The sequence below is a fragment of the Streptomyces sp. NPDC034099 genome (assembly GCF_055575415.1).
Map to the genome: position 1 here is coordinate 72,830 of NZ_JBVISR010000003.1, position 111,389 is coordinate 184,218.

The 111,389-nt window shown below is 72.4% G+C and carries 108 protein-coding genes (1 of these 108 cut by a window edge); 54 read left to right on the forward strand and 54 right to left on the reverse strand.

Features of this window, described 5'->3' with window-relative positions; translation table 11 throughout:
• Nucleotides 1–114: 114 nt before the first annotated feature.
• From ACZ56V_RS09205 to ACZ56V_RS09225, 5 genes are all read right to left on the reverse strand, one after another.
• Nucleotides 115–2,154 (reverse strand): RICIN domain-containing protein, encoded by a 2,040-nt coding sequence (locus ACZ56V_RS09205; RefSeq protein ID WP_468940597.1) that lies wholly within the window; start codon nt 2,152–2,154, stop codon nt 115–117.
• Between the two features lie 127 nt (nt 2,155–2,281).
• Nucleotides 2,282–4,327: a beta-galactosidase gene (locus tag ACZ56V_RS09210; protein WP_468940599.1), complete on the reverse strand. Its 2,046-nt coding sequence runs from the start codon at nt 4,325–4,327 to the stop codon at nt 2,282–2,284.
• 26 nt (nt 4,328–4,353) lie between these two features.
• Nucleotides 4,354–5,709, reverse strand: coding sequence for an ABC transporter substrate-binding protein (locus ACZ56V_RS09215; RefSeq protein WP_468940602.1), 1,356 nt, complete (start codon nt 5,707–5,709; stop codon nt 4,354–4,356).
• Between the two features lie 85 nt (nt 5,710–5,794).
• Nucleotides 5,795–6,745 carry a carbohydrate ABC transporter permease gene (locus ACZ56V_RS09220; RefSeq protein WP_398910019.1) on the reverse strand — a complete coding sequence of 317 codons (951 nt, stop codon included), beginning with the start codon at nt 6,743–6,745 and terminating at the stop codon, nt 5,795–5,797.
• A gap of 7 nt (nt 6,746–6,752) precedes the next feature.
• Nucleotides 6,753–7,679 carry a carbohydrate ABC transporter permease gene (locus tag ACZ56V_RS09225; protein WP_356366467.1) on the reverse strand — a complete coding sequence of 309 codons (927 nt, stop codon included), beginning with the start codon at nt 7,677–7,679 and terminating at the stop codon, nt 6,753–6,755.
• A 190-nt stretch (nt 7,680–7,869) separates the two neighbouring features.
• On the opposite strand from ACZ56V_RS09225, the gene ACZ56V_RS09230 reads away from it, so the two are divergent.
• The 3 genes from ACZ56V_RS09230 to ACZ56V_RS09240 all read left to right on the forward strand — a co-directional run bounded on the left by ACZ56V_RS09230 (nt 7,870) and on the right by ACZ56V_RS09240 (nt 11,878).
• Nucleotides 7,870–8,928, forward strand: coding sequence for a LacI family DNA-binding transcriptional regulator (locus ACZ56V_RS09230; protein ID WP_467379077.1), 1,059 nt, complete (start codon nt 7,870–7,872; stop codon nt 8,926–8,928).
• Between the two features lie 107 nt (nt 8,929–9,035).
• Entirely contained in the window at nt 9,036–10,838 is a 1,803-nt protein-coding gene (locus ACZ56V_RS09235) for a thiamine pyrophosphate-requiring protein (protein ID WP_398910015.1), read from the forward strand.
• Nucleotides 10,835–11,878, forward strand: a complete 1,044-nt coding sequence (locus tag ACZ56V_RS09240) for an SDR family oxidoreductase (RefSeq protein ID WP_467379078.1) — start codon at nt 10,835–10,837, stop codon at nt 11,876–11,878. Before ACZ56V_RS09235 ends, ACZ56V_RS09240 begins: the two co-directional genes overlap by 4 nt.
• 15 nt (nt 11,879–11,893) lie before the next feature.
• Here ACZ56V_RS09240 and ACZ56V_RS09245 read toward each other — a convergent pair whose 3' ends face one another.
• Nucleotides 11,894–12,697, reverse strand: coding sequence for a ribonuclease BN (locus tag ACZ56V_RS09245; protein ID WP_104632779.1), 804 nt, complete (start codon nt 12,695–12,697; stop codon nt 11,894–11,896).
• Nucleotides 12,698–12,852: 155 nt separating this feature from the next.
• Between ACZ56V_RS09245 and ACZ56V_RS09250 the strand changes: the two genes are divergently transcribed.
• Nucleotides 12,853–14,025, forward strand: coding sequence for an enolase C-terminal domain-like protein (locus ACZ56V_RS09250; protein WP_468940608.1), 1,173 nt, complete (start codon nt 12,853–12,855; stop codon nt 14,023–14,025).
• A gap of 39 nt (nt 14,026–14,064) precedes the next feature.
• Here the strand turns inward: ACZ56V_RS09250 and ACZ56V_RS09255 are convergent, their stop codons facing one another.
• Both ACZ56V_RS09255 and ACZ56V_RS09260 read right to left on the reverse strand, forming a co-directional pair.
• On the reverse strand, nt 14,065–14,469 hold the full coding sequence (locus ACZ56V_RS09255; protein ID WP_356366478.1) for a hypothetical protein: 405 nt from the start codon (nt 14,467–14,469) through the stop codon (nt 14,065–14,067).
• Between the two features lie 72 nt (nt 14,470–14,541).
• Nucleotides 14,542–15,234 (reverse strand): GAF and ANTAR domain-containing protein, encoded by a 693-nt coding sequence (locus tag ACZ56V_RS09260; protein WP_398910010.1) that lies wholly within the window; start codon nt 15,232–15,234, stop codon nt 14,542–14,544.
• Between the two features lie 112 nt (nt 15,235–15,346).
• Between ACZ56V_RS09260 and ACZ56V_RS09265 the strand changes: the two genes are divergently transcribed.
• The gene (locus ACZ56V_RS09265; protein ID WP_398910008.1) at nt 15,347–15,835 is read left to right on the forward strand and encodes a MarR family winged helix-turn-helix transcriptional regulator; all 489 of its coding nucleotides are present in this window, start codon (nt 15,347–15,349) and stop codon (nt 15,833–15,835) included.
• Entirely contained in the window at nt 15,832–17,553 is a 1,722-nt protein-coding gene (locus ACZ56V_RS09270; RefSeq protein ID WP_468940613.1) for an MFS transporter, read from the forward strand. The genes ACZ56V_RS09265 and ACZ56V_RS09270 overlap by 4 nt, the downstream gene beginning before the upstream one ends.
• A 31-nt stretch (nt 17,554–17,584) precedes the next feature.
• Here ACZ56V_RS09270 and ACZ56V_RS09275 read toward each other — a convergent pair whose 3' ends face one another.
• On the reverse strand, nt 17,585–18,484 hold the full coding sequence (locus ACZ56V_RS09275) for an oxidoreductase (RefSeq protein ID WP_398910005.1): 900 nt from the start codon (nt 18,482–18,484) through the stop codon (nt 17,585–17,587).
• A 116-nt stretch (nt 18,485–18,600) separates the two neighbouring features.
• On the opposite strand from ACZ56V_RS09275, the gene ACZ56V_RS09280 reads away from it, so the two are divergent.
• Nucleotides 18,601–19,461, forward strand: a complete 861-nt coding sequence (locus ACZ56V_RS09280) for a helix-turn-helix domain-containing protein (protein ID WP_467379082.1) — start codon at nt 18,601–18,603, stop codon at nt 19,459–19,461.
• Here ACZ56V_RS09280 and ACZ56V_RS09285 read toward each other — a convergent pair whose 3' ends face one another.
• Complete coding sequence (locus ACZ56V_RS09285) at nt 19,462–19,905, reverse strand: hypothetical protein (RefSeq protein WP_468940618.1); 444 nt, start codon at nt 19,903–19,905, stop codon at nt 19,462–19,464.
• 148 nt (nt 19,906–20,053) lie between these two features.
• Between ACZ56V_RS09285 and nsrR the strand changes: the two genes are divergently transcribed.
• Nucleotides 20,054–20,500 (forward strand): nitric oxide-sensing transcriptional repressor NsrR, encoded by a 447-nt coding sequence (nsrR, locus tag ACZ56V_RS09290; protein WP_104632785.1) that lies wholly within the window; start codon nt 20,054–20,056, stop codon nt 20,498–20,500.
• 72 nt (nt 20,501–20,572) lie between these two features.
• Nucleotides 20,573–21,769, forward strand: coding sequence for a globin domain-containing protein (locus ACZ56V_RS09295; protein ID WP_467379084.1), 1,197 nt, complete (start codon nt 20,573–20,575; stop codon nt 21,767–21,769).
• Between the two features lie 47 nt (nt 21,770–21,816).
• Here the strand turns inward: ACZ56V_RS09295 and ACZ56V_RS09300 are convergent, their stop codons facing one another.
• Entirely contained in the window at nt 21,817–22,167 is a 351-nt protein-coding gene (locus tag ACZ56V_RS09300; protein WP_104632787.1) for a hypothetical protein, read from the reverse strand.
• A gap of 176 nt (nt 22,168–22,343) precedes the next feature.
• Here ACZ56V_RS09300 and ACZ56V_RS09305 point away from each other — a divergent pair, with 176 nt between their 5' ends.
• Nucleotides 22,344–23,030: an adenosylcobinamide amidohydrolase gene (locus tag ACZ56V_RS09305; RefSeq protein ID WP_398909995.1), complete on the forward strand. Its 687-nt coding sequence runs from the start codon at nt 22,344–22,346 to the stop codon at nt 23,028–23,030.
• An 18-nt stretch (nt 23,031–23,048) separates the two neighbouring features.
• Here the strand turns inward: ACZ56V_RS09305 and ACZ56V_RS09310 are convergent, their stop codons facing one another.
• Both ACZ56V_RS09310 and snpA read right to left on the reverse strand, forming a co-directional pair.
• The gene (locus ACZ56V_RS09310; protein ID WP_358743097.1) at nt 23,049–23,309 is read right to left on the reverse strand and encodes a hypothetical protein; all 261 of its coding nucleotides are present in this window, start codon (nt 23,307–23,309) and stop codon (nt 23,049–23,051) included.
• A gap of 138 nt (nt 23,310–23,447) precedes the next feature.
• A complete protein-coding gene (gene snpA / locus ACZ56V_RS09315; protein WP_398909993.1) occupies nt 23,448–24,131 on the reverse strand; it encodes a snapalysin in 684 nt (227 codons plus the stop codon).
• Nucleotides 24,132–24,346: 215 nt separating this feature from the next.
• Here snpA and ACZ56V_RS09320 point away from each other — a divergent pair, with 215 nt between their 5' ends.
• Both ACZ56V_RS09320 and ACZ56V_RS09325 read left to right on the forward strand, forming a co-directional pair.
• Nucleotides 24,347–25,336 (forward strand): LysR family transcriptional regulator, encoded by a 990-nt coding sequence (locus ACZ56V_RS09320; RefSeq protein WP_468940625.1) that lies wholly within the window; start codon nt 24,347–24,349, stop codon nt 25,334–25,336.
• Nucleotides 25,337–25,442: 106 nt separating this feature from the next.
• The gene (locus ACZ56V_RS09325; RefSeq protein ID WP_356366503.1) at nt 25,443–26,204 is read left to right on the forward strand and encodes a PepSY domain-containing protein; all 762 of its coding nucleotides are present in this window, start codon (nt 25,443–25,445) and stop codon (nt 26,202–26,204) included.
• Between the two features lie 74 nt (nt 26,205–26,278).
• Here ACZ56V_RS09325 and ACZ56V_RS09330 read toward each other — a convergent pair whose 3' ends face one another.
• The 3 genes from ACZ56V_RS09330 to mdlC form a co-directional block, all read right to left on the reverse strand.
• The gene (locus ACZ56V_RS09330; protein WP_467379086.1) at nt 26,279–27,550 is read right to left on the reverse strand and encodes an MFS transporter; all 1,272 of its coding nucleotides are present in this window, start codon (nt 27,548–27,550) and stop codon (nt 26,279–26,281) included.
• Between the two features lie 89 nt (nt 27,551–27,639).
• Nucleotides 27,640–29,094, reverse strand: a complete 1,455-nt coding sequence (locus ACZ56V_RS09335) for a benzaldehyde dehydrogenase (RefSeq protein ID WP_468941604.1) — start codon at nt 29,092–29,094, stop codon at nt 27,640–27,642.
• Between the two features lie 62 nt (nt 29,095–29,156).
• Entirely contained in the window at nt 29,157–30,743 is a 1,587-nt protein-coding gene (gene mdlC, locus ACZ56V_RS09340; protein ID WP_398909988.1) for a benzoylformate decarboxylase, read from the reverse strand.
• A 94-nt stretch (nt 30,744–30,837) separates the two neighbouring features.
• Here mdlC and ACZ56V_RS09345 point away from each other — a divergent pair, with 94 nt between their 5' ends.
• The 4 genes from ACZ56V_RS09345 to pgm all read left to right on the forward strand — a co-directional run bounded on the left by ACZ56V_RS09345 (nt 30,838) and on the right by pgm (nt 34,808).
• Entirely contained in the window at nt 30,838–31,773 is a 936-nt protein-coding gene (locus ACZ56V_RS09345; RefSeq protein ID WP_356366509.1) for a LysR family transcriptional regulator, read from the forward strand.
• Nucleotides 31,774–31,783: 10 nt separating this feature from the next.
• On the forward strand, nt 31,784–32,524 hold the full coding sequence (locus ACZ56V_RS09350; protein ID WP_398909986.1) for a Type 1 glutamine amidotransferase-like domain-containing protein: 741 nt from the start codon (nt 31,784–31,786) through the stop codon (nt 32,522–32,524).
• A 126-nt stretch (nt 32,525–32,650) separates the two neighbouring features.
• Nucleotides 32,651–33,079, forward strand: a complete 429-nt coding sequence (locus ACZ56V_RS09355; RefSeq protein WP_467379089.1) for a hypothetical protein — start codon at nt 32,651–32,653, stop codon at nt 33,077–33,079.
• Nucleotides 33,080–33,167: 88 nt separating this feature from the next.
• The gene (pgm, locus tag ACZ56V_RS09360; RefSeq protein WP_467379090.1) at nt 33,168–34,808 is read left to right on the forward strand and encodes a phosphoglucomutase (alpha-D-glucose-1,6-bisphosphate-dependent); all 1,641 of its coding nucleotides are present in this window, start codon (nt 33,168–33,170) and stop codon (nt 34,806–34,808) included.
• 25 nt (nt 34,809–34,833) lie between these two features.
• Here the strand turns inward: pgm and ACZ56V_RS09365 are convergent, their stop codons facing one another.
• Complete coding sequence (locus tag ACZ56V_RS09365; protein ID WP_468940632.1) at nt 34,834–36,030, reverse strand: cytochrome P450; 1,197 nt, start codon at nt 36,028–36,030, stop codon at nt 34,834–34,836.
• Between the two features lie 280 nt (nt 36,031–36,310).
• On the opposite strand from ACZ56V_RS09365, the gene ACZ56V_RS09370 reads away from it, so the two are divergent.
• Complete coding sequence (locus ACZ56V_RS09370) at nt 36,311–36,787, forward strand: ATP-binding protein (RefSeq protein ID WP_467379092.1); 477 nt, start codon at nt 36,311–36,313, stop codon at nt 36,785–36,787.
• Between the two features lie 121 nt (nt 36,788–36,908).
• Here the strand turns inward: ACZ56V_RS09370 and ACZ56V_RS09375 are convergent, their stop codons facing one another.
• Nucleotides 36,909–37,463, reverse strand: coding sequence for a GNAT family N-acetyltransferase (locus ACZ56V_RS09375; protein WP_467379093.1), 555 nt, complete (start codon nt 37,461–37,463; stop codon nt 36,909–36,911).
• Nucleotides 37,464–37,604: 141 nt separating this feature from the next.
• Between ACZ56V_RS09375 and ACZ56V_RS09380 the strand changes: the two genes are divergently transcribed.
• From ACZ56V_RS09380 to ACZ56V_RS09395, 4 genes are all read left to right on the forward strand, one after another.
• Complete coding sequence (locus tag ACZ56V_RS09380; RefSeq protein WP_468940635.1) at nt 37,605–39,509, forward strand: SpoIIE family protein phosphatase; 1,905 nt, start codon at nt 37,605–37,607, stop codon at nt 39,507–39,509.
• 258 nt (nt 39,510–39,767) lie between these two features.
• Nucleotides 39,768–40,346, forward strand: coding sequence for a hypothetical protein (locus ACZ56V_RS09385; RefSeq protein ID WP_104632803.1), 579 nt, complete (start codon nt 39,768–39,770; stop codon nt 40,344–40,346).
• A gap of 115 nt (nt 40,347–40,461) precedes the next feature.
• Nucleotides 40,462–41,142, forward strand: a complete 681-nt coding sequence (locus tag ACZ56V_RS09390) for a class F sortase (protein ID WP_467379095.1) — start codon at nt 40,462–40,464, stop codon at nt 41,140–41,142.
• Nucleotides 41,143–41,293: 151 nt separating this feature from the next.
• Nucleotides 41,294–42,445 carry a SchA/CurD-like domain-containing protein gene (locus ACZ56V_RS09395; protein ID WP_468940639.1) on the forward strand — a complete coding sequence of 384 codons (1,152 nt, stop codon included), beginning with the start codon at nt 41,294–41,296 and terminating at the stop codon, nt 42,443–42,445.
• Between the two features lie 78 nt (nt 42,446–42,523).
• Here ACZ56V_RS09395 and ACZ56V_RS09400 read toward each other — a convergent pair whose 3' ends face one another.
• Both ACZ56V_RS09400 and ACZ56V_RS09405 read right to left on the reverse strand, forming a co-directional pair.
• Nucleotides 42,524–43,552, reverse strand: coding sequence for a methyltransferase (locus ACZ56V_RS09400; RefSeq protein WP_468940642.1), 1,029 nt, complete (start codon nt 43,550–43,552; stop codon nt 42,524–42,526).
• Between the two features lie 64 nt (nt 43,553–43,616).
• Nucleotides 43,617–44,687 carry a nitrous oxide reductase family maturation protein NosD gene (locus ACZ56V_RS09405; RefSeq protein ID WP_398909968.1) on the reverse strand — a complete coding sequence of 357 codons (1,071 nt, stop codon included), beginning with the start codon at nt 44,685–44,687 and terminating at the stop codon, nt 43,617–43,619.
• A gap of 144 nt (nt 44,688–44,831) precedes the next feature.
• Between ACZ56V_RS09405 and ACZ56V_RS09410 the strand changes: the two genes are divergently transcribed.
• Both ACZ56V_RS09410 and ACZ56V_RS09415 read left to right on the forward strand, forming a co-directional pair.
• A complete protein-coding gene (locus ACZ56V_RS09410) occupies nt 44,832–45,626 on the forward strand; it encodes a restriction endonuclease (protein WP_467379098.1) in 795 nt (264 codons plus the stop codon).
• A 74-nt stretch (nt 45,627–45,700) separates the two neighbouring features.
• On the forward strand, nt 45,701–46,237 hold the full coding sequence (locus ACZ56V_RS09415; protein WP_052840335.1) for a cysteine hydrolase family protein: 537 nt from the start codon (nt 45,701–45,703) through the stop codon (nt 46,235–46,237).
• Between the two features lie 42 nt (nt 46,238–46,279).
• Here the strand turns inward: ACZ56V_RS09415 and ACZ56V_RS09420 are convergent, their stop codons facing one another.
• Both ACZ56V_RS09420 and ACZ56V_RS09425 read right to left on the reverse strand, forming a co-directional pair.
• Nucleotides 46,280–46,771, reverse strand: coding sequence for a DUF5949 family protein (locus tag ACZ56V_RS09420; RefSeq protein WP_398909964.1), 492 nt, complete (start codon nt 46,769–46,771; stop codon nt 46,280–46,282).
• A 104-nt stretch (nt 46,772–46,875) separates the two neighbouring features.
• Nucleotides 46,876–47,565, reverse strand: a complete 690-nt coding sequence (locus tag ACZ56V_RS09425) for a FadR/GntR family transcriptional regulator (RefSeq protein WP_398909962.1) — start codon at nt 47,563–47,565, stop codon at nt 46,876–46,878.
• 153 nt (nt 47,566–47,718) lie between these two features.
• On the opposite strand from ACZ56V_RS09425, the gene ACZ56V_RS09430 reads away from it, so the two are divergent.
• The 3 genes from ACZ56V_RS09430 to rpfE all read left to right on the forward strand — a co-directional run bounded on the left by ACZ56V_RS09430 (nt 47,719) and on the right by rpfE (nt 50,637).
• Entirely contained in the window at nt 47,719–48,648 is a 930-nt protein-coding gene (locus tag ACZ56V_RS09430; RefSeq protein WP_468941607.1) for a dihydrodipicolinate synthase family protein, read from the forward strand.
• A 54-nt stretch (nt 48,649–48,702) separates the two neighbouring features.
• Nucleotides 48,703–50,175, forward strand: a complete 1,473-nt coding sequence (locus ACZ56V_RS09435) for a sialate:H+ symport family MFS transporter (RefSeq protein WP_467379100.1) — start codon at nt 48,703–48,705, stop codon at nt 50,173–50,175.
• A 96-nt stretch (nt 50,176–50,271) separates the two neighbouring features.
• Nucleotides 50,272–50,637, forward strand: a complete 366-nt coding sequence (gene rpfE / locus ACZ56V_RS09440; protein ID WP_468940647.1) for a resuscitation-promoting factor protein RpfE — start codon at nt 50,272–50,274, stop codon at nt 50,635–50,637.
• Between the two features lie 67 nt (nt 50,638–50,704).
• On the opposite strand, the gene ACZ56V_RS09445 is transcribed toward rpfE, so the two are convergent.
• The 8 genes from ACZ56V_RS09445 to ACZ56V_RS09480 form a co-directional block, all read right to left on the reverse strand.
• On the reverse strand, nt 50,705–52,024 hold the full coding sequence (locus ACZ56V_RS09445; protein ID WP_468940650.1) for an LLM class flavin-dependent oxidoreductase: 1,320 nt from the start codon (nt 52,022–52,024) through the stop codon (nt 50,705–50,707).
• Nucleotides 52,021–52,797 (reverse strand): ABC transporter ATP-binding protein, encoded by a 777-nt coding sequence (locus tag ACZ56V_RS09450; RefSeq protein WP_468940653.1) that lies wholly within the window; start codon nt 52,795–52,797, stop codon nt 52,021–52,023. The genes ACZ56V_RS09445 and ACZ56V_RS09450 overlap by 4 nt, the downstream gene beginning before the upstream one ends.
• Nucleotides 52,773–53,633 (reverse strand): ABC transporter permease, encoded by an 861-nt coding sequence (locus ACZ56V_RS09455; RefSeq protein WP_468940655.1) that lies wholly within the window; start codon nt 53,631–53,633, stop codon nt 52,773–52,775. Before ACZ56V_RS09455 ends, ACZ56V_RS09450 begins: the two co-directional genes overlap by 25 nt.
• A complete protein-coding gene (locus ACZ56V_RS09460; protein ID WP_468940658.1) occupies nt 53,630–54,706 on the reverse strand; it encodes an ABC transporter substrate-binding protein in 1,077 nt (358 codons plus the stop codon). The genes ACZ56V_RS09455 and ACZ56V_RS09460 overlap by 4 nt, the downstream gene beginning before the upstream one ends.
• A gap of 48 nt (nt 54,707–54,754) precedes the next feature.
• Nucleotides 54,755–54,829, reverse strand: a complete 75-nt coding sequence (locus ACZ56V_RS09465) for a putative leader peptide (protein WP_352146619.1) — start codon at nt 54,827–54,829, stop codon at nt 54,755–54,757.
• Between the two features lie 86 nt (nt 54,830–54,915).
• Entirely contained in the window at nt 54,916–55,755 is an 840-nt protein-coding gene (locus tag ACZ56V_RS09470) for an ABC transporter ATP-binding protein (RefSeq protein WP_398909952.1), read from the reverse strand.
• A 133-nt stretch (nt 55,756–55,888) separates the two neighbouring features.
• Complete coding sequence (locus ACZ56V_RS09475) at nt 55,889–56,617, reverse strand: S1 family peptidase (RefSeq protein ID WP_468940662.1); 729 nt, start codon at nt 56,615–56,617, stop codon at nt 55,889–55,891.
• 163 nt (nt 56,618–56,780) lie between these two features.
• A complete protein-coding gene (locus ACZ56V_RS09480; protein WP_467379106.1) occupies nt 56,781–57,533 on the reverse strand; it encodes a sulfite exporter TauE/SafE family protein in 753 nt (250 codons plus the stop codon).
• A 332-nt stretch (nt 57,534–57,865) separates the two neighbouring features.
• Between ACZ56V_RS09480 and ACZ56V_RS09485 the strand changes: the two genes are divergently transcribed.
• The 6 genes from ACZ56V_RS09485 (at nt 57,866) to ACZ56V_RS09510 (ending at nt 63,096) form a co-directional block, all read left to right on the forward strand.
• Entirely contained in the window at nt 57,866–59,056 is a 1,191-nt protein-coding gene (locus tag ACZ56V_RS09485) for an ATP-binding protein (protein ID WP_467379107.1), read from the forward strand.
• Entirely contained in the window at nt 59,053–59,454 is a 402-nt protein-coding gene (locus ACZ56V_RS09490; RefSeq protein ID WP_030183598.1) for a roadblock/LC7 domain-containing protein, read from the forward strand. The genes ACZ56V_RS09485 and ACZ56V_RS09490 overlap by 4 nt, the downstream gene beginning before the upstream one ends.
• On the forward strand, nt 59,451–59,828 hold the full coding sequence (locus ACZ56V_RS09495; RefSeq protein WP_398909946.1) for a DUF742 domain-containing protein: 378 nt from the start codon (nt 59,451–59,453) through the stop codon (nt 59,826–59,828). Before ACZ56V_RS09490 ends, ACZ56V_RS09495 begins: the two co-directional genes overlap by 4 nt.
• Nucleotides 59,803–60,396 (forward strand): GTP-binding protein, encoded by a 594-nt coding sequence (locus tag ACZ56V_RS09500; RefSeq protein WP_059298863.1) that lies wholly within the window; start codon nt 59,803–59,805, stop codon nt 60,394–60,396. The genes ACZ56V_RS09495 and ACZ56V_RS09500 overlap by 26 nt, the downstream gene beginning before the upstream one ends.
• 15 nt (nt 60,397–60,411) lie before the next feature.
• Entirely contained in the window at nt 60,412–61,761 is a 1,350-nt protein-coding gene (locus ACZ56V_RS09505) for a cytochrome P450 (protein WP_398909944.1), read from the forward strand.
• A 207-nt stretch (nt 61,762–61,968) separates the two neighbouring features.
• Nucleotides 61,969–63,096, forward strand: a complete 1,128-nt coding sequence (locus ACZ56V_RS09510) for a tryptophan dimethylallyltransferase family protein (protein WP_468940668.1) — start codon at nt 61,969–61,971, stop codon at nt 63,094–63,096.
• Nucleotides 63,097–63,194: 98 nt separating this feature from the next.
• Here the strand turns inward: ACZ56V_RS09510 and ACZ56V_RS09515 are convergent, their stop codons facing one another.
• The 3 genes from ACZ56V_RS09515 to paaI all read right to left on the reverse strand — a co-directional run bounded on the left by ACZ56V_RS09515 (nt 63,195) and on the right by paaI (nt 66,406).
• Complete coding sequence (locus tag ACZ56V_RS09515; RefSeq protein WP_467379109.1) at nt 63,195–64,493, reverse strand: flavin-containing monooxygenase; 1,299 nt, start codon at nt 64,491–64,493, stop codon at nt 63,195–63,197.
• 111 nt (nt 64,494–64,604) lie between these two features.
• A complete protein-coding gene (gene paaK, locus ACZ56V_RS09520; protein ID WP_468940671.1) occupies nt 64,605–65,951 on the reverse strand; it encodes a phenylacetate--CoA ligase PaaK in 1,347 nt (448 codons plus the stop codon).
• Nucleotides 65,948–66,406, reverse strand: a complete 459-nt coding sequence (gene paaI / locus ACZ56V_RS09525) for a hydroxyphenylacetyl-CoA thioesterase PaaI (RefSeq protein ID WP_468941610.1) — start codon at nt 66,404–66,406, stop codon at nt 65,948–65,950. The genes paaK and paaI overlap by 4 nt, the downstream gene beginning before the upstream one ends.
• 213 nt (nt 66,407–66,619) lie before the next feature.
• On the opposite strand from paaI, the gene paaA reads away from it, so the two are divergent.
• The 5 genes from paaA to paaE are packed head-to-tail and all read left to right on the forward strand — an operon-like array spanning nt 66,620 to nt 70,357.
• The gene (gene paaA / locus ACZ56V_RS09530) at nt 66,620–67,606 is read left to right on the forward strand and encodes a 1,2-phenylacetyl-CoA epoxidase subunit PaaA (protein ID WP_398909936.1); all 987 of its coding nucleotides are present in this window, start codon (nt 66,620–66,622) and stop codon (nt 67,604–67,606) included.
• Nucleotides 67,603–67,905, forward strand: a complete 303-nt coding sequence (gene paaB / locus ACZ56V_RS09535) for a 1,2-phenylacetyl-CoA epoxidase subunit PaaB (RefSeq protein ID WP_398909934.1) — start codon at nt 67,603–67,605, stop codon at nt 67,903–67,905. Before paaA ends, paaB begins: the two co-directional genes overlap by 4 nt.
• A gap of 9 nt (nt 67,906–67,914) precedes the next feature.
• Nucleotides 67,915–68,742 (forward strand): 1,2-phenylacetyl-CoA epoxidase subunit PaaC, encoded by an 828-nt coding sequence (paaC, locus tag ACZ56V_RS09540; protein ID WP_467379110.1) that lies wholly within the window; start codon nt 67,915–67,917, stop codon nt 68,740–68,742.
• Nucleotides 68,736–69,251 carry a 1,2-phenylacetyl-CoA epoxidase subunit PaaD gene (gene paaD / locus ACZ56V_RS09545; protein ID WP_467379111.1) on the forward strand — a complete coding sequence of 172 codons (516 nt, stop codon included), beginning with the start codon at nt 68,736–68,738 and terminating at the stop codon, nt 69,249–69,251. Before paaC ends, paaD begins: the two co-directional genes overlap by 7 nt.
• Nucleotides 69,251–70,357: a 1,2-phenylacetyl-CoA epoxidase subunit PaaE gene (paaE, locus tag ACZ56V_RS09550; protein ID WP_468940677.1), complete on the forward strand. Its 1,107-nt coding sequence runs from the start codon at nt 69,251–69,253 to the stop codon at nt 70,355–70,357. Before paaD ends, paaE begins: the two co-directional genes overlap by 1 nt.
• Before the next feature lie 22 nt (nt 70,358–70,379).
• On the opposite strand, the gene ACZ56V_RS09555 is transcribed toward paaE, so the two are convergent.
• Complete coding sequence (locus ACZ56V_RS09555) at nt 70,380–71,597, reverse strand: alginate lyase family protein (protein WP_468940680.1); 1,218 nt, start codon at nt 71,595–71,597, stop codon at nt 70,380–70,382.
• Nucleotides 71,598–71,880: 283 nt separating this feature from the next.
• Between ACZ56V_RS09555 and ACZ56V_RS09560 the strand changes: the two genes are divergently transcribed.
• Nucleotides 71,881–73,344: an alpha/beta hydrolase family protein gene (locus ACZ56V_RS09560; RefSeq protein ID WP_467379114.1), complete on the forward strand. Its 1,464-nt coding sequence runs from the start codon at nt 71,881–71,883 to the stop codon at nt 73,342–73,344.
• Here ACZ56V_RS09560 and ACZ56V_RS09565 read toward each other — a convergent pair.
• Both ACZ56V_RS09565 and ACZ56V_RS09570 read right to left on the reverse strand, forming a co-directional pair.
• Nucleotides 73,341–74,243, reverse strand: a complete 903-nt coding sequence (locus ACZ56V_RS09565) for an aminoglycoside phosphotransferase family protein (protein WP_398909925.1) — start codon at nt 74,241–74,243, stop codon at nt 73,341–73,343. The two genes, ACZ56V_RS09560 and ACZ56V_RS09565, sit on opposite strands and share 4 nt — an antisense overlap.
• A 74-nt stretch (nt 74,244–74,317) precedes the next feature.
• The gene (locus ACZ56V_RS09570) at nt 74,318–74,896 is read right to left on the reverse strand and encodes a tellurite resistance TerB family protein (protein ID WP_104632831.1); all 579 of its coding nucleotides are present in this window, start codon (nt 74,894–74,896) and stop codon (nt 74,318–74,320) included.
• A 194-nt stretch (nt 74,897–75,090) separates the two neighbouring features.
• Between ACZ56V_RS09570 and ACZ56V_RS09575 the strand changes: the two genes are divergently transcribed.
• Together ACZ56V_RS09575 and ACZ56V_RS09580 are read left to right on the forward strand one after the other, a co-directional pair.
• Nucleotides 75,091–75,513, forward strand: a complete 423-nt coding sequence (locus ACZ56V_RS09575) for a GtrA family protein (protein ID WP_398909923.1) — start codon at nt 75,091–75,093, stop codon at nt 75,511–75,513.
• Between the two features lie 137 nt (nt 75,514–75,650).
• Nucleotides 75,651–76,058, forward strand: a complete 408-nt coding sequence (locus tag ACZ56V_RS09580) for a RidA family protein (RefSeq protein ID WP_398909921.1) — start codon at nt 75,651–75,653, stop codon at nt 76,056–76,058.
• A gap of 6 nt (nt 76,059–76,064) precedes the next feature.
• Here ACZ56V_RS09580 and ACZ56V_RS09585 read toward each other — a convergent pair whose 3' ends face one another.
• Genes ACZ56V_RS09585 through ACZ56V_RS09605 form a run of 5 tightly spaced genes read right to left on the reverse strand, consistent with a single transcriptional unit; the run spans nt 76,065 to nt 81,584 of the window.
• Complete coding sequence (locus ACZ56V_RS09585) at nt 76,065–76,958, reverse strand: Gfo/Idh/MocA family protein (RefSeq protein ID WP_467379116.1); 894 nt, start codon at nt 76,956–76,958, stop codon at nt 76,065–76,067.
• 55 nt (nt 76,959–77,013) lie between these two features.
• The gene (locus ACZ56V_RS09590) at nt 77,014–78,216 is read right to left on the reverse strand and encodes an ROK family protein (protein WP_467379415.1); all 1,203 of its coding nucleotides are present in this window, start codon (nt 78,214–78,216) and stop codon (nt 77,014–77,016) included.
• Nucleotides 78,217–78,234: 18 nt separating this feature from the next.
• The gene (locus ACZ56V_RS09595) at nt 78,235–79,119 is read right to left on the reverse strand and encodes a carbohydrate ABC transporter permease (protein ID WP_467379117.1); all 885 of its coding nucleotides are present in this window, start codon (nt 79,117–79,119) and stop codon (nt 78,235–78,237) included.
• On the reverse strand, nt 79,116–80,147 hold the full coding sequence (locus tag ACZ56V_RS09600) for a carbohydrate ABC transporter permease (RefSeq protein ID WP_398909918.1): 1,032 nt from the start codon (nt 80,145–80,147) through the stop codon (nt 79,116–79,118). The genes ACZ56V_RS09595 and ACZ56V_RS09600 overlap by 4 nt, the downstream gene beginning before the upstream one ends.
• Before the next feature lie 33 nt (nt 80,148–80,180).
• Nucleotides 80,181–81,584 (reverse strand): ABC transporter substrate-binding protein, encoded by a 1,404-nt coding sequence (locus ACZ56V_RS09605; protein WP_467379118.1) that lies wholly within the window; start codon nt 81,582–81,584, stop codon nt 80,181–80,183.
• 152 nt (nt 81,585–81,736) lie between these two features.
• Here ACZ56V_RS09605 and ACZ56V_RS09610 point away from each other — a divergent pair, with 152 nt between their 5' ends.
• From ACZ56V_RS09610 to ACZ56V_RS09625, 4 genes are read left to right on the forward strand one after another with little or no spacing between them, the layout of a single operon-like run.
• Nucleotides 81,737–82,783, forward strand: coding sequence for a zinc-dependent alcohol dehydrogenase (locus ACZ56V_RS09610; RefSeq protein WP_468941614.1), 1,047 nt, complete (start codon nt 81,737–81,739; stop codon nt 82,781–82,783).
• Between the two features lie 20 nt (nt 82,784–82,803).
• Nucleotides 82,804–83,604: a sugar phosphate isomerase/epimerase family protein gene (locus tag ACZ56V_RS09615; protein WP_468940689.1), complete on the forward strand. Its 801-nt coding sequence runs from the start codon at nt 82,804–82,806 to the stop codon at nt 83,602–83,604.
• The gene (locus ACZ56V_RS09620; protein WP_468940692.1) at nt 83,601–84,965 is read left to right on the forward strand and encodes an MGH1-like glycoside hydrolase domain-containing protein; all 1,365 of its coding nucleotides are present in this window, start codon (nt 83,601–83,603) and stop codon (nt 84,963–84,965) included. Before ACZ56V_RS09615 ends, ACZ56V_RS09620 begins: the two co-directional genes overlap by 4 nt.
• Nucleotides 84,962–86,893 carry an amylo-alpha-1,6-glucosidase gene (locus ACZ56V_RS09625; RefSeq protein ID WP_468940696.1) on the forward strand — a complete coding sequence of 644 codons (1,932 nt, stop codon included), beginning with the start codon at nt 84,962–84,964 and terminating at the stop codon, nt 86,891–86,893. The genes ACZ56V_RS09620 and ACZ56V_RS09625 overlap by 4 nt, the downstream gene beginning before the upstream one ends.
• 5 nt (nt 86,894–86,898) lie before the next feature.
• Here ACZ56V_RS09625 and ACZ56V_RS09630 read toward each other — a convergent pair whose 3' ends face one another.
• Nucleotides 86,899–87,339 (reverse strand): hypothetical protein, encoded by a 441-nt coding sequence (locus tag ACZ56V_RS09630; protein ID WP_398909908.1) that lies wholly within the window; start codon nt 87,337–87,339, stop codon nt 86,899–86,901.
• A 136-nt stretch (nt 87,340–87,475) separates the two neighbouring features.
• Here ACZ56V_RS09630 and ACZ56V_RS09635 point away from each other — a divergent pair, with 136 nt between their 5' ends.
• Nucleotides 87,476–88,405 (forward strand): GNAT family N-acetyltransferase, encoded by a 930-nt coding sequence (locus tag ACZ56V_RS09635; RefSeq protein ID WP_467379122.1) that lies wholly within the window; start codon nt 87,476–87,478, stop codon nt 88,403–88,405.
• Between the two features lie 7 nt (nt 88,406–88,412).
• Here the strand turns inward: ACZ56V_RS09635 and ACZ56V_RS09640 are convergent, their stop codons facing one another.
• Nucleotides 88,413–89,210, reverse strand: coding sequence for a sulfite exporter TauE/SafE family protein (locus ACZ56V_RS09640; protein ID WP_468940700.1), 798 nt, complete (start codon nt 89,208–89,210; stop codon nt 88,413–88,415).
• Between the two features lie 93 nt (nt 89,211–89,303).
• Here ACZ56V_RS09640 and ACZ56V_RS09645 point away from each other — a divergent pair, with 93 nt between their 5' ends.
• On the forward strand, nt 89,304–90,083 hold the full coding sequence (locus ACZ56V_RS09645) for an AraC family transcriptional regulator (protein WP_468940703.1): 780 nt from the start codon (nt 89,304–89,306) through the stop codon (nt 90,081–90,083).
• Between the two features lie 4 nt (nt 90,084–90,087).
• Here ACZ56V_RS09645 and ACZ56V_RS09650 read toward each other — a convergent pair whose 3' ends face one another.
• The 3 genes from ACZ56V_RS09650 to ACZ56V_RS09660 form a co-directional block, all read right to left on the reverse strand.
• A complete protein-coding gene (locus tag ACZ56V_RS09650; protein WP_468940706.1) occupies nt 90,088–90,738 on the reverse strand; it encodes a GntR family transcriptional regulator in 651 nt (216 codons plus the stop codon).
• Between the two features lie 124 nt (nt 90,739–90,862).
• Complete coding sequence (locus ACZ56V_RS09655; RefSeq protein WP_356369561.1) at nt 90,863–91,588, reverse strand: aspartate/glutamate racemase family protein; 726 nt, start codon at nt 91,586–91,588, stop codon at nt 90,863–90,865.
• An 82-nt stretch (nt 91,589–91,670) separates the two neighbouring features.
• A complete protein-coding gene (locus tag ACZ56V_RS09660) occupies nt 91,671–93,158 on the reverse strand; it encodes an NCS1 family nucleobase:cation symporter-1 (RefSeq protein WP_468940709.1) in 1,488 nt (495 codons plus the stop codon).
• 216 nt (nt 93,159–93,374) lie between these two features.
• Here ACZ56V_RS09660 and ACZ56V_RS09665 point away from each other — a divergent pair, with 216 nt between their 5' ends.
• Nucleotides 93,375–94,856, forward strand: a complete 1,482-nt coding sequence (locus ACZ56V_RS09665; protein ID WP_468940712.1) for a family 43 glycosylhydrolase — start codon at nt 93,375–93,377, stop codon at nt 94,854–94,856.
• A 30-nt stretch (nt 94,857–94,886) separates the two neighbouring features.
• Here ACZ56V_RS09665 and ACZ56V_RS09670 read toward each other — a convergent pair whose 3' ends face one another.
• Nucleotides 94,887–95,930, reverse strand: a complete 1,044-nt coding sequence (locus ACZ56V_RS09670) for a LacI family DNA-binding transcriptional regulator (protein ID WP_398909895.1) — start codon at nt 95,928–95,930, stop codon at nt 94,887–94,889.
• Between the two features lie 154 nt (nt 95,931–96,084).
• On the opposite strand from ACZ56V_RS09670, the gene ACZ56V_RS09675 reads away from it, so the two are divergent.
• The 4 genes from ACZ56V_RS09675 to ACZ56V_RS09690 all read left to right on the forward strand — a co-directional run bounded on the left by ACZ56V_RS09675 (nt 96,085) and on the right by ACZ56V_RS09690 (nt 101,207).
• Entirely contained in the window at nt 96,085–97,458 is a 1,374-nt protein-coding gene (locus tag ACZ56V_RS09675; protein ID WP_467379127.1) for an extracellular solute-binding protein, read from the forward strand.
• A 21-nt stretch (nt 97,459–97,479) separates the two neighbouring features.
• Nucleotides 97,480–98,421, forward strand: a complete 942-nt coding sequence (locus tag ACZ56V_RS09680; protein WP_398909891.1) for a carbohydrate ABC transporter permease — start codon at nt 97,480–97,482, stop codon at nt 98,419–98,421.
• A 2-nt stretch (nt 98,422–98,423) separates the two neighbouring features.
• Entirely contained in the window at nt 98,424–99,320 is an 897-nt protein-coding gene (locus tag ACZ56V_RS09685) for a carbohydrate ABC transporter permease (protein ID WP_467379129.1), read from the forward strand.
• Between the two features lie 66 nt (nt 99,321–99,386).
• A complete protein-coding gene (locus tag ACZ56V_RS09690; RefSeq protein WP_467379130.1) occupies nt 99,387–101,207 on the forward strand; it encodes a glycoside hydrolase family 2 protein in 1,821 nt (606 codons plus the stop codon).
• 46 nt (nt 101,208–101,253) lie between these two features.
• Here the strand turns inward: ACZ56V_RS09690 and ACZ56V_RS09695 are convergent, their stop codons facing one another.
• From ACZ56V_RS09695 to ACZ56V_RS09725, 7 genes are all read right to left on the reverse strand, one after another.
• Nucleotides 101,254–102,192: a TauD/TfdA dioxygenase family protein gene (locus ACZ56V_RS09695; protein WP_468940720.1), complete on the reverse strand. Its 939-nt coding sequence runs from the start codon at nt 102,190–102,192 to the stop codon at nt 101,254–101,256.
• A 299-nt stretch (nt 102,193–102,491) separates the two neighbouring features.
• Entirely contained in the window at nt 102,492–103,325 is an 834-nt protein-coding gene (locus tag ACZ56V_RS09700) for a class II glutamine amidotransferase (protein ID WP_398909884.1), read from the reverse strand.
• 40 nt (nt 103,326–103,365) lie between these two features.
• Nucleotides 103,366–104,844 (reverse strand): glutamate-cysteine ligase family protein, encoded by a 1,479-nt coding sequence (locus ACZ56V_RS09705; RefSeq protein WP_356369586.1) that lies wholly within the window; start codon nt 104,842–104,844, stop codon nt 103,366–103,368.
• Between the two features lie 150 nt (nt 104,845–104,994).
• Entirely contained in the window at nt 104,995–105,492 is a 498-nt protein-coding gene (locus ACZ56V_RS09710; protein WP_356369588.1) for a peptidylprolyl isomerase, read from the reverse strand.
• A 49-nt stretch (nt 105,493–105,541) separates the two neighbouring features.
• Nucleotides 105,542–106,540, reverse strand: coding sequence for a type I glyceraldehyde-3-phosphate dehydrogenase (gene gap, locus ACZ56V_RS09715; protein WP_398909881.1), 999 nt, complete (start codon nt 106,538–106,540; stop codon nt 105,542–105,544).
• A gap of 130 nt (nt 106,541–106,670) precedes the next feature.
• Nucleotides 106,671–107,627, reverse strand: a complete 957-nt coding sequence (locus ACZ56V_RS09720) for a GlxA family transcriptional regulator (RefSeq protein ID WP_398909879.1) — start codon at nt 107,625–107,627, stop codon at nt 106,671–106,673.
• A gap of 31 nt (nt 107,628–107,658) precedes the next feature.
• Nucleotides 107,659–108,534 carry an SGNH/GDSL hydrolase family protein gene (locus ACZ56V_RS09725; protein WP_468940726.1) on the reverse strand — a complete coding sequence of 292 codons (876 nt, stop codon included), beginning with the start codon at nt 108,532–108,534 and terminating at the stop codon, nt 107,659–107,661.
• Between the two features lie 180 nt (nt 108,535–108,714).
• On the opposite strand from ACZ56V_RS09725, the gene ACZ56V_RS09730 reads away from it, so the two are divergent.
• From ACZ56V_RS09730 to htpG, 3 genes are all read left to right on the forward strand, one after another.
• A complete protein-coding gene (locus ACZ56V_RS09730; protein WP_398909877.1) occupies nt 108,715–109,212 on the forward strand; it encodes a DUF2975 domain-containing protein in 498 nt (165 codons plus the stop codon).
• Between the two features lie 81 nt (nt 109,213–109,293).
• Nucleotides 109,294–109,830, forward strand: a complete 537-nt coding sequence (locus ACZ56V_RS09735; protein WP_468940729.1) for a DUF4303 domain-containing protein — start codon at nt 109,294–109,296, stop codon at nt 109,828–109,830.
• 85 nt (nt 109,831–109,915) lie between these two features.
• A protein-coding gene (htpG, locus tag ACZ56V_RS09740) for a molecular chaperone HtpG (protein ID WP_467379136.1) crosses the window boundary here: on the forward strand, nt 109,916–111,389 show its 5' portion. Its footprint extends 434 nt past the window's final position; only the first 1,474 of its 1,908 coding nucleotides appear in the window; its start codon is at nt 109,916–109,918; its stop codon lies beyond the right edge, outside the window.

The following is a 111,389-nucleotide window of genomic DNA, read 5'->3' on the forward strand; positions in this document are numbered from 1 at the left end:
CCTTCCGCGGCTCGTTCGTGGTCCGCCCTCCTGCTCTTCCTCCGCTGCTAATCCGCGTCGCTGTCCGCCCGTCCCCCCCCTTCCCGCCCGGCACCGGCGGCAAGGGGGAGGGGATCAGCCGGCGGACACGTCCCTCAGCGTCCAGCGCTGGTTGGCACCGGAGTTGGGCGGCCAGGTCGTGACGGCCGCGCCCTCGTGGGTCGCCTGGCCGCCCACTTCGAGCAGACGCCCGGTGGCCGCGTTGACCAGGGTCCAGGTGCCGTCGCCGGTGCTCGACATCAGCCACTGGGCGGCCTTGTCCCGCCTGCCCGTGTCGGGCTCGGCCACCGGGACGTCGTCGCGTACGGCGAGGCGCGTGCCGTCCTCGGGCCGGGTGAAGACGTAGCGGTCGCGGGCCCCGCTGTCGTGGCGCACCTCGCTCAGCCGCCACCGCTGGGCGCTCGTGCCCTCCCCGGTGCCGAGGACCAGGGCCGTGCCGTCCGCGGCCACGGTGACGGCCTTGCCGCTCTGTACGCCGGTCAGCGTGTAGGTGTGCCCCTCGCGCGGCTCGGCGGCGTCCTTCGCGACGCCCGAGACGCCCTTGATCTCGAACGAGGTGACGGACTGGGCGGGCACGGTGAAGCCGGCCGTGCGGTCGCTCACCCTGATCGGGGCCCGCCGCTCCAGCTTGCCGTCGGCGCTGGTCACGACGGGGGTGACGGTCGCGCGGCGGCTCACGTCACGGAACTTGGACAGGTCGAGGGTGACCGTGCGGGCCTCGGTGGTGCGGTTGACGTGGACGAGTGTGGCGCCCTTGCCGTCGCGGGTGACGGCGGCGGCGCTGGAGGTGTCGTCCGTCTTGATCAGCCGGTCGCCGGGCTTGATGAAGTGGGTGAAGTTGCGGGCGGTGTCGAACTTGGTGTTGGTCCGGATCGGGCAGGTCTCCAGGGTGTCCCGGGCGGTGCAGTCGAACGGGAGCTGGATGCTGCCCCAGTTGCCGCCCTTCGCGGACTCGCCGCCGGGCTTCATGTTGTCGTAGTCCTCGACGGGCTGCCAGAACACCCAGGCGCGGGGCTCCAGTTCCCGCAGGTCGTCGACGATCTGCTGGGCGAGGCCGAGGCCGGGCCGCATGTCCTCGAAGTCCTGGCCGTCGCCCCAGTCGCCGCCCACCTCGCTCATCCACAGGGGTTTGTCCGCGGCCTTGGCGAGGTCGCGCACGGTGGTGCGCTGCCCGGTGCCGTAGGTGTGGACGTTCATCTGGCCCACGAGAGCCCGGTCGGCCCCGGAGTAGGCGCTCCAGTTCTTCGCGAAGGTGCCGGGGTTGGTCTCGTCCATCGCCGAGATGTCCGCCTTGACCTTCGCCTTCCGCAGTGCGGGGGCCAGCGCCCGGAGGACCTCGCGCTGCAGCTCGGGACCCATGTGGGCCCCTTCCTGCCGGCCGCCGACGGGCTCGCCGTCGGCGCCCAGCCGAGTACCCCAGTACGGGGTGTTGGGCTCGTTGAACGGGTCGACGGTGTCGACCTTGATGCCCTCGGTCTTCTCCAGCCGTCTGGTAGCCCCGGCCACGTAGGCGGCGAAGTCGTCGACCGACTCGGGCTTGAGCTGGTCCGCGGACGGGTCGAAGCCGCCGGACACGTAACCGCTGACGGTCATGAACCAGGGCGGGGAGTTGCTGAACGTCTCCCAGTGGTCGATGTCGTCCTTGATGCGCTCGACCCACCAGCGCTGGGTGGCGTCGGCGTCCTCGTTCCAGTCGGCCGGGTCGTCGGCGCTCCACCAGCCGGTGTCCTCGCGCGTGGTGCCGGCGGGCGCCTTCCACCAGCCCTCGACCGCCCCGCCGGCCCGCAGGTAGTCCGCGACGTCCGGCGCGTTGCCGCCGCCGATGTTGTAGCGGGCGATGTTCAGGCCCAGTCCGTCGTCGCCGAACAGCAGGCGGGCCAGCTTCTCGCGGATCTCGGGCGGGTAGTCGCCGGTGGCGTTGGCGAACCAGACCAGGCTGGTGCCCCAGCCCTCGAACGCCTCCTGCTGGTACGAGGGGTCCGGACGCACCGTGACGGAGGCGGCGGCCGCGGCCGGTTCGGCCCGGGCGGGGGCGCCGAGCAGGGCCGCCCCGGTGGTCAGGGCGGTCAGGACCGCGGTGCCGAGGAGGTTTCTGCTGCGGGTACGGCGTGCCATCGTGTGCTCCCAACGGAAAGGTGTGGTCGCTGCGGTGGCCCCTGCCGCCCGGTCGAGGGCAGGAGGGGATGGCCCCGGAGCGGGTGCGTGCCGCTCCGGGGGACAGGGGTGGTGGTGCGGGTGTGCGTCAGTCGGTGGGCGTGCGCAGGACGGCGACTGCCCGGGCGGCCAGGACGACGGCGCCGTCGTCGCCGGTGTCACCCACCAGGACCTCCCCGGTGAGCCCGGGGACGGTCACGGTCTCGTCGGTCCGGTTGACCAGGAACAGGAAGCGTCCGCCGGGGCCGCGGCGCACGGTGGTCTCGACCCGCCCGCGCACCGGGGCGGGCAGTTCGCTCGTCACCCCGGCCGGTTCCAGCAGCCTCGGCAGCAGCGCGGCCAGCCCCCCGGCGCCGAGCCGGGTGGAGACGTAGGCGGCCGAACCGCCGCCCGCCTGGCGCCGGGTGACCGCGGGGCGGCCCGCGTGCGCACCGGTGCGGTAGCGGACCAGTACCTCGGTCTCGGGGGCGGTGACGGTGACGTGGTCGGTCCACAGGCCGCCGGTGCTGTCGTCGTCCAGCTCCACGCTCTGCCCGGCGGGCAGCGGACCGAACTCCTCGACGCGGATGCCGAGCAGGTCCCGCAGCGCGCCCGGGTAACCGCCCAGCCAGACGTGGTCGTTCTCGTCCACGATGCCGGAGAAGTACGTGGTGACCAGGTGCCCGCCCTGCTCGGCGTAGCGGGTGAGGTCCTTGGCCAGCTCGGCCGGGACCAGGTGCAGCACCGGCGCGATCAGCACCCGGTGGCGGCTCAGGTCGGCGCCGGTGGTGACGACGTCGGCGCGGACGCCCAGGGAGAGCAGCGCCGAGTACCAGTCGAGCGCCTCCTGGTGGTAGTCGAGCAGCGAGGTCGGGTGCGAGTCCTGCTCGCTCGCCCAGCGCGACTCCCAGTCGAAGAGGATGCCCACCTCGGCGGGCTCCCGCTCGCTCCCGGCGACCGGCGCGAGCGTCTTCAGGGTGTCGCCGAGCGCGGTGACCGCACGGAACAGGTCGCTGTCCGCACCGGCGTGCGGGACCATCGCCGAGTGGTACTTCTCGGCGCCGGCCGCCGACTGGCGCCACTGGAAGAAGCACACCGCGTCGGCGCCGTGCGCCACGTGCGTCAGCGAGTCCCGGGCCATGTCGCCCGGCTGCTTGGCCAGGTTGACGGGCTGCCAGTTGACGGCGCTGGTGGAGTGCTCCATCAGGAACCAGGGGCGGCCGCCCGCGATGCCGCTGGTGAGGTTCGCCGAGAACGACAGCTCGTCGCGGGCCTGCGGGTGCGGGACGACGTAGTGGTCGTTGGCGACGAAGTCCACCTCGCCGGCCCAGTCCGCGTAGTTCATGCCCTTGGTGCCGGGCATCACCATGAAGTTGGTGGTGACGGGGACGTCGGGCGTCAGCTCCCGCAGCAGGTCCCGTTCCGCGCGCAGGTGGTCCTTGAGCGCGTCCGAGGAGAACCGCTTGAAGTCCAGCTGCTGGGTCGGGTTCGGGTGCGAGGCCGCCAGCCGGGGCGGCAGGATCTCCTCCCAGTCGCCGTAGCGCTGCGACCAGAACGCCGTGCCCCAGGCGTGGTTGAGGGCGTCCGTCGTGCCGTACCGCGTGCGCAGCCAGTCCCGGAAGGCACGGGCCGCGTCGTCGGAGTAGTCGTAGACGTTGTGGCAGCCCAGCTCGTTGTTGACGTGCCAGGCGACCAGCGCCGGGTGGTCGGCGTAGCGGGTGGCCAGCTTCCGGACCAGGCGCAGGGCGTGCTCGCGGAAGACGGGCGAGGTCGGGCGCCAGTGCTGGCGCGCTCCCGGCCACAGCGTCTCGCCCCGGTCGGTGACCGGGAGGATCTCGGGGTGCGCGGTGGTCAGCCAGGGCGGCGGGGAGGCGGTGGCGGTCGCCAGGTCGACGCCGACGCCGTGCTCGTGCAGCAGATCCATCACCTCGTCGAGCCAGGCGAAGTCCCAGGCGTCGGGGCCGGGCTGGAGGCGGGCCCAGGAGAAGATGCCGAGCGAGACGATGTTGACGCCGGCCTCGCGCATCAGCCGTACGTCCTCCTCCCACACCTCCCGCGGCCACTGCTCGGGGTTGTAGTCGGCGCCGTAGGCGAGACGGGGGGCGGGCGCACCGTCCGTCCCCCGGTGCGGGCGGGAGTGGAGGGTGGAGATCATGGCGGTCCTTCCGGTGGGGGCGTGCGCTACTTCTCGACGGTGAAGCCCTGCTCCTCGCCGTACTTGACCGAGGCCTCCTGCCAGGACTCGAGGCCCTCGGCCAGCGTGGTGCCGGAGACGTAGGCCTTGCCGACGGTGTCGTTGAAGACCGAGTTCGCGTAGACCTGGTAGGGCAGGTACGACCAGTCGTCGGGGACGTCCGCGGCCGACTCGGCGAAGATCTTGTTGGCCTTCTGGCCGCCGAAGTACGGGAAGGCGGTGTCCTGGAACTTCGTGGACTGCAGATCCGCGGTGGTCGCCGGGAAGGCGCCGTTCTTCAGCCGGGTCTGCACGCCGTCCCCGGCGTTCGCGTACTCCACGAAGGCGTACGCCAAAGCCTCGTTCTTGCCGAGTTCCGGGAGCGCCAGCGCGCTGCCGCCGTTCTCGGCGCTGACCTTGCCGCCCGCGGTCCACTGCGGCATCGGGGCGACGCGCCAGTCACCGGACGCCGCCTTCGCACCGGACTCCAGGTTGGCCGGCATCCAGGCGCCGGTGGCCAGCGTCGCGATGCTGCCGTCGCCGAGGCCCTTGTACCACTCGTCGGTCCAGGCGGGGACGGAGGCGAGCAGCTTCTCGTCGATGAGCTTCTGCCAGGTGCCGGTGAACGTCTTGGCGCCCTGGTCGGAGAAGTCGATCTTCACCTTGGTTCCGTCGACGGTGTAGGGGCGCGAACCGGCCTGCCAGAGCATGCTGGTGGCGAACCCGGCGTCGCCGTTGTCGGCGGTGATGTACGCCTTCGGGTCGGCCTTGTGCAGGTCGCGGGCGGCGTCCAGGTACTCGGCCCAGGTGGTGGGCACCTCGATGCCGTACTTGTCGAAGACCTTCTTGTTGTAGAACAGCGCCATCGGGCCCGAGTCCATCGGCAGCGCGTAGATGCCGTCCGAACCGGCCTTCACCCCGTTCCACGGGCCGGGGGAGTACTTGGCGGAGAGCTTGTCGGCGCCGAAGGACTTGAGGTCGGTGAGCTGCTTGGTCAGGGCGTACTGGCCCATCGCGTAGTACTCGATCTGGGCGACGTCCGGGACGCCCTTCTTCGCCGAGATGGCGTTCTGCAGCGCCGTGTACTGGTCCTTGTTGGTCCCGGCGTTGACGAGGTCGACCTTGACGCCGGGGTGCGCCTTCTCGAAGTCGGTGGCGACCTGCTTGAGGGTGGGCTCCCAGGCCCAGACCGTGATGGTGCCGCCCTCCTTGAGGGCCGCCTGTATGTCCGCCTCGGAGACGGCCTTGCTGCCCGGCCCCCCGTCGTCGGAGTCGCCGCAGGCACTCGCGCCCAGGGCGAGGGCGCAGACGAGGACCGTGGCGCGCAGGAGGCGGCGCGAGTGCTTGGTCAGGTGTGTGGGCATGGGCGTGCTTCCACTTCTTCGTGGCCGGAACCGGCACCGTTGAGGGTTGGCGGAGTTGTCGGTGATGGGCGGGAGCGGGGGAGGGCTACTCCTTGACGCTTCCGGCGGCGAGGCCGGACTGCCAGTACTTCTGGAGCAGCAGGAAGGCGGCGATCAGCGGCAGGATGGTGATGAGGGACCCGGTGACGACGAGGTTGAAGACGGCCTCGCCGCCCGCGGTCGCGGCCTGCTGGTTCCAGCTGTTGAGCCCGAGGGTCAGCGGGTACCAGTCGGGGTCCTTGAGCATGACCAGCGGCAGGAAGTAGTTGTTCCAGGTCGCGACCATGGTGAAGAGCAGGACGGTGACGATGCCGGGAGCCAGCAGCGGCAGGGCGACCCGGAAGAAGGTGCGCACCTCGCCCGCCCCGTCGATGCGGGCCGCCTCCATCAGCTCGGTCGGGATGGCCTCGGTGGCGAACACCCACATCAGATAGAGGCCGAACGGCGAGATCAGGGACGGGATGATCACCGCCCAGGGCGTGTTGGTGAGCCCCATCTTGCTGAACATCAGGAAGGTCGGCACCGCCAGCGCCGTCCCCGGCACCGCCACCGCGCCGATGACGACGGCGAACACGGCACGCCGGCCGGGGAAGTGGAACTTGGCGAGCGCGTAGCCGCCGAGCACGGCGAGGAAGGTGGCGCCGCCCGCGCCGAGGCCCACGTACAGCAGGGTGTTGAGCAGCCAGCGGGTGAAGACGCCGTCGTCGTAGGTGAACGTCTCGGTGATGTTGTCCCACAGCGCGAAGTCGCCGTCGAACCAGAGACCGGAGGAACGGGACAGCCCCTCCTGCGTCTTGGTGGCGCTGATGGCCAGCCAGACCAGCGGCACCAGGCTGTACAGCAGCACGAGCGCGGTGAGCGCGGTCAGCAGCACGCTGCGCCGGGGCTTGTCGGCGGAGTGCCGGCGCCGGGGTGGACGCAGCCGCGGGACGGAGCCCGAGGTGCCGGACGGCGCGGGCGTGGAACGGTCGGAAACGGTGGCGACGGGACTGGTCATCGCTGCCTCACACTCCCTTGCGCATGCCGCGCAGCTGCACGGCGTAGGCGATGACCATGGTGATCAGCCCCATGACGATGGCGACCGTCGCGGAGTAGTTGTGCTGCTGTCCGTTGAAGGACAGCGCGTACGTGTAGTAGTTCGGCGTGTAGTCCGTGGTGATGGCGTTGCGCGCCAGGGGCTGCAGGATGCTGGGCTCGTTGAAGAGCTGGAAGCTGCCGATGATCGAGAAGATGGTGGCGATCACCAGGGCCCCGCGGATGGCCGGGAGCTTGATGGCGGTGATCACGCGGATCTGGCCGGCGCCGTCGATCTGGGCCGCCTCGTACAGCGAGTGCGGGACCACCCGCAGGGCCGAGTAGAAGATCAGCATGTTGTAGCCGACGAACTCCCAGGTCACGATGTTGCCGATGGAGGCCAGCACCAGGTCGGGGGAGAGCGGGTCGGGCAGCGAGACACCCAGCGCGCCGTTGATGTCGCCGACCAGGCCGAAGCGGGTGCCGTACATGAAGCCCCACATCAGGGTGGCCACCACGGCGGGCACGGCGTACGGCAGGAAGATCGAGATGCGGAAGAAGTCCCGGCCGTAGAGGCGGCCGCTGTCCAGCGCCAGGGCCACGAGCAGCGCGATGCCGAGCATGATCGGCACCTGTACGGCGAGGAAGAGCGAGACCCGGCCGAGCGAGGCCCAGAACTGCTCGTCCCCCAGCGCCTCGCCGTAGTTGTCCAGGCCGACGAAGGTGGTCCCGCCGATCAGCTGGTCGCGGAAGAGGCTGAGGTAGACCGAGTAGGCGATGGGCGCCAGGAACACCAGGGCGAACACGGCCACGAAGGGACCGAGGAAGCCCCACCCCGTCCAGGAACGGCGGTCCCGCCGCACCGGGGGTGGAGCCGGCCGCGGCTCGGCGGCGGCCGGCGGTTGCAGCGTCGTCATGTCGTCCTCGCTCGTCCACGTGCTGGCACTTCGCCGATGTTTGCGTAAACATCTGGCTCCGCGAAAGGGTGCCGAGCTGTTATGTTTACGTAAACATCTGATGGCGGCATGTCTACACTGCCCCGATGACGACGGTCAAGGGTCCTTGCACACCCGGACCCGACAGCGACAGAGAGGCGGCTGACGGCGAGTGAGCACGGCTGAGGAAGTCCCGACGAGCGCACCCGCGCGTGCCCGGCGCGGCAGGGACCGCACGGCCTCCATGGCGGACGTGGCCCGGCTGGCCGGAGTCTCCTCGCAGACCGTCTCCCGCGTCTCCAACGGCTACGCGGGCGTGACCGAGGAGACCCGGCGGCAGGTGCTGGCGGCCATGAAGGAGCTGGGCTACCGGCCCAACAGCGCGGCCCGGGCCCTCAAACGGGGCGAGTTCCGCACCATCGGCGTCATCACCTTCACGCTGGCCACCACGGGCAACGTGCGCACCCTGGAGGCCATCGCGACCTCCGCGGCGAGCGAGGGGTACGCGGTGACGCTGCTGCCGGTCGCCGTCCCCACCCAGGACGAGGTGCGCGGCGCCTTCTCGCGCCTGGAGGAACTGGCCGTCGACGCGGTCATCGTCATCATGGAGGTCCACCTCCTGGACGCGGCGTCCCTCACACTGCCGCCGCACGTCCAGGTCGTCGTGGTCGACTCCGACGCGGGCGACACCTACACGGTGGTCGACACCGACCAGGCGGGCGGCAGCCGCGCCGCCGTGCGCCACCTGCTCGACCTCGGGCACGACACGGTGTGGCACCTGGGCGGCCCCGAGGGCTCCTTCGCCGCCCAGCGCCGCACCGACGCCTGGCGGCGGACGCTCACCGAGGCGGGCCGCACCCCGCCGCCCCTCGTGCGCGGCGACTGGTCGGCGGAGTCCGGCTACCGGGCGGGCCTGGAGCTCGCCGCGCGCGAGGAGTGCACCGCCGTCTTCGCGGCCAACGACCAGATGGCCCTCGGTCTGCTGCGCGCCCTGCACGAACGCGGCCGTCGGGTGCCCGAGGACGTCAGCGTCATCGGCTTCGACGACATCGCCGAGGCCGGGTCCTTCCTGCCCCCGCTGACCACCGTCCACCAGGACTTCGCCGAGGTCGGGCGGCTGTGCGTGCGGGCCGTGCTGCGCAAGATGCGCGCGGTCGGTCCGGAACGGGGCACCACGCTGGTGCCGACCCGGCTGGTGACCCGGGCGAGCACGGCACCGCCGCCGGCCTAGGCGACCGGGCGCGAGAGGGGCGGAAGGGGACGGACCGCCGGTTTAGGAGCGGCCGCGACGGTAACCCCACAAGCCGACCGTCGTCCCCCCACGTCTGGGAGAGCTCCATGACCCAAGTCGCCGACTACGTGCTCCAGCGTCTGTCCGAGTGGGGCGTCCAGCGGGTGTACGGCTATCCGGGTGACGGCATCAACGGTCTGCTCGGCGCTTTCGACCGGGCCGACGGCGACCCGGAGTTCATCCAGGCACGGCACGAGGAGATGGCCGCGTTCATGGCCTGCGGCCACGCCAAGTTCACCGGCGAGGTGGGCTGTTGCGTCGCCACGTCGGGACCGGGCGCCGTGCACCTGCTCAACGGCCTCTACGACGCGAAGCTCGACCACCAGCCCGTGGTGGCGGTGGTGGGCCAGCAGAAGCGGCTGTCGCTGGGCACCCACTACCAGCAGGAGATCGCCCTCGACCAGCTCTTCGCGGACGTGTCCGAGTACTGCCAGATGATCGTGCACCCGGGCCAGGCCCGGCACGTCATCGACCGGGCCTTCAAGACCGCGCTGACCACCCGGGGCGTCGCCACCGTCATCATCCCCAACGACATCCAGGAGGAGGAGGCCCAGCCCTCCCCGCCCCGGGAGCACGGGTCCGTCTTCTCCAGCGTGGGCTGGAGCCGGCCGCGGGTGCTGCCCGACCTCGACGAGCTGCGCAAGGCCGCCGACGTCCTCAACGCGGGCAACAAGGTCGCCATGCTCGTCGGCCAGGGCGCGGCGAAGGCCGAGGCCGAGGTGAAGGAGGTCGCCGAACTGCTCGGCGCCGGCGTCGCCAAGGCCCTGCTCGGCCGCGAGGTGCTGCCCGACGACCTGCCCTACGTCACCGGGCCCATCGGCCTGCTGGGCAGCAAGGCCAGCGACAACATGATCAAGGGCTGCGACACCCTGCTCATGGTCGGCAGCAGCTTCCCGTACTCGGAGTGGCTGCCCGAGGAGGGACAGGCCCGGGGCGTCGAGATCGACATCGACGGCCGCATGATCGGCATCCGCTATCCCATGGACGCCCATCTCGTCGGCGACTCCAGGGAGACCCTGCGCGCCCTCATCCCGATGCTCCAGCGCAAGGAGGACCGGGGCTGGCGGGAGAAGATCGAGAAGGACGTCCGGGAGTGGCACGACCTGTGCGACCGCTGGGCGGGCGAGCACTTCGGGAAGACCATCAACCCCCAGGCCGTCGCCGCCGAACTCTCGCCGCGGCTGCCGGACGACGTCATCCTGACCGCCGACTCCGGTTCGGGCACCAACTGGTGGGCGCGCCACCTGATGCTGCGCGACGGCATGCAGGCCTCGCTCTCCGGCACCCTGGCCACGATGGGCCCGGGCACGCCCTACGCCATCGCGGCGCGGTTCGCCTATCCCGAGCGCCCGGTGATCGCCTTCATCGGGGACGGCGCGTTCCAGATGAACGGCATGAACGAGATGATCACCGTCAAGCGCTACCTGGACCGCCTGTCCGGATCGGCGCCGCTGATCTTCTGCGTCTTCAACAACCAGGACCTCAACCAGGTCACCTGGGAGCAGCGCGCCATGGCCGGAGACCCCAAGTACCCGGGCTCCCAGGCCATCCCCGACGTCCCCTACGCCGCCTACGCCGAACTCCTCGGCCTCAAGGGCATCGTCTGCACCGACCCCAAGAAGGTCGGCTCCGCCTGGGACGAGGCACTCGCCGCCGACCGGCCCGTGGTCCTGGAGTTCAAGGTCGACGCGGAGATCGCGCCGATCCCGCCGCACATCATGAAGGACCAGGGCAAGAAGGCCATCAAGGCGGCGCTGCACGACCCGGAGCTGACCGGGATCGCCACCAAGGGCGTACGCCAGAAGCTCACCGAGTACGCCGAGCACCTCCCCGGCCGGGGCAAGAAGTGAGCGGCGTCCGTCACCGGGGGACGAACGGCACCGAGGTCGTCGTCGTCACCGGTGCGACCGGCGGCGTCGGCCGGGCCACCGTCCGGGCGTTCGGCGCGCGCGGGGCCGCGGTGGCCCTGCTCGCGCGGGGCGAGCACGCCCTCGAACGGGCGGCCGAGGAGGTGCGCGCGGCCGGCGGGCGCGCGCTGCCGCTGGTCGTGGACGTCGCCGACGCGGAGGCCGTGGACGCGGCGGCCACCCGCGTCGAGGAGGAGTTCGGCCCGATCGACGTATGGGTGAACGCCGCGTTCTCGACCGTCTTCGCGCCCGTGCCGGAGATCCGGCCCGAGGAGCTGAGGCGGGCCACCGAGGTGACCTACTTCGGCTTCGTCCACGGCACCCAGGCCGCCCTGCGGCGCATGACACCGCGTGATCGCGGCACCATCGTCCAGGTGGGATCGGCCCTGGCCGAGCGCAGCGTCCCGCTCCAGGCCGTCTACTGCGGGGCCAAGCACGCCATCCAGGGGTTCACCGAGTCGCTGCGCTGCGAACTGCTGCACGACCGCAGCGGGGTGCGGGTGACCATGGTGCAGATGCCCGGGCTCAACACGCCCCAGTTCAGCTGGGTCCTCACCCGGCTGCCCCGCCATCCGCGCCCGGTGGCCCCCGTCTACCAGCCCGAGGTGGCCGCCCGGGCGGTGCTGCACGCCGCGGACCATCCCGAGCGGCGCGTGTACTGGGTGGGCGGCTCCACCGTCGCCACGCTGCTGGGCCAGAAGCTCGCCCCGGGTCTCCTCGACCGCTACCTCGCGCGCACCGGTTACGACGGGCAGCAGACGGACCGGCCCGTCGACCCGTCCCGGCCGGTCAACCTCTGGAAGCCGCCGGACGACACCGCCCCGGACGACTACGGCGCGCACGGGATCTTCGACGACGAGGCCCATCCGCGCAGCCTCCAGTTCTGGATCTCCCGCAACCGCCGGCCGCTGGCCCTGGCCACGGCCGTGACCGGGGCGGCGGCCGCGGCCCTCGCGGGCGGACTGCGCCGGCGCGCCGGCTGACGGACCGTCCCCGGGTCAGTCCGGTCTGCGGTCGATGTTCCGCGCCCACCAGTGGTGCTCGCAGAACCAGTGCCCGACCATCGCGCCGCCGAAGACGACGAAGCCGACCCCGATCAGCCAGGACTCCACCACCAGCACGATGCCGACCGCGCCGTAGCTGAAGGCGTTGTCGAGGATGAGCGGCGTGAAGAAGAGGTACGAGAAGCCGCGCAGGCCGATCAGGCCCACCATCGTGGCCAGCGCTCCCGGCAGCAGGTCGCGCCAGCGGACCTGGCCGCCCAGCAGGAAGTGCTGGCCCCACCAGAAGAACAGCATGCCGCTGGCGGTCGACAGGGCGATCCGCGCCGAACCGTGCAGCGCGGTCCGCGTCTGCACCTCCTGGTAGAGGTAGGCGGTCAGCAGGACCACCCAGGTCATCTGGCGCCAGATGCGGTGCCACGGGCCGGCGGGCAGTTCCCAGATGCGCTCGTAGCCGTTCTGGACGCTCGCCGCGAAGGACACGCCGAACACGCCGAGCAGGATTCCGCCCCACACGCTCGTCGTGCCGACGACCTTGGTCGGCGGGCTGATGATGTCGGTCAGCACCTTGGCCGACCGTCCGGACAGCCCCATGCCGTCGGCCAGCCACGAGGCGAAGCCCCCGCGGCCCAGCGGGTCGGCCGCGGCCACCACGATCAGCAGCGGCGCGAGCGTGACCAGGGCGAGGGTGGCGAAGCCCATGGCCCTGTGCATCAGCTCCAGGTCCCGGCCGCGCCGGACCAGGGCGGACGCGGCCAGCCAGTCCCACGCACGGTGGAACGGCCGCCACAACCGGTTCACGGGGGCTCCTCGGGCGTCCTTTCGATGGCTCGCGACGGGGAACTGAGTGACCCGGCCCGCGCCCGGACAAACGTCGGTTGACCCGGACGGCCCGCGCATGGACCGGACGGCGTGGGGAACCGGCCCCGGGGGGCGCGAAGGCGAGGGAGTGCGCGATGACGTCGGTGACCGGCCCGGAGACGAGGACACCGGAGACGAGGACACTGGACGAGTGCGTGGTCGACGCGGTCGACGTGCACGCCTTCGAGATCCCCACCGACGGGCCCGGGGGCCGCGAGCAGGACGGCACCCTGGAGTGGGACGCCACGACCCTGGTCCTGGTGCGCGTGCACGCCGGCGGCCGCACCGGACTCGGCTACACCTACGGGGACGTCTCGGTGGCGTCCTTCGTGCACTCCGTGCTCACGCCGGTCGTCGAGGGCGGCCCCGTCTCCTCGCCGCCCGCCCTGTGGGAGCGCATGGGCGCGCGGATGCGCAACGCCGGCCGCCCCGGCGCGGGGGCCATGGCACTGTCCGCCGTCGACGTGGCGCTGTGGGACCTCAAGGCACGGCTGCTGGGGCTTCCGCTGGTCCAGCTCCTGCCGGCCCACCACGACCGGGTGCCCGTCTACGGCAGCGGCGGCTTCACCAACTACCCCCTGGACCGCCTCACCGGCCAGCTCGCCGGATGGGCCGAGGAGGGCATCGGGCGCGTGAAGCTGAAGACCTCACGGGACCCGGACGCCGACCCGCCGCGCCTGACCGCCGTACGCCGGGCGGTGGGGGACGGGACGGAGCTGTTCACCGACGCCAACGGGGCGCTCGGCCGCAAGGAGGCCCTGTACTGGGCGCACCGCTTCCACGACGAGTGGGACGTGCGCTGGTTCGAGGAACCGGTCGGCTCCGCGGACCTGGAGGGGCTGCGGATGCTGCGCGAGCGGGGCCCGGCACGTCTGGAGGTCGCCGCGGGGGAGTACGCCTTCACCGCTCAGGACTTCGCCAACCTGACCGACGGGCCCGCGGTCGACTGCCTCCAGGCCGACGTCACCCGGTGCGGGGGCATCACCGGCGTGCTGGAGGTCGCCGGTCTGGCCGCCGTCCGGCACCTGGACCTGTCCGCGCACTGCGCGCCCGCCGTGTCCGCCCACGCCTTCTGCGCCGTGCGGCGGCTGCGGCACCTGGAGTACTTCCACGACCACGTGCGCGTCGAGCGGCTGCTGTTCGACGGCGTCCTGTCGCCCGGGGGCGGCGCGCTGTGCCCCGACACCTCGCGGCCCGGCCTCGGCCTGGACGTCAGGTGGGCCGACGCGGAGCCCTACCGGGTGTACGGGGTCCGTCCGCCGCGCTGACGCCGAGACCAGGGCCCGGTGACCCGGGGCGCGGTGGTCTCAGGGGTCGCTGCGCTCCTGCGCTTCCCGCACGCGCTCGTTGTGCCAGGCGACGGCGGCGCGTATCTGGGGCTCCTGGAGCCCCGTCCGGCATCCGAGCTGGTCCATGGACAGGGCCGGCGGGCCGGTGGTCAGGGCCCGGGTCAGCTTCGCCGCCCACAGCTCCTCGTCCACGAAGGGCCGGTGCGCGTACCCCTCCTTGATCACGTCGAAGTGGTCGTCCGAGCACGCGGTGATGAGCCGCAGCCCGTCGAACCACTCGTTGGTGGCGTGCACCGCGGACGAGTCCGGCACGTAGCCCGTCACGGACTCGTCCTCGGGGAAGACCCTGGCGCACAGGTCGCACAGCTCCATGGGGACCGGCTCGGCGGCCCGACGGTCCTTCCTGCCCTTGCGCTTCCACATGGCGACTCCCGGGTTCGGTGTCCGGAATGCCGGAGTTACCCGTGGGGCGGGAAGCAAACGCCCCGCGCTCCCTCAGGGCAGGCCGCCCCGTTCGCAGACCCGTGCCGCCACGTCCCGGAGTTTGACGTTGTGGTCCTGCGAGTACCGGCGGAGCGCGGCGAAGGCCTGGTCCTCGGTGAGGCGGTGCCTGCCCATGAGGATGCCCATGGCCTCCCCGATGGTGTGCCGGGTGCCGATGGCCTCCTGCAACTGCGCGTGGGTGCGGGCGCTGGAGAAGGCGACCGACGCGTGGGACGCCAGCAGCCAGCCGGCCGTCTCGTCGGCCTCGGTGAAGGCGCCGGGCCGGTAGGAGTACAGGTTCAGGGCGCCGAGGTCCTCGTCCTCGGTGAACAGCAGGAAGCCCATCATGCTGCCGAGGTTCAGCTTGCGCGCTTCCGGTACGTACTTGGGCCAGCGCACCGCCTCGTCGGCGAAGTCGACGATCCGGAACTGGCGCTCGCCCGTGGAGGTGCGGGCGGCGTCGAAACACGGCCCCTCTCCGACCCGCCCCTGCAGGTCGTCGCTGTCGATCACCACCTGTTCCGTGGGAGCCAGTGACTGCACCTTGCCGCCGCGCAGGATGAGGATGCCGGCGGCGTCGCAGTCCGCCACCAGTTCGGTGGCCGAGGCGGTGATCCGCCGCAGGGTGTCGTTCACCGAATCCTGGGCCAGCAGATCGCGTGCGAGCGACGCCATCTGCTCCGCGAACCCGCGCCAGTCGTCCATGCCGTTTCCTCCCTCGTTCCCCTGACGATTGCCCCGGGGACGGGTGAACGCAACGGGGGAGGCCGCCGCGACCCATCTTGTTTCACGCTACATCTAAATGCATAATGCGCTTATGGATATGCCGGAGGAGGGCCCGGGCCCGAGCGGGCCGCCCCGGGACGCACCGGACCCGGACGACCTGATCATCGCCGTGGAGCAGATGATCCGGTACGTGCGGCACAGCGCCCGGACCGGCGGCCTGAGCACCGCCGCCTCCTCGACGCTGGCCCGGCTGAGCCGCGAGGGCCCCCAGCGGCTGACCGGGCTGGCCACGGCCGAGGGCGTCTCCCAGCCGAACATGACCCAGCTCGTCACGCGTCTGGAGCGTGCGGGCCTGGTCCGGCGCACCGCCGACGCGAGCGACGGTCGCGTCGTGCTCGTGGCGGTGACGCCCACCGGACTCGAGGTCGTGGCCGCGCGGCGCGCCGAGCGTGCCCACGCCCTGCGGCAGCTCATGGAGGACATGACCGGGCCGGAGCGGGAGGCCACCACCACCGCGCTCCTGGCCCTGGCCCGGGTCATCCGCAACCGTCCGTCCACCCCGGAGGAAGACCGCGCATGAGTGCACCCCGTGGAAAGGCCGCCAGTCCCTTCCGGCAGCCCAAGGCCGTCTGGGCCGTCGCCTTCGCCTGCGTCATCTCGTTCATGGGCATCGGCCTGGTCGACCCGATCCTGCCGGCCCTCGCCGAGAGCCTCGACGCCACGCCCAGCCAGGTCTCCCTGCTGTTCAGCAGCTACCTGATCGTCACCGCCGTCGCCATGCTCTTCGTCGGCTGGGTCTCCAGCCGCATCGGTGCCAAGCGCACCCTGGTCACCGGCCTCGCCGTCATCGTCGTCTTCGCCGCCCTGGCCGGCGCCACCGGCTCCATCAACGGCATCGTCGGCTTCCGGGCCGGCTGGGGACTGGGCAACGCCCTGTTCATCGCCACCTCCTTCGCGGTCATCGTGGCCTCCGCCAGCGGCGGCTTCAGCGGCGCGATCATCCTCTACGAGACCGCCCTGGGACTCGGCATCGCCGTCGGCCCGCTGCTCGGCGGCGAGCTGGGCGGCATCAGCTGGCGCGGCCCGTTCTTCGGCGTCGCCGCCCTGATGGCCGTCGCCCTGATCGCCACCCTCGCCTTCGTCCCCGACCTGCCGAGGCCCGAGCGGGTCACCTCACCGCTCGCCCCGCTGAAGGCCCTGCGCCATCGCGGCCTGCTGACCATGGGCATCATGGCCCTGCTGTACAACTGGGGCTTCTTCACCATGCTCGGCTACGCCCCGTACCCGATGGAGCTGGACGCCCACGAGCTCGGCCTGGTCTTCACCGCCTGGGGTCTGCTGGTCGCCGCCTTCAGCGTCTTCTTCGCGCCCCGCCTCCAGGCCCGCTACGGCACCGCGCCCGTCCTCTACGCCAACCTGCTCGGCCTCGGCATCGTCATGGCCGTCATAGCCGCGGGCGTCACCGACCCCACCACCGTGATCGTCGCGGTCATCGTCAGCGGCGCCTTCATCGGCATCAACAACACCCTCACCACCCAGGCCGTCATGCTCGTCTCGCCGGTCGAGCGCCCCGTGGCCTCCTCCGCGTACGGCTTCCTTCGCTTCATCGGCGGCGGACTGGCCCCCTACGTCGCCGGAAAGCTCGCCGACGCCACCGACCTGAGCGTCCCCTTCTATCTCGGAGCCGCCACCTTCCTCCTCGCCGTCCCCGTCCTGGCCAGCGGACACCGGCTGCTCCGCCATGCGGAGGCGGACACCGGCGAAGGAGAACCCGTCCCCGCGACGCTGACGCCCGTCGGCACCCCGGCGTCGACCGACGCGCCGCCCGTGGTCGTGGCCGTCGGCGCCCACCACGAGGCGGCCGCCGTCGTGGACGCCGCGGCCCGCCTCGCCCGCGACACCCGGAGCCCGCTGGAGGTCGTGCACGTACGGCAGACCGCCGTCGTCGAGGAACAGGCCGCCGACACCGAGACCGAGGCGCAGGCGAAGGCCGCCGTCACCGCGCACCTCGACCGGCTGGGCGGCCTCGGTGTGGCCGCCACCGGCCAGATCCTCACCGGCGTCGGCGACCACGCCGCCGCGGGCCGCGCCCTGGCCCGGCACGCCGCCGAGGTCGGGGCCCGCACGGTCGCCGTCGGGCGCTCACCGCGCGGCCCGCTGGCCCAGTTCGCCGAGGGCAGCTTCACCAGCGCCCTCACCCACGCCGCCACCTGCACCGTCGTCCTCGTCGACCCCGACGCGGAGCCCCGGCCCCTGACCGCGCGGTCCCTCACCCGGCTGCGCTCCGAGGCACGGTGAGCGGCCCCGGGACACGGTGGGCCGCCGCGGCTCAGGACGCCTGTTCCAGGTCGGTGCTCCTGGTGAGGGCCTCGTTGGCGTCGATCTCGTGCCGCAGCCGTTCCAGGCGGGCGCGGGCCCCGGCGAGCGCGTCCGAGCCGAGCAGGAGCCGCAGCGGCGGCGTCGCGGAGTCCACGACGGCGGCGATCGCGGCGGCGGCGCGGACGGGATCGCCGGGCTGGCGGCCGGAGACCGCCAGGGTGGCGGCCCGGCGGCGGCCCGCGGTCTGCTCGTAGTCCTCGAACCGCGTCGGTGACTGCCGCATCGACGTTCCGGCCCACTGGGTACGCAGACCGCCGGGCTCGACGAGGGTCACCGCGATGCCGAGGGGCGCGACTTCCGCGGCCAGCGACTCGGACAGTCCCTCGAGCGCGAACTTGGTCGCGTGGTAGTGGCCGGTCCCCGCGAAGGCCGCGAGACCGCCGAAGGACGAGATGTTCACGATCCGCCCCGAGCGGCGGGCCCGCATGCCGGGCAGGACGGCCTTCAGGACGGTGACCACGCCGTGCACGTTGGTGTCGTAGAGGGCGCGCACCGCGGCGTCCTCACCTTCCTCGACGGCGGCGAGGTAGCCGTATCCGGCGTTGTTGACCAGGACGTCGATGCGCCCGAACTCCTTCTCGGCCGCCTCGACGGCGTCGGCCACCGACTCGGGGTCGGTGACGTCCAGACGGAGGGCGAGGGCGCGGTCCCCGTGGGCGGCCACGAGGCCGGCGACGCTCGCCGTGTCGCGGGCGGTGACGGCGACCCGGTCGCCGCGCTCCAGGGCGTGCCGGGCGAGGGCGCGGCCCAGGCCGCCCGAAGTCCCGGTGATGAGCCACACCGGTGTCCCCTCGGGCGCGTCGGAGGTGCGGGTCGGGTCGTCGTTCGGTGCGGTGGTTCGCTTCGTCATGCCTCCCATTGCAGCCGGACGCGCGGCATCCGTGCCACACCCCCTCGAGGGTGGCCCCCGGAGGGTCTGCCGACGGCGTCCTCGCAGGTGGTCCGGCGCGGGGTAGAGTCGACCCGATGGCCCGTGACGACCACACCGACGCCAATCCGGTCGGTTCCTTCCTCCGCAGCCGCCGGGAGCGGATCGACCCCGCCTCCGCGGGCGTCGTCGACAACACGCGGCGCCGGGTCAAGGGCCTGCGCCGCGAGGAGTTGGCCCTGCTCGCCGGGGTGAGCCCCTCCTACTACGCCCGTATCGAGCAGGGCCGTGACCGGCACCCCTCCCGCGAGATCCTCCAGGCCCTGGCCGACGTGCTGCGCCTGGACGACACCGAGCGGGCCTACCTGTGGTCCCTGGTCGCGCCGTCCCTCGCCCCGGCGGACGCCCGGGCGAGTGCCCCGGCCGACACGGTCCGGGCGGGGGTACGGGTTCTGCTGGGGCGCTGGAGCGACCTGCCCGCCTTCGTCGTCGGGCCACGCCGTGACGTCCTGGCCGCCACCGCCCTGGCCCCCCGCGTCAACCCGGCCTGGAGCCCGGGAAACAACCTCGTCGAGTTCACCTTCCTGGACCCGCGGGCCCGGCAGGTGTACCCGGACTGGGAGGAGATCGGCCTCCAGGCGGTCGCGGGCCTGCGCACCACCGCGGCGGCCCGGCCCGCGGAACTCGCCGGGTTCGTGGCGAGTCTGCGTGAGCGCAGCGAGAGGTTCCGGGCCCTGTGGGACTCCCACGACGTCTACGACCGCGTGACGGGCGGCAAGCGCCTCTCGGTCGACGGCGTCGGGGTCCTCTCCCTCGACTTCGAGACCTTCGCCCTCGCCGGTCCCGAAGGGCACGTGCTGTACGTGTACTTCCCGCGGCCCGGCAGCGAGGACGACACGGCGCTGCGGGCCCTCGCGCGCGAGGAGGACGCCGTCCCGCCGGCGCCGCCCGCGCCCTGATCAGGCGCCGTCGCCGCCGAGGGAGGGCCGCAGTCGGTCGGCGGCCTGTGGGGGCTGGATCCGCATGCCGGGTCGCCGGCGGTGCACGGTCAGGTACGTCACCCCGTCCGGACCGGCGAGCACGGCCCGGGCCGAGCCGTGCGGCAGCCAGGTCAGGACGCCGGTGCGCAGGGGGTGCTCGCCGTCGGCGGAGGCGAGGCGGGCGGCACCGTCGAGGACGAGGAGCAGGACGTCGAGGTCGGGCTCGGTGTGGGTGTCGACCCGTCCCCCGGCGGGGAGGCGGACGACGTTGGCGTCGAGCTGCCGTCCGGGTTCCGCCAGCTTCCACAGCGCGCCGGCCGGAGCGTCGCGGCCCAGGGACACGAGCTCCGCCGTGTCGCACAGCACCCGGGGGAGGGGCGAGTCCGCCGCCTCACCGGAGGAGCCGCTGTCTTCCACTGCCATCGAATGCCGCCGATCCGTGTGCCCAACCGTGCCCGCACGCCGCCCTCTTGGGCGGTGCCCCGGGTGCGGCCGGTCCAGTGACGCACTGCACAGGGTCCGTACCCCGGGTAAAGGCGAATCTAGCATGCGTATTTGATAGCTTCCCGGTGTGCGGCTGACGAAGTTCACCGACCTGGCGCTGCGTTCCGTCATGCGCCTGGCGGTCGTGAGAGACGGTGACGAACCGATGGCCACCCGAGAGGTGGCCGAGGTCGTCGGTGTGCCGTACACCCACGCGGCGAAGGCCATCACCCGCCTGCGGCACCTGGGGGTGGTGGAGGCGCGGCGCGGTCGCGGCGGCGGGCTGACCCTGACCGACCTGGGGCGGCGAGCCTCGGTGGGCTGGCTGGTGCGCGAACTGGAGGGTGACGCCGAGGTGGTCGACTGCGAGGGCGACAACCCGTGCCCGCTGCGCGGCGCCTGCCGGCTGCGCGGTGCGCTCCGCGACGCCCAGGAGGCGTTCTACGCCGCGCTCGACCCGCTGACCGTGACCGACCTGGTGGCCTCACCGACCGGCCCGGTCCTGATCGGCCTGACGGACCGCCCCCCGGGATGACGGGCGGCGGACCCGAAGGGTGCCGAGCCATGGCCTGAAACACGAATATCATCTACCAATTAAGGAGTCGCTGTGCTCTCCGAACAGTCCGTTCCCGTGGTCCGAGCCACTCTTCCCGCGGTCGGAGCGGCCATCGGTGACATCGCCGACCTGTTCTACCGCAAGCTCTTCGACGCCCACCCCGAACTGCTGCGGGACCTGTTCAACCGCGGGAACCAGGCCAACGGCGAGCAGCAGCGGGCCCTGGCGGGCTCCGTCGCCGCGTTCGCCGGTCTGCTGCTGGAGAACCCGGACGAGCGCGCCGACGTGATGCTCTCGCGCATATCGCACAAGCACGCCTCGCTCGGCATCACCTCCGACCAGTACACGATCGTCCACCGGCACCTCATGGCCGCCGTCGCCGACGTGCTCGGTGACGCCGTCACCCCCGAGGTCGCCCGGGCCTGGGACGAGGTCTACTGGCTGATGGCCAACGCGCTCATCGCCCTGGAGGCGCGGCTCTACGCGCACAAGGGCGTCGCGGACGGAGACGTCTGGCGCCCCATGGAGATCGTCGACCGGGTCGAGGAGAGCGCCGACGCGCTCTCCCTCGTACTGGAGCCGGCCGACGACCGTCCCGTCGTCCCGTTCCGGCCGGGCCAGTACGTCAGCGTCCAGGTCGAACTGCCCGACGGTGCCCGGCAGATCCGCCAGTACAGCCTGTCCGCCGCGCCCGGCCGATCCGGCCTGCGCGTCACCGTCAAACGCGTCCGGGGCGACGGACGGCCGGACGGCGAGGTCTCCTCGTGGCTCTGCGCGAACGCCCGCAAGGGCGACGTGCTCAGCGTGTCGCTGCCTGCCGGCGACCTGGCCCTGGCGGAGCACGACGGCCCGCTGCTGCTGGCCTCCGCCGGCATCGGCGTCACGCCGGTCCTCTCCATGCTCGACCACCTGGCCGCGGCCGGCGCCACCCGCCCGGTGACCGTCGTGCACGCCGACCGCACCCCCGACGACCACGCCCACCGGCAGGAGCAGCTCGACCTGGTGCGCGCGCTGCCCGACGCCCGGCTCCACCTGTGGTACGAGGAGCCCGGCGACCAGGCGCCTGAGGCGTCCACCGGCCGCGCCGACCTCACCGGCATCGACCTGCCCGAGGGCCTCACGGTCTACCTGTGCGGACCGGTGCCCTTCATGCGCGCGGTCCGCGGCGACCTGCTGAGCCGAGGAGTGCCCGCCGAGGCCATCCACTACGAGGTCTTCGGCCCCGACCTCTGGCTCGGCCGGCAGTAGCGGCGCCCCGGGCCGCCGACGGCCGCCGCGGAACTCCGGTACGGGCGTTAGGCCGCCGCGGTGAACGCGGTGCTGATCGCGGTGTCGACGCGGGCGTGCACCACCAGGCGGGGACCCGAGGTGTCGGCGTTGTCCGCCAGCAGCCGTCGGACCGGCGCGCTGTGCGTCACCACGGACATCAGGACACCCAGCCGCCCGCACCACTGGTGCGCCCGGAGCACCGCGCTGACCGCGGCGTGGCCGCCCGCCCGGTCGGTCAGGACGATGACGACGGGGGTCGGCTGATGGGCGTCGACCAGGTTGGTGATGTGCGTGGTCAGCGTGGCCCGCCCGTCGATTCCCGGGTCCTGGTCCACCGTGATGACCAGGACCCCATGCTCCAGGGTGTGGGACAGCATCGCGGCCTCCGATCCGTCGCCTGGCGGCGAAGTTGTGTTCAGTGAAGGTGCCCTGACCCGGCTCCGCAATGCGCCCCGCGACGGACCGGTCGCGGGGCCGCCGGGACAGCGGCCCCGAGTACGATCGTCCGGTCCGCCTCCGACCTCCGCCGATCACCGCTGGGAGCCCCGCCCCCGTGCCCGCCCTCCTGCCGCCGCCCCGCACCGGGGCCGCCCGTCTGCTGGACCCGCGACACCTGACCCGGGTGGAGGACGGCGAACGGCTGCACGCCCTGCTCTGGCGCCCGGGGCCGGGCTGGCGGATGGCCAGCAGCGCGGTGCTGGGCGGCGGGATCGCCGAGCGCGCCTGGGTGCTCAACGCCCAGGTCGCCCACGGCTACCGGCGCACCGACCCCGCACGGCACCTGGCCGGCCTGGCCCGTGCCGCCGGTGCCCGCGGGCCGGGCGTGGGCCTGATGACCGCCGCCGACGTGTCCGCCCACGGCCGGGCCCGGGACGGCGGGGCGGAGGCCCTCGCGACCGCCGGCGTCTCGGTGCGCGGCTGGGCGGCCGCACCGGAGGAGTGCGCCGGCGGAGTCGCGCTGCCGGGAACCGTCAACATCGTCGCCGCGCTGCCCGTCGCACTGAGCGACGCCGCCCTGGTCAACGCGGTCATGACGGCGACCGAGGCCAAGGTCCAGGCGCTGCTCGACGCCGGTCTCGACTGCTCCGGCACCCCCACCGACGCGGTGTGCGTCGCCGCCCGCTCCCCGCGCGACGGCATCGAGGTCCACGCCTTCGCGGGCCCCCGGTCCGAGTGGGGCTCCCGGCTCGCCCGGGCCGTCCACGGAGCCGTGGGCGCCGCCCTGCCCACCCCCTTGTGACGCCCGGAACCGCTTGGGCTACAGCGAGGTCCTGCGCCGGACCGCCGCCGCCCGCAGGCTCAGCGCCACGGCGAGCAGTACCCAGGCCACGGCGCAGTACGCCCACGCCGTCGCGCCGCGTGCGAGATCGACGGCGCTCCACACGGCCCACAGTGCGAGCACCACGCACAATGCCGTCCAGGCGATGTCGGCGACGCGGCCGCGCAACTGCGTGCGCTGTCTCGTGCCCGGCTCCAGATCGCCGAGACCGTCGTCCACAGGTGCCTTCCGCTCGTCCACGTCCGACTCCTTCGGGATGTCACTGCAGAGTGAACACCGACTACCCCGCGGGAGGTTGGGCAAGCGGAGGGCAAGGGCGTGCGTACGCGCGTGTGGGCGGCCCGCCCGGGCCGCCCACACGGGGGTCCACCGTCGGCGTCAGCGCTGGGAGGTCTTCTCCAGCGCCTTGTCGAGGGCGGCCTGGAAGCCGTTGGCCCACAGCTGGTTCACCCGGCTGCGCTCGGTGGAGTTCGGGTAGGGGTTGGTGCACGACGGGCCGGGGCCGCCGCCCGACATCAGCTCGCTGCACGGCCCGGAGTAGTGGTCGGGCAGGCCGAGCACGTGCCCGGTCTCGTGGGCGGTCACGCGGGTCGAGTCGTACTGCTGGTTCTGCCGGTAGTCGAGGAAGATGTACCCGCTGCCGTGCCCGTCCGTGGAGGCGTACGAGCCGCGCGAGTCGTTGCCCTCGTAGTAGGCGAAGTCCGCGCCCGAACCCGACTCCGCGAGCCGCACGTTGGACACCGAGCTGTTCCAGATCTGGGCCGAGCGGGATATCTGCGAACGGAAGCTCGGCGCGTTGGTGGCGCTGTAGTAGACCGTGACGGCCGCGGTGGCCGACGGGTTGGCGGCGCGCTTCTCGGCGACGGACTTGACGACCGCCTCGAAGAACGCACGGTTGGCGGCCGCGTCCTCGCCCGAGCCGGCCGAGGGCTGGTAGCCGAGCTGGGCGGCCCGGGCCGGCTCCTGGGGGGCAGCGGCCGTCGCGGCGGGGCCGGTGCCGAGCACGGCCGCCGTCAGACCGAGACCGACCGCGGTGGACAGCAGGGGCAGGGTGATACGCATCGATGACTCCTTGAGTGGGGGAGTGGGGAGAAGTCGTCATCGGCGAGTGTGGAGCGCCCGTGAGCCCGCTGTGATGATGGCAACAGGCGATAGGGCCGGGCTATCACCCACCGTCCGGTCACTCGTTGCGGCTTTGACCAGAGTGCAGAACTCGCCCTGTTCCGCCGCGTTTTGTTCACCTGGCGCAACCAACTGTTCCGCTTTACGCTCCCTGCATGGAGCTCGAGGTGAGGCACCTACGCGCGCTGTGCGCCATCGCCGACGCCGGCAGCCTGCATCGGGCGGCACGCCAACTGGGCGTCGCGCAGCCCACGTTGAGCACCCAACTGACCCGGATCGAACAGGCCCTGGGTGGCCCGCTGTTCACCCGGGAGCGCACCGGCTGCCGCCCCACCCCGCTCGGCCGGACGGTCCTCGGGCGGGCCCGGCCGCTGCTGGCCGACATGAGCACGCTGGTCCGCGAGGCCCGCGCCGCGGCGGCCGGCGGCGACAGCAGGCTGCGGGTCGGCTCCACGGCCAGCCGAGCCCTGGCCGGCTGGCTGCGCCGGCTCAGACGGCCGGGCCTGGAGCCCACCCTGCAGATGGACGTCTCCGCCAACGCGCTGCTGCGCCGGGTCGCCGAAGGGCAGCTCGACATCGCCTTCGTGCACGAGGTCGAGGGCAGTGCGCTGCACATCCCCGAGGGCCTGCGGCTGCGGGTCCTGGTCGAGCGCGAACCGCAGTTCGTCATGCTGCCCGCCGACCATCCCGCGGCCGCCCGGCCCGTCGTCCGGCTCGCCGACCTCGCCGACGACCGGTGGATGGTCGACCCCACCGTCGACGGCGAATGGGACGGCGTGCACCGCATGCTGCGCGCCGTCGGCCTCAACCCCCGTGTGCTGCACGGCGACTACCACACCGCCGCCTCCCTGGTCGCCACCGGCGAGGTCGTCACGGTCTGCCAGCCCAGCTCCCAGTCCCGCCCCGACATGGCGGTACGGCGCCTGTACGGCGACCCCCTCGGCGTACGCCTGCTGCTGGCCGCCCGCACCCGGGCCGAGCTCGACGCCGTCTTCCCGGCGCTGGAGGACGCGTACTGGGAGGTCGCCCGCCAGTCCACCGCGTACCGGGAGTGGCTGGAAGGGGGCGGGATCCGGACGCTGCCCCGGTGCCCGGCGACCACCGCCCCGGGCGCCGGCCGGGTGGAGTTCGTACGCGCCCGCTGACGGCCCCGTCGGCCCCGCGGCCCCCAAGATCGCCCACTCCGGCCAATAGAGTGATTTTCATATGGGACCGGTGTGTCCGCGTGACGGAGCGGTTACGGACAGCATCATGAGCTCTGCACGACGACTTCCCCCCTTGCGTTCGCTGGCCGTGGTCGGTGCCCTGGGCGCCTCCGCCCTGCTGCTGACGGCCTGCACGAACGCCGATACGACCCGTTCCAGCGTCGCGGAGGCGGCTCAGACCGAGTCCCCCTCGCCGACCGGCACCGATACCGCGTCCCCCACCGGCTCCCCGTCGGCCTCGATGAACGAGGACCGGACCGAGCGCAAGGACCTCGTCTCCGCGACCAAGGTCACCTGGGACAAGGCCGCCGCCACCGCCGTCAAGGAGGTCCCCGAGGGCAAGCTCGTGGACCTCGAACTCAAGCGCACGAAGGCCGACGCCACCGCGTCGCCGACCGGATCGCCGACCGGCTCGGCGAGCCCGAGCATGCCGAACCCCGCCCCCAGTGAGGGTGCCCCGGAGTGGGAGGCCAAGGTCGCCCAGTCCGACGGCACCCTGCACCGGATCGACATCGACGCGGCGAACGGCAAGGTCTTCCGCACCATGGTCGACCCGGACCAGGACCCCGACGACAAGACCCAGATCACCCAGTGGCTGGACAAGGCCAAGCAGACGCCGGAGCAGGCGGTCAAGGCGGCCACCGCCAAGGCCAAGGGCACCGTCACCCACGTCGAACTCGGCGACAACGACGACCAGCAGGTCGTCTGGGACGTCGACGTGGTCGACAAGAGCAACTGGAACAAGACCTCCGTCACCGTCGACGCGGCGAACGGCAAGGTGCTGGGCCAGAAGGTCGACAAGGACTGATACACGGGCCCCCGGACACCGACGGGAGCAGCGGGCCGCGGCCCACTGCTCCCGTTCCTCATGTCCTCGGGAGGTCACCCGGCCGGTGCGGCGGGAGGCGCGTCCGCCGCGGCCCCGGCCGGCTCGCCCCCGCCGTCGCGCGGCAGCGTCAGCACGGCCAGGAAGCCGAGGACCGCCACCGCGGCGAAGAAGTAGAAGCCCCACGGGTGACCGACCCCCGACGCGACCAGCGCGCCGGTGATCGACGGGCCGACGATCGACCCGATCCGGCCGATCCCGGAGGCCGAGCCGAGCGCGGTGCCGCGCACGGACGCCGGGTAGAAGTGCGTCACGTAGGCGTACACGAGCACCATGGCCGAGAAGACGAACACGCCGGTGAAGAAGACCACGACGTTGAGCAGCAGGTCGCTCTCCATCCTGATGCTCAGACACCCCAGCATGAGCACCGAGACCGCGAACCAGACCATGGTGGTGCCCTTGATGCCCCGCCGGTCGGCCACGAACCCGCCGAGGACCAGGCCGACGACGCCACCGATGTTCAGCACCAGGAGCTGGGTCACGGCCGTGGGCACGGGGTAGCCCGCGTCGTTCATCAGCTTCGGCAGCCAGGTGTTCAGGCCGTAGACCAGCAGCAGGCCCATGAACGAGGCGACCCAGATGCCGATGCCCGCGCGCAGGTACGCCGGCTTGAGCAGCTCGGTGAACGGCACGCGGTGTGCGCCGTCCTGCCTGGCCCGCTCGAAGGCGGCCGACTCCGGCAGCTTGAACCACTGGACCGCGGCGATCACGAGGCCGACGACACCGAGCAGGTAGAAGAGGATCTCCCAGTTGTCCGTCACCTGCAGCGCCAGCAGCGAGGTGATCACCGCACCGGTGTGGTAGCCGGTCATCGTCAGGGTGCTGGCCCGCGCCCGGCGGCCGGCGGGCATGTGCTCCGCCATCATCGTGAGCGAGACCGGCATGCAGGCACCCAGGCCCAGACCGGCGAGGAGGCGCAGCGCGGCGAACATCGCGACGGAGTTCGCCAGCGGCACCACGATGGTGAGGACCGAGAAGAGCACGACCGAGCCGATGAGCAGGCGGCGCCGGCCCAGCCGGTCGGCCAGCGGACCGACGCAGACCGCGCCGATGGCGACGCCCACGAGCGAGAGCGTCGCGATGGTGGTCGCGTCGCCCGCGGTCATGCCGAGGTGGTGGGTCTTGAGCAGGGTGGGGATGATGGCGCCGAGGACGACGAGGTCGTAGCCCTCCAGCAGGACGGTGATCCAGCACAGGATCACCGTCCATGTGCCGCTCGCGGCGGGGCCGGTCTGCGCGGGCGCGCCGGACGTGGTGGTGGAAGCCATGATGACTCTCCCCCCGGGGACGGGTGTGAGTGAGCGGAGCCGGACCGGCCGGGGCGGCCGGGTGGGACCGGTACGGGTGACCGGAGGGATCAGAACGGGTAGTCGGCGATGTCCGGGCGGACCGTGAGCCACTGGGTCTCGGTGAACGCCTCGACGTTCGCCGCGGCGCCGCCGAACCGGGAACCGGTGCCGGAGGCCTTGACCCCGCCGAAGGGGGCGTTGGGCTCGTCGCTGACCGTCTGCTCGTTGATGTGCACCTTGCCGGAGTCGATCCGGTCGGCGAGCTTCATCGCCGTACCCACGTCGCCGAGGATGCCGACCGACAGCCCGTACTCGCAGTCGTTGACGATCCGCGCGGCCTCCTCCGTGGTGGAGAAGGAGATGACGGGCGCGACCGGGCCGAAGATCTCCTCGCGCCAGGCCGGCATGTCCGTCGTCAGACCGGTCAGCACGGTGGCGCGGTAGCCGGCACCGTCGATCTCACCGCCCGCGGCGACCTTGGCACCCGCCGCGACGCTGTCGGTGACGATGCCGTGCACCCGCTCCAGCTGCCGGCGGTCGATGATCGGACCCAGCGCCACGTCCTCCCGCGCCGGGTCGCCCACCGGCAGCGCCTCCGCCTTCGCGGCGAGCGCGGCGGTGTACTCCTCGACCAGCGACTCGTGCACGATGTGCCGACCGGTCGTCATGCAGATCTGCCCCTGGTGCAGGTACGAGCCGAACGCGCCCGCCGAGGCGGCCTTCGCGACGTCCGCGCCGGGCAGCACGACCAGCGCGTTGTTGCCGCCCAGCTCCAGGTGCGCCCGCTTCAGCAGCCGCCCGGCCTGCTCGCCGATGGCCCGCCCGACCGGAGTGGAACCGGTGAACGAGATCACCCGGACCTCGGGAGCCTCCACCACGGCCCGGCCGACCGACCCGTCGCCCGGCAGCAGGTGCAGGACACCGGCCGGAAGTCCCGCCTCCTCGAAGATCCGGGCGATGACGACACCGCCGCTCACCGCGGTGCGCGGGTCCGGCTTCAGCAGGACCGCGTTGCCGAGCGCCAGCGCGGGGGCCACCGAACGCAGACCGAGGATGAGCGGGAAGTTGAACGGGGCGATCACACCGACGACACCGGCGGGGCGGCGCCGGGCGAGCGACCACCGGGCGTCCTCCGAGGTGAGCACCTCGCCCTGGGGATGCGTCGGCAGCCCGGCGCACTCGAAGCACTCGCCGATCGCCAGCCCCGCCTCGAAGCCCGCCTTGGACCGCACCGAGCCGGCCTCGCGCACCAGCCAGTCCTCGATCTCGGCGGCGTGCTCGGTGAACAGCTCCCCGGCGCGCCGCAGCACGGCGGCCCGCCGCTGCGGCGAGGTCGCCGCCCACTCACGCTGGGCCTCGGCGGCCCGGGCGGCGGCGCGGTTCACGTCCTCGGCCGTGGCCAGGCCCACCGTGCCGAGCCGGTCACCGGTGGCGGGCTCTGTCACCGGCTGCCCGGTGGGGGAGGCCTGCCAGCCGTCGCTGTGGAACTTCCCGCCCCAGACGTCGCTGTCCAGGAGTGTCATCGTCATCCCTCTCGTCGGGGTCTTCGGTCGGGGTCTTCGGTCGGGTTCGCGTTCGCGTCGGTTCAGGAGGGTGTGGTGAGCGTCGTGTCCACCTGGATCAGCCGGGGGTGGTCCGGCGTCTCGGCGAGCGCGGCGCGCAGCTGAGCCACCCCGCCGACGTGCTGGGCGCGGACGCCGTAGCCCTCCGCGATGCGGGTGAAGTCCAGGCCCGGGATGTCGAGCCCGGGCGCGTCCGGCACCCCGAGCAGACCGCCGAACCAGCGCAGCGCCCCGTACGTGCCGTTGCGCAGCAGTACGACGGTCAGCGGGACCCGGTGCTGCGCGGCCGTCCACAGGGCGGTGATGCCGTAGTTGGCCGAACCGTCGCCGATCACGCCGACCACCGGACGGCCGGGCTGGGCCATCGCGACGCCGACCGCGCCGGGCAGCCCGAAACCGAGGCCGCCGGCCGCCGGGAAGTAGTAGGAGCCCTGACGGCGCAGGTCCATCTGCCGCCACCACGCCGCGTTGGTCGACGTCGACTCGACGACGTACGCGGTGTCCTCGGGCATCTCCTCGCGCAGCGCGGCGAAGACCTGCTCGGGGTGGAGCCCCGGCCCCTCGGCGGTGAGCGGCTCCGGCACGGGCCGGTAGGCATCCGCGCCGACGGGGGTACCGGTCGCGTCCAGCGACTCCAGGAGTACGTCGATGACGGCACCCGGGTCCGCGACCAGCGCCTCGCCCATCGGCGCCCGCGCCGCGGCGGAGGCGTCCTCGGTCACCTGGATCAGCCGGGTGCCCTCGGGCAGGTACCGGCCGGGCAGGTGCTCGTGGTAGCGGAACACCGGCGCGCCCAGCACGAGCACCAGGTCGTGGCCCTCGAACGCCTTCGAGACCGGCGCGATCCCGGCGGGCAGCACGCCCCGGAACTGCGGGTGCCGGTTCGGGAACGGCAGCCGGAACTGCGAGGGCGCCGCCCACACCGGACCGCCCATGCGCTCGGCCAGCCGCACGGCGTCGTCGAAGCGGCCGGCCGAGTCGATGTCGCCGCCCAGCACGAGCGCGGGGCGCCGGGCCGAGGCGACCCGCTCCACGAGCCACCGGCGCTGCTCGCCGCCCGGCACCGAGGCCCGCAGCACCCGCCGGTCGAGCACGGCCAGGGCGTTGTCGTCGACCTCGGCGGACCAGTCGTCGTACGGCACCGACAGGTAGCTCGGCCGGCGCTGGAGCCGCGCCTCGAAGACGGCCTGGGCGAGCGCGCGCGGCACGTCTCCGGCGCACGCCGGTTCCGCCGCCCAGCCGACCAGCGGCTTCATCAGGGCGGGGGCGTCGACGCTGGCCAGGTTGGCCTCGGGGCCGATGGCGGGGCGCACCTGCTGCCCGGCCACCAGCACCAGCGGTGTACGGGAGGCGACGGCGTTCGTCAGGGCGCCCATCGCGTTGCCGGAACCGGAGGCGGCGTGCAGGTTGACCAGCACCGGGCGGCCGGTCGCCTGGGCGTACCCGTCGGCCATGCCGACGACGGCGCCCTCGTGCAGACCGAGGACGTAGCGGAAGCCGTCGGGCAGTCCGGCGAGGAAGGGCAGCTCGTTGGAGCCCGGATTGCCGAAGACGGTGGTGAGCCCCTGGCGCTCCAGGAAAGCGTGGGAGACACGGCGCACGGATGGCACGGACGTTCCTTTCGAAGTGACGCGGCACACGCTAGGCACCCCGCGACATGGGCACCAATAGATGTTTCGCCATTCCGATATAGAGTCCGTCGATATGGGCACCTTCGATCTCAACCTGGCGCGTGTCTTCGTGCTGCTCTACGAGACCGGCAGCGTCACGGCCACCGCCGAGACGCTGCACGTCACGCAGCCCACCGTCAGCTACAGCCTGGGCAAGCTGCGCCGGCACTTCGACGACGAGCTGTTCCGCCGCAACGGACGCGGGCTGACCCCCACCGCCGGCGCCCGGCGGCTGTACCTGCCGCTCCAGCGCGCGCTGGCGGAGATCGACGGGACGGTCCGCCAGGGCGACGTCTTCGACGCCGGGAGCATGTCCGGCCGCTTCACCATCGCCCTGTCCGACCTCGGCGAGGCCACGCTGCTGCCGAGGCTCGTGGCCGCCGCGCGCGAGCGGGCGCCGGGGGTGTCCTTCACCGTCCGCCCCTTCGACGTGGAGGACGCCGAGGGGCAGCTGCGCCGCGGCGACCTCGACGCCTTCGTGGCCACCCCGGTGATCACCTCACACCTCACCGTGCGCATTCCGCTCTTCCGTGAGCGCTACGTCCTGATGGTCGCCGCGGACCATCCGCGCGTGCGCGGCGACGCGGTCACCCCGGAGGACCTCGCGGCCGAGCACCACGCGACGGTGTTCGGACCGAGCGGCCACGTCACGCCCAGGGACCTGCTGGGCGCCCACGGGCTCCTGGAACGGGTGGCCGTGGACGCCACCCGCTTCTCGATGCTGCCCTACCTGCTGGAACAGACCGACCTGGTGGCCATCGTCCCCGAGTACGTCGGCGAGGTCTTCACGGCCTCCCACCGGGTGCGCCTGGTACGGCTGCCGTTCGAGACCGAGCCCATCGAGATCGCCCTGTACGCACGGCACGAGTCCTCCCGCAGCCCGGCCCAGCGCTGGCTCGTGCGGTTCCTGGCCGAGGTGCTGGGCGAGCAGGTGAGCGCGGCCCAGCTGCCGCCGTCGAGCCGTCGTTAGGATCACCGCCATGACGGCACCGGAACCCACCATCCTCGCCACCTCGGGCGGACACCGCGCGGGCGGCCGGACCATGGTGGCCTTCGACGCCCTGGTCCACCACGCGGTGGACCTCTCGGGCGCGCACGGCCGACGCCCCCGCGTCCTGTACGTGGGCACCGCCATAGGGGACGCCGAGCACTTCACCGCCCGCATGACGGAGGCCGCCCGCGTCGCCGGGTTCGACCTGACTCCGCTGCACCTGTTCCCCATGCCCAACGTCGAGGACATCGAGGAGACCGTGCTCGCCCAGGACGTCGTCTGGGTCATGGGCGGATCGGTGGCCAACCTGCTGGCCGTGTGGCGCGTGCACGGTCTGGACCGGGTCATGCGCAGGGCCTGGGAGGCGGGTGTCGTGCTCAGTGGCGTGAGCGCGGGCTCCCTGTGCTGGTTCCGGGGCGGCGCCACCGACTCCTTCGGCCCCGAACTGCGCCCGATCACCGACGCGTTGGACTTCTTGCCCTACGGAAACGGCGTCCACTACGACGTCGACCCGGGCCGCCGCCCGCTGATCCACCGGCTCGTCGCCGACGGCACCCTGCCGACGGCCCACTGCACGGACGACGGCGTCGGCCTCGTCTACCGCGGCACCGAACTGGTGGAGGCGGTCACCGAACTCCCGGGCAAGGGCGCCTACGTGGTGGTACGCGACGGTGACACCGCGGTCGAGGCGAGGCTGGAGCCGCGCGAGCTGCCCCGTCCGCGGCGGTGAACCGTCATGGGAGATGACTGACACAACGCTCCAGCGGCGGCGTCGCGTTGAGCGTCCGGACCGGCCGTGGCGCACCCATCCGGGACGGGCGCGTTTGCCGACGCGGTGAGGGGCAAGGCGGTGTCCATGAGCGATCCGAACAAGGACACGAACAAGAAGCCCACCAGTACGCGGACCGCCGAGTCCAAGGCGCGCGGCACCGCCGAGAAGGCGACCGCGCCCGCCGCACGGGCGGGACAGGCCGCCGCGGGCAAGGCGAGTGACGCCGCGTCGGCGGCCAAGGCCGGCGCCCAGCGTTCCGCCGACGCCGCGAACGGCGCCGTGCAGACGGCGGCCAAGACCGTCGCGGCCGGCCGCCAGGCCGTCGTCACCACCACGGGACAGGTCGCGGCCACGGCGAAGACGGCCTGGACGGTGGTCGCCCAGCGCAAACTCGTCGCCGCCGGGGTGGGCGCCGGCCTCACCGCCGTGACCGCCGCCTCGTACGCGATGGGCCGCCGCGCCGGACGTCACACGCACGGTCCCCTCACCCGTCTCACCGGCGGCCGGATCTGACACCGGCCACCACGCACGGCACCACTCCCCGGACAGGGGAAGATGGGACTCGCGAGCGAAGTCCCGACCTACGCGGAGGAGTGGGCGCATGCAGCACGACCGAGCCGGCGAGCCGGCCGGCCCCGAGGACCTGATCGACGTCGCCCGGCTGGTGACGGCGTACTACGCCCTGCACCCGGACCCGGCGGAGCCGGGGCAGCGCGTGGCCTTCGGAACGTCCGGGCACCGGGGTTCGTCCCTGGCGGCGGCGTTCAACGAGGACCACATCGCCGCCACCAGCCAGGCCATCTGCGAATACCGCTCGGCACAGGGCACCGACGGCCCGCTCTTCCTGGGCGCCGACACCCACGCCCTGTCCGAGCCCGCACGGGTCACCGCCCTGGAGGTGTTCGCCGCCAACGACGTGACCGTCCGCATCGACAGCGCGGACGGCTACACCCCCACCCCGGCGGTCTCCCACGCCATCCTCACCCACAACCGGGGCCGCACCTCCGGCCTCGCCGACGGCGTGGTCGTCACCCCCTCGCACAACCCGCCCGCCGACGGCGGCTTCAAGTACAACCCGCCCAACGGCGGCCCCGCGGGCTCGGACGCCACCTCCTGGATCCAGGACCGGGCCAACGAGATCATCGCGGCCGGACTGAAGGACGTACGGCGCATCCCCTACGCGCGGGCGCTCGCCGCCCCCGGCACCGGCCGCCACGACTTCCTCGACGCCTACGTCCGCGACCTGCCGAGCGTCCTCGACCTCGACGCGATCCGCTCGGCGGGCGTGCGCATCGGCGCGGACCCGCTGGGCGGCGCCTCCGTCGCCTACTGGGGGCGGATCGCCGAGCAGCACCGCCTCGACCTGACGGTGGTCAACCCGCTCACCGACCCGACCTGGCGCTTCATGACGCTGGACTGGGACGGCAAGATCCGCATGGACTGCTCGTCCCCGCACGCGATGGCCTCCCTGATCGAGCGGCGCGACCGCTTCACCATCGCCACGGGCAACGACGCCGACGCCGACCGCCACGGCATCGTCACCCCCGACGGCGGCCTGATGAACCCCAACCACTACCTCGCCACCGCCATCGCCTACCTCTACGCCCACCGCGCCGACTGGCCGGCCGACGCGGGTGTGGGCAAGACGCTGGTGTCCTCCGGCATGATCGACCGGGTCGCCGCCGACCTCGGCCGCCGCCTGGTCGAAGTACCCGTGGGCTTCAAGTGGTTCGTGGACGGGCTGGTCGACGGCTCCCTCGGCTTCGGCGGCGAGGAGTCCGCCGGGGCGTCGTTCCTGCGCCGGGACGGCTCCGTGTGGACCACCGACAAGGACGGCATCATCCTCGCCCTGCTCGCCTCCGAGATCACCGCCGTCACCGGCAAGACCCCCTCCGAGCACTACGCCGCGCTCACCGCCCGGTTCGGCGAGCCCGCCTACGCACGCATCGACGCCCCCGCCACCCGCGAGGAGAAGGCCCGGCTCGCCAAGCTGTCCCCGGCCCAGGTCACGGCCGACACCCTCGCCGGGGAGGCGGTCACCGGCGTGCTCACCGAGGCACCCGGCAACGGCGCCCCGATCGGCGGCATCAAGGTGACCACCGAGAACGCCTGGTTCGCGGCCCGGCCCTCCGGCACCGAGGACGTCTACAAGATCTACGGCGAGTCGTTCCTCGGCGCGGACCACCTCCGGCAGGTGCAGGACGAGGCCAAGGACGTCGTCCTCGGCGCCCTGGGCGGCTGACGCCGCACGTCGGTCCCCGGGCCGGTCAGCCGCGGCCGGCCCGGGGGAGTGCCACGGTCAGATCGCGGATCTCGTAGCCGTCGATGGCCTCCTGGAAGGCGACCCGCGGCTCCCCGGTCGTCCGGATCCCGTCGAGGGCGAACAGACGGCTGAGAAACACGTCCGTCTCCAGCAGGGCGATGTGCGCCCCCGGGCACCGGTGCGGTCCGTCCCCGAAGGAGAGCCCCGCTCCGACCGCCTCGGCGCGTTCCGGGCGGACGAGCAGCGGCTCCTCGCCCACGGCCCTCGGATCCGCGTTGGCGTCGTCCAGGTGGACCTCGACGTACTCGCCGGGGCGCACCGTCACCGGACCGTCGGGGCAGGACAGCTCCAGCGGCTCGACGGCCCGCCTGCGCAACCGCCCGATGACGGGCTCCAGCCGCAGCAGCTCCTGGAGGACGGCGAGACGCCCGGCCTCGTCCGCCGACCGGTAGTGGTCGCGCAACGCGGCGTCCGAGAACAGGTGCCAGGCGGCCAGGCACACGAACTCCCGCGTGGTGACCATGCCGGCCGCGGCGAACGTCAGGCACTCACCGAGGATCTCGACGTCCGAGCAGCCCTCCGCGATCAGGTGGGAGATCAGATCGTCGTGCGCACGGCGCCGGTGCGCGCGGACGGCGGGACGCACGTCGGCCAGGTGGATGCGGAGCCAGTTCGTGTTCTGCCGCACCAGCCAGTACAGGCCCCGGACACTGGTCAGACCGGGCTCGCCGAACTTCTCCGGGAAGAACCGCTCCAGCCTGCGGCGGATGCCGGGCCTGCCGTAGCGCAGCCCGACGACCTCGCTCACCACCCCGACGGCCAGACCGAAGGCGAGATCGGAGAGCGGGGCCTCCCCCGCCGAGCGCAGGACGGCCAGCTGCTCCTCGGCGATCCGGACCATCAGCCCGCGGTAGCGCTCGTCCACCCGGCGGGGGGTGAAGAAGCGGGCGGTCTGCCTGCGGTGCTCCCGGTGCTCGGGGCCGTCCCGGTAGAGCACGGGCCGGCGGACGCGCGGCGGGAGCTTCTCCACCGTCTCGACGCCGAGACCCGCCTGCACGGTGCCCGGACCGCGCAGCAGTGCCCGTGCGACGGCGAAATCGTGCACCTGCCACGTCCCGTCCGCCGCCCGGTCGACCGGGCAGGCGGGCCCGGCCCGCCCCCGGTCGGCCTTCCGCGCGGAGACCCGTCCGTCCTGCACCACGTGGCCACCCCCAAGTCCGGGCCGTGCGGCCCCGGCGACCGCCGCGGCTCGACGACGTGGTCAACAGGATCGGCCACCCGCCCGACGCCGACCAGCCCCGGAACCCGCCGAGTCGGACGGCTCCGCGCCTGCCGGGCCGGGCGGCCCGGACCGCTCAGGGTGTGGCTCGCCCTGCACCGTGAGGACGCCGCTCGGGTCGTGGTGGGACGGGTGATGTTTGCCGGATTCGGGGGTAGACGGGCTGGCGTAGCGGTCAAGGCTCAGGAAGAGGGCGGATCGGATGGACGGGGCTGCCCACACGGGGGACCGGCTGAGTGACGTACCGGTCAAGGTTTCGGCGGAGTACCAGGGCAGGCCCGGCGACATCGCCAGGGGCCGGGAGATGGCCCGGGCGTTCCTGGCACGCGTGCGCACGGCTCAGGGCGCTGCGGTGTCCGACCGCGCGGTGGAAGTGGTGCAACTGGTGGTCAGCGAGCTGCTGACGAACGCCTGCAAGTACGCGCCCGGCCCGTCGCTGGTCGAACTCGAACTGGCGGAGGACCGGGTCGAGGTCACGGTGTGGGACAGCGCGCCGGTGCTGCCCGTGCCCGCGACCGCCGACCCCGGCCGGATCGGCCGGCACGGGCTGGAGATCGTCATGGCCGTCTGCCAGAGCTTCGAGGTGCACCGGGAACCGGTCGGCAAGCGCATGAGGGCCGCGGTGGGCCTCACCGACCACCTGACCAGCACGACGACCCCCCTCGACCAGCCGGCCTGACCCGCCACGGCACGCGGCAACGCGCCTCTGGCCGCACGGGGGCGCGCCATCGGCCCGGGCGGCAGCACGCCATCGGCCTGAGTGAGACGGCCACCTCGGCCGTTGTACGCGGCGGCCCCGGCTACCGCTCGCCCGGCCGAAGGTCCCCGGTGCGGAGCCGGTACACGACGGAGCGGCGCAGGGGGCTGCCCTCGGGGATCTCCGGGTCGTCGAAGTCGTCGGCCGGGTCGTGGGTCATGCCGAGCCGGTCCATCACCGCCCGCGAGCGCCGATTGCCGGCCGCGGTCACCGCGAGCACCTCCGGCAGCGCGAGGCACTCGAAGGCGTGGGTCACCGCGGCCCGCGCGGCCTCGGTGGCATAGCCGTGACCCCAGGCCGGGCGGGCCAGGCGCCAGCCCGCCTCCACCCCGGTGAACGGCATGCCGTCCTCCACGGGATCGAGCCCGGCGAAGCCGATGAACTCGCCGGTGGCGGCGATCTCCACCGCCCACCAGCCCCAGCCCCGCAGGTCGAGGTCGGCCTGGAAGCGGGCCACGGACGCCTCGCTCTGCGCCCGGGTCAGGACCTCCGGGAAGTACGCGCGGACCACCGGATCGGCGTTCATGGCCGCCCACGGGTCCAGGTCGGACGTCCGCCAGTCGCGGAGCACGAGACGGTCGGTTCGAAGTTCGGGCATCACGCGAAGGTACGGCGTCGGGACCGGCGGAGCGACCGGATTACGCGTCCGGGACCTCCCCCCTTCGGCCGCACGGAGCGGTTCGGCCCCGCCCCCGGGGGGAACCTGGCGGGAGGACGGCATCGGAAGGCTGTGAGGGTCGTGACGTCACGCTGGGCCGACCACCGGGACGGCGAGGAACCGGGCCACGACACGTCGGACGGGACGGACGGCGCGCCGGAGCCCGGCTTCGCCCGCGCCGTCCTGCGCGCCCTCGGCGCCGGCGTCCTCACCCTCGGCCCCACCGCCCGGATCACCTCGGTGAATCCTTGGGCCGAGCACCTGCTGGGACGGTCGGAGCAGGAGATGCTCGGGCACGACGCGCACGACCTCCTGCACCGGCATGCCGACGGCAGCCCCGTCCCGCGCGAGCGCTGCGCACTGCGCCGCCCCCTGCACGGGGTGCCCGCCGAGGAAGGGAGCGACGAGTACTTCCAGCGGGCCGACGGCACCACGGTCCCCATCATCTGGGCCACCACCCCCTTGGTCCGCGGGGGGCGGCAGGAAGGGCTGGTGCTCGTCTTCCACGACTTCAGCCTGCACCGCAGCGCCGCCGAGGAGACCCAGGCACGGACCGCCGCCCTGGAAGACCTCACCGCCCAGCTGCACCTGGTCGCCGAGATCTCCACCGTGCTGGTCCCGACCGAGCGCACCTCGACCACCCTGCGCCGCCTCGTGCGGCTGCTGGTGCCGGAACTGGGCCAGTGGGCGGCGGTCGACGTCTTCTCGGGCCAGTCGGACGTACTGGAACGGGTGGCCGTCCGCAGCAGTGACCAGCCGGACCGGGCCAGACCACTGCGCGGGCCCATGACCTCGCTGCCGGACCAGGCCCGTGCCGCGCTGACCCTGCTCCTCAAGGGCGACCGGCCCGTCCCGCTCGCCGCCGACCAGCTGTTCCAGGACCCGGAGCACCCGCTCGCCGCCACCCACCGGGTGCTGTTCGAACGGCTCGGCGGCCACGCGGCCGTCGTCGTCCCTCTCCGCACCCGGCAGCGGTCCTACGGAATCCTGACCGTGGCCCGCGCCGTAGGACGTCCCGCCCACACCGGGGCCGAGATCGCCCTGCTGGCCGACATCGGCCGCCGCGTCGGCATGGTCCTGGACAACGCCCGGCTGTACCACGAGCAGCAGAACGTCGCCGAGACCATGCAGCGCCAGCTCCTGACCCCGCTCCCGCAGGTCGACCACCTCCGGATGGCCGCCCGCTACTGGCCCGCCGAGAGCGCCATGGAGGTCGGGGGCGACTGGTACGACGCCTTCCTCCTCGGCGACGGCGTGATGGCCCTGGTCATCGGGGACGTGGTCGGACACGACCTGCAGGCCGCCGCCCACATGGCCGAGGTCCGCAACATGCTGCGCGCCCTCGCCTGGGACCACCAGGAGCCGCCGAGCGTGATCATGCGCCGCCTGGACGAAGCCGTGACCAACACCAGCGACGCGCCCATGGCCACCCTCGTCTTCGCCCGCGTCGAAGGCGCCGAGGGCGGCCCCTGGCGGCTGCACTGGGTGAACGCCGGCCACCCACCGCCCCTGCTGGTCGGGCGGGACGGCGCGACGCGCTTCCTGGAGGGCGGCCACGGCCCGCTCATCGGCATGAGCGCCACCCTGCGCCTCGGCCTGAACTGGCCCGACACGCGCGAGGACCTCCCGCCGGAGAGCCTCCTCCTGCTCTACACCGACGGTCTGGTGGAGAGCCGGGACCTCCCCATCGACGTGGGCATGGACCAGCTCCGCCACCACGCCGGTGTACTCGCCCGGCGGCTGGACAGGTGGAACGTCGACGACTTCTGCGACGAACTGCTCGCGCGCATCGCGCCCCGCGGGGACGACGTCGCCCTGCTCGCCCTGCGGGTGCCCGCCGCCGGCATGGGCGCCCCCGGCGACACCGAGCCGCCTCCGCCGCCCCAGTCCGGGCAGAGCGAGGCGGCCCCCGACCGGGCCGCGCCCGGCTCGCAGCGCCAGGAGGCCGAGGTGGCGGACCCGACCCGCACGGAGCCGGAGGAGTAGCGGACCCGGGGCCGCGGCGGGGTGACAGGACGCCCCGGGGTGACACCCCGTCCGGACCGGCCCAACTCCACAGCGGTCCGGGACCAGTTCACAGCGTCCGGAGAAGCGTCTTTGGCACCCGTACGGGCGGGGTGTTCACCCGGCTGAGCGCCTTGAGTGGTGCGGGACGGGCGATGGGCTGACGGTGATTCACGTCGGGGCCGGGTCCCCTCAGCTGACGAAGCACCAGCTGCCCGGTCGTGACGGAAGGAACCTCAGATGCGTTCTGCTCGCATGCTCCTGACCACGGCGGCGGCCTCGGCCGTCTTCGTCCTCGGCGCTCCCGGTGCCTACGCGGCGGCCGGTGGCGACTGGGACCACGACGACTCTTCCTACAGCAAGGAGCACGACAACGGAAGCAAGCACGACGAGCCGCGCGGCGGAATGCACACCGGCGGTGGCGCGCTCGCCGCGGTGACCGAGGGCGACTGGGACCACGAGGACGCGTCCTCAGGCAAGGAGCACGACAACGGAGGCAAGCACGAGGACGGAAGCAAGCACGACGAGCCGCGCGGCGGCATGCACACCGGCGGCGGTGCGCTGGCCGCGGTGAACGAGGGCGACTGGGACGGCGGCGGCCGTGAGTCCAAGGAAGGCGGCTCGCAGACCTACCGGCAGGACGAGGGCGAGAGCTCCCGGGGCGGCGGCGAGCACGAGAAGCCGCGCGGTGGCATGCACACCGGCGGTGGCGGCCTGGCCACGCCGACCACGACCGCCGGCGGGCTGGCCGTCCTGGCCGTCGCCGCGACCGGCCTCTACGCCGCCCGACGCAAGAAGTCGGCTCACGGAGTGGCTTAAGCCGTGCCGGGCGCGATAGCAGCCGGGCCGCCACCCAGGAACCACGGGGCGGCCCGGCTCGCCTCCCGCCCCTCGTGTCCGCCCCCGCCGCCGTGCTCCAGTGAGGTCGTCCCCGATGTCAGTCCCCCCTTCCGCCCCCGCCCCGGCCGACGACGAGACGACGACCGGTCAGGGTTCCCGCTCCGGCCTGATGGTGCTGTGCGCCGTGGCCCTGCTGATCCTCGCGGTGAGCCTGGTCGGCGGCAACGACACGTCCGCCGACTCCGCCCGCCCCCCGCTGCCCGCCCACCCCGGCACGACCGCCTCGTCCGCACCGCCCGCGACCGGCGCGGCGGACTCCGCCCTGCCCCGGTCGAGACCGGTGCGCCTGCGGATCCCCGAGATCTCGGTCGACGCCCCCTTCACCGACCTCGCCATCGGCGCCAAGGGACAGCTGCAGCCGCCGCCCGCCGCAGACACCAACCTCGTCGGCTGGTACGCCAAGGGCGCCTCCCCGGGCGAGAGAGGCACCGCGATCATCGCCGGGCACGTGGACACGAAGACGTCGGCCGCCGTCTTCGCCCGCCTCGACCAGCTCGACAAGGGCGACAAGTTCCGGGTCGAGCGCGCGGACGGGCGCGAGGCGACCTTCGTCGTCGACGACCTGGAGACCTTCGCCAAGGACGAGTTCCCCAGCGAACGAGTCTACGGCGACACCGACCGGCCCGAGGTACGGCTCATCACCTGTGCGGGCGACTACGACCACAAGGTCAAGGACTACACGGACAACCTGGTCGTCTTCGCGCACCTCGTCTGAGGCCGCGCCCCCGGCCGGCCGCGGCGCCGGTCACCCGCGCAGTGCATCCCGGTCGCGCGCCGTCGGGGCCGGGCACAGGATCGAGGCAAGCCGGCGTCGCATCACCGCGGCCGACGTTCAGTTCCGCCCCCGCGAAGGAGATGTGCGCAGGATGACCACCACGTCCACCCCTGCTTCCGAACCGCTGACGCGACAGCTGTCGCACCAGGTCTCCCAGTCCGTGTTCGACGGCTCCCGCCTGCGGGTCGTCCTGCTGGTGGAGGTCTACGACGGAGCCCAGCAGCAGTTCCTCGAGACGTACGAGAACCTGCGCAGCCACGTCGAGTCCGTCCCCGGGCACATCGGCGAGCAGCTGTGCCAGTCCATCGAGAACCCCTCCCAGTGGCTCATCACCAGCGAGTGGGAGAGCGCACCGCCGTTCCTGAACTGGGTGAGCAGCGAAGAGCACGTGCGGATGGTCAAGCCGCTGCACAGCTGTGTGCGGGACACCCGGTCGCTCCGCTTCCACGTGGTCCGCGAGACCGGCCGTCCGGCGGCCGGCGCCGATCCCTCCCGGGGCGGACTGCAGGCCGCGCCGCGCGTCGGCGACGGCATCATCCGGCACGCGCTCACCTTCACGGTGAAGCCGGGCAGCGAGGAGGCGGTCGGCAAGATCCTCGCCGACTACGCCTCGCCCGAGCCGCGGGTCGACGACACCACGCGACTGTGCCGTACGTCCCTGTTCCTGCACGGCAACCGGGTGGTGCGGGCGATCGAGGTGCGGGGCGACCTGCTCGCCGCGCTGCGGCACGTGGCCGAACAGCCCGAGGTGCGGGCCGTCGAGGAGGCCATCAACCCGCACCTGGAACAGGACCGGGACCTCGGCGACCCGGAGTCCGCCCGGGTGTTCTACACGCGGGCGGCGCTGCCCGCCGTCCACCACGTCACCGCGGGCGAGCAGCGGGGCGAGGCGCAGCGGCACGCGCTGTCGTACCCGGCCCGGCCGGGCTGCGGCATGCGGCTGGCCCAGCTGCTCGCCGAGCACGACGAGGCGGCGGCCAGGGATCCGCGCAGCCCCGTCCTGTGCAGCACCATCTTCCAGCGCGACGACGTCGTGGTGCGGCTGGTCGACGTACGCGGCGACCTCCACGACGGCGAACCCGCGGTGACCCTCGGTCTGCCGGACGCCGGCCGGGTGTCCGAGCTGACGACCCTGATGGACGGCTTCACGGACGCAGGTTCCCCGACGGGCGGTGGACTCGTCCGCGCGCTGGAGGGCGCCCGGATGGAGCTGGTCACCGACCGGCGCGCGCCGGACGCCTGACCGGCCCGCACCCACGCGTCGGCCGCCGCACTGCCCTTGGGCGGTCCGGCGGCCGACGCGTGTGCGTGCGGGGTCGGCTCACTCAGGCACGGTGCAGTCGAAGGCGTGCAGGTACGGGTTGACCGGGCGGATGTCGTCGATGACGAGCCCCGCCTCGGTCAGCCGGCCGACCATGCTGTCGGTGGTGTGCTTGGCACCGCCGACGTTGAGGAGCAGCAGCAGGTCCATGGCGGTGCTGAAGCGCATCGACGGCGTGTCGTCGACGAGGTTCTCGATGACGACGACCCGGGCTCCCGGGCCGCCCGCCGCCATGACGTTGCGCAGCGCGCGGGCGGTGCTGTCGTCGTCCCACTCCAGGATGTTCTTGATGACGTACACGTCGGCCCGCACGGGGATGGCCTCGCGGCAGTCGCCCGGCACGATGCGGACGCGGTCGGCGAGCGCACCGCCCTCACGCAGCCGGGGGTCGGCGTTCTCCACCACCCGCGGCAGGTCGAGCAGGGTGCCCTGCATGGCCGGGTACTTCTCCAGCAGGCTCGCCACCACGTGTCCCTGGCCGCCGCCGATGTCGGCGACCGAGGTGCTCCCCGACAGGTCGAGGAGCGCGGCGACGTCCTGGGCGGACTGCCGGCTGGACGTCGTCATGGCGCGGTTGAAGACCTCGGCCGACTGGGGCGCGTCCTCGTTGAGGTAGGTGAAGAACTCCTTGCCGTACAGGCCCTCGACTACGTTGGAGCCGGTGCGCACCGCCTCGTCGAGCAGGGGCCAGGCGTCCCAGGTCCACGGTTCGGTGCACCACAGGGTGATGTTGCGCAGGCTGTGCGGGTCGTCCTCGCGCAGCAGGCGGGACATGTCGGTGTGCGCGAACGTCCCGTTCCGGTGCTCGGTGAAGACGCCGTAGCAGGTCAGGGCGCGCAGCAGTCGGCGCAGTGGCTTGGGCTCGGTCTTCACCGCGGCCGCGAGGTCCTCCACGGCCATGGGGGTGTCGCCGAGGGCGTCGGCGACGCCGAGCCGTGCGGCCGCGCGGAGGGCGGCGGCACATGCCGCCCCGAACACGAGCTCCCTCAGCCGCATGGGCGGGGGTGGGGCAGTCTGTGCGGTCGTCATGTGCCGCTTTCCTTCCTTGTTCGGTCCATGGGCCTTCTTCGGTCCACGGGTGGTTGCGGCCGGCTCAGCACAGGCCCGCGGGCTTGGAGGCGCCGCAGGTGTTGCCGGTGAAGGTGTTGCTCTTGCCGGTGTCGCCGGTCCCGGCGTTGACCAGGTCGGCGGGGGAGTTCGCGCTCAGGCGGTTGCCGTTGACCTCGTTCTTCGAGTTGGCGGCGCCCACCATGCTCGAGGCCAGGACGATGCCGCCGGACATCGAAGACTTGCCCGAGTTGCCCTCGACCGTGTTGTCCGCGACCAGGACCTTCTCGACGCCGGTCAGGACGATGCCGGAGCCCTGGAGCGCCTCCAGCCGGTCGGTCTTGGGGCAGGACTTGTTGTTGCGCACGACGTGGTTGTCGCGTACGACCAGGTCACCGGCCTTCGGCGCGTTCTCGTCGCCGACGACGAACACACCGGCGCAGTTGCCGGTGATGTGGTTGCCCGCGACGGCGAGGTTGCGCAGGCGCCGGACGGTGACGCCGATCCGGTTGCCCTCGAGCCGGTTGTGCGCGACGAGGGTGCCCTCGGTGTCGGCGGCGCCCTCCTCGGTCTTGACCGTGTTGGCGAGGAAGACGCCCGCGTCGCCGTTGTCGCGGGCGGTGTTGCCGCGGATGATGCCGTGGACCGACCGCTCCTGGGCGATGCCCCAGACACCGTTCTTCACCGCGTTCACGTTCCGGACCGTCAGCCCGTCGGTGGCCATGGAGAACACACCGGTACGGGTGAAGCCGGTCACCGTCAGGTCGGAGACGGTGACGCCCTTGACGTTCTCGTCCTTCGTGCCGATCACGCAGATGCCGTTGCCGTCCTCGGCGCACGTGTTGGCGGCCGCCTTCCGGGTGCTGGGCCTGATGACCGTGGAGCGGCCCATGCCCCGCAGGGTGAGACCGGGGGTGCTGACCTTCACGCTCTCGTGATAGGTGCCGGTGGTGACGAGAACGGTGTCGCCCGACTTGGCGGCGTCCACCGCCTTCTGGATCGACTCTCCGGGGTGGACCAGGTGGGTCCTGGGGACGGAGGACGCCGGGGCCGCGCCGAGCCCCGTCCCGATCATGGCTGCGGTGCACACCAGGTACACGACATGGCATTTCTTCATATTCCGAAAGGTATGCCGTAAATATTCCCCGACGGCTCGGATGAGCCATCCGACGGCGTGTCATAAACCAACGCTGAACGGGTGGTTCGTGGGCACAAGGCGTACGTGATCTTCATGTCGGCCACCCGGGAAGGAACGACCAACGTGACCGTGCCTGAACGCCATGTCCGCGACGGACGCGTGAGGCGTCGCTTCGACCTCCGGGCGACGGCCGTGACGTTCGGCCTCGCCGCCGTCGCCCTGGTCCTGGTGGGCTGGGTCGTGCGCATGGCGTACGACGTGGCGCGGCAGCGTCCGGCCTGGGTGTTCGTCCTGGTGCTCGGGGTGGTCACGGCCGCCCTCCTGCGCCGGAGCGCGCGGAGCCGGGGCTCCGCCGCGCGGGCGGCCCTTCGTCCCACGGACGCCTTGGCCGCGGCCACGGCGACGGCGCTCGACGAACTGGAGCAGGCGCGCGCGGCGGAGGGGATGGAGCACGCGTGCGCCGAGGAGGCCACCGTGGTGGTCCGCGCCGCGCACGAGGAGCTCAGCCCCGACGAGTTCGAGGAGGCGATAGCGGACCTGTGCAGGCGCGACGGCTGCACCGAGGTCGAGGTCGTGGGCGGGGCGGGCGATCTCGGCGCCGACGTGCTGGCGGTGGCTCCCGACGGCCGGCGGGTCGTCATCCAGTGCAAGCGCTACGGCGACGACAACAAGGTCGGCTCCCAGGACCTTCAGCGCTTCGGCGGCACCTGCTACACCGTGCACGGGGCCGACGTGGCGGTCCTCGTCACCAGCAGCGACTTCACCGCACCGGCCGCCGACTACGCCGAGTGGTGCGGCATAGTCTGTGTGAACGAGGAGCGGCTGCGCGACTGGTGCGAGGGCGGGGGACCGGCGCCCTGGGAGCAGCTCCCACCTGAGGGGAACGGGACGGAGCCGTCCGAGCGGGCCTTGTGGTGAGACGGACGGCCCACCGACCCTCGGTCGGCGGGTGGAGAGGGATTTCACCGCCGTCCGGTGGCAACCTGTGCGGCATGGGCAAGACCGCACTGATCGTCATCGACATGATCAACACCTATGACCACCAGGACGCCGAGTTCCTGATCCCCGCCGTGGAATCCGTGCTGCCGAACGTGACCGGCCTGCTGGACCGGGCCAGGCGGCAGGGCGTCCCCGTGATCTACGTCAACGACAACTTCGGGGAGTGGCGCTCGCACCACGGCGAGATCCTCGACAAGGCGCTCTCCGGGCCGCACTCCCGGCTCGTCGAGCCGCTGAAGCCCGACGAGTCCTCCCTCTTCGTGGTCAAGGCACGCCATTCGGTGTTCTTCGAGACCCCGCTGACCTATCTGCTGCACCAGCAGGGGATCGACCGGCTCGTGCTGTGCGGGCAGGTGACCGAGCAGTGCGTGCTCTACTCGGCGCTGGACGCCCACATCCGCCATCTGCAGGTCATCGTTCCGCGTGACGCGGTCGCCCACATCCACGCCGACCTGGCCGACGCGGCGCTGCGCATGATGGAACGGAACATGGGTGCCCGGGTGTGCGACAGCGGCGAGTTGTGGACGTGAGACGACTCGCCGCCGCGCCGTGGGCGGGGCACGCGCCCGGTGTCAGCTCCGCAGGCTGCGCACGGGCAGGACGAGCTGCGCCGCCGAGGAGAGCGTGTCCTCGTGGTTGGCGAACGCGGCGACCGACGCACCGTCGCCCGGCTCGCCCCCGGACCACGGGCGCGTGGCGAAGATGAGGCAGGCGTACCCCTGCCGGTCGACCGCCGCCCGCCACTGCGGGGTGGGAACGAACTGGGCGTTGACCCCCGGCATGGTGAGGGCCGCCGCGCCCGGCACGACGAGCAGGCCGATCGGCAGGCCGGGCAGGACGGTGGCGTCCAGGACGGTGTCGCCGCCCACCGCGATTCCGGCGCGGCTCAGCAGCCCCTCGACGGCGGCCGGGGCCGCCTCCGGGCCGCCCTCCCCGTCGCCGAGGGAACAGGCGAGGAGGAAGGGGACGTCGCCGTCGGGCGTCTCACGGCTCCAGCACATGATGACGAGCGTGCCGAGGTCGGCGGTTCGCAGGGGGCGCGGGTCAGTGGAGATCGAGGTCACCGCGAAACGGTAAGCGCGCGCGGCGACGCGTCCGCCCGGCCGTCACCCGACTGGGCGACACCCTCGCGCTTCTTCACACGAACGAGGGGCGCCCGCCGACCCGGTCAGTGCTGGGACAGCCGCCCGCGGATGTCGTCGAAGTGCCGGTGCACGGCCGTCTCCGCGGCCTCCGCGTCACCGGCGCGCACGGCCTCGACGATCCTGGCGTGCATCCGGGCCAGTTCCTCGCCGTCGGCCGCCGCGCCGATTCCCCGCGCCTGCGCTCGCACCCGGTGGAAGGCGCTCCAGAAGGCGTCGAGCAGCTCGCTGAGCAGGACGTTGTCGAGCGAGCGGTGCAGTACCCGGTGGAAGGCGCGGTCGGTGCGGGACGCGATCTCGCCGCCCTCGCGCACCTCCGTGTGCATCGTCTCCACCAGCGCGTCCAGCTCGGCCAGATCCTCCTCGGGCAGCCGCCCGGCGAGCTGGTGCATGAGTCCCGCCTCCAGGGCCTCGCGCAGTTGCAGCAGTTCGAGCAGGCTGCCGTGGCCCCGGCGGTGCCCGACCACCGTGCGGAACGCCATGGCCTCGGTCATCGGCTCCAGCGACATGGTCCCGACATAGGTCCCGAAGCCGCGGCGGATCTCGACGATGTGCATGGCCTGGAGGGACTTGAGCGCCTCCCGCAGCGAGTTGCGGCTGACGCCGAAACGCTCCATCAGCTCCGTCTCGGTGGGCAGCGGGTCGCCGGGACCCAGGCCCCGTTCGACGATCAGCTCCTTGATCTTCTCCTCGGCGTCGGCGGCGACCGAGCCCATGTGACGTCCCCTCTCGACCCTTGACATCCCCTGCTCTGCCATGTGTCACTCTAACAGGACGTGGGACATCCTACGTCCCCCGTCGCCTGGTGCTTCGGCGTGCTGCTGCCCGCCGCGGTCCCGGGACGGGGACAGCGCGACCTGGAGTACCGCATGCCCGTCCCCATGCCGCTGAGCGGCGTCGTCCCCCCGGTCATCACCCCCCTCACCCCGCAGGGGGAGGTGGACACCGCCTCCGTGCGCCGGCTCACCGAGCACCTGATCACGGCCGGGGTGCACGGCCTGTTCCTGCTGGGGTCCAGCGGCGAGGCCGCCTACCTCACCGACGCCCAGCGGCTGACCGCGCTGGAGGCCGCCGTGGACGCCGCGGCGGGCCGCGTCCCCGTCCTCGCCGGGATCATCGACACCACCACGGCCCGCGTCCTCGACCGGGCGGCCGACGCGGTCCGGGCGGGCGCCGACGCCCTCGTGGCCACGGCGCCCTTCTACACCCGCACCCACCCCGTGGAGATCGCCGACCACTTCCGGCGCGTCCGCGAGGGCGCGGGCCTGCCGCTGTTCGCCTACGACATCCCCGTCGCCGTGCACACCAAGCTGCCCCGCGACCTGGTCCTCGATCTGGCCGGGGACGGCACCCTCGCCGGGCTCAAGGACTCCAGCGGCGACGAGGGCTCCCTGCGCCGCCTGCTGGTCGAACTCCGCCGCCGCGCCCCCGGCTTCACCGTGCTCACCGGCTCCGAACTCACCGTCGACGGCGCGCTGCTCGCCGGCGCCGACGGCGTCGTGCCCGGCCTCGGCAACGTCGACGCCCAGGGCTACGTACGCCTCTACGCGGCTGCCCGGGCCGGGGACTGGGCGGCCGCCAGGGCCGAACAGGACCGGCTCGCCGCCCTGTTCGCCCTCACCGACGCGGGCGATCCCGCGCTGATGGGCGGCAGCTCCAGCGCGCTCGGCGCCTTCAAGGCCGCGGCCCACCTGCTGGGCCTCATCGACTGCCCGGCGACCGCCGCACCGCAGGTACCGCTCGACACGCCGGCCGTGGCCCGGGTCCGCGACCGGCTCACCGAGGCCGGACTCCTCTGACCCCCCGGTTCCGCCCGCCCCCGACGCGCGTCTCCCCACCCGCTTAGGATCGCCATGTCATCTGCGCGCACCACCCCGACCTCCCAGCCCTGGTACCGCGAGATCACCCGGGAGAAGTGGAAGTCCTTCTTCGCCGCCTGGATCGGCTACCTCCTCGACGGCTTCGACTTCGTCCTCATCACTCTCGTACTGACCGAGATCGCCGACGACTTCGGACTGTCGACCGTCGAGTCCGCCAGCCTCGTCTCCGGAGCCTTCATCACCCGCTGGCTCGGCGGCGCGGTGCTCGGCGCGCTCGGCGACCGGTTCGGCCGCAAGAGCGCCATGGTGGCCAGCATCCTGCTCTACTCGGTCGGCACCTTCGCCTGCGGCTTCGCCTGGGACTACACCAGCCTGTTCACGGCCCGCCTGCTGATCGGCATGGGCATGGCCGGCGAGTACAGCGCCAGCGCCACCTACGTCCTGGAGAGCTGGCCCGCCCGGCTGCGCAACCGCGCCTCCGGCTTCCTCATCTCCGGCTTCTCGCTGGGCGGCGTCCTGGCGGCCGAGGTCTACGAGCACGTGGTGCCCGGACACGGCTGGCGCTGGCTGTTCTACATCGGCCTGTTCCCCGTCCTCGTCGCCCTGTGGGTACGCCGGGCGCTGCCCGAGGCCGACGACTGGGAGGCACGGGTGGGGGTCACCGGTGAACGGCCCAACCCCTTCCGGCCGCTGTTCGCGGACCGCCGCCGGGCGACGGTCAACACGGTGCTCGCGGTCGTCGCCACGGGGTCGCTCTTCGCGGTGTTCACCCCGCTCGGCGCGGGCGCCGTGCCCGTCCTGTCCGTCCTGGCGACGGCCTGCCTCGTCGCCTTCGCGGTGCAACTGGGCGGCCGCAGGCGGTGGGTGCTGTTCGTCGCGCTCTGCGTCACCGTCTTCTGCGCCTTCCTCTACAGCTGGCCGGTCCAGGCCCTGCTGCCCACCTATCTCAAGACCGAGCTGGGCTTCACCCCGGCACAGGTCAGCGACGCGCTGTACTACGCCGGGTTCGGCACGATGGCGGGCTGCGTCGTCACCGGCTTCGTCGGCGACCGGTTCGGCACCCGCCGGGCGTACGCCTGCACCCTGGTGGTGGGCATCGCCTTCGTCTTCCCCGTCTTCGCGATCCGGGACAGCCAACTCCAGCTGGGCATCCTGCTGTTCCTGATGCTCGCCTGCATGCAGGGCATCTCCGGGCTGCTGCCCAAGTTCATCGCCGGGCACTTCCCGACCGAGTCCCGGGCCGCGTCCCTGGGCTTCACCTACAACGTCGGCGCGCTGGGCGGCGCCGTCGCCCCGGTGCTCGGTGCCAAGCTCGCCTCGACCATGTCCCTGGGCCAGTCGCTCGCCGTGCTCACCTTCTCGCTGACCCTCGTGGTGATCGTGCTGATCGGCTTCGACGTCCCGAGCCGCCTCAACCGGCTCGTCGACAAGGAGGCGGTCCCGGACTACCTCGCCGCCGAGGCGGCGGTGCCGGACGGCGCGGGGCGCGTACGGTCGGCGCCGTGAAACGGGTGCCGGGCCGGGGACGATGTGTGCTCCGACTGGCCCAAGACGCGGTCGCCGGTGCGGCGGCGGGTGGTCACCTGATGTAACAGTCGTCGTATGATCTGTAGACGAAATGATCGTCAGAGCGACGTGCGCGGTTCGCGTGGCCGCAGGATCCGCACCGCCGCGGTGACCCTGGTCGCCGCCACCGCCCTCGGCGCGACCGGCGAGGCGGCGGCCGCGCCGTCGGTGCCCCTGCGCACCGACTGGGACGCCATCGCCGCGTGCGAGTCCAGCGGCAACTGGCAGGCGAACACCGGCAACGGCTACTACGGCGGGCTGCAGTTCGCGCGGTCCAGCTGGATCGCCGCCGGCGGCCTCAAGTACGCTCCGCGCGCGGACCTCGCCAGCCGCGCCGAGCAGATCGCCGTGGCAGAACGCCTGGCCCGTATGCAGGGGATGTCCGCCTGGGGCTGCGCCTGACGGGTGAGCCGCGTGGCGGCCCCGGACGCGCGTACGCCGCTGTGCCCGGGGCCGCGTTCGCCCACCCTCAGCGGACGGGTTCGGCGGCGGGCCGCGGCAGGCCGTAGTGCTCGCGCAGTGTGGTCCCCTCGTACGCGGCGCGGAACAGGCCCCGCTCCCGCAGGATGGGCACCACCTGGTCGGCGAAGAGGTCGAAGCCCCCGGTCAGCCAGGGCGGCATGACGTTGAAACCGTCGGCCGCCCCGTGCTCGAACCACTCCTGGAGCTGGTCGGCGACCTGTTCGGGTGCCCCGGCCACCACGCGGTGGCCACGGGCGCCCGCCAGACGGTGCAACAGCTCGCGCACCGTGGGCTGTTCACGGTCGATGATGTCCAGTACCAGCCGGAAGCGGCTGCCGTTGCCGCGCTCGCCCCGGGTCTCGATGAGCTGCCGGGGCACGGGACCGTCCAGCTCGGCGGCGCTCAGCTCCAGACCCAGCAGGCGCCGCAGCAGCTGGAGCGAGTACTCGGGCTGGGTGAGTTCGTCGAACTCCTTGTGCAGGGCCCGTGCCTCAGCCTCGGTCGAACCGATGAAGGGGCTGATGCCGGGCAGTACGAGCAGTCGGTCCGGATCACGGCCGAGCGCCCCGGCCCGCGCCTTGAGGTCGGCGTAGAACTCCTGACCGCCGCGCAGCGTCTGGTGTGCCGTGAACACGGCCTCGGCGTACGCGGCGGCGAAGGAGCGGCCGTCCTCGGACGATCCCGCCTGGACGTACACCGGACGGCCCTGCGGGGAGCGGGGGAGGTTCAGGGGCCCGCGCACCTTCAGCCGGGGGCCCGTGTGGTCGATCTCGTGGATGCGGTCGGTGTCGGCGAACAGGCCGGACTTCTGGTCGACGACGAGTGCCTCGTCCTCCCAGCTGTCCCACAGCTTCGTCACCACCTCCACGAACTCCCGGGCGCGTTCGTACCGTTCGGCGTGCACCGGATGCTCGTCGAGGCCGAAGTTCCCGGCGGCCTGCGGGGCGCCGGTGGTGACGATGTTCCAGCCGGCCCGGCCCCCGCTGAGGTGGTCGAGCGAGGAGAGGAGCCGGGCCAGGTTGTACGGCTCCGTGTACGTGGTCGAGGCGGTGGCGATCAGGCCGATGCGTTCGGTGGCCGCGGCGACGGCCGACAGCCAGGTGAACGGCTCGAGCCGGAAGCGGCTGGCGTAGCGCACGTTGTCCGCCAGGGACGGCCCGTCGGCGAAGAACACGGCGTCGAAGGCGGCCGCTTCCGCCCGCCGGGCCAGGTCCTGGTAGAGGCCGATGTCCAGGAGACGTTCCGGGTCGGTGCCGTGGTACCGCCAGGCGGCCTCGTGGTGCCCGCCCGGGTAGACGAACAGGTTCAGACGCAGTGTCCGGGTCATGCCGCCTTCTCCTCCTCGGCGTTGGTGAGGTCCTCGGTGACGTCCACGCCCAGGTGGGCGAGCAGCCTGCCGCGCAGGGCCGCGTACGCGGTGCCGCCGGGGCCGCGCGGTGCCGGGAGCTCCACGGGAAGGTCGGCCGCGATCCGGCCCCGGTCCAGCACCACGACCCGGTCCGCGAGCGCGATGGCCTCGTCGACGTCGTGGGTGACGAGCAGTACGGCGGGCCGGTGCCGCTCCCACAGCCGCCGCAGCAGGGTGTGCATCCGCGTGCGGGTCAGCGCGTCCAGCGCGCCGAACGGCTCGTCGGCGAGCAGCAGTCGCGGCTCGCGCACCAGGGAGCGGGCGAGCGAGACACGCTGCTGTTCACCGCCCGAGAGCTCCACGGGCCAGGCCCGTTCGCGCCCGGCGAGCCCGACCTCGGCGAGGGCCTCGCGCCCCCGGTCCCCGGCGAGCGGGCCGGACAGGCCCAGCACGACGTTGTCGAGCAGCCGCTTCCAGGGCAGCAGCCGTGCGTCCTGGAAGACGACGGACACATGCTCGGGGGCGGTGAGGTCGCCGCTGCCCGCCACCTCGTGGTCGAGTCCGGCCAGGGCCCGCAGCAGCGTGCTCTTGCCGGAGCCGCTGCGGCCGAGGAGCGCCACGAACTCACCGGCCGCGATGGACAGGTGGAGCCCGTCCAGCACCCTGCGGTCGCCGAAGGAACGCACCAGGTTCTCGATGCGGACCGCCGCGCGGTCCCCGGTCGTCCTCAGCCCGCCAGCGTGCGCCGCCATGACAGGGCCCTCCTCTCCACGAGCCGTACGAGTGCGTCGGAGGCCAGGCCGAGCAGGCCGTACACGACGAGGCCGACGATGATGACGTCGGTCTGCCCGTACGTCCGCGCCAGCTCCATCATGTAGCCGATGCCGCTGGTGGCGTTGACCTGCTCCACCACCACCAGGGCCAGCCAGGCCGAGGTCACCGCGAACCGCATGCCGAGCAGGAAGCCGGGCAGGGCGCCGGGGAGGACGACGTGCCGGACGAAGGCGAACCGGCCCAGGCGTACCGTCTCGGCGAGTTCCGCGTAACGGCTGTCGATGGTGCGCAGTCCGTTGTGCGTGTGGATGTAGACCGGTACGAGAACACCGAGGGCGATCGTGACGACCTTCATCGTCTCGCCGATGCCGAACCAGAGGATCAGCAGCGGGATCAGGGCGAGCGAGGGGATGGACCGCTTGATCTGCACCGGGCCGTCGATCACCGCCTCGCCGACGCGGCTGAGGCCGGAGACGAGCGCGAGCACCAGCCCGGCCGCGACCCCGAACAGCAGGCCCAGAAGGGCGCGTTGGGCGGAGGCGCCGAGATGGGACTGGAGCTTGCCGCTGTCGACGAGATCGCCGGCGGTACCGGCGATGGTCCACGGTGCCGGGAGGCTGCGGACGTCGAAGAGACCGAGTCCCGAGCCCGCCGCCCAGAGGACGAGCAGCAGCACCGGGCCGATCGCCCAGCCGTACGGGACGGGCCTGCCGGGCCCCGGGCGCCCGCGGCGGGAGCGGCCGGGGCGGGCCGCGGCCGGTGCGGGCGGCGGCGCCGCCGGCGGTGCCTGCTCGTCCAAGGTCGTGGCGCTCATGACGGCGTCCCCTCACCGGCGACGGCCCGCGCCGCCACCGCCTCGTAGCGGCGGTCGAAGAGCAGGCCCGCGTCGAACGGTTCGCGGTCCTGCTCCTCGGCCAGCAGGTCGATGGTCTGCTGCTGCCGGTGGACGGCCTCGGTCCAGTCGGAGGGAAGGTCCGGATGGCCGGCTCGCCGAACGAGGTACTCGCCGTCCTCGCGGTCCAGCCCCTGGTCCTTCACGTAATAGCCCGCGACCCATTCCTTCGGGTGCCGGTCGATCCATATCTGGGCCCGCGCCCAGAACTTCACGAGTTCACGGACGGCCGCCGACTTGCGTGCGTCGGCGACGGAGTCGGTCAGCGCCCACAGGTGTGCCGGGTCGTCCCGGAGCCCGTGCCTGATGGTCGAACCGCCCTCCCTCCCGTAGTTCGCCAGATAGCGCTTGATGTTGACGTCCGCGATGGGGGCGGCGTCCACCTGGCGGTTCCCCAGCGCGGTGGGATAGACGTCACCGGTGCTCGCGAGTTCGACCAGCTCGACGTCCTGCTGGGTGAGCCCGGCCTTCTGGAGGATGCGCAGCACCAGCGCGCCCTGGGCCTGCCCCGGGCTGTAGGCGATCTTCTTCCCGCGCAGGTCCGCGAGGGTCCTGATGCCGGAGCCCGGGGCCGTGCCCAGTTCGTAGATGGGGTTCGTGAGCGGATCGGTGCGGAACTTCACCGCCACGAGCTTCGTGTCGAGGCCCGTCCAGTGCGCGTTGATCGACGGGATGTCCGCGGCCGAGCAGACGTCGAGCGCGTCGGCGCGGAAGGCCTCCGAGCACTGGGGGCCGCCGCTGATGTTGGCCCACTTCACCTTGAAGGGCAGTTCGTCGATCTGGCCCGACAGTTCGAGGGCGACCTTGAGGTCGGGCGCCCCGACCGTGAGCGTGGTGTCGCGGGCGACCGCGGCCGGGATCCGCTCTTTCGAGACGTCCCTGGCGTCCGCCGTGGACCCGGCCTGGGCCACGCAGGAGGCGAGGGCGAACGGGAGGGCCAGTGCGGCCAGGACGGAAAGGCGCCGGAATCCGGGCAGGGGTGTGCGAGAGGTCATGACGGCCTTCACGGGATACGGGAGAAAGGGGCAGTCGGGCGGTGGGGTTCAGCTACACACCGCGGTGGCGACGCGCATCAGATCGATGGCGCGCCGCTTCGTGAACTGCCGGGATGTCCGCATGCCGTGGACGCTAACCAGGGGGTGAAACCCGGTCAAGGGCTACCGGAGGACTCCACCGGTAGTGCAACGACACCTTCGTGGGCGTGTCATGTTCCGGAAACGCGGCGGCCCGAGTAGGCCGACCAGCGGCCGTCGCGCCGGGCCACCGTGATGTCCCGGCCGAAGCAGGCGGTCAGCAGGGAGTGGGTCAGGACCTCGTCCACCGCACCCCGGGACAGGATCCGGCCCTCGCGCAGCAGCAGGGCGTGGCTGACGGCCGGGAACAGCTCCTCCAGATGGTGGGTGACCGTCACGGTGGCCAGCTGCGGCCTCCCCTCGGCCAGTTGGTGCATCGCCTCGACGAGGTCCTCGCGGGAGGGCAGGTCCAGGGCGTTGAACGGCTCGTCCAGGAGCAGCAGGGCCGGATCGGCCATCAGCGCCCTGGCGATCAGGACCCGCGCCCGCTGACCGCCCGAGCAGACGCCGTAGGGCCGGTCGGTCAGCTCCTTGACGCCCAGCTCGGTCAGGAGGTCGCGGGCACGCAGGCGGACCTCGTCGTCGTAGGTGCGCCACAGGGGCTGCACGGTGCCGCTGTGGCCGGTGAGCACGACCGCGTGGGCGGTGAGGTCCTGCGGCACCCGCTGGGCGGAGTTGACATGGCCGATGCGCGCCCGCAGCTCACGGACGTCCACCCGGCCGAGCCGGCTGCCGAGGACCTCGACCGTGCCCGTGGTGGGGTGCATGAGCGCGCCGAGCAGCCGCAGCAGAGTGGTCTTCCCGGCGCCGTTGGCTCCCAGCAGCGCCCAGTGTTCGCCCGGCCGGACCGTCCAGTCGACGGCGTCGAGGATCAACTGGTCGGTCGTGAAGCGGCGCACGCTCACGTCCCGGAGCCGGAGCACGGCCGCCTCGTGCTCGTCCGTCCGGGAGCTGGCTGTCTGGCCGGTCATGCCGTGACTCCTTCGCGCGGTACACCCCTGGGTCGTTCACCCGAAACAGTAGATGTACTGACCACACGCCTGCCGGGCCGTCCGCTCCCTGGACGGTGAGCGGCGGCCCTCAGGGGCGCGGGGGCTGGAGGGGTCAGACGCCCGCCACCGACTGGATCCAGGAGCGGTAGGCGGTCACGTTCGTGTACGCCGTGGTGGTCTGCCGGTCGCTGGTCGAGGCGACGCCCACCTGGACGCCGCCGGCCGTCATCGGACCGCCGGAGTCGCCGCCCGCGGTGATGCCGTCGACGGGCCGGGCGCATATCGCCTGGCCGTAGTAGGCGTCGTAACAGCCCTGGGTGACGTTCACGTTGGCGACCTTGAGGTACTGGGACTGGCAGTTGATCTCCGAGCCGCACCGGGAGGTCGCCCCCCAGCCGTAGACCTGCACGGTCTGCCCGACCCGCACCGTCCCCGGCTGCCCGAGCCGCGCGTAGGAGGCGGAGACGGAGCGGTCGAGCCGGACCAGCGCGAGGTCCGCCGAGGGGCTGGTGACGGTCTGGACGCCGTTCGCCACCGTGCCGCCGGAGCCCTGGTCGAGGCTGCCGATGCGGAAGGACAGGTTGCCGCCGCCGACGCAGTGCTTGGCGGTGAGGATCCAGGTGGGGGAGATGATGGTCGAGGTGCAGGTCTGGGTGCCGTTGGAGAACAGCCTGGCAGCCCAGGGGGCGTTCTGCGCGTAGCCGCCGCCGATGATCGGCTGGGGGCCGCCGTCGCCGGGCCGGGGCTCCGCCGCAGAGGCGGACGGCGCGAGGGTGAGGGCGGACAGCAGCGCGGCCACGAGGGCGGCCAGCAGGATGGGGACGAGTCTCGTTGTGCGCAAGGCTCCTCGATTCCGACGACACGCGCCGGGGCGCGTGCGGGTGTGTGGGGGCGCTCACAGCATGTCGGGCCCGGCCGCCGCCCGAACAATCCCGGCTTCGCATAACGCGGCGTTATGCCGGGGCCGGGGCGGCGCACCGCGTTCCGGGGAGCGGTCGGCGGGGTCAGCGGAGCAGCAGTTGCACCAGGGCGACCGTGCCGACCGTCACGACCAGGCCCCGCAGGACCGCGGGACTGAAGCGGCGGCCCACCTTCGCGCCGACGTAGCCGCCGAGGCCCGAGCCGACGGCGAGGAGTCCCACGGCGGTCCACTCGAAGTCCGCGGCGAAGAGGAAGAAGAGCGCCGCGACGGTGTTGACGACGGCGGCGAGGACGTTCTTGGTCGCGTTGAGCCGCTGCAGGGGTTCGTCCAGGAGCATGCCCATCAGGGACAGGTAGATGATCCCCTGGGCGGCGGTGAAGTAGCCGCCGTAGACGCTGGCCAGCGTCAGGCCGGTGAAGAGCAGCGGGCCGCCGTCGCGGCGGGGGGAGGTGCCGTTGCGGGCCCGGCGGCGCTGGACCAGCCGGCCGATCTGCGGCTGGAACGCCACCAGCAGCAGGGCGAGGCCCACCAGGGCCGGCACGATCGTCTCGAAGGCGTCGGCGGGCAGGGTCAGCAGGAGTGTGGCGCCCGCGAGGCCGCCCAGCAGCGCCCCGGACCCGAGTTTCAGAACGCGCCTGCCCTGCCCGCGCAGCTCCTCGCGGTAGCCGATGGCCCCGCTGATGGAGCCGGGGATGAGGCCGAGCGCGTTGGAGACGGTGGCGGTGACCGGCGGCAGGCCCGTGGCCAGCAGCACCGGAAAGGTGATCAGCGTGCCGGAGCCCACGACGCTGTTGATGGCGCCGGCCCCGACGCCCGCCGTGAACACCGCGGCCATGGCCTCCGGTGTCACCCCGTGCCGCCCGGCGCCGGGCCCGTACGCGGCCGGAAGGTGTCTTGCGCGTCTTTCACGGGGCCGACTGTACCCACCGCCCAGGTCGGCGTGTCCGCCGGTCTCAACCGGTCATCTGTGGGCACTTCTTGACGTGAATTCAGCTGATCATGCGGTGATACGATCACCGCGTTTGCGGAGCGGGCGGATGGGTGAAAGACGGCATCCCCGACGTAAGGGGCAGCCCGGGCAGCTACCCCCGGTGCGGGCAGTCCACCGGGCCGCCCGCACGGACGGGAATTCAGCAAGCCGGCTGTCAGTCGCCTGAAGAGAGTCTTATGACGGAATACACAGGGAACCCATTGCTCTGGGTCGCCCTCGTCGCCCTCGTCGCCGCCGCCGTGCTCATCAGCCGCCAGCGCAAGGCGGCACGGGCGTTGCGGCAGCAGGTCCAGGGGCTCAGGGATCACTACACCGAGCTGGAGAACGATTACGGGAAGTCCGTGCAGGCCGCCCAGGAGCGCGCCGAGGACGAGACCAAGACGGTGCTGAAATCCGCGATGCGGACCCTTCAGGGCCTCGCCGCCGAACAGCAGCTGGTGCTCTCCCGGCTGCAGAACAAGTACGGCGACTCGGCCCTCCTCCAGGACCTGCTGGAGATCGACCACACCAACTCGCAGTTCGGCCGGCGGGCCCAGTCCATCGCCGTGCTGTGCGACGGCTGGCTCGGCGGGCGGCGCGACACCGCCTCCGTCTACGACGTGGTGCGCAGCGCCCAGGGACGCATCCGGCACTTCCGCCGGGTGGACATCCTCTCCCAGGTCGACTTCGGCATCACCAGCCGGGCCGTCGAGCCCGTCGCTCTGGCCCTCGCCGAGCTGCTCGACAACGCCACCAGCTACTCCAGCCCGGACACCGTCGTCGAGATCAACATCCGGACCGTCCCCAAGGGCATCTGCGTCGTGGTCGACGACGCCGGTGTGGGCATGAGCGACGAGGAACGGGCCCGCGCCGACAAGCTGCTCGCCACCGAGCGCGCCTCGGGGGTGGCGGGGCTCGGCAACCCGCCGCAGTTCGGCTTCGCCGTCATCGGCCTGCTGTGCGAACGATTCGGCTTCGAGGTGTCGGTGGACTCCTCCTCCCCCTACGGAGGTGTGCGGGCGGTGGTCCTGCTGCCGCACGAACTGCTCACCGCGATGCCGGAGAAGAAGGCCCCCGCCCCGGCACCGGCCGCCCGCGGCACGGCCCGGCCGGTCCCGGACGGCGGACCGGAGGCCGCGTCGCTCGCCTCCTCCGAGACCGGCGACGGTCTGCCCCGGCGGCGCCGCAAGCGGCCGATGGCCATCGTGCCCGGCAGCGCCTCCGCCCCGCGCGCGGCGGGCCGCTCCGACTCCGAGCAGGCACAGGTCATGGGTGCCTTCCAGCGCGGAACGCAGTCCGGCCGGGTCACCGAACCGGCGAGCCCGGACCACGCCGGCCGGACGAGCGAAACACCTGGTGCAAGCAGCGAAGGACATGAGGTCTCGTGAACGACGATCTGTCATGGATGCTCGACAGCGCCCTGGAGATTCCCGGGGCCCTGCACGCGGTCCTGATCTCCGCCGACGGCCTGCTGATGGCCCGGACGCAGGACTTCGACAAGGACGACGCCGACCGGGTCGCCGCCGCGATGAGCGGCGTGCAGTCGCTCAGCCGCACCCTCGCCTTCTTCTGTGAGGACCCCACCCAGACGTGGCGGCAGACGCTGGTCGAGTTCGACGGCGGCTGGGTGTTCCTGATCTCCGCGGGTGAGGGCGCCTACCTCGGCGTGTCCGCATCCCCGGAGGTCGACATGGCGGACATCACCTTCCGGATGCAGCAGCTCGTGGCCCAGCTCGGCAAGCGGTTGACGACGCCGCCGCGCGAGAACCTGGGCGCCCGCTCATGACCGGCGACGACGGCTGGCAGCCCGAGGCGCCGGAATTAGTGCGGCCGTACGTCATCACCAAGGGCCGCGGCCTGCCCGACGAGGACGACCTCTCCCTCATCACCCTGGTCACCGCCTCCGCCGGGCAGCCGCAGCGGCCGGCCCGGCTGTCCCCCGAGGAGCAGAGCCTGCTCGACCTCTGCTCCGCCGGCTACCTCTCCGTCGCGGAGATCGCCGGACACACCCACTTCCCGCTCGGCGTCGTGCGGATCCTGCTGGCCTCCCTGATGGAAGGCGGACACCTCATGACCCGCCCGCCGGTGGCCCGCGCCCGCCTCGCGGACAAGGAGATCCTGGAGGAGGTCCTCAATGGGCTCCGCGCCAAGTTTGGATGAGCGGGACTACGTACGCGGGGGAGCGACCCAGACGGCGGTGAAGATCCTCGTCGTCGGCCACTTCGCGGTGGGCAAGACCACCCTCATCGGCTCCATCTCCGAGATCGAGCCGCTGTCCACCGAGGAGACGATGACGCAGGCCGCCGAGTCGGTCGACGACCTCAAGGGGGTCCAGGGCAAGACCACCACCACGGTCGCCATGGACTTCGGTCGCCTCACCATCAGCGACCGCGTCGTGCTCTACCTGTTCGGCACCCCCGGCCAGCAGCGCTTCGTGCAGATGTGGGAGGACATGGCCCGCGGCGCGCTCGGCGCCCTGGTGCTGGTCGACCCGGAGCGGCTGGCGGACTCCTTCCCCGTGATCGACCTCATCGAGCACTACGGGCTCGACTACGCCATCGCCGTCAACCACTTCGACGGCACGCCGCTGCGCGACGAGCGGGCGCTGCGCGAGGCGCTCGACCTGCTCGACGACACCCCCGTCGTCACCTGCGACGCCCGCGACGAGAAGTCCTCGGCCGCCGCACTGACCACCCTCGTCCGCTACTTGCTGGACCGCACCCGCTAGGAGCTGGGAGCAGACATGAACGCCCACGACACCGCCCCGGTGCCGCCGCCCGGCTGCCCGGCCCACGGCTCCGGCGCCCGGGTGCCGCTGCACGGGCCGGAGTTCGCCGCCGACCCGCAGGCGTACTACGAGTACCTGCGCCACTACGGGGCCGCGGCCCCCGTCGAACTCGCCCCGGGCGTCGAGGCGACGCTGGTCACGGACTACGCGGCGGCGCTCCAACTGCTGCAGGACTCCAGCAACTTCCGCAAGGACGCACGCCGCTGGCGGGCCTTCAACGAGGGCAAGGTGAGCCCGGACAGCCCGGTCGCGCCGCTGCTGGCCTACCGGCCCAACTGCATGTTCGCCGACGGAGCCGACCACCTCAGGCTGCGCCAGGCGGTCACCGACAGCATGGCGCGGGTGGACACCCGGCGGCTGAGCCGCAGCACCGAGCAGATCTCCGGCTACCTCGTCTCCCAGTTCGGCGCCCGCGGCTCGGCCGACCTGCTCGGGGACTACGCCAAGCAGCTGCCGCTGTTCGTCTTCAACGAACTCTTCGGCTGCCCCGCCGACATCGGCGACCGGGTGCTGTTCGGCATCTCCGGCATGTTCGACGGGGTCAACGCCGAGAAGGCCACCGCGGTGCTCTTCCAGGCGGTGGGGGAACTCGTCGCGCTCAAGCGGCGCAAGCCCGGTGACGACGTCACCTCCTGGCTGATGCAGCACGAGGCCCGGCTCGACGACGAGGAGATGGTCCACCAGCTCGCCCTGCTGCTCGGCGCGGGAGCCGAACCCCTGCGCAACCTCCTCGGCAACACCCTGCACCGGCTCCTGACCCACGAGCGGTACGCCCGCGAGGGCGGACTGATCGACGAGGCGCTCGACGACACGCTGTGGGAGAACCCGCCCATGGCCAACTACGCCCCGCACTACCCGGCCGCCGACACCGAACTCGCCGGACAGCATCTGCAGGCGGGCGAACTCGTCCTGGTCAGCTTCGCCGCCGCCAACACCGGCCCGGCCCTCAAGGCCTCCCGCCAGGCGGGCAGCAACCGCGCCCACCTCGCCTGGAGCGCCGGCCCGCACGCCTGCCCGTCCAAGGAACCGGCCCGGCACATCACGGTCACGGCCATCGAGCACCTGCTCAACGAACTGCCCGACGTCGAACTCGCCGTCCCCGAGGACAGCCTGACGTGGCGTCCGGGCCCCTTCAACCGGGCCCTGGCCACGCTTCCGGCCCGGTTCACCCCGGTGCGCTCCGCGCGGCGTGGCGCACCGGCGCCGGTCACCGGGGCTGCCGAGCAGGAGAAGTCCGCGGGTGCCGCCCGTCCCGCCGAACACAAGGGAATGTGGAGCCAGTTCCTCAACTGGCTGACACGGTGATGTGCACGACACCCTCCCAATCCGCCCGTTTCGCATGAAGATCGAACGGCACGGGTAGTGAGCAACGCGGTATTCGAGTTGCTTACGAGTCAAAGGAGGTGTCGTGGACCACATATCCACGAACGCCGCTTTCCCGGCGCCGAACCCACCGATACCCGCCCCCCGAGGCGGGTATCGCTTTGTGCGGCTCCGGCCGGGGACGGACCGGTGACCGCCGCACCGAGGGGCACGCACCCGCGGGGCGCACCCACGCTCGGCTCCTTCACCGGGGGTCAGCTGCGAAGACTCGGCGCGGTCGCCCGCCTGTCCCGGACCGACGTCGAGACCTACGCACAGGTCCTGACCGACGCACTGGGCCCGGTGGCCGAGCGGCCACTGAGTCTGGCGCCGCCCGCCCGCACCTTCCTGTCCGACGACCACACCCCCGTCGAGTTCTCCCTCTCCTTCCGGCCGGACGCGGCACCCGCCATGCGGGTCCTTGTGGAACCGGGCTGCGGCGCAGACAGCCTGGCTCACAACGGCCGTGCCGGACTCGAGGCGATCCGGACCATGGCGCGGCGCTGGCACTTCACCACCGACGCCCTCGACGCACTCCAGGACCTGTTCCTGCCACCCGCTCCGCACGGCCCCCTCGCCCTGTGGTGCGCCCTGGAACTCAGGCCCGGCGGCGTACCCGGGGTCAAGGTCTACCTGAACCCGGCGGCACGCGGGGAGGAACGTTCCGCCGCGACGGTGCGCGAAGCCCTGCACCGGCTCGGGCACCGCCGGGCCTTCGACAGCCTGCCCCCGGGCAGCGGATACCCGTTCCTCGCCCTGGACCTCGGGGACTGGGCGGAACCCCGGGTGAAGGTCTACGTGCGCCACGACAACCTCACGGCCGGTCAGGCCGGGCGCCTGTCCCGGATGGAATCGGGCCCCCGGTCCGCGGCGGTCGAGGGCTTCTTCCGCACGGCCGCGGGCCTCGGACCGGACACGGCCGGGCTCGGCGGGCGGCCCGGCCTGTCCTGCCACTCCTTCGCCGACACCGGCACGGTGCGGCCGAGCGGCTTCACCCTGCACATCCCGGTGAGGGACTACGTCCGGCACGACGGCGAGGCCCTGGCGCGGGCGACGAGAGTGCTGCGCCTGAACGGCATGGACGCCTCCGTGCTCGACCGCGCCCTGGCCGCCCTCACCGCGCGGCGGCCCGAGGACGGGGTGGGCCTGATCGCCTACCTGGCCCTGGCCCACCAGCGGGACCGGCCGCCGCGGGTGACGGCGTACCTCTCCTCGGAGGCGTACGCGGTCCGGCCGCCGGTCGTGGAGACCGCCCGCCGGCCGCTGTCGGTCCGCTGAGCGAGCCGTCCGCACACGACAGGGCTCCCGGTGCGATCCACCGGGAGCCCTGTACGAACGCGGCCGGGCGTCGTCGCCGAGGACGCCCGGCGGGACGGTCACACGGGCAGCGACTCCCGGAACTGTGCCAGGTACGGACCCACGTCGACCTGGATCGAGGCGCCCCGGGTCCGGCCGTAGCGCTGGACGATGCCGGCCAGGTACGTGCCGACCTCCTCGCGCATCTCCTCGGCGGCGGGCAGTGCGGCGGCGCCGTCGATCAGGCGGGCCACCCACTGCGCCTGGGCCTCCACCAGCCGGGTGATGGCGCCCACGGGCCGCACCAGTCCCACGAAGTACAGACCGGGCCGGTCCGCCGGGACGACCCGTCGGTACAGCTCGACCGAGCCGTCCGCCGCCACCGGGCAGCCGGGGGGCAGGAAGGGGAAGGTCATGTGGAAGCCGGTGCAGTAGACGACCGCGTCGGCGGTCTCGGAACCGCCGTCCGTGAACACGACCCGGTCACCCTCGAACGAGGCGATCGCGGGCTTCGGCGTCACCGCCCCGTGCCGGATCCGGCTGAGGATCTCGTCCGAGAGGGTCGTCGCGGAGGAGAAGACCGGGTGGTCGGGCTCGGGCAGGCCGTAGTCCGACAGTCTGCCGCGGGCCACCAGCAGGGCCTGCTCCACCCACTGGCGCCGCTCGGCGAACGACATCTCGTTCCACCACGGGGCCTCGGCGATCTCGTCGACCGACATCCCGAAGAGCTGCTTGGGCACGATGTGCAGTCCCCGGCGCACCGAGAGCAGGGTCCGCTCCGCGTGCCGGGAGAGGTCCGCGGCGATGTCCACCGCCGAGGCGCCGAGGCCCACCACGACCACGCGCCGACCGGCGAAGTCTGCGCCGTCGCGGTAGTCGAGGGAGTGAAGAATCGTTCCGGCAAAGGACTCCGCACCGGCCGGAAGGGGATCGGGCAGGGCCGGGTCGGTGTGGTGGCCGGAGGCGACGACCACCTGCTCGAACCGGCGCGAGCTCCGCGCGCCGTCCGGGCCCCGGCTGACGACCGTCCAGGTGCCGTCCGGCTCCTGGCGGACGGACTGCACCTCGGTCCGCAGCTCGATGTGGTCGAGCAGCCCCGCCCACTCGGCGAAGGACCGCAGGTACGCGGCGACCTGGCTGTGCCGGGGGTAGAGCGGGTACGAGGAGGGCATCGGGAAGTCCGCGTAACCGGTCAGCTGCTTGGCGGTGTTCAGGTGCAGGGACTGATAGCCCGGTCCCCGCTCACCGGCCCCCGGCTGTCGCCAGATCCCGCCGACCTCGGGTGCCTTCTCCAGACAGACGAAGGAGATGCCGCGCTCCTTCAGGGCGTGGCCCACCGCCAGCCCCGACAGGCCTGCACCGATCACACACACACGCACCGGTTGTCCCCCCAGGATGTACTCAACCTCCCCCGATCATGCCTTTACTGCCCATCCGTTTCTTCCCGCACACCAGCACGACCCGCGAACGGACGTGTTCGTGCTCACGTTTCACGCGCCCCGCAGGTCCCACACCCGGCGGATCTTGCCGAGCGAGCGCTCCAGGGTCTCCGGCTCGACGACCTCCACCTCCACGGTCACGCCCACACCGTCCTTGACGCCCTGTCCGATCGCTCTCGCGGCGGCCTCGCGCTGTTCGGCACCGGCGTCGGGCCGGGCCTCCACGCGCACCGTCATGTGGTCCATGCGGCCGCGTTCGGCGAGCCGGATCTGGAAGTGCGGAGCGACGCCCGGCGTGCGCAGCACGATCTCCTCGACCTGGGTGGGGAAGACGTTCACCCCGCGCAGGATGATCATGTCGTCGCAGCGCCCGGTGACCTTCTGCATCCGGCGGAAGGCCGGACGTGCGGTGCCGGGCAGCAGGCGGGTCAGGTCGCGCGTGCGGTAGCGGATCACCGGGAGCGCCTCCTTGGTGAGGGAGGTGAAGACGATCTCGCCCTCCTCGCCCGCGGGCAGCACGGCGTCCGTGAGCGGGTCCACCACCTCGGGGTAGAAGTGGTCCTCCCAGATGTGCAGCCCGTCCTTGGTCTCGACGCACTCCTGCGCCACGCCTGGGCCGATCACCTCGGACAGGCCGTAGATGTCCACGGCGTGGATGTCCATGCGCTCCTCGATCTCGCGCCGCATCTCCTCGGTCCACGGCTCGGCGCCGAAGATGCCGACCCGGAGGGAGCTGGTGCGCGGATCGACGCCCTGCCGCTCGAACTCGTCGAGCAGGGTGAGCATGTAGGACGGGGTGACCATGATGATCTCGGGCCGGAAGTCCTGGATGATCTGCACCTGACGTGCCGTCATGCCGCCTGAGGCGGGGATCACCGTGCAGCCGGCCCGTTCGGCGCCGTAGTGCGCGCCGAGGCCGCCGGTGAACAGGCCGTAGCCGTAGGAGATGTGCACCTTGTGGCCCGCCCGGCCGCCGGCCGCGCGGATCGAACGGGCTATGACGTCCGCCCACATGGACAGGTCGTTGTCCGTGTACCCGACGACGGTGGCGCGGCCGGTGGTGCCGCTGGAGGCGTGCACGCGCCGCACGTCGGCCATCGGGACGGCGAACATGCCGAAGGGGTAGGTGTCCCGCAGGTCCGCCTTCGTAGTGAAGGGGAACCGGGACAGGTCCGCCAGGGTGCGGCAGTCGTCGGGGGTGACCCCGGCGGCGTCGAACTTCTTGCGGTACAGCTCGACGTTGTCGTAGGCGTGCCGCAGGGTCGCGCGCAGGCGGTCCAGCTGGAGCTCGCGCAGCTGCTCCCCGGACAGGCGCTCGGCGTCGTCCAGCAGGTCGTGGGGGAGGGGCTCGCCCGGTCGGGGCGCCGGGGCCGCCCCGGTCGTCGGCTCGCTGCTCATCGCGACTCCTTCGTCGTCGTGCCCGGCGTCTCGCGCGCCGTGTCGGCCCGCGCGTGGCGGCTGCCTCCGTCGTCCCGCGCACCCCCGTCGTCCCGCACGCTGCGGCTGCGGCCGCGGAACTCCGCGATCACCTCGTCACCGCGCCGCACGCTCACGTCGTAGATCCCGCTGCGCCCGTACCGGGCGCGCTCCTCGGCGAAGGCCACGAGTACGTCGCCCTCGCGGGCCGGGGTGACGAAGACGATGTCGGCGCCGGCCGCCACGGTCACCGGACCGTGGCTGTTGCAGGCGCAGGCGAAGGCGGTGTCGGCCAGCAGGAACAGGAAGCCGCCGTGGGCGATCCGGTGTCCGTTCACCATCGCCGGGGTCACGGTCATGCGGACCACGGCTCTGCCCGCGCCGTGCTCCACCAGCTCGATGCCTAGCCCCCGGGATGCCTCGTCCGCGGAGAACATCGCCTCCGTGGGCGTCTGCTCAGTGGCCTGCGACACCGTACCCACCACCCTGTCTCCCGACCGACCATTCGGTTAGCACGCGGCAAGGCCAAGTAATCCAGCCACGCGGCGGCGCTGTCAAGAGGGCGACCGGCGGCGCTCCGGCTCTTGCCCGGCGCCCGGAAACACGTCACACTGATACCGAACGAATGGTCGGTTGGGAAGCTGGTGACGATGACCACGACACACGCCGCCGAGGCGCCGCCCGCGGACGCGCCGGACGGACTCCAGGAGCACTTCGACGCGACGATCGCGCGCGACCAGCGCGTCGAGCCGCGGGACTGGATGCCCGACGGGTACCGCAAGACGCTGATCCGGCAGATCGCCCAGCACGCGCACTCGGAGATCATCGGCATGCAGCCCGAGGGCGAGTGGATCACCCGGGCCCCGTCGCTGCGCCGCAAGGCGATCCTGTTCGCCAAGGTCCAGGACGAGGCCGGGCACGGCCTGTACCTGTACTCGGCCGCCGAGACCCTCGGCGCGGACCGCGACGACCTCACCCAGCGGCTGATCGAGGGCCGCCAGAAGTACTCGTCGATCTTCAACTACCCGACCCTCAGCTTCGCCGACGTCGGCGTGATCGGCTGGTTCGTGGACGGCGCCGCGATCTGCAACCAGGTGCCGCTGTGCCGCAGCTCCTACGGGCCCTACGCGCGCGCGATGGTCCGCATCTGCAAGGAGGAGTCCTTCCACCAGCGGCAGGGCTACGAGCTGCTGATGACCATGATGCGCGGCACCGACGCCCAGCGGGAGATGGTCCAGGACGCGGTGAACCGCTGGTGGTGGCCGTCCCTGATGATGTTCGGCCCGCCCGACGACGCCTCGCCCAACTCGGCGCGGTCGATGGCCTGGAAGATCAAGCGGCACAGCAACGACGAACTGCGCCGCCGCTTCGTCGACATGACCGTCCCGCAGGCCGAGAAGCTCGGCGTCACCCTGCCCGACCCGGAGCTGCGCTGGAACGAGGAGACCGGGCACCACGACTTCGGCACCCCCGACTGGGACGAGCTGATGCGCGTCATCAAGGGCGACGGGCCCTGCAACGACCGGAGGACGGAGCGGCGGCGCACCGCCCACGAGGAGGGCGCCTGGGTGCGCGAGGCGGCCACCGCCCACGCCGCCAAGCAGGCCGCCCGCGCGGAGAAGGGAGCGGCGGCATGACCCCCGCGAAGTCCGAGAAGCAGGGCTGGCCGCTGTACGAGGTGTTCGTGCGCGGCAAGCGCGGCCTCAACCACGTGCACGTCGGCTCGCTGCACGCCGCCGACGACGCCATGGCCCTCACCCACGCCCGCGACCTCTACACCCGGCGCAACGAGGGCGTGAGCATCTGGGTGGTGCGCTCCGAGCACATCGCCGCCTCCACCCGCGACGAGAAGGACCCCTTCTTCGCTCCCAGCGCCGACAAGGTCTACCGCCACCCGACCTTCTACGACATCCCCGACGACGTCCCCCACATCTAGGAGCAGGGCATGAGTGACGACCACGTCTACCTCACCCTGGCCGAGGGACACGAGGACGACACCCGCTGGGCCTACGGCACCGGCTTCGAGGACCCGCTGCACGGCGTCGACACCACGGTGCCCGAGGGCGTCGACGCCGGAGCGCTGGCCGCGGACTGCGTGGCGCTCGCCGACGACGCCCTGGTCAGCGCCCAGCGGCTGGCCGAGTGGGTCACGCGGGCGCCGGAGCTGGAGGAGGAGGTGGCGCTGGCCAACATCGGGCTCGACCTCCTCGGCCAGGCCCGTCTGCTGTACTCCCGCGCCGGGCAGGTGGACGGCACCGGCCGCGGTGAGGACGCCTACGCCTACTTCCGGGACGCCGACGACTTCCGCAACGTCCGCCTGGCGGAACTCCCGGGCGGCGACTTCGCGTTCGCCGTGGTGCGGCTGCTGGTGCTCTCCAGCTGGCGCCTCGCCCACTTCCGGCGGCTTCAGGACCACCCCGACCCGGTGCTGGCGGCGGTCGCCGCCAAGGGCGTCAAGGAGCTGACGTACCACCGCCAGTACGCCGCCGAGTGGTGCGTGCGCCTGGGCGACGGCACGGACGAGTCCCGCCGCAGGATGTGCGCCGCGCTCGACCGGGTCGCCCCGTACCTCGGGGAGCTGCACACGGCCTACGACGTCCGGGACGAGGTCGCCGACGACCTGCGCCAGGTCACGGAGGCCGCCGGACTGCCCCTGCCCGTCCACCGTCCGCCGGCCGGCTCCGGCCGCGCCGGCGAGCACACCGAACACCTGGCGCCGCTCCTCACCGAGCTGCAGGGCGTCGCCCGCGCCCACCCGGAGGCGACATGGTGACCGAAGGCCCCGCGCTCCTGGACGCGCGCCGCGCCCGGCAGATCGCCGAGCAGGTGCCCGACCCCGAGCTGCCCATGCTGACCCTCGCCGACCTCGGCGTCCTGCGCGACGTCGAGGTGGCCGGGGACGGCACCGTGGTCGCGAGCCTGACCCCCACCTACTCGGGCTGCCCCGCCATGGCCGAGATGCGGGCGGACGTCGACGCACGGCTGCGGGCGGCGGGATACCCTCGTGTGGAGATCCGCACCGTCCTGGACCCGCCCTGGACCAGCGACTGGATCACCGAGGCGGGCCGCCGGAAGCTCGCCGAGCACGGCATCGCCCCGCCCGGCGCCGCACCCCGCGGCCCGGTCACCCTGGTGCTGTCGCCCACGCGGCCCGCGGTGCCCTGCCCCCGCTGCGGCTCGGCGGACACCGAGGAGACCTCCCGCTTCGCCGCCACGTCCTGCAAGGCCCTGTGGCGCTGCCGGGCCTGCCGCGAGCCGTTCGAGTACGTCAAGGAGATCTGATGGCCCCGACCGCCCCCGTCCCGGCGCCGCCGGTGCGTGCCCGCCGCCGGCCCGCCTTCCACCGTCTGCGCGTCGCGGCCGTCGAGCGGCTGTGCGCGGACGCCGCGGCCGTGAGCTTCGAGATCCCCGGCGAACTGGCCGGGGAGTTCGCCTTCGCGCCCGGTCAGTCGCTGACCCTGCGGCGCGAGGTGGACAGCCGGGACGAGCGCCGCTCGTACTCGATCTGCGCACCGGCCGGCTCGGCGCCGCGCATCGGAGTGCGGGTGGTGCCGGGTGGACTGTTCTCGGCGTGGCTGGTCGAGGAGGTGCGGCCGGGCGACACCGTCGAGGTGATGGCGCCCACCGGCCTGTTCACCCCCGACCTTTCCACCCCCGGCCACCACGTACTGGTCGCGGCCGGTTCGGGCATCACCCCGATGGTGTCCATCGCCGAGTCGGTGCTCGCCGCCGACGACCGCTCCCGCGTCACCCTCTTCTACGGCAACCGCCGCACCGACACGGTGATGTTCGCCGACGAGCTGGCCGACCTGAAGGACCTCCACCCGACCCGCTTCCACCTGGCCCACGTGCTCTCGCGAGAGCCCCGGGAGGCCGAGGTGCTCTCCGGCCGCCTGGACGCCGGACGACTCGCGGCGCTCATCGGCTCCCTGCTGGACGTGGAGAGCGCGGACCACTGGTGGCTGTGCGGACCGCAGGGCATGGTCGCCGACGCCCAGAAGGTACTGAGCGGTCTGGGCGTCCCGGCCGAGCGCGTCCACCGGGAGCTGTTCTACGCCGACGACGAGCCCGTGCGGGAGGTGCGCCACGAGGAGAGCGGCCCGCGGGGACCCGTCAGCGAGGTCACCGTCACCCTGGACGGCCGCTCCACGACCGCTCCGCTCTCCCGGGACCGGTCCGTCCTCGACGGGGCCCAGCAGACCCGCCCCGACCTGCCCTTCGCCTGCAAGGGCGGGGTCTGCGGGACCTGCCGGGCCCTGGTCACCGACGGCCGGGCCGACATGCGGCGCAACTACGCCCTGGAGAAGGCGGAGGTCGACGCCGGCTACGTCCTGACCTGCCAGTCGTACCCGGTCTCCGAGAAGCTGACCGTGGACTACGACAGCTGACAGGGCGTCAACCCTGATCCGCTCAGGCGGGATTGTCGCCGTGGGTGAGGGTCTCCCAGGCGACGAACAGGTTGTTCGTGCCCAAGGGGCGGGTGCGCTCGGTGAGCGCCTCGGTGTTGTCCATGGCGAAACCGAGGCGGTTGTGCAGGGCGTTGTAGCCGACCTCGGTCACCGGACCCAGGCCGAGGTGGAGCGCGCCCACGCACAGCCAGCTCGGCACGCCCGCGCCCTGCTGGTACTTCGCCTGGAAGCCGAGCGCGTGCCGCAGCCGCTCGCCCACGTCGGTGCCGTACAGGTCCTGCCCCTGGATGCGGCTGGTTTCGGCGACGTGCGAGATGGAGGAGATGCCGTACCCGGTGTGGGTGAAGTCCCGGCAGGTTTCCTGGGTGAGGCCGGTGACGAAGGTGGACTGGCCCTGCCAGTACTCGACGATCTTGTCCCGGGTGTCGAGGTGCTGGCTCGGGACGGTCCTCGGCAGGTCCCCGTCGGAGTCCAGGTACACGTACGCGGCCGTGCGGGTGCGGAACCTGGCCATCGCCCGGTCGTAGGAGGCCCTGTCCTCCAGGAAGACGGAGATGCCGACGGCGGCCTCCGTCATCGTCAGCTCCCAGTTGCCGTTGGAGTTGGAGCCGTTGACGATCTCGGGCAGGTAGACGTCGCGGAGCATGGTGGCGAAGCGGCCCGAGTTCGCCCAGGTGCCGCCGTACGTGTACTTGATGATCTCGGCGGCCTTGGGCCACGAGGAGCCCGCCCACCCGGTCTGCAGTGGGGCGTTGCTGTTGGTGTGGTCCCGGATCACGGCGGACCAGGCGTCCATCAGCTCGATGGACTTGCGGGCGTAGCGCTCGTCACGGGTGAAGTACCAGGCCAGCGCGTTGGTGTAGGCCGCGATCGCGTCCTCGCGCTCGTCGGTGCAGCCGTAGTTCGGGTTGGAGTAGGAACCGCACTCGACCACCGCGCGGGGCTTCGGGGTGCGGTTCGGGTCGGCGTACCTGCTCGCCATCATCTGGTCGAAGGCGCTCTTCCAGGGCTGGGCCCCGGCATCGATCCTGGCGCGGACGAAGTCGAGTTGCCCCTGGGAGACGGTGACTCCGGGATGCGTGAACGCGGCCGGTGCGGCGTCCGCACGGGGGGTGGCCGGGCCGGGACCGGCCAGCAGGGTGCCGACGAGCGCGGCGGTGAGGGTCGCGAGGAGGACGACGCGGGATCTGCGGCGGCGGCGCGGGGGAGCAGAGGACATGTGGGGGGTCCATCCGTTCGAGTATGTGAACGTTGGGTGGTGTTCTGAACGTTCGACTGGGCGGTGACGATAGGTAGAGACCAATGGGCCGTCAAGAGGCCACGCAGGAACGCGCGGAGGTCCGGGACGGTGGAGGGCGGCTGGGCGGCGGGGCGGCGGGGCGGCGGCGAACACTATGAACGCAACGGCCGAAGGGGTGGCTCCGGCTCCGGGTGATTCCTAACATCCCCGCTCGCAGCGCGACTTCGCGCCGGCCCGCAGCAGCACGTACAGGAGCCGTACCTTGACCACATCCCCCGCTCCCCGGCACGACACCCGGCCCGCCCACCGCAGAAGCCGCCCGGCGGTGGTCGCCGCCGCGCTCACCGCCGTCCTCCTCGGCACCCTCGGCAACGTCTCCGCCGCCCCCGCGGCGGTGGCGGATCAGCCGGTGGCCGCCGACTGCCCGCCCGCCCTCACCGGGAAGGCCACCTGCTACACCGGCCAGGACGCGCACGGCGCCTACTACACGATGGCCGTCCCCCACGGCTGGAACGGTTCCCTCGTCGTGCACGCCCACGGCGGCCCCGACCTGGGCGACGCCTCGGACCCCGTCCGCAGCACCGAGGACCTGGAACGCTGGGCCGTGCTGGTCGACCAGGGATACGCCTGGGCCGCCTCCTCCTACCGGCGCGGCGGCTACGGGGCCCGCATGGCGGCCGCCGACACCGAGAACGTACGCCGCCTGTTCACCGAACGGTTCGGCCGGCCGGAACACACCTACCTGCACGGCCAGTCCTGGGGCGGGAACGTCGCCGCCAAGGCCGCCGAGACCTACGGCCGTCGCCCCGGCGCCTACGACGGGGTGCTGCTGACCAACGGCGTGCTCGGCGGCGGCTCGCGCGGCTACGACTACCGGGTGGACCTGCGGGTGGTCTACCAGTACTACTGCCACAACCACCCGCGTCCGACCGAGCCGCAGTACCCGCTGTGGCAGGGACTGCGCCCCGGCTCCACGATGACGACCGCGGGGCTGCGTGCCCGCCTCCAGGAGTGCACGGGCCACGCCTCCGAACCGGCGGAGCGGACCGCGCTCCAGCAGCGCAACCTCGACGACATCCTCGCCGTCACCGGCATCCCCGAGCGCACCCTGGAATCACACCTGCGGTTCGCCACCTTCACCTTCCGGGACATCGTCACCAACCGGCTCGGCGGGCGGAACCCCTGGAGCAACCGGGGGGTGCGCTACTCGGGCTCGCACGACGACAAGGCGCTCAACGCGGGCGTCGAGCGCTTCTCGGCCGACCCCACCGCACGGCGCGACCTGTCCTGGGACAGCGACCTCACCGGCCGGGTCTCCCTCCCCGTCCTCACCCTGCACGCCATCGACGACCCAACGGCCTTCGTGGAGCACGAGGCGGCCTACCGCGCCACGCTCCGCGGCGCCGGCCGGGACCAGAACCTCGTCCAGACCTTCACGCGGGAACACGAGCACAGCTCGCTGAGCGACTCCGAGTACGCCAACTCCCTGGCCGCACTGGACTCCTGGGTGCGCACCGGCCGCAAGCCGGACCCGCGGTCCATCGCCGCCTCCTGCGCCGCCTTCGACGCGAGGTACGGCGAGGGGTGTTTCTACGACCCGGGCTTCCGTCCGGCCCCGTACGCCTCACGGGTGCGGCCCCGGCCGGGCGGCCTCGCCTGGCCCGCCATGACGGCCGCGCGGGAACGGGCGTGGAGCGGGATCGAGGGCGTGGGGATCGCGCCCTAGCCCCTCTCGCTCAGTACCGCCCGGATCACGTGACGGGCGTTTCCGGCCATCGCGGGGTTGGTCTTCCGGTAGTACGGCAGGGCGATCAGGGCCTGGGAGAGGGTGCGGCCCCGGCCGCGCCGCCAGGTCGCGTCGTCCACGCCGAGGGCCTCGCGGAAGACCTCCCGCGCGCCGGGCGGCAGCAGGTTCCACGCCGGGAAGAGGTCGCAGGCCGGATCGCCCACCCCCATGCAGCCGAAGTCGATCACGGCGGACAGCCTGCCGCCGTTCACCAGCAGGTTGCCCGGCATCAGGTCCGCGTGCAGCCAGCGGGGCGGCCCCTGCCAGACCGGAGCGCGCAGCGCGTCCTGCCACACCGCGGCCAGCGCGTCGCAGTCGACGCCCTCCTCGGGCAGGCCGCGCAGCTCCTCCAGCGCGGCCCGCGTCGGCCCGTCCAGCGCGGCGAGCGGCCCACCGCGGTACGCCTTCGGCGCGTGCGGCAGGGTGATGCCGCGCATCGCCGCCACGAAGGCGGCCAGATCCTTGGCCAGCGGCTCGGGCTCGGTCAGCGCTCCGGCCTCGGGGATCCGACCGGGCAGCCACCGGTAGACCGACCACGGCCAGGGGTAGCCGTCGGCCGGCGCCCCTTCTCCCAGCGCCTCGGGCACCGCGGTGGGCAGCAGGGGCGCCAGCCGGGGCAGCCACGCCCGCTCCGTCGCCACGTCCGCCACGCCGCCCTCGATCAGCGGCAGCCGTACGACCATGTCCTCGCCCAGCCGGTACATGGCGTTGACCGTGCCGCCGGAGGGGAACCGCTCGACGGGCAGCCCCGCCCACCGCGGGAACTGCCCGTCGATCAGACGCCGTACCAGACGCTCGTCGACGCGGCGCGGGTCCGGATGCGGCTGCCCTGAACTCATGGCCCCCATCCGACCCTTCGCCACGACCGGCCGTCAAACCCTTTCCCGGCCGGCGGTGCTCGCGGGGCGTGTGATCAGACGCCGAACTCCGAGGGCGGGATGTTCAGTGCGGTGCACGCCTCGCGGATCGCGTACTGCTCGGACTGCTCGAAGGTCCCGTCGGCACCGGCGACGACCATGCCGGTCTGGACCACCGCACGGGCCTCCGCGGGCTTCTTGGCGGCCTTGGCGATCACCTGGAGGGCCTCGGCCTTCCCCTGCTCGAAGTTGGCGAGGAGCCGGTCCACGTGCTGGTTGAACCGCTGGCGGAGCTGGTCCGCCGGGAAGTTCTGCAGCACCTCGTTGGAGACGATCAGCTCCTCCACGCGCTGCCGCTCGGCCGGCTCCACCCGGCCGTCCGCGGCGGCGACCAGCGCGCACATGGCCATGCTGGCGTCACGGTAGGCGCCGCTCTTCAGCTCGTTCTTGGCCGAGGCGAGCTGGGACTTGAACATCCCGATCAGCTGGGCCTTGGAACCGCCGGAGGACGAGCCCGACCTGCCGCCCCCGACGGGTCCGTGCGATCCCTGGCCGGATCCGCTCGCTCCCCGAGTGCTGCCCTGGGACTGCTGGAAGGTCTTGGCCTGGTCCTTGATCTTGTCCCACATCGCCACGCGTGCCACCTCGGCTTCTGTTGCTGCGTATCGGTCTGTCCTCGGCCGCGGTCTCCCGCTGTCACCACGATGAACGCGCCCGGGGACCACAGGGTTCCCGAAAGGCAAAGAAAAGGCAAAGCACCTGGTGGGGTCGTAGTACGCTGCGCCACCGGGGAAGGCGGAGACCGGTCGACGGCAGGGGAGCGCGCACGATGTGGTCGCGGGAGGTCGGCTGGTTCGTCACGATCGGCGTCGCGTCGACCGCCGGGCAGGCGCTGCTCTACTGGGGACTGCGCCCGTGGTCGCCCCCGGCCGTCGCCAACCTGGTCTCCCTCCTCGTGCTGACGGTGCTGAACACCGAGGCGAACCGGCGGCTGACGTTCCGGCACGCCGCCACGAAACCGGCCCGCGCGCACCTCGGAGCGGGCGGCCTCTTCCTGCTCGGCTACCTGGTCACCTCCGGTGCCGTGCTGTGGTTCACGCACCGGCGGCCCGACGCCTCGCCCGCCGCCGAGACCGCGGTCCTCGCCGCCACGTCCGTCGCCGTCACCGTCGTCCGCTTCGTCGTCCTGCGCCTGGCCGTCTTCCGCGCCCCGACCGCCGACACGCCTGATCCACGCCGCGCAAGCCGCTGAGCTGTTCGGTCACCTTCGGGTTCCCCGGTCACCGAAAAGTGCGTTCTTCCACGTCGGCGGCCGCTCTCCTACGGTTCCCGAGTAGCCACGAGAGAGCACATGGGCGCAGAGAGCGCATGGGCAAGGAGAGCGAAGTCATGGCCATCACCCTGGTGAACCCCGGCGGGCTGCCCGCGGTCGACGTCTACCGGCAGGTGTCGATCGCGTCCGGATCGCAACTGGTCTTCGTCGCCGGACAGGTCGCCTGGGACGCCGAAGGCGTCACCGTCGGCGAAGGAGACCTGGCCGCGCAGGCCGAGCAGTGCTACCTCAACGTCGCCACCGCCCTGGCGGCGGCCGGCGCCTCCTTCGCGGACGTCGCCAAGCTGAACGTCCACGTCGTCGACTGGACGCCGGACAAGATGCCCCTCCTGCTGGAGGGCATCGAGCGGGCGGCCGCACGGCTGGGGGTGACCCCGGCCGCGCCGGCCACCCTGCTGGGCGTCGCGGCACTGGACGTGCCCGAGCACCTGATCGAGGTCGAGGCCACCGCCGTCCTCGACTGACCCGTCCTAGCCGTACACGACACCGTCGAGGAGGTTCTGCAGGTACAGGCCGCGTCCGGCGTCGACCGCCGTCGGCGTACGGGTGCGGACGGCCGTCGCGAAGTCGTGGCGCAGGACGGGCCAGCACTCCTCGTGGTCGATGCCGGCCGTGTCGTAGACCAGCGGCTCGGCGGGACCGAAGAGTTCGACGCGGGTCAGCGCCCGGGGGACGGCCACGGCACCGGACAGCGAGGCCTGGCTCACGGCGCCGTTCTCGTGCTCGCAGGTCAGTTCCAGCCAGCGGCGCGGGTCGCCGGTGGCGCGGACGGCGGTCACCGGGCCGACCGCGGCGTCCAGCAGGTCGAGCAGATGAGGGCCGAGGTCGAGCAGGGCCCCGTGTTCCAGGCGCCAGCCGGTCGCGAACTCCCCTTGCAGGAAGGCGCCGTGCAGGTAGCAGGAGCGCGCCCCGACCGCCTCGAAGGAGCGGGCGGCTTCGAGGAAGGCCCGGGTGGCCGGGTGATAGCGCTTGGTCAGCACGAGCTGGGAGACGACCCCGGCCTCGGCGACCGCGTCGGCCACGCGACGGGCCGCGGCCGGATCGGGTCCGAGCGGCTTCTCCAGCAGCAGGTCCTTGCCCCGCTTCGCCGCGAGCGGCGCCAGCTCGGCCTGGACCGCGGGCGGCACGGCGAACGCCACGGCCTCACAGTGGTCCAGCAACTCCTCGAAGTCGGCGGCGACATGGGCGCCGTAGGGGGCGGCGGTCTCGCGGGCGGCCTCGGTGCGGCGGGCCCAGACCGCGGTGAGCCGGGTCTCCGGCCCGGCGGCCAGCACCCGGGCGTGCATGGCGCGGGCCCAGGGGCCGGCACCCACGAGCCCGACCTCGACGGGCCGGTCGGTCCAGGGGGCGGGGGCAGCGGTCACGGTGTTCCTGTCTTCGAGGGTCTCCCGGCGATCCGTCGGGGAGGACGGGCGGCGGTCATGAGGCGAGGCGTTCCAGCCGGGCGTCGGCGCCGGCGGGGGAGTAGAGGTGCTCCACGACCATGGCGGCGGCTCCGACGAGCCCCGCGTGGTCGCCGAGCCGCGAGGTGACGACCTGGAGGTTGGCGGTGGCGCGCGGCATCGCCCGCTGGTAGACCAGCTCCCGCACTCCGGTGAGGAAGGGCACCCCGGCCAGCTCTCCGGCGATCATGAGGACGCCGGGGTTGAGCAGGGTCACGACGGTCACCAGGACCTCGCCCACCCGCCGTCCCGCCTCGCGGGCCAGCCTGACCGCGTCGGGGTGCCCCTCGTTGAGCAGCCGCCTGACGTCCCGACCGGAGGCGGTGTCCTGGCCGAGGGCGGCCAGTTCCCCGGCGATCGCCCGGCCACTGGCCACGGCGGCGAGACAGCCGTGGGAGCCGCACATGCACAGCGCGTCGGACCGGTCGTGCAGGCGGATGTGCCCGATGTCGCCCGCCCCGCCGTCGATGCCGCGGTACAGGCGGTCCCCGATGACGACCCCCGCGCCGATGCCCGTGGACACCTTCAGAAGCACGAAGGAGGCGCAGTCGCGGTGGTTGGCCTGGTGCTCGGCCAGGGCCATGAGGTTGGCGTCGTTGTCCACGAGGACCGGCACGGCCGCGGCGGCCGCCGGGTCCAGGCCCACGCGGGCCGCGTACGCCTCCTGCAGCCGCTCCCGGATGGGGTAGCGGTCCCAGCCGGGCATGATGGGCGGCTCGATCACCCGCCCGGTCTCCCAGTCCACCGGGCCGGGCACGGACAGGCCGATGCCCGCCACGTGGGACGCCGGGACACCGGCCGCCGCGATCAGGTCCGGGAACCAGTCGGCCAGCCCCTGAAGGACCCGGTCGGGGCCCGCGTCGACGTCCATCGGACCGGTGTGCTCGGCCAGGATGTTGCCGGCCAGGTCGAGCACCGCGGCGCGGGCGTGCCGGGTCTCCAGGTCGAAGGCGATGACCGAGGCGTGGCCGGGGTCGAAGACGATCCGGTGGGAGGGGCGTCCGCCGGTGGAGGCACCCGTGCTGTGGCGCAGCCACCCGGCACGGTTGAGCAGGTCGAGGCGCTGTCCGACGGTGGAGCGGGACAGGCCGGTCGCCTGCTGGAGGTCGGCCCGCGTGTTGGCGCGGCCGCTGCGGATCAGGTGCAGCAGTTCACCGGCGCTGGCCTGACTTGACGTCATCATGGAGTCCCCCACGGCTCAACTCTTGTCGGCGCCGCTGGTCAGCCCCTCGGTGAGCAGGCGTTCGGCGGCGAAGAACAGAAGTACCACGGGGATCGTGAGCACCACGGAACCGGCCATGAGGACGGTCTTGGGCACCTCGATGCCGTTGGACAGCTGGGCCAGGCCCAGGGAGACGGTCCACTGGCCGGGGTCGGCGGCCAGGAACAGCAGCGCGAAGAGGAACTCGTTCCAGGCGATCATGAAGACGTACAGGCCCGTCGCCATGAGGGAGGGCAGGGCCAGCGGCAGGATCACCTTGCGCACGGTCTGCAGGCGGGAGCAGCCGTCGAGTGCCGCCGCCTCCTCGATGGAGGCGGGGATGGTGACGAGGTAGTTCTTCAGCATGTAGATCGACACCGGCACGGTCTGCGCGACGTACACGACGGCCAGGCCGACCAGGCTGGAGGAGAGGCCGATCTTCGCGAAGATCACGAAGAGCGGCACGGCCAGCAGTGTCGCCGGGAAGAGGTAGACGGCCAGGAAGAGCGCGCTGACCTGGCGGTGGCCGAAGAACTTCAGCCGGCTCACCGCGTAGGCGCCGGGCACGGCGGCCACGAGGGTCAGCACCACCGTGCCGAGGGAGACCAGCGCGGAGTTGACCAGGAACTTGAGGAAGCCCTGGCCGCCGTCGTCGGTGGAGCGCAGCACGTCCCGGTACGTGGAGAGGGTGAAGTCCTTGGCCGAGATCCACAGGGAACCGGGGTCGAGCAGCAGCGCGTCGATGGGCTTCAGCGACAGCAGCACCATGTAGTAGAACGGCAGGAGGGTGATCACGGCGAGGAACGCGATGACGATCCAGCGCGCGACGCCGAAGAACCGCTCCTCGAACCGGGCCCGGGTCAGGGCCGTCTTGCCACTCACGCTTCCTCCTGGACCTTGTTGCCGAAGAACTTGAAGTAGAGGCCCAACAGGATCATCAGCGAGAGGGCCAGGACGAGCGCCTGCGCGGCCGCCGCTCCCACGTCGTAGCGGGCGGTGAGGAAGTCGTAGACGCGCACGGCGGCCACGTCGGTGCCGGCGCCGCCGCCGGTGAGCAGGTAGACGTCGTCGAACTTGTTGAACGTCATGATGAAGCGCAGCACGCACAGCAGCGCGATCACCGGCATCAGCTGGGGCAGCAGCACGTGCCGGAACCGCTGGGTCGGCGTGGCGCCGTCGACCAGCGCGGCCTCCTCCAGCGTGTCGGGCACCGCCTGCAGTCGCGCCAGGATGAACAGGAAGGCGAAGGGGAAGTACCGCCAGCACTCGAAGACGATGACGGTGAGCAGCGCCAGCGGGATGTCGAAGTGCACCCCCAGCAGGTCGACCTCGTACTGACGGGTCGACAGGAAGGCGATCGGGTCGTCCCAGCCGAACAGCCGCCGGCCCCAGTCGTTGACCACGCCGTACTGCGGGCTGAGGGCGACCTCCCAGACGAAGGCCACGGCGACGACCGGTGCGACGTACGGCAGCAGCATCGCCGCGCGCAGCAGCCCGCGCCCCTTGAACGGCTTGCGCAGGGCGAGCGCGGCGACCAGGCCGAGGAGGACCGAGCCGAGCGTGGCGCCCACCGTGTACAGCAGGGTGGTGCCGAGGCTGGACCAGAAGCCGGCCGAGTCGAAGACCTGCGAGAAGTTGTCCAGGGACCAGTTGCCGAACAGGCCCATGCCCTGGATGTCGACGAGCCTGGCCTTCTGGAAGGCCAGCAGCACGGTCCACGCGATGGGCAGCACGACCACCACGAGGACGACGACGAAGGTGGGGGAGACGAACGCGAGTCCCGCGCGGTTGGCGCGCCGGCTCGCGGTGAGCGGGCGGCGGCCCGGGGAGGAGGACCGGTCCCCGGACGGGTCCGTGGACCGGTGGCTGGTGGCCCGGCGCTGCGGCGCGCCGGCTGGGGCTGTGGGCATGAGAGACCTTCGTGATGTGCAGGCGGCGGGCGGCTACTGCAGGGACTTCTTGAGTGCGGCGACCTCTTCACCGGCGTCGCGCGCCGCCTCGGACGGCGAGCTCTGGCCGCTGGTCATGGCGCCGATGGCCTTCGGCACGGGCAGTTCGCCGTTGGTGGCGCCGACGAGGGCTCCCTCGCCCTGCGTGATGCCCCAGCGGCGCATGTTGCTGACGCCGTCGGCGAGCTGGTCCAGCAGGGTCCTGGGGAAGACCTCGTCCAGGGGCTCGCGGGTGTCCACGCCGATGTCGCTGTGCCGCCAGGCGTCCAGGTAGCGCTCGGGCTCGGCGGCCGTGCCCTTGCGGACCGGGATCTTGCCCTCGGGTGCCATGCCGAACCAGGACTCGTAGCCGGTGCCCATCATGTACTCGATGAACTCGCGGGACGCAGCCGTCTCGGCCGTCTTGGTGGTCACCCAGGACGTGATCTCCCCGAACTGCGCGGCATTCTCGGCGTCGGGCCCCTTCATGGCGGTGACGATGCCGCTGTGGTCCGACAGGTACCGCGGGTCCTTCGCGCACTGGGGGCAGCTGGGCAGGGCGTCCTTGCGCAGTCCGGCGAGTTCGTCGAGCAGGAACGAGGACCAGATCACCATGGAGGACCGGCCCGCGAAGTAGGTGGCGCGGGTGGAGTCCACGGTCTGGGTGCCCGGGGCGCCGTAGCCGCGGGCCAGCTGGTCGTAGGTGCGGAAGGCCTCCTGGCAGCGCGGCGATTCGAGGGCGACCTCGTGCCGGTCGTCGACCAGCCGGCAGTCGTTGGCCAGGGCGAGGCTCTCGAAGCTCTGGGAGGTGAAGACGTCGCTGGGGTCGGTGGCCGCCGAGATGCCGTCGTGGCCCTTGGTGGTGAGTGCCTCGGCGGCGGCCAGCGCCTTGGCGTACGTGTCCGGAGCGGGCAGGTTCTTCCGGTCGAACTGGTCCTTGCGGTAGACCAGCAGTTGCAGCCAGGCGTCGGACGGCACACCGAGGCTGGTGCCGCCGTCGGACGTCAGCTCCAGCGCGTTGGCGTTGAACGTGTCGCGCCCGAGCCCCTCGACGATCCGCTGCGGGATGTCGGTGTTCAGCAGGCCGTTGCTGTACATCTGCCAGACCTGGCCCATGGGAGCGGCGCCGATGACGTCGGGCAGGGTGCCCGAGGCCGCCGCCGACATGATGAGCTGCGGCATCTGCCCCTCGTCGACCCCGACGAGCTTCACCTTGACGCCGGTCTTCTTCTCGAACCCGTCGATGACCTTCTGCGTCGCGGCGACGCGGTCCGGCAGGTTCTCCTGCGACCAGACCGTGATCTCACGGTCCGGCCTGCCGGGCCCGGTGCTGCTCGCGCAGCCCGAGAGCAGCCCGATTCCCAAAGCTGCCGTGACGCCGACCGCGATCGTCCTCGACCGCAGGGTCCTGATGCGCATGGAGTGTCCTCGTTCCGACTTACGTCTGCTCGCCACGCATCACAGCATCACTTTTGCTTGTTGACAAGACATAAGTTGCGGATATTGTCGACGCAACCGCATCAGCAACCCTTCCGGAGCCCTCCGTGTCATCCGTGTCGCCCGTGTCATCCGTGGAGCGCGTCGTCCAGTTCACCGGCCCCCGCCAGGTGGAGGTGGCCGAGCACACCAGGGCCGAACTGCCGCCCGGCCACCTGCGGGTCCGCACCCGCTACTCGGGCATCTCGGCCGGCACCGAGCTGACCGCCTACCGCGGCACCAACCCGTACCTCACCCGGACCTGGGACCCCGAGGCACGCCTCTTCCGCGACGGCGCGCCCGGCATCGAGTACCCGGTGGCCGGCTGGGGCTACTCCGAGGTCGGCGAGGTCGTCGAGGTCTCCCCGGAACTGGCCGGCACCCCGGGCCTGCCGGTCCCCGGCGACCTGGTGTGGGGCATCTGGGGCCATCGCAGCGAGGGCATCGTCCCCGCCGAGCGCATGGCCGGCCACACGCTGCCGCCCGGTCTCGAACCGCTGGCCGGTGCCTTCGCCCGGGTCGGCGCCATCGCGTACAACGCGGTCCTGGCCGGTGACATCCACCTCGGCGAGGACGTCGCCGTGTTCGGGCAGGGCGTCATCGGCCTGCTCACCACCCGGCTCGCCCGGCTCAGCGGCGCCCGCGTCACCGCCGTCGACGCCCTCGACGGCCGCCTGGAGACCGCGAAGCGCTACGGTGCCCAGCGCACCCTCAACGCCCGCACCGACGCCGTCGCCGAACGCGTCCGCGAGGCCACCGGCGGCCTCGGCGCCGACCTCGCCATCGAGATCAGCGGCGCCTACCCGGCCCTGCACGAGGCGCTGCGCTCGGTCGCGGCCGGGGGCCGGGTGGTGGCCTCCGGCTTCTACCAGGGCGACGGCATCGGCCTGCGCCTCGGCGACGAGTTCCACCACAACCGGGTCCAGCTCATCTGCTCCCAGATCGGCGGCGTCCCGCCCCAGCTGTCCCACCGCTGGAGTGTCGAACGCCTCCAGCGGACCTTCCTGCGCCTGGTCGCCGAGGGCCAGGTGGACGTCGACTCCCTGGTGAGCCACGTCGTCCCCGTCGCCGACGCCGCCGACGCCTACGTACTGCTGGACGAGCGGCCCGCCGAGGCGCTGCAGGTCGTCCTGGAATTCTGAGAGTCCCGAAAGGCACCCCCATGCTCAAGACCGCCGTCCAGGAACAACTCCTGCCCGGAGACACCCTGCAGGCCAAGTGGGACTTCGCCCAGCAGGCCGGATACGACGCGATCGAACTGCGCGGCAAGGGCGACTTCCACTTCGTCTCCCGGCGCGAGGAACTGCGCCGGGCCCGCGAGGACGGTGTCGTCATGCCGACCGTCTGCGTCGACATGCCGCACTTCCTCGGCGCCTTCGACGAGGAGCTGCGCCGCGACGCCGTCGCCCAGATGAAGTCCCAGCTCACCGTGATCGCCGAGATCGGCGGAGTGGGCGCCCAGACCCCCGCCTCGTACGGCATGTTCTCCCGCCGGTTGCCGCCCTTCGAGCCGCCGCGCACCGAGGAGGAGGACCGCGAGGTGCTCCTCGCCGGGCTCACCGAACTCGGCGAGCACGCCCGCAGCGAGGGCGTGACGCTCTTCCTGGAGCCGCTCAACCGCTACGAGGACCACATGGTCAACCGGCTGGAGCAGGCCGCCGACCTGATCCGCGCCGTCGGCCTCGACTCGGTCCGGATCGGCATCGACAGCTACCACATGAACATCGAGGAGACCGACCCCGCCGCCGCCATCGTCGCCCACGCCGACGTCATCGGCCACGCCCAGGTCTCCGACTCCAACCGCTTCCAGCCCGGCGCCGGTCACCTCGACTGGCCCGCCTGGCTGGGCGCCCTGCACACCGTCGGCTACGACGGCCACCTCGCCCTCGAATCCCGGCTGACCGGGGACCCCGTCCAGGCCGTGCGCTCCGTCCCCGCCTTCCTCAAGAGGTCGGGCGCGTGAACTCCCCCCTGGACCTCCTGGACCGGCCCGCGCCCACCGCGCCCGCGGACCTGACCCTGCGGCGCGGTGCGGCGCGGGTCCTGCTCGACAACTGGACCGGCGCCTCCACCGTCCCCTCCCGCACCCTCTACCCGCACCAGTGGAGCTGGGACTCCGCCTTCGTCGCCATCGGGCTGCGCCACCTCTCGGTGCGCCGCGCCCAGCGGGAACTGGAGTCCCTGCTGGCCGCGCAGTGGGCCGACGGACGTGTGCCCCACATCGTCTTCAACCCCGCTTTGCCGCACGACGCCTACTTCCCGAGCCCCGACTTCTGGCAGTCCTCCACGGCGGGCCGGGCCGCCGGCGCCCCGTCCTCCGTCGAGACCTCCGGCATCGTCCAGCCGCCCGTGCACGCCCTGGCCGCCTGGCTCGTGCACCGGGCCGACCCGGCCGAGTCCCGGCGCCGCGGCTTCCTCGCCCGGGTCCGGCCGAGGCTCGCCGCCTGGCACGACTACCTGCTCGGCCGCCGCGACCTCGGCGGGGGCGGCCTCGCGGCCGTCGTCCACCCGTGGGAACCCGGCATGGACAACAGTCCCAGCTGGGACCGGGCCCTGCGACGGGTCGAACCCAGCCCGCCCGGCACCTTCCGGCGCGCCGACCTCGACCACGGCCACCCCGCCGACCGGCCCACCGACCTCGACTACGGCCGGTACGTCAGGCTGGCCACCGAGTACCGGGAAGCCGGCTACGACGACCGTGTCGTACGGCACCGGTTCGCCGTGGAGGACCCGGCCTTCAACGCGCTGCTGATCGTGAGCGAACTGGCCCTGGCCGCCATGGCACGCGAACTGGGGCTGCCCGCACGGCGGCACACCGAGCGGGCCGCCGAGCTGACCCGGGCGCTGGTGGACCGGCTCTGGGACGAGGAGGCGGGCCTGTTCCGCGTGCGCGACCTGCACCGCGGCACACCGGTCGACGAGCGGACCGTCGGCGGACTGATCCCGCTCCTGGTCCCGCACCTGCCGCGGCACGTCGTCCGGCGGCTGCACGCCACGCTCACCGGACCGCACTTCCGCGCGCCGGCCACCGACCTGGTGCCCAGCTACGACCTGACCGGGCACGCCTTCCACCCCACCCGGTACTGGCGCGGTCCCGCCTGGTTCAACACCGCCTGGCTGATCGAGCGCGGGCTGCGCACCCACGGCCTCGGCCAGGACGCCGCCCGCCTGCGCGCCGGGTTCCTCGCGGAGGCCGGACGTTCCGGGTTCGCCGAGTACGTCGACCCCGCCACCGGCGCGGCCTGCGGCACCCGGCACTTCTCCTGGACCGCGGCTCTCTCGCTGGACCTGCTCAGCGCCGACCCGAAGGAGGCCGAATCATGAGCGCGGCCGACCCCCGCGTCCAACTGGTGCGCGACGCCACCTTCGTCCGTCTCGGCACCGACGGGGAGATCAGCGGCGTCCGCGGCTCGGCGCCCGACGGGCTGTTCCTCCAGGACGCCCGGCACCTCAGCCGCTGGCGCCTCACCGTCGACGGCACCGCTCCGGTCGCCCTCGTGCCCGCCACGGCGGACACCGACGACACGGCCGCCGGTGTGCTGACCCCCGAGGGCACCCGGGACAACCCGCCCGCGTACACCGTCTTCCGGCGGCAGAGCGTCACCGCCGGCACGTTCACCGAACACCTGAGCCTGGTCAGCAACCGCCCCGACGCCGTGACGGCCCGCCTCGGCCTCACCGTCGACGCCGACTTCGCCGACCTCTTCGAACTCCGCGCCGACGACCGCCACTACGCCAAGCCCGGCGCGGAGTACGAGAGCCGCGACACCGCCGACGGAGTGCTCTTCAGCTACCGGCGAGCCGACTGGCACGCCCGGACGGAGATCACCTGCGATCCCGCCCCGGACGCGGTGGCCCCCGCACCGGCCCAGCGGGGCGACACCGCCCGGACCCTCACCTGGCACCTGCCCCTCGACGCGCACGGACGGGCCGACCTGCACCTGACCGTCCGCGCCCGCCCGCACGGACGGACCCGGTCGCCCGCCCCCGCCCCCGCAGCCGTACGGCGTCCCGTACGGCCCGACAGCGCGACGGACGACCTGGCGCGCACCTGCGAACGCGGTCTCGCCGACATCGACCTGCTGACCATCCCGGTCCCCGGCGTCGACGGAGAGGACGTGCGGGTCCCGGCCGCCGGCATCCCGTGGTTCCTCACCCTGTTCGGCCGGGACTCGCTGCTGACCGCCTACTTCCTGCTGCCGTACCGGCCCGCGACGGCCGCCGCCGTCCTCAGCGCGCTCGCCGCCACCCAGGGCCGGCGTCACGACCCCTTCAGCGGCGAGCAGCCCGGACGCATCGTCCACGAGACCCGGCACGGCGAACTCGCCCACTTCCGGCAGGTCCCCTACGGCCGGTACTACGGCGCCGTCGACGCCACCCCGCTCTTCCTCGTCCTGCTCCACGCCCACCACGAGACGACCGGCGACCGGACCCTGGCACGACGCCTGGAACGGCACGCCCGGCGGGCCGTGGACTGGATGCTCACCGACGGCGGCCTGGAGCAGCACGGGTACCTCGTGTACGACCCGGACCCGGGCGGGCTGGTCAACCAGAACTGGAAGGACTCCGCCGGTGCCGTCTGCTTCCGCGACGGGACCCAGGCCGGGGGACCCGTCGCGGTCTGCGAGGCACAGGGCTACGCCTACGACGCACTCCTGCGCACCGCCGAACTCGCCGACGCCGTCTGGCGGGACGAGGCATGGGCCCGTCGGCTCCGCGAGAGCGCCGCCCGGCTGCGGGACCGCTTCACGGCGGACTTCTGGATGCCGGACGCGGACTTCCCCGCCCTCGCGCTGGACGGCGACGGCCGCCAGGTCGACGCGCTGGCCTCGGACGCCGGGCATCTGCTGTGGTCGGGCATCCTCGACCCGGAACGCTCCCGCCGGGTGGGCCGGCGACTCCTCGAGCCGGACTTCTTCTCCGGCTGGGCGATCCGCACCCTCGCCGCCGGACAGCGGCCGTACCACCCGCTGTCCTACCACCGGGGCAGCGCCTGGCCGCACGACAACGCGGTCATCGTCCTGGGCCTGGCCCGGCAGGGACTCGCGGCGGAGGTGCGCACCGTCGCGGAGGGGCTCGTCGCGGCGGCGGCCCGTCACGGCCACCGGCTGCCCGAGGTCCTCGCCGGGTACGACCGCTCGGCGACCGCCGCGCCGGTTCCCTACCCCCATTCCTGCTCACCGCAGGCCTGGGCCGCCGCCACCCCGCTGGCCCTGCGGACGGCGCTGGGGCGGGAACCGCTCGGACCCTGACCCCGCTACTGCGACGCCGGCCGGGCGCGGCCCCGGCCCGGGGCGCCGGCGCGACGACGGCAGTCCGCGTCGTGCCGCGCGCCGAGCGAGGTCCACCACCGTTCGCAGCAGTCCTCGGGCAGCGGGAGGCGGTCGGCCACGGGGCGGGCGCACTCCGGTCCGTGCACGACACCCTCGGAGTGCCGCCAGAACGCGCAGCACGGCTCGAGACCGTGCGCGAACGGATCCCGCGGCTCCGGCCGGGCCAGCAGCTCGGCCCGGCGGGCGAGGGCGACCCTGCGCCGGTGCTCCGCGGCCTCGCGGGCGGCGCACCAGGCGAAGACCGCGGCGACGTACAGTCCGGGCAGGGCCAGCCAGGAGTGGCGGGTGGCCGCGTACGCGGCGGCGGCGACAAGGAGCGCGGCGGCGGCACGGCACGCGCGGGCGGTGCGCAGGCTCGGCGTCACAGGGAACTCCCGTGGGTCGGCGGGGGAGAAGGCCTCGGGACATCCGTATGCCCCCGGTTCGCCGCAGTACGTCATTCTGTCGCGTCCGGCGGAAAATCCGTTGCGGCCACCCGCCGCGTGCCCGACTCTGCTCCTCATGTCCACCGCCGACCTGCGACCGGCCACCCTCGCCGACGCCCCCGCCGTCACCGGACTCCTCAACGAGATCGACCGGATCGAGATCGGCTGTCCCGAGACCGACCAGCACACCGTCGAAGCCGACCTGAAGCACCAGCAGAGGGATCTGACCCGGGACTCGTGGCTCGCCTTCGACGACGGCCGGCTGGTCGCGTACGGGCTGCTGTGGGACGAGTCCGGCGGGGAGCGCGTCGACATCGACCACTACGTGCTGCCCGACCACCAGCGGACCGGGCTGCGCGTGCTGGCGGCCATGGAGACGCGTGCCCTGGCCAAGGCCCGGGCCAACGGCGCGGAGCGCGCCGTCGTCCACCTCCACCTCAACGCCACGCCCACGACCGACACCGCGCTCCTCGCCGAGCGCGGCTGGAGCGTCGTCCGCACCCACCACGTGCTGCGCCGCGCGCTGGACCCGGCGGCCGACCTCCCGCCCGAGGCCCCGGCGGGCGTGCGGGTGCGGGCGTGCGCCACGGAGGCGGACCGCGTCCGGGTGCACGAGCTGTACCAGCGGTCGTTCGCCCAGCACTTCGACTTCCAGCCGCGCCCCTACCGGCTGTGGCTCGACGACATCGACGCCGCGGGCCTCGACTGGTCCCTGGTGTGGATCGCCGAGGCCGACGACCTGGGCGACGCCGGGTTCCTGCTCGCCCGGGACGACCGCGAGGCCATGGGCTGGATCCGGAGCCTCGGCGTGCTGCGCGAGGCCCGCGGCCGCGGCCTGGGCGGGTTCCTCCTGCGCCACGCCTTCGCGGCCTTCGCCGCGCGGGGCCGGGACACGGTGGGCCTCGGTGTCGACACCGCCAACGCGACGGGCGCCCCGCGGCTGTACGGCCGCCATGGCATGACGGTCCACTTCGCGGTCGACACCTGGGAGGCCGTGATCGCCTGACGGTGCCTCACGGCACCATCGCGACCGCCACCGCGGCGAGCAGGGCGACGTACGTCCAGGCGTGGAGGCGGTCGGGAAGGTGCGGCGGCCGTCGGCGCAGCACCGCGATCACCGGCAGGGCGCCCAGGAGCAGCGCCCCGGCCGCGCGGAGGTCGACGAGGCCCACCAGGGTCACCTGCGCGTGGGCACCGGCGGGGCCGGCGGAGCCGCCCAGGAAGACGGCGGCGGCCGGGAGAGCGATCGCGAGGGTCAGCGGGTTGGCCAGCGCGGTCGCCACGTGCATCGTGTGCCCGGCCCGCCGCAGCGCGGGGACGGTCATGACGCTGCCCCCCACGCCGAGGAAGGCGGCGACCGCGCCGACGGGCGCACCGACGACGGCCGGCAGCGGACGCGGCGGTCCCGGGGTCACCGCGGCCGGGGCGCGCGGGCGCAGGAAGCCGGGGCGCAGCAGCAGGTCCACGACGGTGAAGGCGACGTACGCGACGAACGCCCACCGGATCAGCCCGGCCGGGGCGTGGCGCGCGGCCAGCGCCCCGGCCGAGGCGCCGACGCCCAGCAGGGCGAACAGCGGCCCGCCGCCCCGGAGGGCGCCCAGCACCCGGCGGGGCGTGACGGCGGTGGCGAAGGTGGCGTTCACCACCATGACCAGGGCCGAGGTGGCCGTCGCCACCCGCATCGCGTCCGCGCCGAGCGCGGAGTCCGCCCACACCACGACCGGGACGGCGACGAAACCGCCGCCGAACCCGAACAGGACGGTGGTCGCACCGGTCAGGAGCCCGATTCCGAGCAGAGCCGCAATATCCACACCTGCCACTCCACCAGCCCGGCGGGCCCGCCCGCATTCGATGCCCGGCACCGTTCCTTCGCGACCCGGCCAGGACGGCCGTAGGGTGAAGGGGTGAAGAACGTCCCCCTGGCCGACGTCGACCACGTGGACCGGGCCGTGCTGCCGATCGGCACCGACTATCCGCCCGGACACCTCCTGGACTGGCACCGGCACCGGCGCGCGCAGTTCCTGTACGGCGCCACCGGGGTCATGGTCGTCGACACCGACGACGGCACCTGGACCGTGCCGCCCGAGCGCGCCGTCCTGATCCCGGCCGCCACCCGGCACCGGGTGCGGATGCTCGGCGTGAGCACCCGCAGCCTGTACGTCGAGCCGGACGCCGTACCGTGGTGGCCCGGCACCTGCACGGTCGTGGACGTGCCGCCGCTGCTGCGTGAACTGCTCCTGGCGGCCGTCGAGTTCGAGGCCGGCTACGACCTGTCCGGGCGCGAGGGCAGCGTCGCCGACCTCCTCCTGCACGAGATCGCGGCGCGCGCCCCGCTCCCGTTCCACGTCCGCATCCCCGCCTCCGCCGACCTGGCGACGCTGTGCCGGTCGTATCTGGCCGCACCCGACACCGGGGTCACCAATGCCGCCTGGGCGGCGCGGACGAACATGAGCGAGCGGGCCTTCACCCGGCGCTTCCGTGCCCAGACGGGCGACAGCCCCGCCGTCTGGCGGGGCCGCGCGCGCCTGCTCGCGGCGGTGCCGCTGCTGGGGTCCGGTTCGGTCAGCGAGGTCGCCGGGCGGCTCGGCTACGCCTCTCCCGCCGCGTTCACCGCCGCCTTCACCCGCACCTTCGGCATCCCGCCGTCCCGGTTCACGCGGGGCCACCGGGGGCGGCCCGGCTGAGGGCCTAGGAGTGCTCCTGCGCCAGGTGGCCGAGTGCCGCGCTGCGGCTCGTCGACAGATGGTGCAGGACCAGTTCCTGGACGCGGTCCACGTCGCGGGCGGCGATGGCCCGGTAGAGGGCGTCGTGCTCCAGGGCGACGGCCAGCAGGTCGTCGTGCTGGCCCAGGAGCCAGCGCAGCCGGCTGCGCAGGACCCGTTCGAGCTCGTTGAGCAGCTCGTTGGCGGCCAGGGAGACGACGGTCTCGTGGAAGTCGGCGGCCGCCCGGCGGGCCCGCACCGCGTCGTTCGCGCGGGCCGCGTCGAGTTCGGCGTCCACCGTCGCGCGCAGCCGCTCCAGCCCCTCCCGCGTGTGCCGTTGGGCGGCGAGCCGGAACCCCAGGGTCTCCAGGCCCGAGCGGACCTCGTCCAGGTCGGCGATGTCGCTGGTGGTGAACTCCCGCACCACCGCCCAGCTCCGTGGCCGCGGGGTCACCAGTCCTTCCGACACCAGGGCCTTGAGGGCCTCGCGGACGGGGAGCCGGCTCACGCCGAGCGACTCGGCCAGCTCCCGCTCGACCAGGCGGCTGCCGGGGGTCCGCACACCGTCGATGATCTCGTCGCGCAACCGCCGCGTGACCCGCTCGGACTCGGGCGTGAAGCCCTCTGACGCAGCCATCGCCGTCCTTCGTCTGTCTTCCCGTTCCCGGCCCGCCGACCGCGCCGTGCGGAGCGGCGGTCGGGCGGCCCGTCAGAATACCCCGGGGCCCACGGGCGGCCCGGACGGGACGGCGCGACGACGGTCAGCCCGCCTGCGGGGGCCAGTTGACGATCCGCTTGGGACGCGGGCGGGCGTAGGTGCGCACCTTGGACGTGGACAGGCCGAGCCGGACCAGGGACTCGGCGACCGTCACGGCGGCGGCGACCCCGTCGACCACGGGGACACCGGTACGTTCCACCACGCGTTCGGCGAGGCCCGCCATGCCGCCGCAGCCCAGGCAGATCACCTCGGCCCGGTCCTCCTCGACCGCGCGGGCGGCCTGCTCGGTGATGGCGTCCACGGCGGCCTGCTCGTCCCGTTCCAGCTCCAGTACCGCGAGCCCGCTGGCCCGCACCGAGGCGCACCTGGCGCTCAGTCCGGCCACCTCCAGCCGCTCCTCGATCAGGGGGACCGTACGGTCGAGGGTGGTGACGACGGAGTAGCGGCGGCCCAGGTACTGCGCGGTGCTCGCGGCCGCCTCGGTGATGTCGACGACGGGCACGTCGAGCAACTCCTGGAGCCCCTCCCGGCCGTGCTCGCCGTAACCGGCCTGGATCACCGCGTCGAAGGGCTCCCGGTGGGCGCGCACGGCCTCCATCACGGCGACGGCGGCGAGGTAGCTCTCGTAGTTGCCCTCCACGGACTCCGCGCCGAAGGCCGGGGTCAGCGGCACGATCTCGGTGCCCGCAGAGGCCGCGCCGGCCGCCTGCTTGCCGATCGCGTCGGTGATGGACTGCGTGGTGTTGACGTTGACCACGAGGATGCGCATGGGTGGGCCTGGGCCTTCTGCTCGGACGGGGGCGGGGGCGGGGACGAGGCGCGACGCGGGGCGGGGGTGGGGGTGTGCGGGGCTATTCCGCGGCGACGGCGATGGCCTCGCCGTCCACGTCACGGAACGCGGAGGCACGGTCGGCGATCAGCGCGTACAGCACGGCGGCGATGATCGCGCCGATGAACCAGGAGAACCCGGCCGCGGCGTGGAAGAAGGGGACGAGTGCGACGACCACGGCGATCGCGGCACTGGGGGCGAAGGCGGCGACGGCCCGCGGGTTGTAGCCGCGCCGGTAGTGGTACTCGGCGCCCGCGTCCTCGGTGTACAGGGCCGGCACGTTCACGCGGGACTTCCGCAGCAGCCAGTAGTCCGCCATGATCACGCCGAACAGGGGGCCGAGCAGCGCGCCGAGCCCGCCGAGGAAGTAGTTCACGACGACCGGGCTGTTGTAGAGGTTCCAGGGCGTGATCACCAGGCCCAGGACCGCGCTCACCAGACCCGCGCGGCGGAAGTCGAGTCGGTGCGGGAAGAGGTTGACCAGGGCGTAGATGGGCGCGACGAAGTTGGCCAGCAGGTTCACCGCCACCGTGAGGGCGATGAGGCACAGCGAGGCGACGGCCAGCAGGAACATGTTGGGGATCGTCCTGACGATGTCCGTCGGACTGGTGATCACGTGCCCGTCGAGGGTGAACTGGGCTCCGCTGAGCACCGCCACGATGACGGCGAAGAAGAGCATGTTCACCGGGATGCCGATCACGTTGCCCCGGACGATGGAGCCGCGGCTGCGCGCGGACCGGGTGAAGTCGCAGAAGTTCAGCACGAACGTCCCGTAGATCACCACCCACAGGGCGGCGGCCTGGAGCACCTGGAGCCACATCGCGCCGCCGGTGAGCGGATCGTCGATCGACACGGAGACCGACCCGTCGGCCCGGACGAACATCCACACCGCGAGGGCGCACATGATCAGCAGGGTGGTGGGCGCGGCGAAGGCCATGTACCGGCGGATCATCTGCATCCCGTAGCTGACGATGAGCACCTGGAGGGCCCACAGCACCAGGAAGGTGATCCAGCCGAGCGTCGACTGGCCGAGCAGGGAGTTCGTGTCCAGGGAGGCCAGTGAGGGGAACATGGCCACCAGGAGGGCGCTCAGCACGGCGGACGCCAGATAGGTCTGGATACCAAACCAGGCGATGGCCACGGCGCCGCGGACGGTGGCCGGAATCTTCGCCCCCTTGATGCCGAAGGCGATGCGGCTCATGACGGGGAACGGGACGCCCGTCTTGTGGCCCATGAACCCGGAGAGCGTGAGCAGGAGGAAGAGCAGGACCGAGGCGAGCGCGAAGGCGGCGAGGATGCCCCACACGTTCAGGCCGAGGGCGAACAGTCCGATGGCGAAGGCGTAATTGCCCAGGCTGTGCACGTCGTTGGCCCAGAGCGTGAAGACGTTGTAGGCGCCCCAGCGGCGGCCCTCCCGCTTCGTCGGGGCGAGGTCGTACGTGTAGAGGCCGGAGCTGGTGGCGGTGTCGCCGGTCCCGGCGGACGAGCGGCGGTCTTCCAGGGCAGTCATACGGGACTCCTGGGATCAGGTGCGGGGAATTGGAGAGTTCCACAAAGCGGAAGCTGCTTTCCGGTGAACAGAACGTAGTTTTCGCCAAACCGGACCGTCAAGGGGTCTGCGGCAAATGGAATACCATTTTTGGCCCTGTTGACAGCCCCAGGGGCCGTCCCTAGCCTGACGCCCCGTCGTTACATCGATGTAAAGGCTTCGGGAGAGGACCCCCACGTGCTTCCCAGCCCCTCACACCGTCCCCGTGCCCGCCTCGGCCGTCTCCTCGCCGCCCTTCTCGGGCTGGCCGTGGGGCTGCTGCCCGGGCTCACCGGTCCGGCCGCCGCGGCCCCCGCCGCGTCCGCGCCCCCTGCCGGGGCCGCCGCGGCGGGCACCTTCCGCAACCCGCTCAACAGCGGGCCCGATCCCTTCATGACGCACTGGAAGGGCGCCTACTACCTCACCACCACCCAGGGCGGCAGCATCCGGATGTGGCGCTCCCCGTCCCTGGGGACCCTGCCGGCCGCGGACCCGGTCACCGTGTGGACCGACACCGACCCGTCCCGCAACCGCAACATCTGGGCCCCGGAGTTCTACCGCTTCGGCGACCGCTGGTACCTCTACTACACGGCCGACGACGGCGTCGACGACCACCACCGGCTGTACGTCCTGGAGTCGGAGCGCGACGACCCCACCGGCCCGTACCGCTTCAAGGCCAAGCTCGCCCCGCCCAACCACGCGGACGACTTCGCCATCGACGCGGGCATCCTCCAACTCGGCGGCCGGCTCTACCTCGCCTACAGCGGCATCAACCAGTACCAGCACAACGGGATCAACATCGCCCCGATGTCCGACCCGTACACCGTCTCCGGGAACGCGGTCGCGATCGACGCGGCGGGCGGCTGCCCCGAGGTGCGGGAGGGCCCCGAGTTCCTCTACCGGGGCGGCCGGGTATGGATGACGTACTCCACCTGCGACACGGGCAAGCCGGACTACCAGGTCTGGATGATGTCGATGCCGCTGAACGCGGACCCGCTGGTGCCGGGGAACTGGCACCAGCACCGGGGCGCGGTGTTCTCCCGGGCCGACGACCGGGGCGTGTTCGGGCCGGGCCACCACGCCTTCTTCACGTCCCCCGACGGCACCGAGGACTGGATCGTCTACCACGCCAAGACCACCTCGGTGAACACCTACACCAACCGCACCACGCGGGCGCAGAAGTTCACCTGGCGGGCCGACGGCACACCCGACTTCGGCCGTCCGCTCGCCATGGGAGCCACCCAGAACCTCCCCTCCGGCGATCCCGGCTCGGGCAACTACTGGATCAACGACGACGGCCGTTCCAGCGGCCCCGGCGGCGTCACCTACACCGGTGCCTGGAACTCCGGCACGGGCTGTGCCACGCAGTGCTTCTGGAGCGACGACCACTGGAGCGACCGGGCGGGTGCCACGGCCACCTTCTCCTTCACGGGCACCCGGATCGTCCTGCTCTCCGTCAAGGACACCGGCAACGGCTACGCGGGCATCAGCGTCGACGGCGGGCCCGAGCAGCGGGTGGACTTCCACCACTCGATCCGCGTCGGTGAAGCGGTGCAGTACACGAGCCCGCGGCTGGCGAACGGCGGCCACACCCTGCGGGTCCGGGTCACGGGCGAGCACGACTCCCAGTCCGGGGCGTCCTTCGTGAGCGTCGACCGGGCCGAGGTCTACACGAACTGACCCGTACCGCACACCCGGCCGACCGGAACCTCAGCGCCGCGCGCGGCCCTCCGTGCTCTCCCTCAGGACGAGCCGGTGGGCCACGATGCGGTCCTGCGGCGCCTGCACCCCCGACACGGCACCGTCCGGCGCCGTCGCCTCCTCGATGCGGTGCTGGAGCAGCTGCACGGCGACCTTGGCCACCGCCGCCTTGTCCGGCGCCACCGTGCTCAGCGTCGGGACGCTGTAGCTCCCGCCCTCCACGTCGTCGAAGCCGATCACGGCGACGTCCTCCGGCACCCCGACCCCGTGCTCGTGCAGGGCCCGCAACGCGCCCAGCGCGAGCTGGTCGTTGAGGCAGAGCAGCGCGTCGGGCCGGGCACCGTCCTCCAGCGCCCGCGCCACGGCCCGCGCGCCGTCGGGCATCCGGAAGGAGCCCACCGGCAGCAGAGCGTGCGGATCGTAGGCGATGCCCGCCTCCGCCAGAGCGGCACGGTAGCCCCGGGTGCGGGCCTCGGCCGTGCCCAGACCGGAGTCGTCGCGCCCTCCGACGGCGAGGATCGTGCGGCGTCCGAGCCCGATCAGATGGCGGGTCGCCTCGCGCGCGGCACTCTCGTTGTCGATGGCCACGTGGTCGGCGCCCTCCTCCAGCAGTTCCCCGAGCAGCACCGTGGGCGGAAAGCCCGTGCGGTCCCGCAGGTCGTCGGCGGTCAGCGCCAGCGGACTGAGGATGATCCCGTCCACGAACGTGGAGCCGAACCCGGCCAGCGCCGCCAGCTCATGGGCGCGGTCCGCCCCGGATTGATGGATCAGGACCGTCAGGGACCGCTGCTCGGCCTCGCGGATGACATGCCGGGCCAGCTCCGCGAAGTACGGTATGTCCAGTTCCGGGACGACGAGCGCGATGATGCCGGTTCTGCCCTTGCGCAGGTGGCGGCCGGCCAGGTTCACCCGGTAGCCGAGGTGTTCGATGGCCTCGCGCACCACCTGCCTGGTCCGGTCCGAGACATGGGCGTAGTCGTTGATGACATTGGACACCGTCTTCTCCGAAACGCCCGCATGACGTGCGACGTCCTTGATCCTGGGCCGTGCCACCGAGACCTCCCTGCCTCTTTCGCGCTGCCCGAGTCTATGTCCCGGTGCGCGGGAGGCTTCGGCGCAGGCCCACTGCCGCTCGGCTCTTTACAGCCCATGTACATCGATGTAAAAACTAGCCACCGCATGAGCTCCGGCCGTCGAAAGGTCCGCGATGAGTTCCCGTCTGCCTGCCCAGGGGGTGCCGGCCGTGTCCGACCCGGTCCACCGCCCCAGCCGCCGCCGGTTGCTGCGCAACGCCATGGCCGGGACGGGCGCCCTGCTCGCCGCGGGCCCGCTGTCCGGCTGCGCCTCCCCGGCCTCGGCCTCCGGGGCGTCCTCGCTGAGCGTCTGGGACCTCTTCCAGGGCGGCGACGGCATGCTCATGGACGACATGATCGAGGCCGTGTCCAAGGGAGCCGGGGGAGTCAAAGGCTTCGACGTCGACCGCACCATCCTGGACTGGGGCCCGTCCTACTACACCAAGCTCGCCATGTCCGCGGCCGGCGGACGGGCCTCCGACGTGGCCGCCATGCACCTGTCGCGGCTGGCGGGCTACGCGCCCGGCGGCCTGGTGGACCCCTTCGACCTGGACCTGCTCGCCGAATACGGCGTCACGGAGAAGGACTTCACCCCGGCCGTGTGGTCGCGCACCCGGCACGAGGGGACCGTCTACGCGATCCCGCTGGACGTCCACCCCTTCATCGTGTTCTACGACAAGAAGGCCGCCGAGAAGGCCGGACTCCTGGACACCTCGGGCGAACTGGCGCCCATGGGCTCCCCCGAGGCCCTGCTGGAGGCGGGCCAGGCCCTCGCCGGGGCGACCGGGGAGTCCGGCATCCTGTTCGGCCACGTCACCGACACGGCACAGAGCTGGCGCCTGTTCGCCGGCCTCTACGCCCAGACCGGCGCCGCCTTCGACCTGCCGGACGGCGGGCCCCCGAAGATCGACGTCGACGCCGCCGTACGCGTCGTCACCCTCATGACGCGGCTCTTCGACGGGAAGACCAACCCGAACAACCTGGACTACAACGGCGCGCTGGCCGCCTTCAGCAGCGGCCGCGGCGGCATGGCCATGCTCGGCGAATGGGAGCTGCCCACCCTGAAGAAGTCCGGCATCGACCTGGGCGCCGCGCCCTTCCCGCAGGTCTTCGACAAGCCGGCCGTCTACACCGACAGCCACAGCTTCGTCCTCCCGCACCAGGACAGCCCCGACCCGGCCCGGCGCCGCGAGGCCCACCGGTACGTCGCCCGGATACTCAGGCAGAGCCTCACCTGGGCGAGCGCCGGACACATCCCCGCCTACCAGCCCGTCCTCGCCGAGCCCGCGTACGCGGCGCTCGACCCCCAGTCCTCCTATGCCGACGCCGCCGAGGTGGCGGTGCTCGACCCGCCCAACTGGTTCGCGGGCGCCGGTTCGAACTTCCAGAACCGGATGTGCCAGCCGCTCCAGTCGGCGCTGCTGGGCAACACCACCCCCGAGAAGGCGGTGCGGCAGATGGTCCGCGAGGCGGACACCCTGCTGCGGCAGCCCAACCCGGTGGCCTGACCAGCGAAAGGAGTGACCGACGTGACCACCACCGCACCCCTCGGCGCCGAGGAGCAGACCGACCCGCCCGGGGTTGTCCCGGGCGGCCGCCGTACCGCCCTCGGCCGCATACGCACCGGCAACGGGCTCGTGTTCGTCCTGCCGTTCCTGCTCGTGTTCGGCCTCTTCATGGTGTGGCCGATCGTGCAGGGGCTCTGGATGAGCTTCACCGACAGCTCGCTCGCCCTGCGCGACACGAGCTTCGTCGGCTTCGACAACTACACCGAGGCGTTCGGTGATCCGGACGTGTGGAGCAGCCTCGGCAACACACTCTTCTTCACCGTCATCTCCAGCGTCCCGCTGGTGCTGGTCGCGCTCGCGATGGCGCTGCTGGTGCACAGCGGACTCGCCGGGCAGTGGGCCTGGCGCCTGTCGTTCTTCGCGCCCTACCTGCTGCCCGTGACCGTCGTGACCATGATCTGGACCTGGCTCTACCAGCCCGAACTGGGCATGGCCAACCAGCTCCTGGACACCCTCGGCATGGCACCGGTCGGCTGGCTGTCCGACGAGTCCGTCGCCATGTGGTCGGTGGCCGCCCTCACCGTCTGGTGGACGGTCGGCTTCAACTTCCTGCTCTACCTCGCGGCGCTCCAGTCCCTGCCCACGACCTTCGACGAGGCCGCGGCACTCGACGGGGCCGGTGCCTGGCGCCGCCTGTGGTCCATCACCCTGCCCCAACTGCGCAGGACCACCGGCCTGGTGGCCATGCTCCAGGTCCTGGCCTCCCTCAAGGTGTTCGACCAGATCTACATCCTCACCAAGGGCGGACCCAACGGCTCCACCCGGCCCGTCCTGGAATACGTCTACGACGTGGGCTTCACGGGCTACCGCCTCGGCTACGCCTCCGCCGTCTCGTACCTCTTCTTCGCCCTGATCGTCCTCGTCTCGCTCGTGCAGCTCCGCCTCTTCCGCCGGGAGGACTGACCGTGTCCGCAACCACCACCCTCCGCCCCCGGCGCCGTCCACCCCGCGAAGCGGCCGGCTCACCCCTGCTCCTCGGCCACGGCCGGCTGCCCCGTGTCCTGGCCGCGACCGCGCTCGTCGTGCTCGCCGTCGTCTGGCTGGTGCCGTTCGTGTGGGCGGTCATCACCTCGGTGCAGAGCGAGGAGGACATCAACACCACCGGGCTGTCCCCGTTCAAGGGCGCCTTCACCCTGGACGCCTACCAGCAGATACTGGAACGCGGCCACGTCACCGTCTGGGCCTTCAACAGCTTCCTGATCTCCGCCCTGGTCACGCTGATCACCGTGGCGGTCTCCACCCTCGCGGCGTACGGCTTCTCGCGCGGCACCTTCCGCGGCCGCCGGGGCCTGCTCGGCGCCACCGTCGCCGCCATCATGGTCCCGCCGCAGCTGCTCGTCGTGCCGCTGTTCGACCAGATGACCCTGTTCAACCTGGTCGACACCTACGCGGCGGTCATCCTGCCCCAGGTCGTCGCACCCATGATGGTGTTCATCCTCAAGCGGTTCTTCGACGGCATCCCCAAGGAACTGGAGGAGGCGGCCCGGATCGACGGCGCCTCCGAGTTCCGGGTGTTCCGGTCGATCGTGCTGCCGCTCTCGCGGCCGATCGTGGCCGCGGTGGCGATCTTCGTCTTCATCGGCGCGTGGAACAACTTCATGTGGCCGTTCATCGTCACCAACGACCCCGACCTGATGACCCTCCCGGTGGGCCTGGCCACGGTGAAGGACGCCTACGGCATCCAGTACGCGCAGTCCATGGCCTCCGCCCTGCTGGCCGCGCTGCCGCTGATCGTGGTCTTCCTCCTCTTCCAGCGCCGCATCGTCAACTCCGTCGCCACCACCGGCCTCGGCGGTTCCTGAACCCGACCAGCTGTACCCACGGGCCCGGCGTTCGCGCGCCCGGCCCACCGATCGACTGGAGCATGTGTGCCCACTCACTCCGTACCGCGCCCGGAGTACCCGCGACCGCAGTTCGTGCGCCGCGACTGGCTCAACCTGAACGGCGCCTGGCAGTTCGAGACCGACCGGGGGGACAGCGGCCTCGAACGCGGTCTGCTCGACCGCGAGCTGCGTGAGGAGATCCTCGTCCCCTTCCCGCCCGAGTCCGAGCTGTCCGGCATCGGCGACACCGACTTCCTGGAGGCCGTCTGGTACCGGCGGGCACTCACCCTGCCCGCCGCCTGGGCCGGACGCCGCGTACTGCTGCACTTCGGCGCCGTCGACCACGACACCACCGTGTGGGCCGACGGCAAGGAGGTCGCCCGGCACCGCGGCGGCTTCACCCCCTTCACCGCCGACCTCGGCGACATCGCAGGGGCGGGGGAGGAGGTCGTGATCACCGTACGGGCCCGCGACCCCAAGTCCGGCCCCCAGGCGCGCGGCAAGCAGGCCGTCCAGTACGCCAACCACGACTGCAACTACACCCGGGTGACGGGCATCTGGCAGACCGTGTGGCTGGAGCCCGTCCCCGTCACGCACCTGCGCCGTCCCCGGATCACCCCCGACCTGGCCGGCTCCGCCTTCCACCTCGAACTGCCCCTGTCCGGCAACCGGCCGGGGCACCGGGTGCGCGCCGTCCTCGGCGACGCCGACGGCGAGGTGAGCCGCGCGGAGGCCCGCGCCGACCTCGACCTCGCCCCGCGCCTGCACCTGCCGGTGCCGGACGACCGGCGGCGCGAGTGGGGACCCGAGGACCCGCACCTGTACGACCTGCGCCTCGAACTCCTCGACGCCGCCGGGCAGGTGGTCGACAGCGCCGAGAGCTACGCCGGGCTGCGCGCCGTCGGCCTGCGCGGCAAGGCCGTCCTGCTCAACGGCCGCCCCGTCTTCCAGCGCCTCGTCCTCGACCAGGGCTGGTACCCGGACGGGCTGATGACCGCCCCCACCGACGAGGCCCTGGTGCGGGACATCGAGCTGGCCATGGCGGCCGGCTTCAACGGGGCCCGGCTGCACCAGAAGGTCTTCGAGGAGCGCTTCCTGTACCACGCCGACCGCCTCGGCTACCTGGTCTGGGGCGAGTTCGGCGACTGGGGCTGCGAGACGGGCGGCTCCTCCGGCGACAACCAGAAGCCCGACGCCTCCTACGTCGCCCAGTGGCTGGAAGCCCTGGAGCGCGACTACTCGCACCCCTCGATCATCGGCTGGTGCCCGCTCAACGAGACCTACCAGAAGCTCCACGACCGCGTCACCCAGCTCGACGACGTGACCCGGGCGATGTTCCTGGCCACCAAGGCCATGGACACCACCCGCCCGGTCGTCGACGCGTCCGGCTACGCCCACCGGGTCGCCGAGACCGACATCTACGACTCGCACAACTACGAGCAGGACCCCGCCGTCTTCCGCCGGCTGATGTCCGGCCTCGCCAAGGACGCGCCCTTCGTCAACGCCCACGAGAGCGGCGCCCCCTACTCCCAGCCCTACCGGGGCCAGCCGTACTTCGTCAGCGAGTTCGGCGGCATCTGGTGGGACCCGGAGGCGGCAGCCGCACAGTCCGGCGAGGACCGCACCGTCTCCTGGGGCTACGGGGAACGCGTCCGCAACGAGGACGAGTTCCACGAGCGGTTCAGCGGCCTCACCGAGGTCCTGCTCGGCGACCGTGACATGTTCGGCTACTGCTACACCCAGTTGACCGACGTCTTCCAGGAGCAGAACGGCATCTACCGCTTCGACCGGGGCGAGAAGCTCGACGTCGCCCGCGTCCGCGCCGCCCAACTGCGCCCGGCGGCCATCGAGGGGCCGGAGGCCTGAGCCCGCACGGGGCCGGAGACCGAGCGGCGTCTCCGGCCCCCGCGGGTCAGAAGGGGCGGTCGCCCTCGATGGCGACGCGCTCGGCGACCCGACGCTCGGACCCGTAGTCACCCACGGCGTAGTGCTGCGTGGCCCGGTTGTCCCAGAAGGCGACGTCGCCGGGCTGCCAGCGCCAGCGCACCTGGTACTCGGGCACGTGTGCCTGCTGGAACAGGAACCGCAGCAGCCGGTCGCTCTCGGCGCGGTCCATGCCGGTGATGTGCGTGGTGAAGGACGTGTTGACGAACAGCATGCGCCGCCCCGTCTCCGGATGCGTGCGTACGACCGGGTGTTCCACGGGCGGGAACAGGTCCTGGTGCGGCAGCAGCCGCTCGGGTCCGTAGAACCGCGCGAAGCCCGGGATGAAGTCGTGCACGGCGCGGGCGCCGTCGATGCGGTCCTTGACCTCCCGGGGCAGGTTGTCGTAGGCCGCGGCCATGTCCGCCCACATCGTGTCCCCGCCGAACGGCGGCACCTCGCGCAGTTGGAGCACCGCGCCGAGCGCGGGACGCTCGCGGAAGGTGACGTCGGTGTGCCACACGTTCTCGTACGTCGGCGCCGTCCCGGCGCCCTTGTCGAACCGGACGACGTCGTCGCTGGAACCGGCGGCGAGCAGCGGGTTGGTCTCCAACTCGCCCCAGTTGCGGGCGAAGTCGCGCTGCTGCTCGGAGGTGAGGTGCTGGGCTCGGAAGAACAGCACCTTCCACTCCAGCAGGGCGCGGTTCAGCTCCTCGCGCAGCACGGGGGTCAGCGGGCGGGAGAGGTCGACGCCCCGCAGCTCGGCGCCGACGGTGCGTGCCTGCGGGACGACCTGGAAGTGCTCGTAGGGCCTCTCGCGCCGGCCCTCGGGCAGCCGGCGCAGGGTGCGCCGGCCCTCGTACATTCCGTCCCCCGGGACGCGTGCTTCGCGCAGGACGGTGCTCGGGCCGACGGACGTGACGGACATGGAGTCCTCCCCTTGTATGACGGTACGCGTGACATCCGGCCAGGGGGTGGCGCGGGGCCACCGCCGAACGGCCGGGGAAAAGAGGGTGGTGCTACGGGTGCTCCGGGCCGTGGACCGGAGGGAACGCCGACGGACTACGACGCGACAGGCGTCGGACGGTCGGTGCGAAGAAGGCCGTTAAAGGCCGGAGCGCTCACATCCGGTCCGCTCGGGCACGCGGGGACACTCCGCGATGGTGCCGAACCGGTATGGGGTCATGGCACCGATTGTGTGATCTTCGCCCGTCCGTGTCAACAGGGTCACGGCGGGCGGGGAACGAAGGGGAGCAGCTCGTCCCCTTCCGGCTGGACGACGCCGTAGCTGCTCTCGGGCACCTTGTTCCACACTCCGGGGAGGTCACCCAGGGGTTCCGACACGATCAGCCGGGTGCTGTCGGACGCGTCCTTGAGGAAGGGCAGCTCCGGATGGAGCGCGCGCAGGCTGTCCACCCGGCTGCTGTAGTAGAGCGACCGGGACTGGGCCTGGCTGGAGTAGCGGAAGGCCCACAGGCGGCGTCCGTCGGTCACGGCGACCGTCATCTGCAGCGGGAACTCCACGCCGTGCTCGTGGCCGATCTCCTCCACCAGCCCCGCCATCCGGGCCACGGCCGCCGGAGGGTCGTCCTCCAGGCCGAGGGTGAGCGCCAGGTAGAACATCATCTCCGAGTCCGTCGATCCCTCGATGTCGAGGAAGAGCTGCGGATCGACGGCCAGCGCGAGGTCCCGGCGCAGCCGGTGGAACTCGGCGATCGCGCCGTTGTGCATCCACATCCACCGGCCGTGGCGGAACGGATGGCAGTTGGTCTGCTGCACGGGGCTGCCCGTCGACGCCCGGATGTGCGCGAAGAACAGCGGCGAGCGGACATGGCTCGCGATCTCCCGCAGGTTGCGGTTGCTCCAGGCCGGCCCGACCTCCCGGACGATGGCGGGTGTGTGCATCTCCGGCCCGAACCAGCCGATGCCGAATCCGTCCCCGTTCGTCGTCTCGACGCCCATGCGGGCGTGCAGGCTCTGGTCGATGAGCGAGTGCTCGGGCTGGTAGAGCAGGGACTCCAGGAGGACGGGTGTCCCCGAGTAGGCGAGCCATCGGCACATCGCTCCGTCGCCTCCCTAGTGGCCTCGGGCGCCCCGGACGTCAGTCGACCGGCCAGGTGTGGACCGGGGCGTTGAGGTGCATGTAGTCCATGTACTGCTGGGTCATCCGGCGCAGCGCCTCGTGGCGGCCGGGACGGGCGGTGGCGTCGAGGTGGTGGAACATCTCCTTCTGCCAGACCGCGCCGTTGCGGCCGGTGACGCACCGCTGCTCGATGATGCCGAGCAGCGGCTCCCGCCAGGCGGAGTCCATGCCCGACAGCTCCAGTCCCCGGTGCGCCAGCGGCAGCAGCCGGCGCAGGACCAGCTCGGGCACCGTCACCTCGCCCACTCCGGGCCAGTACAGATGTGCCTCGATGCCGTGCCGCGCGGCGGTGTGCAGGTTGTCCTCGGCGACCGAGAAGGACATCCGCGACCACACCGGCCGCTCCTCCTCCACCAGGGCGCGGGTGAGCCCGTAGTAGAAGGCGCCGTTGGCGAGGGTGTCGGCGACGGTCGGACCGGCGGGCAGCACCCGGTTCTCCACGCGCACGTGCGGCTTGTCGTGGGCGACCGCGTAGACGGGCCGGTTCCAGCGGTAGATCGTGCCGTTGTGGAGGGTGAGTTCGCCCAGTTCCGGGATGTCGCCGCGGTCGAGCGTCTCGGCGGGGTCCTGCTCGTCGCACAGCGGCAGCAACGCCGGGAAGTAGCGGAGGTTCTCCTCGAAGAGGTCGAAGACGCTGTTGATCCAGCGTTCCCCGAACCACACCCGGGGCCTGACCCCCTGGGCCTTGATCTCCTGCGGCCGGGTGTCGGTGGCCTGTTCGAACAGGGGGATGCGGCTCTCGTGCCACAGCTCCTTGCCGAGCAGGAAGGGCGAGTTGGCCGCGAGGGCGACCTGGACACCGGCGATGGCCTGGGCGGCGTTCCAGTAGTCGGGGAACTCCTCCGGGGCGACCTGGAGGTGGAACTGCGTGCTGGTGCAGGCGGCCTCCGGCGTGATGGTGTCCGCGTAGGTCCGCAGGCGGTCGACGCCGTCCACCTCGATGTGCAGGTCCTCGCCCCGGGCGGCGAACACCTGGTCGTTGAGCAGCCGGTAGCGCGGGTTCTCCGACAGGGCCGCCTCGCCTACGTCCGACTGGCGCAGCGTGGGCAGGGTGCCGACCATGATCAGATGGGCGCCGACCGACGCGGCGCGGTCCTCGGCGTGGTTCAGGGCGGCGCGGATCTCGGTCTCCCAGGCGTCGGGGCCGCCCGCCGTCAGCTGCCGGGGCGGGATGTTGATCTCCAGGTTGAACCGGCCCAGCTCGGTGGACCAGGCGGGGTCCGCGATCGCTTCGAGGGCGTCGCTGTTGCGCATGGCGGGTTCGCCGCGGTCGTCGACCAGGTTCAGTTCGATCTCCAGGCCCACCTGGGGCCGCTCGGTCTCGAACCGGGACTCGCGCAGCATCTGCGCGAAGGCCTCCAGGCACTCCTGCATCTTGATCCGGTACCGGCGGCGGTCCTCGCGGGTGAAGACCAGCGCCGGGACGTCCCGTCCCATCGGTCCTCCCGGGGTTGCCTTCCTCGGACGCTCCTCCACCCCAGCGTCGCACCACCCGGCGCGCCCCACCAGACGAGACGGAACGGGGGGCCGCCGCACCGTGTGCGGCGGCCCCCCGTCGGTTCCGGTCCCCGTGGGGCCGGTCAGGTCCTACAGCTTGCCGGACGCGCGCACCGCGATCTTCTTGGAGGTCTTGCCCGACGGCGAGGAGCCGTAGCCCTCGATCTTGTCCACCACGTCCGTGCCCTCGACGACCTTGCCGAAGACGACGTGCTTGCCGTCCAGCCAGGGGGTGGGGACGGTGGTGATGAAGAACTGCGAGCCGTTGGTGTTCGGACCCGCGTTCGCCATCGAGAGGAGGTACGGCTCGGTGTGCTTCAGCTGGAAGTTCTCGTCCGCGAACTTCTCGCCGTAGATGCTCTTGCCCCCGGTGCCGTTGCCCGCGGTGAAGTCACCGCCCTGGAGCATGAACTGCGGGATCACACGGTGGAACGGGGAGCCCGCATAGCCGAACCCGTGCTCGCCGGTGGCCAGCTCCAGGAAGTTCCTGGCGGTCTTGGGGGTGACGTCCTCGAAGAGTTCGAAGACGATGCGGCCCGCATCCTGGCCGTCGATGTCGATGTCGAAGTAAACCTTGGAATTGCTCATCGCACCATTGTGACCTGTGACCCCCGGTGATGCCGAACCGGCTGCCCGTTCAGCGTGTGGCGAGCAGTCCGAGGGTGTCGATCACCCGGTTGGAGAAGCCCCACTCGTTGTCGTACCAGGCGACCACCTTGATGTGGCGGCCGTCCACGCGGGTCAGCGCCGAGTCGAAGATCGACGACGCCGGGTTGCCCGTGATGTCGGAGGAGACCAGCGGGTCGTCCGAGTACTCCAGCACACCGGCGAGCGGCCCGTCGGCGGCGGCGCGGTAGGCGGCCAGGACGTCCTCGCGCGTCACGTCGCGGGCGACGGTCGTGTTCAGCTCGACGATCGAGCCCACCGGGACCGGCACCCGGATCGAGTCGCCCGACAGCTTGCCGTCAAGGCCCGGCAGCACCAGGCCGATCGCCTTGGCGGCGCCCGTCGTGGTCGGCACGATGTTCACCCCGGCGGCGCGGGCGCGGCGCGCGTCGCGGTGCGGGCCGTCCTGGAGGTTCTGCTCCTGGGTGTAGGCGTGCACCGTCGTCATGAAGCCGTGCTCGATGCCGGCCAGCTCGTCGAGGACCGCGGCGAGCGGCGCCAGGGCGTTGGTGGTGCAGGACGCGTTCGAGACGATCGTGTGCGCCGCCGGGTCGTAGGCGTCGGTGTTCACGCCGTACGCCAGCGTCACGTCGGCGCCGCTCGACGGGGCGCTGACCAGGACCTTCCGCGCGCCCGCGGTCAGGTGGGCGCGGGCGGCGTCGGCGGAGGTGAAGCGGCCGGTCGACTCCAGCACGATGTCGACGCCCAGCTCCGCCCAGGGCAGCCGGGCGGGCTCGCGCTCGGCGAGCACCTTGATGCGGTGCCCGTCGACGACCAGGGTGTCCCCGTCGACGGTCACCGGGCGGCCGAGCCGGCCGGCCGTCGAGTCGAAGGCGAGCAGGCGGGCCAGGGTGGCGGGCTCCGTGAGGTCGTTGACGGCGACGATCTCGAGCTTCGTGTCGCGTTCGAGCAGTGCGCGCAGCACATTGCGCCCGATGCGGCCGAATCCGTTGATGCCGATGCGAGTCATGAGTGGTGTGTCCCTTCGTTTCGCCACCAGGTCCTTCGCCACCAGGTTCGCGCACGCCGGGTGCGCGTGGCAGCGGCGCGAGTGCCACGGTTCGAAAGGATCACGCCAGGGGAGGGCGGCGGACGCGCTGCTACTCGCCCCGGGCGAAGGTGCGCCGGTACTCGCTGGGGGTGGTGCCGAGGATGCGCTGGAAGTGCAGCCGCAGGTTCGCGCCGGTACCGAGGCCGACGTCGGCGGCGATCTGCTCGACGCCGCGCTCGGAGCGTTCGAGCAGCTCACGGGCCAGGTCGATACGCGCCCGCATGATCCACTGCATCGGTGTGTACCCGGTGTCCTCGACGAAGCGCCGGGAGAGGGTGCGCGCCGACACCGCCGCGTGCCGGGCCAGTGCCTCCAGGGTGAGCGGCTCGGCGAGCCGGCGCAGCGCCCACTCGCGGGTGGCGGCGAACCGCTCGCCGAGCGGCTCGGGCACGCTGCGGGGCACGTACTGGGCCTGACCGCCGCTGCGGTAGGGGGCCGCCACGAGGCGACGGGCCGCGTGGTTCGACGCGGCCACCCCGAGGTCGCCGCGCAGGATGTGCAGGCACAGGTCGATGCCGGAGGCGGCGCCCGCCGACGTGAGGACGCTGCCCTCGTCCACGAACAGCACGTTCTCGTCGACCCGCACGCGCGGGTGCTTCGCCGCGAGGGCCCGCGTGTAGTGCCAGTGGGTGGTGGCCCGTCTGCCGTCGAGCAGGCCCGTGGCGGCGAGCGCGAACGCGCCGGTGGAGATGGCGGCGAGCCGCGCGCCCCGGTCGTGCGCCGCCGTCAGCGCGTCGATGACGCTGCGCGGCGGGTCCTCGACGTCGGGGGACCGGTACCCGGGGAGGAAGACCACGTCGGCCCACGCCAGGGCGTCGAGGCCGTGGGCGACGTGGTACGACAGGCCGTCACCCCCGGTGACCAGGCCCGGCGCCGCGCCGCACACCCGCACCTCGTACGGCATGCTCGCGCGGGTCGTGAAGACCTGCGCCGGGATGCCGACGTCGAGCGGTTTCGCGCCTTCGAGCACGAGGACGGCGACGCGGCGCAGGCGGGAGGACGGCACGGGAAAAGCGTACGCGGGGAGTTGCCGCAGGTCAGTCCAGGCCGAGGACGGTCATCGTGTGCTCGGCCATGCGCCGCTCGCCGAGGGCGTTGGGGTGCACGGGCACGAGGCTGTGCCCGAACAGCAGCGGTTCGATCCAGCGGGTACCGGGTGCCTCGCAGGCGTCGTGGCCGTCGGAGACCTCGGAGAAGTCCACATAGGTGGCGCCGGTCTCCTCGGCGGCACGCCGGACCGCGTCGTTGAGGTGGGCCTGGATGGCGCGGAGGTAGGGCACGTCACCGGCGGCGACGGGCAGCTTCAGGAAGCAGGACGGGTCGGCGGCGGCCGGTGTGATCCACGGGTAGCCGAGGGCCGCCACCCGGGCCTGCGGAGCCCTGGCCCGGACGCCGAGCAACGCGGCCTTGAGCGCGGGATAGGTGTTGGCCTCGATCTCGTCGTCGAAGGAGGTACCGTGCTTGTCCTTGCAGGGGCTGCCCTTGCCGCCGCTGAGGACGCCCGCCGTGCCGCAGGCCGTGATGGCGTTGATGAACGTGCTGTTGTCGTTGCCGCCGATGGTGAGCGTGACCAGATCCGTCTCGGCGCCCAGCGCGTCCAACTGGGGGGCGGTGCCCGGGTACTGAGCCTGCGTGAAGTGGGCGGTCCGGGCGGCGCCGCAGGTGACGTCCTTGAGACGGGCGCCCGTCGCGTCCGCGATGACATGGGGGTAGTTGGCCGTCGAGCGCAGACAGAGCAGGTTGGTGGGGTCGACGGGCAGGACGCCCGAACCGGCGCTGTAACTGTCGCCGAGGGCGACGTAGTCGAGGGTGGCGGGCGCGGCGTGCGCGGTGGCGTCGGTGAGGCCGAGGGCGAGCGTGCCGACGGCGGCGGCTGTCGCGGTCATGACACGGCGAAGGGCATGCTTCGGCATGTGCTCTCTCTTCTTCGGGAGGGGCGGCAGCGGAGTTACCGGGCGGTTCTACTTTTAAGTAATGTGCAGGGCCGCTGACTCCGAGTCAACGTTGTTGACGGAACTTCTCGTGGATGCCGAAGCCCTTTCCGTCGGGCCGAGTCGATTGATTTTCGATCGATTCCCATTGAAGATCGATGCATGCATCGTCTGATCACCGCCGCACTCCGGGCCGGCATCGCCGCCGCGATCCTGCTCGGTCTCTTCGGGCAGACCGTCGTCATCCCCACGACGGCGTCCGACGAGGTCGACCGCTTCCCGCCCTACGAACCCTTCGCCGTGCCCTACGCGACGGTGGCGATCATCGGCGTCGCCTGCGTCCAGGTCGTGCTCGGCGCGGTGTGGATGCTGCTCGGCATGGTCGAGCGCGACGCCGTCTTCACCCGGCGGGCGTTCCGCTGGGTCGACACCGTCATCGGGGCCACGGCCGCGGCCACGCTGCTGGCGCTCGGGGCCGCCGTCCACCTGGCCGTGGCCGAGATCCCCTCTCCCGACGACGGCATGCAGGCGCTCGGCGCGCTGGGTGCCGCGGTCGCCTGCGTCGGTGTCGGCGCCGCGTTCGCCCTGCTCGTCGTCGTCATGCGCGGCCTCCTGGCCAAGGCGACCGCGCTGCGCGGCGAACTGGCCGAGGTGGTCTGACGCCGTACCGGCCCGCTGTCGGTGCCCGTCGTTACGCTTCCCGAGGTCCACACGTCCCGTCCGCCCGCCCCGGAGGCCCCCGTGCACCCCACCGAGTCGGAACTGGCCGACGCCGTCCACCGCGCTGCCCGCGCGGCCCTGCTCGACCTGTTCCGCGAGCACCCCGGCCACCGGTTCTACTACTGCGCGCTGGTGACGTCCGGGGAGGGCTACGGGCCCGCGCTGTCCGCCTGGTCCCACCAGGCCCTGGCCGCGGAGTCGGCGCGCCAGGGGTGCGCGCCCGGCGACCTCAAGTGGTCGTACGCCGACTCCCCGTTCTGCTGCTACGGCGAGGAACACCTGGAACCGGTCCGGCCCCTCTTCGAGGCCCGGGGCGAACTCTTCGACCTGCCGGACGACGAGGCGGACGCGGAGTTCGAGCTGCGCCTGCGGGCGATGGAGACGGCCATGGCCAGGCTGGACGCCGAAGGCCTCTTCGGCACCGGCGCCGACCGGCACTCCGTCGTCGTCACCGTCGAAGTGCCGTCCGAGGAGGGCGACGACGAGCGGACGCTGCGGCTGAATCCGCCGGAGGCACTGGTGGACTGGGCGCCGGAGACGGGCGCGGAGGTCGTATGACCGGCGGCGACCGCCGCCCTCGCTGTTCTAGAGTTGCTCTCACCAGTGCAGACGATTCCGTGGACCTGTGAGGTACTCACCAGCCATGACGACCGAAACGTTTGAGTTCCAGGTAGAGGCGCGTCAGCTGCTCCAGCTGATGATTCACTCCGTCTACTCGAACAAGGACGTGTTCCTGCGCGAGCTCGTCTCCAACGCCTCCGACGCGCTGGACAAGCTGCGCCTCGCCGCCCTGCGCGACGACGCCCCCGACGCCGACGTGAGCGACCTGCACATCGAGTTGGAGGTCGACAAGGACGCCCGCACCCTGACCGTGCGGGACAACGGCATCGGCATGTCGTACGACGAGGTCACCCAGCTGATCGGCACGATCGCCAACTCGGGCACCGCCAAGTTCCTGCAGGAGCTGCGCGAGGCCAAGGACGCGGCCGGGGCGGACGGACTCATCGGCCAGTTCGGCGTCGGCTTCTACTCGGGCTTCATGGTCGCGGACGAGGTCACCCTGGTCACCCGGCACGCCGGTGAGACCGAGGGCACCCGGTGGACCTCGCGCGGCGAGGGCACGTACACCCTGGAGCGGCTCGACGACGCCCCGCAGGGCACCGCCGTCACGCTGCACCTCAAGCCCGCCGACTCCGAGAACCAGCTGCACGACTACACCTCCGCGTGGAAGATCAAGGAGATCGTCAAGCGGTACTCGGACTTCATCACCTGGCCGGTCCGGCTGCTGCCGGAGCCGGGCGAGGACGGAGACGGCGCCGAGGCCCGCGAGGCCGAGACGCTCAACTCCATGAAGGCCCTGTGGGCGCGCCCGCGCGACGAGGTGTCCGACGACGAGTACCACGAGCTGTACAAGCACATCGCCCACGACTGGCGCGACCCGCTGGAGACGATCCGGCTCCAGGCGGAGGGCACCTTCGAGTACCAGGCCCTGCTCTTCGTGCCCTCGCACGCTCCGCACGACCTGTTCACCCAGGGCTACCAGCGCGGCGTCCAGCTCTATGTGAAGCGCGTCTTCATCATGGACGACTGCGAGGAACTGCTGCCGCCCTACCTCCGCTTCGTCAAGGGCGTCGTCGACGCGCAGGACCTCTCGCTCAACGTCTCCCGCGAGATCCTCCAGCAGGACCGCCACATCCGCATGATCCAGCGCCGGCTGACCAAGAAGGTCCTGTCCACGGTCAAGGACCTCAGGACGTCGGCGCCGGACCGCTACGCCACCTTCTGGCGCGAGTTCGGCGCGGTCCTCAAGGAGGGCCTGGTGACCGACTCCGAGAACCGGGACGCGATCCTCGCCGCCTGTTCGTTCGCCTCCACCCACGACGCCGACGAGCCCACCTCGCTCAAGGACTACGTGGAGCGGATGAAGGACGGGCAGGACGACATCTACTACATGACGGGCGAGTCCCGGCAGGCCATCGAGAACTCCCCGCACATGGAGGCGTTCCGGGCCAAGGGCGTCGAGGTCCTCCTGCTCACCGACGCCGTCGACGAGGTCTGGGTCGACGCGGTCGGGGAGTTCGACGGCAAGACGCTGCGCTCGGTGGCCAAGGGCGAGA

Coding starts and splice junctions, on each gene's coding strand:
- ACZ56V_RS09205 (WP_468940597.1), bottom strand. CDS start 2,154: ATGGCACGCCGTACCCGCAGCAGAAACCTCCTCGGCACCGCGGTCCTG.
- ACZ56V_RS09210 (WP_468940599.1), bottom strand. CDS start 4,327: ATGATCTCCACCCTCCACTCCCGCCCGCACCGGGGGACGGACGGTGCG.
- ACZ56V_RS09215 (WP_468940602.1), bottom strand. CDS start 5,709: ATGCCCACACACCTGACCAAGCACTCGCGCCGCCTCCTGCGCGCCACG.
- ACZ56V_RS09220 (WP_398910019.1), bottom strand. CDS start 6,745: ATGACCAGTCCCGTCGCCACCGTTTCCGACCGTTCCACGCCCGCGCCG.
- ACZ56V_RS09225 (WP_356366467.1), bottom strand. CDS start 7,679: ATGACGACGCTGCAACCGCCGGCCGCCGCCGAGCCGCGGCCGGCTCCA.
- ACZ56V_RS09235 (WP_398910015.1), top strand. CDS start 9,036: ATGACCCAAGTCGCCGACTACGTGCTCCAGCGTCTGTCCGAGTGGGGC.
- ACZ56V_RS09250 (WP_468940608.1), top strand. CDS start 12,853: ATGACGTCGGTGACCGGCCCGGAGACGAGGACACCGGAGACGAGGACA.
- ACZ56V_RS09255 (WP_356366478.1), bottom strand. CDS start 14,469: ATGTGGAAGCGCAAGGGCAGGAAGGACCGTCGGGCCGCCGAGCCGGTC.
- ACZ56V_RS09260 (WP_398910010.1), bottom strand. CDS start 15,234: ATGGACGACTGGCGCGGGTTCGCGGAGCAGATGGCGTCGCTCGCACGC.
- ACZ56V_RS09265 (WP_398910008.1), top strand. CDS start 15,347: ATGGATATGCCGGAGGAGGGCCCGGGCCCGAGCGGGCCGCCCCGGGAC.
- ACZ56V_RS09270 (WP_468940613.1), top strand. CDS start 15,832: ATGAGTGCACCCCGTGGAAAGGCCGCCAGTCCCTTCCGGCAGCCCAAG.
- ACZ56V_RS09275 (WP_398910005.1), bottom strand. CDS start 18,484: ATGACGAAGCGAACCACCGCACCGAACGACGACCCGACCCGCACCTCC.
- ACZ56V_RS09280 (WP_467379082.1), top strand. CDS start 18,601: ATGGCCCGTGACGACCACACCGACGCCAATCCGGTCGGTTCCTTCCTC.
- ACZ56V_RS09285 (WP_468940618.1), bottom strand. CDS start 19,905: ATGGCAGTGGAAGACAGCGGCTCCTCCGGTGAGGCGGCGGACTCGCCC.
- ACZ56V_RS09300 (WP_104632787.1), bottom strand. CDS start 22,167: ATGCTGTCCCACACCCTGGAGCATGGGGTCCTGGTCATCACGGTGGAC.
- snpA (WP_398909993.1), bottom strand. CDS start 24,131: ATGCGTATCACCCTGCCCCTGCTGTCCACCGCGGTCGGTCTCGGTCTG.
- ACZ56V_RS09320 (WP_468940625.1), top strand. CDS start 24,347: ATGGAGCTCGAGGTGAGGCACCTACGCGCGCTGTGCGCCATCGCCGAC.
- ACZ56V_RS09325 (WP_356366503.1), top strand. CDS start 25,443: ATGAGCTCTGCACGACGACTTCCCCCCTTGCGTTCGCTGGCCGTGGTC.
- ACZ56V_RS09330 (WP_467379086.1), bottom strand. CDS start 27,550: ATGGCTTCCACCACCACGTCCGGCGCGCCCGCGCAGACCGGCCCCGCC.
- ACZ56V_RS09335 (WP_468941604.1), bottom strand. CDS start 29,094: ATGACACTCCTGGACAGCGACGTCTGGGGCGGGAAGTTCCACAGCGAC.
- ACZ56V_RS09345 (WP_356366509.1), top strand. CDS start 30,838: ATGGGCACCTTCGATCTCAACCTGGCGCGTGTCTTCGTGCTGCTCTAC.
- ACZ56V_RS09350 (WP_398909986.1), top strand. CDS start 31,784: ATGACGGCACCGGAACCCACCATCCTCGCCACCTCGGGCGGACACCGC.
- ACZ56V_RS09355 (WP_467379089.1), top strand. CDS start 32,651: ATGAGCGATCCGAACAAGGACACGAACAAGAAGCCCACCAGTACGCGG.
- pgm (WP_467379090.1), top strand. CDS start 33,168: ATGCAGCACGACCGAGCCGGCGAGCCGGCCGGCCCCGAGGACCTGATC.
- ACZ56V_RS09370 (WP_467379092.1), top strand. CDS start 36,311: ATGGACGGGGCTGCCCACACGGGGGACCGGCTGAGTGACGTACCGGTC.
- ACZ56V_RS09375 (WP_467379093.1), bottom strand. CDS start 37,463: ATGCCCGAACTTCGAACCGACCGTCTCGTGCTCCGCGACTGGCGGACG.
- ACZ56V_RS09385 (WP_104632803.1), top strand. CDS start 39,768: ATGCGTTCTGCTCGCATGCTCCTGACCACGGCGGCGGCCTCGGCCGTC.
- ACZ56V_RS09390 (WP_467379095.1), top strand. CDS start 40,462: ATGTCAGTCCCCCCTTCCGCCCCCGCCCCGGCCGACGACGAGACGACG.
- ACZ56V_RS09395 (WP_468940639.1), top strand. CDS start 41,294: ATGACCACCACGTCCACCCCTGCTTCCGAACCGCTGACGCGACAGCTG.
- ACZ56V_RS09400 (WP_468940642.1), bottom strand. CDS start 43,552: ATGACGACCGCACAGACTGCCCCACCCCCGCCCATGCGGCTGAGGGAG.
- ACZ56V_RS09405 (WP_398909968.1), bottom strand. CDS start 44,687: ATGAAGAAATGCCATGTCGTGTACCTGGTGTGCACCGCAGCCATGATC.
- ACZ56V_RS09415 (WP_052840335.1), top strand. CDS start 45,701: ATGGGCAAGACCGCACTGATCGTCATCGACATGATCAACACCTATGAC.
- ACZ56V_RS09425 (WP_398909962.1), bottom strand. CDS start 47,565: ATGGGCTCGGTCGCCGCCGACGCCGAGGAGAAGATCAAGGAGCTGATC.
- ACZ56V_RS09430 (WP_468941607.1), top strand. CDS start 47,719: ATGCCCGTCCCCATGCCGCTGAGCGGCGTCGTCCCCCCGGTCATCACC.
- ACZ56V_RS09435 (WP_467379100.1), top strand. CDS start 48,703: ATGTCATCTGCGCGCACCACCCCGACCTCCCAGCCCTGGTACCGCGAG.
- rpfE (WP_468940647.1), top strand. CDS start 50,272: ATGATCTGTAGACGAAATGATCGTCAGAGCGACGTGCGCGGTTCGCGT.
- ACZ56V_RS09445 (WP_468940650.1), bottom strand. CDS start 52,024: ATGACCCGGACACTGCGTCTGAACCTGTTCGTCTACCCGGGCGGGCAC.
- ACZ56V_RS09450 (WP_468940653.1), bottom strand. CDS start 52,797: ATGGCGGCGCACGCTGGCGGGCTGAGGACGACCGGGGACCGCGCGGCG.
- ACZ56V_RS09455 (WP_468940655.1), bottom strand. CDS start 53,633: ATGAGCGCCACGACCTTGGACGAGCAGGCACCGCCGGCGGCGCCGCCG.
- ACZ56V_RS09460 (WP_468940658.1), bottom strand. CDS start 54,706: ATGACCTCTCGCACACCCCTGCCCGGATTCCGGCGCCTTTCCGTCCTG.
- ACZ56V_RS09470 (WP_398909952.1), bottom strand. CDS start 55,755: ATGACCGGCCAGACAGCCAGCTCCCGGACGGACGAGCACGAGGCGGCC.
- ACZ56V_RS09480 (WP_467379106.1), bottom strand. CDS start 57,533: ATGGCCGCGGTGTTCACGGCGGGCGTCGGGGCCGGCGCCATCAACAGC.
- ACZ56V_RS09485 (WP_467379107.1), top strand. CDS start 57,866: ATGACGGAATACACAGGGAACCCATTGCTCTGGGTCGCCCTCGTCGCC.
- ACZ56V_RS09495 (WP_398909946.1), top strand. CDS start 59,451: ATGACCGGCGACGACGGCTGGCAGCCCGAGGCGCCGGAATTAGTGCGG.
- ACZ56V_RS09500 (WP_059298863.1), top strand. CDS start 59,803: ATGGGCTCCGCGCCAAGTTTGGATGAGCGGGACTACGTACGCGGGGGA.
- ACZ56V_RS09505 (WP_398909944.1), top strand. CDS start 60,412: ATGAACGCCCACGACACCGCCCCGGTGCCGCCGCCCGGCTGCCCGGCC.
- paaK (WP_468940671.1), bottom strand. CDS start 65,951: ATGAGCAGCGAGCCGACGACCGGGGCGGCCCCGGCGCCCCGACCGGGC.
- paaI (WP_468941610.1), bottom strand. CDS start 66,406: ATGTTCTCCGCGGACGAGGCATCCCGGGGGCTAGGCATCGAGCTGGTG.
- paaA (WP_398909936.1), top strand. CDS start 66,620: ATGACCACGACACACGCCGCCGAGGCGCCGCCCGCGGACGCGCCGGAC.
- paaB (WP_398909934.1), top strand. CDS start 67,603: ATGACCCCCGCGAAGTCCGAGAAGCAGGGCTGGCCGCTGTACGAGGTG.
- paaC (WP_467379110.1), top strand. CDS start 67,915: ATGAGTGACGACCACGTCTACCTCACCCTGGCCGAGGGACACGAGGAC.
- paaD (WP_467379111.1), top strand. CDS start 68,736: ATGGTGACCGAAGGCCCCGCGCTCCTGGACGCGCGCCGCGCCCGGCAG.
- paaE (WP_468940677.1), top strand. CDS start 69,251: ATGGCCCCGACCGCCCCCGTCCCGGCGCCGCCGGTGCGTGCCCGCCGC.
- ACZ56V_RS09555 (WP_468940680.1), bottom strand. CDS start 71,597: ATGTCCTCTGCTCCCCCGCGCCGCCGCCGCAGATCCCGCGTCGTCCTC.
- ACZ56V_RS09565 (WP_398909925.1), bottom strand. CDS start 74,243: ATGAGTTCAGGGCAGCCGCATCCGGACCCGCGCCGCGTCGACGAGCGT.
- ACZ56V_RS09575 (WP_398909923.1), top strand. CDS start 75,091: ATGTGGTCGCGGGAGGTCGGCTGGTTCGTCACGATCGGCGTCGCGTCG.
- ACZ56V_RS09580 (WP_398909921.1), top strand. CDS start 75,651: ATGGCCATCACCCTGGTGAACCCCGGCGGGCTGCCCGCGGTCGACGTC.
- ACZ56V_RS09590 (WP_467379415.1), bottom strand. CDS start 78,216: ATGACGTCAAGTCAGGCCAGCGCCGGTGAACTGCTGCACCTGATCCGC.
- ACZ56V_RS09600 (WP_398909918.1), bottom strand. CDS start 80,147: ATGCCCACAGCCCCAGCCGGCGCGCCGCAGCGCCGGGCCACCAGCCAC.
- ACZ56V_RS09605 (WP_467379118.1), bottom strand. CDS start 81,584: ATGCGCATCAGGACCCTGCGGTCGAGGACGATCGCGGTCGGCGTCACG.
- ACZ56V_RS09615 (WP_468940689.1), top strand. CDS start 82,804: ATGCTCAAGACCGCCGTCCAGGAACAACTCCTGCCCGGAGACACCCTG.
- ACZ56V_RS09625 (WP_468940696.1), top strand. CDS start 84,962: ATGAGCGCGGCCGACCCCCGCGTCCAACTGGTGCGCGACGCCACCTTC.
- ACZ56V_RS09635 (WP_467379122.1), top strand. CDS start 87,476: ATGTCCACCGCCGACCTGCGACCGGCCACCCTCGCCGACGCCCCCGCC.
- ACZ56V_RS09650 (WP_468940706.1), bottom strand. CDS start 90,738: ATGGCTGCGTCAGAGGGCTTCACGCCCGAGTCCGAGCGGGTCACGCGG.
- ACZ56V_RS09655 (WP_356369561.1), bottom strand. CDS start 91,588: ATGCGCATCCTCGTGGTCAACGTCAACACCACGCAGTCCATCACCGAC.
- ACZ56V_RS09660 (WP_468940709.1), bottom strand. CDS start 93,158: ATGACTGCCCTGGAAGACCGCCGCTCGTCCGCCGGGACCGGCGACACC.
- ACZ56V_RS09675 (WP_467379127.1), top strand. CDS start 96,085: ATGAGTTCCCGTCTGCCTGCCCAGGGGGTGCCGGCCGTGTCCGACCCG.
- ACZ56V_RS09695 (WP_468940720.1), bottom strand. CDS start 102,192: ATGTCCGTCACGTCCGTCGGCCCGAGCACCGTCCTGCGCGAAGCACGC.
- ACZ56V_RS09700 (WP_398909884.1), bottom strand. CDS start 103,325: ATGTGCCGATGGCTCGCCTACTCGGGGACACCCGTCCTCCTGGAGTCC.
- ACZ56V_RS09705 (WP_356369586.1), bottom strand. CDS start 104,844: ATGGGACGGGACGTCCCGGCGCTGGTCTTCACCCGCGAGGACCGCCGC.
- ACZ56V_RS09710 (WP_356369588.1), bottom strand. CDS start 105,492: ATGAGCAATTCCAAGGTTTACTTCGACATCGACATCGACGGCCAGGAT.
- gap (WP_398909881.1), bottom strand. CDS start 106,540: ATGACTCGCATCGGCATCAACGGATTCGGCCGCATCGGGCGCAATGTG.
- ACZ56V_RS09725 (WP_468940726.1), bottom strand. CDS start 108,534: ATGCCGAAGCATGCCCTTCGCCGTGTCATGACCGCGACAGCCGCCGCC.
- ACZ56V_RS09730 (WP_398909877.1), top strand. CDS start 108,715: ATGCATCGTCTGATCACCGCCGCACTCCGGGCCGGCATCGCCGCCGCG.